The 114,229-nt window shown below is 75.1% G+C and carries 99 protein-coding genes, 5 pseudogenes and 1 riboswitch (1 of these 105 cut by a window edge); of the genes and pseudogenes, 21 read left to right on the plus strand and 83 right to left on the minus strand.

What is annotated here, in order from left to right:
• Positions 1-5: 5 nt before the first annotated feature.
• The 7 genes from MF406_RS09005 to MF406_RS09035 all read right to left on the minus strand — a co-directional run bounded on the left by MF406_RS09005 (position 6) and on the right by MF406_RS09035 (position 5,562).
• A complete protein-coding gene (locus MF406_RS09005; RefSeq protein WP_242892098.1) occupies positions 6-470 on the minus strand; it encodes a hypothetical protein in 465 nt (154 codons plus the stop codon).
• 50 nt (positions 471-520) lie between these two features.
• Entirely contained in the window at positions 521-2,905 is a 2,385-nt protein-coding gene (locus tag MF406_RS09010; protein ID WP_242892099.1) for an excinuclease ABC subunit UvrA, read from the minus strand.
• A 77-nt stretch (positions 2,906-2,982) separates the two neighbouring features.
• A complete protein-coding gene (locus tag MF406_RS09015; RefSeq protein WP_242892101.1) occupies positions 2,983-3,393 on the minus strand; it encodes a VOC family protein in 411 nt (136 codons plus the stop codon).
• 5 nt (positions 3,394-3,398) lie between these two features.
• Positions 3,399-3,890: a helix-turn-helix transcriptional regulator gene (locus MF406_RS09020; RefSeq protein ID WP_242892103.1), complete on the minus strand. Its 492-nt coding sequence runs from the start codon at positions 3,888-3,890 to the stop codon at positions 3,399-3,401.
• Between the two features lie 33 nt (positions 3,891-3,923).
• The gene (locus MF406_RS09025; protein WP_242892106.1) at positions 3,924-4,061 is read right to left on the minus strand and encodes a hypothetical protein; all 138 of its coding nucleotides are present in this window, start codon (positions 4,059-4,061) and stop codon (positions 3,924-3,926) included.
• Complete coding sequence (locus tag MF406_RS09030) at positions 4,058-5,026, minus strand: M23 family metallopeptidase (protein ID WP_242892109.1); 969 nt, start codon at positions 5,024-5,026, stop codon at positions 4,058-4,060. Before MF406_RS09030 ends, MF406_RS09025 begins: the two co-directional genes overlap by 4 nt.
• Complete coding sequence (locus MF406_RS09035; RefSeq protein WP_242892110.1) at positions 5,023-5,562, minus strand: helix-turn-helix transcriptional regulator; 540 nt, start codon at positions 5,560-5,562, stop codon at positions 5,023-5,025. The genes MF406_RS09030 and MF406_RS09035 overlap by 4 nt, the downstream gene beginning before the upstream one ends.
• Before the next feature lie 309 nt (positions 5,563-5,871).
• Here MF406_RS09035 and MF406_RS09040 point away from each other — a divergent pair, with 309 nt between their 5' ends.
• Both MF406_RS09040 and MF406_RS09045 read left to right on the plus strand, forming a co-directional pair.
• Complete coding sequence (locus MF406_RS09040) at positions 5,872-6,522, plus strand: ATP-dependent endonuclease (protein WP_242892112.1); 651 nt, start codon at positions 5,872-5,874, stop codon at positions 6,520-6,522.
• Positions 6,523-6,584: 62 nt separating this feature from the next.
• Positions 6,585-7,283: a DNA-3-methyladenine glycosylase I gene (locus MF406_RS09045; RefSeq protein ID WP_242892113.1), complete on the plus strand. Its 699-nt coding sequence runs from the start codon at positions 6,585-6,587 to the stop codon at positions 7,281-7,283.
• A 41-nt stretch (positions 7,284-7,324) separates the two neighbouring features.
• Here the strand turns inward: MF406_RS09045 and MF406_RS09050 are convergent, their stop codons facing one another.
• Positions 7,325-8,152 (minus strand): alpha/beta hydrolase family protein, encoded by an 828-nt coding sequence (locus MF406_RS09050; RefSeq protein WP_242892115.1) that lies wholly within the window; start codon positions 8,150-8,152, stop codon positions 7,325-7,327.
• On the minus strand, positions 8,143-8,808 hold the full coding sequence (locus MF406_RS09055) for a biotin transporter BioY (RefSeq protein ID WP_242892117.1): 666 nt from the start codon (positions 8,806-8,808) through the stop codon (positions 8,143-8,145). Before MF406_RS09055 ends, MF406_RS09050 begins: the two co-directional genes overlap by 10 nt.
• Positions 8,809-9,092: 284 nt before the next feature.
• Between MF406_RS09055 and MF406_RS09060 the strand changes: the two genes are divergently transcribed.
• The gene (locus MF406_RS09060; protein ID WP_242892119.1) at positions 9,093-9,443 is read left to right on the plus strand and encodes an RNA polymerase-binding protein RbpA; all 351 of its coding nucleotides are present in this window, start codon (positions 9,093-9,095) and stop codon (positions 9,441-9,443) included.
• A 272-nt stretch (positions 9,444-9,715) separates the two neighbouring features.
• Here the strand turns inward: MF406_RS09060 and MF406_RS09065 are convergent, their stop codons facing one another.
• The 6 genes from MF406_RS09065 to tatA all read right to left on the minus strand — a co-directional run bounded on the left by MF406_RS09065 (position 9,716) and on the right by tatA (position 18,392).
• A complete protein-coding gene (locus MF406_RS09065) occupies positions 9,716-10,516 on the minus strand; it encodes a polyprenol monophosphomannose synthase (RefSeq protein ID WP_242892121.1) in 801 nt (266 codons plus the stop codon).
• Entirely contained in the window at positions 10,513-12,189 is a 1,677-nt protein-coding gene (lnt, locus tag MF406_RS09070) for an apolipoprotein N-acyltransferase (RefSeq protein ID WP_242892123.1), read from the minus strand. The genes MF406_RS09065 and lnt overlap by 4 nt, the downstream gene beginning before the upstream one ends.
• A gap of 960 nt (positions 12,190-13,149) precedes the next feature.
• Positions 13,150-16,149, minus strand: coding sequence for an RNA helicase (locus MF406_RS09075; protein ID WP_242892126.1), 3,000 nt, complete (start codon positions 16,147-16,149; stop codon positions 13,150-13,152).
• Between the two features lie 28 nt (positions 16,150-16,177).
• Positions 16,178-17,158, minus strand: a complete 981-nt coding sequence (locus MF406_RS09080; protein ID WP_242892129.1) for a diacylglycerol kinase family protein — start codon at positions 17,156-17,158, stop codon at positions 16,178-16,180.
• Between the two features lie 22 nt (positions 17,159-17,180).
• A complete protein-coding gene (gene tatC / locus MF406_RS09085) occupies positions 17,181-17,924 on the minus strand; it encodes a twin-arginine translocase subunit TatC (RefSeq protein WP_242892144.1) in 744 nt (247 codons plus the stop codon).
• A 54-nt stretch (positions 17,925-17,978) separates the two neighbouring features.
• A complete protein-coding gene (gene tatA, locus MF406_RS09090; RefSeq protein ID WP_242892147.1) occupies positions 17,979-18,392 on the minus strand; it encodes a Sec-independent protein translocase subunit TatA in 414 nt (137 codons plus the stop codon).
• Between the two features lie 142 nt (positions 18,393-18,534).
• Here tatA and MF406_RS09095 point away from each other — a divergent pair, with 142 nt between their 5' ends.
• On the plus strand, positions 18,535-19,584 hold the full coding sequence (locus MF406_RS09095; RefSeq protein WP_242892150.1) for a glycerophosphodiester phosphodiesterase family protein: 1,050 nt from the start codon (positions 18,535-18,537) through the stop codon (positions 19,582-19,584).
• A gap of 82 nt (positions 19,585-19,666) precedes the next feature.
• Here MF406_RS09095 and MF406_RS09100 read toward each other — a convergent pair whose 3' ends face one another.
• Genes MF406_RS09100 through MF406_RS09110 form a run of 3 tightly spaced genes read right to left on the minus strand, consistent with a single transcriptional unit; the run spans position 19,667 to position 21,976 of the window.
• Positions 19,667-19,978: a hypothetical protein gene (locus MF406_RS09100; RefSeq protein ID WP_242892153.1), complete on the minus strand. Its 312-nt coding sequence runs from the start codon at positions 19,976-19,978 to the stop codon at positions 19,667-19,669.
• A gap of 5 nt (positions 19,979-19,983) precedes the next feature.
• Positions 19,984-20,943 (minus strand): YafY family protein, encoded by a 960-nt coding sequence (locus MF406_RS09105; RefSeq protein WP_242892155.1) that lies wholly within the window; start codon positions 20,941-20,943, stop codon positions 19,984-19,986.
• Complete coding sequence (locus MF406_RS09110) at positions 20,936-21,976, minus strand: YafY family protein (RefSeq protein ID WP_242892158.1); 1,041 nt, start codon at positions 21,974-21,976, stop codon at positions 20,936-20,938. The genes MF406_RS09105 and MF406_RS09110 overlap by 8 nt, the downstream gene beginning before the upstream one ends.
• 105 nt (positions 21,977-22,081) lie before the next feature.
• Between MF406_RS09110 and MF406_RS09115 the strand changes: the two are divergent.
• The 4 genes and pseudogenes from MF406_RS09115 to MF406_RS09130 all read left to right on the plus strand — a co-directional run.
• A pseudogene (locus tag MF406_RS09115) lies at positions 22,082-22,315 on the plus strand (ArsR/SmtB family transcription factor); the annotation flags it as partial.
• A 93-nt stretch (positions 22,316-22,408) separates the two neighbouring features.
• Positions 22,409-22,840, plus strand: a complete 432-nt coding sequence (locus MF406_RS09120; RefSeq protein ID WP_242897746.1) for a VOC family protein — start codon at positions 22,409-22,411, stop codon at positions 22,838-22,840.
• Positions 22,833-23,438, plus strand: a complete 606-nt coding sequence (locus MF406_RS09125) for an SRPBCC domain-containing protein (RefSeq protein WP_242892161.1) — start codon at positions 22,833-22,835, stop codon at positions 23,436-23,438. Before MF406_RS09120 ends, MF406_RS09125 begins: the two co-directional genes overlap by 8 nt.
• A 507-nt stretch (positions 23,439-23,945) precedes the next feature.
• The gene (locus MF406_RS09130; RefSeq protein ID WP_242892164.1) at positions 23,946-25,088 is read left to right on the plus strand and encodes a PolC-type DNA polymerase III; all 1,143 of its coding nucleotides are present in this window, start codon (positions 23,946-23,948) and stop codon (positions 25,086-25,088) included.
• A 57-nt stretch (positions 25,089-25,145) separates the two neighbouring features.
• Here MF406_RS09130 and MF406_RS09135 read toward each other — a convergent pair whose 3' ends face one another.
• The gene (locus MF406_RS09135) at positions 25,146-26,210 is read right to left on the minus strand and encodes an ATP-dependent DNA ligase (RefSeq protein ID WP_242892167.1); all 1,065 of its coding nucleotides are present in this window, start codon (positions 26,208-26,210) and stop codon (positions 25,146-25,148) included.
• 231 nt (positions 26,211-26,441) lie between these two features.
• Positions 26,442-27,509, minus strand: coding sequence for a non-homologous end-joining DNA ligase (gene ligD, locus MF406_RS09140; protein ID WP_242892170.1), 1,068 nt, complete (start codon positions 27,507-27,509; stop codon positions 26,442-26,444).
• A 208-nt stretch (positions 27,510-27,717) separates the two neighbouring features.
• Between ligD and MF406_RS09145 the strand changes: the two genes are divergently transcribed.
• Entirely contained in the window at positions 27,718-29,100 is a 1,383-nt protein-coding gene (locus tag MF406_RS09145) for a DUF3866 family protein (RefSeq protein ID WP_242892172.1), read from the plus strand.
• Between the two features lie 28 nt (positions 29,101-29,128).
• Here MF406_RS09145 and MF406_RS09150 read toward each other — a convergent pair whose 3' ends face one another.
• The 9 genes from MF406_RS09150 to MF406_RS09190 all read right to left on the minus strand — a co-directional run bounded on the left by MF406_RS09150 (position 29,129) and on the right by MF406_RS09190 (position 36,641).
• Positions 29,129-29,569 carry a PH domain-containing protein gene (locus MF406_RS09150; RefSeq protein WP_242892174.1) on the minus strand — a complete coding sequence of 147 codons (441 nt, stop codon included), beginning with the start codon at positions 29,567-29,569 and terminating at the stop codon, positions 29,129-29,131.
• On the minus strand, positions 29,569-30,417 hold the full coding sequence (gene hisG / locus MF406_RS09155; RefSeq protein ID WP_242892177.1) for an ATP phosphoribosyltransferase: 849 nt from the start codon (positions 30,415-30,417) through the stop codon (positions 29,569-29,571). Before hisG ends, MF406_RS09150 begins: the two co-directional genes overlap by 1 nt.
• A 164-nt stretch (positions 30,418-30,581) precedes the next feature.
• Positions 30,582-30,845: a phosphoribosyl-ATP diphosphatase gene (locus tag MF406_RS09160; RefSeq protein WP_242892180.1), complete on the minus strand. Its 264-nt coding sequence runs from the start codon at positions 30,843-30,845 to the stop codon at positions 30,582-30,584.
• Positions 30,846-30,854: 9 nt separating this feature from the next.
• Positions 30,855-31,907 (minus strand): ABC transporter substrate-binding protein, encoded by a 1,053-nt coding sequence (locus MF406_RS09165; RefSeq protein ID WP_242892183.1) that lies wholly within the window; start codon positions 31,905-31,907, stop codon positions 30,855-30,857.
• 123 nt (positions 31,908-32,030) lie between these two features.
• Positions 32,031-32,867: an ABC transporter permease gene (locus MF406_RS09170; protein WP_305852946.1), complete on the minus strand. Its 837-nt coding sequence runs from the start codon at positions 32,865-32,867 to the stop codon at positions 32,031-32,033.
• 383 nt (positions 32,868-33,250) lie between these two features.
• Positions 33,251-33,381: riboswitch (FMN riboswitch) on the minus strand.
• Positions 33,382-33,434: 53 nt separating this feature from the next.
• Positions 33,435-34,943: a sodium/proline symporter PutP gene (putP, locus tag MF406_RS09175; RefSeq protein WP_242892185.1), complete on the minus strand. Its 1,509-nt coding sequence runs from the start codon at positions 34,941-34,943 to the stop codon at positions 33,435-33,437.
• Between the two features lie 205 nt (positions 34,944-35,148).
• Positions 35,149-35,814 (minus strand): ribulose-phosphate 3-epimerase, encoded by a 666-nt coding sequence (rpe, locus tag MF406_RS09180; RefSeq protein ID WP_242892200.1) that lies wholly within the window; start codon positions 35,812-35,814, stop codon positions 35,149-35,151.
• Between the two features lie 116 nt (positions 35,815-35,930).
• The gene (locus MF406_RS09185; protein ID WP_242892203.1) at positions 35,931-36,353 is read right to left on the minus strand and encodes a type II toxin-antitoxin system VapC family toxin; all 423 of its coding nucleotides are present in this window, start codon (positions 36,351-36,353) and stop codon (positions 35,931-35,933) included.
• A gap of 9 nt (positions 36,354-36,362) precedes the next feature.
• Positions 36,363-36,641: a type II toxin-antitoxin system Phd/YefM family antitoxin gene (locus tag MF406_RS09190; protein WP_242892206.1), complete on the minus strand. Its 279-nt coding sequence runs from the start codon at positions 36,639-36,641 to the stop codon at positions 36,363-36,365.
• Between the two features lie 431 nt (positions 36,642-37,072).
• Between MF406_RS09190 and MF406_RS09195 the strand changes: the two genes are divergently transcribed.
• The 3 genes and pseudogenes from MF406_RS09195 (at position 37,073) to MF406_RS09205 (ending at position 38,664) form a co-directional block, all read left to right on the plus strand.
• A complete protein-coding gene (locus MF406_RS09195; protein WP_242892207.1) occupies positions 37,073-38,104 on the plus strand; it encodes an IS630 family transposase in 1,032 nt (343 codons plus the stop codon).
• A gap of 51 nt (positions 38,105-38,155) precedes the next feature.
• Positions 38,156-38,287 (plus strand): annotated as a pseudogene (locus MF406_RS19090) (type II toxin-antitoxin system Phd/YefM family antitoxin); the annotation flags it as partial.
• 115 nt (positions 38,288-38,402) lie between these two features.
• Positions 38,403-38,664: pseudogene (locus MF406_RS09205) on the plus strand (Txe/YoeB family addiction module toxin).
• A gap of 147 nt (positions 38,665-38,811) precedes the next feature.
• Here MF406_RS09205 and MF406_RS09210 read toward each other — a convergent pair.
• The 5 genes from MF406_RS09210 to MF406_RS09230 form a co-directional block, all read right to left on the minus strand.
• On the minus strand, positions 38,812-40,347 hold the full coding sequence (locus tag MF406_RS09210) for an RsmB/NOP family class I SAM-dependent RNA methyltransferase (protein WP_256463881.1): 1,536 nt from the start codon (positions 40,345-40,347) through the stop codon (positions 38,812-38,814).
• On the minus strand, positions 40,344-41,273 hold the full coding sequence (gene fmt, locus MF406_RS09215; protein WP_242892209.1) for a methionyl-tRNA formyltransferase: 930 nt from the start codon (positions 41,271-41,273) through the stop codon (positions 40,344-40,346). Before fmt ends, MF406_RS09210 begins: the two co-directional genes overlap by 4 nt.
• Positions 41,274-41,284: 11 nt before the next feature.
• Positions 41,285-41,911 (minus strand): HAD family phosphatase, encoded by a 627-nt coding sequence (locus MF406_RS09220; RefSeq protein ID WP_242892211.1) that lies wholly within the window; start codon positions 41,909-41,911, stop codon positions 41,285-41,287.
• A 94-nt stretch (positions 41,912-42,005) separates the two neighbouring features.
• A complete protein-coding gene (locus MF406_RS09225; RefSeq protein ID WP_242892213.1) occupies positions 42,006-44,027 on the minus strand; it encodes a primosomal protein N' in 2,022 nt (673 codons plus the stop codon).
• Positions 44,028-44,145: 118 nt separating this feature from the next.
• The gene (locus MF406_RS09230) at positions 44,146-45,543 is read right to left on the minus strand and encodes an MFS transporter (RefSeq protein WP_242892215.1); all 1,398 of its coding nucleotides are present in this window, start codon (positions 45,541-45,543) and stop codon (positions 44,146-44,148) included.
• A gap of 255 nt (positions 45,544-45,798) precedes the next feature.
• On the opposite strand from MF406_RS09230, the gene MF406_RS09235 reads away from it, so the two are divergent.
• Together MF406_RS09235 and MF406_RS09240 are read left to right on the plus strand one after the other, a co-directional pair.
• Complete coding sequence (locus MF406_RS09235) at positions 45,799-46,413, plus strand: CGNR zinc finger domain-containing protein (protein ID WP_242892220.1); 615 nt, start codon at positions 45,799-45,801, stop codon at positions 46,411-46,413.
• A gap of 718 nt (positions 46,414-47,131) precedes the next feature.
• Positions 47,132-48,805: an HNH endonuclease signature motif containing protein gene (locus MF406_RS09240; protein ID WP_305852947.1), complete on the plus strand. Its 1,674-nt coding sequence runs from the start codon at positions 47,132-47,134 to the stop codon at positions 48,803-48,805.
• 139 nt (positions 48,806-48,944) lie between these two features.
• On the opposite strand, the gene metK is transcribed toward MF406_RS09240, so the two are convergent.
• The 29 genes and pseudogenes from metK to aroC all read right to left on the minus strand — a co-directional run bounded on the left by metK (position 48,945) and on the right by aroC (position 81,647).
• Positions 48,945-50,162 (minus strand): methionine adenosyltransferase, encoded by a 1,218-nt coding sequence (gene metK / locus MF406_RS09245; RefSeq protein WP_242892240.1) that lies wholly within the window; start codon positions 50,160-50,162, stop codon positions 48,945-48,947.
• Positions 50,159-51,379 (minus strand): bifunctional phosphopantothenoylcysteine decarboxylase/phosphopantothenate--cysteine ligase CoaBC, encoded by a 1,221-nt coding sequence (coaBC, locus tag MF406_RS09250; protein WP_242897749.1) that lies wholly within the window; start codon positions 51,377-51,379, stop codon positions 50,159-50,161. Before coaBC ends, metK begins: the two co-directional genes overlap by 4 nt.
• Positions 51,380-51,441: 62 nt before the next feature.
• Complete coding sequence (rpoZ, locus tag MF406_RS09255) at positions 51,442-51,705, minus strand: DNA-directed RNA polymerase subunit omega (RefSeq protein ID WP_242892253.1); 264 nt, start codon at positions 51,703-51,705, stop codon at positions 51,442-51,444.
• Between the two features lie 246 nt (positions 51,706-51,951).
• Positions 51,952-52,554 carry a guanylate kinase gene (gene gmk / locus MF406_RS09260; protein ID WP_242892255.1) on the minus strand — a complete coding sequence of 201 codons (603 nt, stop codon included), beginning with the start codon at positions 52,552-52,554 and terminating at the stop codon, positions 51,952-51,954.
• A gap of 449 nt (positions 52,555-53,003) precedes the next feature.
• Positions 53,004-53,315 carry an integration host factor, actinobacterial type gene (gene mihF, locus MF406_RS09265; RefSeq protein WP_242892258.1) on the minus strand — a complete coding sequence of 104 codons (312 nt, stop codon included), beginning with the start codon at positions 53,313-53,315 and terminating at the stop codon, positions 53,004-53,006.
• Between the two features lie 635 nt (positions 53,316-53,950).
• Positions 53,951-54,802: an orotidine-5'-phosphate decarboxylase gene (gene pyrF / locus MF406_RS09270; RefSeq protein ID WP_242892261.1), complete on the minus strand. Its 852-nt coding sequence runs from the start codon at positions 54,800-54,802 to the stop codon at positions 53,951-53,953.
• A 161-nt stretch (positions 54,803-54,963) separates the two neighbouring features.
• Positions 54,964-58,497 carry a carbamoyl-phosphate synthase large subunit gene (gene carB / locus MF406_RS09275; protein ID WP_242892272.1) on the minus strand — a complete coding sequence of 1,178 codons (3,534 nt, stop codon included), beginning with the start codon at positions 58,495-58,497 and terminating at the stop codon, positions 54,964-54,966.
• A complete protein-coding gene (gene carA, locus MF406_RS09280; RefSeq protein WP_242892279.1) occupies positions 58,497-59,885 on the minus strand; it encodes a glutamine-hydrolyzing carbamoyl-phosphate synthase small subunit in 1,389 nt (462 codons plus the stop codon). Before carA ends, carB begins: the two co-directional genes overlap by 1 nt.
• Positions 59,882-61,369, minus strand: coding sequence for a dihydroorotase (locus MF406_RS09285; RefSeq protein ID WP_242892281.1), 1,488 nt, complete (start codon positions 61,367-61,369; stop codon positions 59,882-59,884). Before MF406_RS09285 ends, carA begins: the two co-directional genes overlap by 4 nt.
• Positions 61,366-62,505: an aspartate carbamoyltransferase catalytic subunit gene (locus tag MF406_RS09290; protein ID WP_242892291.1), complete on the minus strand. Its 1,140-nt coding sequence runs from the start codon at positions 62,503-62,505 to the stop codon at positions 61,366-61,368. Before MF406_RS09290 ends, MF406_RS09285 begins: the two co-directional genes overlap by 4 nt.
• Positions 62,502-63,152, minus strand: coding sequence for a bifunctional pyr operon transcriptional regulator/uracil phosphoribosyltransferase PyrR (gene pyrR, locus MF406_RS09295; protein ID WP_242897750.1), 651 nt, complete (start codon positions 63,150-63,152; stop codon positions 62,502-62,504). Before pyrR ends, MF406_RS09290 begins: the two co-directional genes overlap by 4 nt.
• A 333-nt stretch (positions 63,153-63,485) precedes the next feature.
• Positions 63,486-63,821: a ribbon-helix-helix protein, CopG family gene (locus tag MF406_RS19095; protein ID WP_371744451.1), complete on the minus strand. Its 336-nt coding sequence runs from the start codon at positions 63,819-63,821 to the stop codon at positions 63,486-63,488.
• Between the two features lie 21 nt (positions 63,822-63,842).
• Entirely contained in the window at positions 63,843-64,334 is a 492-nt protein-coding gene (locus MF406_RS09300) for a CinA family protein (RefSeq protein ID WP_242892293.1), read from the minus strand.
• A gap of 176 nt (positions 64,335-64,510) precedes the next feature.
• Complete coding sequence (gene nusB, locus MF406_RS09305; RefSeq protein ID WP_242892296.1) at positions 64,511-64,933, minus strand: transcription antitermination factor NusB; 423 nt, start codon at positions 64,931-64,933, stop codon at positions 64,511-64,513.
• A gap of 1 nt (position 64,934) precedes the next feature.
• On the minus strand, positions 64,935-65,495 hold the full coding sequence (gene efp / locus MF406_RS09310) for an elongation factor P (RefSeq protein ID WP_242892299.1): 561 nt from the start codon (positions 65,493-65,495) through the stop codon (positions 64,935-64,937).
• 73 nt (positions 65,496-65,568) lie between these two features.
• Entirely contained in the window at positions 65,569-65,949 is a 381-nt protein-coding gene (locus MF406_RS09315) for a hypothetical protein (protein ID WP_242892302.1), read from the minus strand.
• Positions 65,946-66,584: a hypothetical protein gene (locus MF406_RS09320; protein WP_242892304.1), complete on the minus strand. Its 639-nt coding sequence runs from the start codon at positions 66,582-66,584 to the stop codon at positions 65,946-65,948. The genes MF406_RS09315 and MF406_RS09320 overlap by 4 nt, the downstream gene beginning before the upstream one ends.
• 31 nt (positions 66,585-66,615) lie before the next feature.
• Complete coding sequence (locus MF406_RS09325; protein WP_242892306.1) at positions 66,616-67,191, minus strand: shikimate kinase; 576 nt, start codon at positions 67,189-67,191, stop codon at positions 66,616-66,618.
• A 29-nt stretch (positions 67,192-67,220) separates the two neighbouring features.
• Positions 67,221-68,285 (minus strand): 3-dehydroquinate synthase, encoded by a 1,065-nt coding sequence (gene aroB, locus MF406_RS09330; protein ID WP_242897751.1) that lies wholly within the window; start codon positions 68,283-68,285, stop codon positions 67,221-67,223.
• A gap of 195 nt (positions 68,286-68,480) precedes the next feature.
• Positions 68,481-68,966 (minus strand): annotated as a pseudogene (locus tag MF406_RS09335) (shikimate kinase); the annotation flags it as partial.
• A 160-nt stretch (positions 68,967-69,126) separates the two neighbouring features.
• Positions 69,127-71,301 carry an alpha-galactosidase gene (locus MF406_RS09340; protein ID WP_242892307.1) on the minus strand — a complete coding sequence of 725 codons (2,175 nt, stop codon included), beginning with the start codon at positions 71,299-71,301 and terminating at the stop codon, positions 69,127-69,129.
• Positions 71,288-72,646: a Gfo/Idh/MocA family protein gene (locus MF406_RS09345; RefSeq protein ID WP_242892310.1), complete on the minus strand. Its 1,359-nt coding sequence runs from the start codon at positions 72,644-72,646 to the stop codon at positions 71,288-71,290. Before MF406_RS09345 ends, MF406_RS09340 begins: the two co-directional genes overlap by 14 nt.
• A 6-nt stretch (positions 72,647-72,652) precedes the next feature.
• The gene (locus MF406_RS09350) at positions 72,653-73,471 is read right to left on the minus strand and encodes a FadR/GntR family transcriptional regulator (RefSeq protein WP_242892313.1); all 819 of its coding nucleotides are present in this window, start codon (positions 73,469-73,471) and stop codon (positions 72,653-72,655) included.
• The gene (locus MF406_RS09355; RefSeq protein ID WP_242892317.1) at positions 73,468-75,129 is read right to left on the minus strand and encodes an alpha-amylase family glycosyl hydrolase; all 1,662 of its coding nucleotides are present in this window, start codon (positions 75,127-75,129) and stop codon (positions 73,468-73,470) included. Before MF406_RS09355 ends, MF406_RS09350 begins: the two co-directional genes overlap by 4 nt.
• Positions 75,126-76,052, minus strand: coding sequence for a carbohydrate ABC transporter permease (locus MF406_RS09360; RefSeq protein WP_242892319.1), 927 nt, complete (start codon positions 76,050-76,052; stop codon positions 75,126-75,128). The genes MF406_RS09355 and MF406_RS09360 overlap by 4 nt, the downstream gene beginning before the upstream one ends.
• Positions 76,049-77,020 (minus strand): carbohydrate ABC transporter permease, encoded by a 972-nt coding sequence (locus MF406_RS09365; RefSeq protein ID WP_242892322.1) that lies wholly within the window; start codon positions 77,018-77,020, stop codon positions 76,049-76,051. The genes MF406_RS09360 and MF406_RS09365 overlap by 4 nt, the downstream gene beginning before the upstream one ends.
• Positions 77,017-78,444 carry an ABC transporter substrate-binding protein gene (locus MF406_RS09370; RefSeq protein ID WP_242892325.1) on the minus strand — a complete coding sequence of 476 codons (1,428 nt, stop codon included), beginning with the start codon at positions 78,442-78,444 and terminating at the stop codon, positions 77,017-77,019. Before MF406_RS09370 ends, MF406_RS09365 begins: the two co-directional genes overlap by 4 nt.
• The gene (locus MF406_RS09375) at positions 78,441-79,805 is read right to left on the minus strand and encodes a glycoside hydrolase family 15 (RefSeq protein WP_242892328.1); all 1,365 of its coding nucleotides are present in this window, start codon (positions 79,803-79,805) and stop codon (positions 78,441-78,443) included. The genes MF406_RS09370 and MF406_RS09375 overlap by 4 nt, the downstream gene beginning before the upstream one ends.
• Before the next feature lie 624 nt (positions 79,806-80,429).
• On the minus strand, positions 80,430-81,647 hold the full coding sequence (aroC, locus tag MF406_RS09380; protein WP_242892331.1) for a chorismate synthase: 1,218 nt from the start codon (positions 81,645-81,647) through the stop codon (positions 80,430-80,432).
• A gap of 87 nt (positions 81,648-81,734) precedes the next feature.
• On the opposite strand from aroC, the gene aroD reads away from it, so the two are divergent.
• Both aroD and MF406_RS09390 read left to right on the plus strand, forming a co-directional pair.
• Entirely contained in the window at positions 81,735-82,499 is a 765-nt protein-coding gene (gene aroD, locus MF406_RS09385) for a type I 3-dehydroquinate dehydratase (protein ID WP_242892333.1), read from the plus strand.
• A 355-nt stretch (positions 82,500-82,854) separates the two neighbouring features.
• A pseudogene (locus MF406_RS09390) lies at positions 82,855-83,270 on the plus strand (IS21 family transposase); the annotation flags it as partial.
• Between the two features lie 1,060 nt (positions 83,271-84,330).
• Here the strand turns inward: MF406_RS09390 and MF406_RS09395 are convergent.
• The 9 genes from MF406_RS09395 to MF406_RS09435 all read right to left on the minus strand — a co-directional run bounded on the left by MF406_RS09395 (position 84,331) and on the right by MF406_RS09435 (position 93,876).
• Positions 84,331-84,897, minus strand: a complete 567-nt coding sequence (locus MF406_RS09395; protein ID WP_242892336.1) for a prepilin peptidase — start codon at positions 84,895-84,897, stop codon at positions 84,331-84,333.
• On the minus strand, positions 84,897-85,922 hold the full coding sequence (locus MF406_RS09400; RefSeq protein ID WP_242892338.1) for a shikimate dehydrogenase: 1,026 nt from the start codon (positions 85,920-85,922) through the stop codon (positions 84,897-84,899). The genes MF406_RS09395 and MF406_RS09400 overlap by 1 nt, the downstream gene beginning before the upstream one ends.
• 291 nt (positions 85,923-86,213) lie before the next feature.
• A complete protein-coding gene (gene mltG, locus MF406_RS09405; protein WP_242892340.1) occupies positions 86,214-87,365 on the minus strand; it encodes an endolytic transglycosylase MltG in 1,152 nt (383 codons plus the stop codon).
• Complete coding sequence (gene ruvX, locus MF406_RS09410) at positions 87,362-87,985, minus strand: Holliday junction resolvase RuvX (RefSeq protein WP_242892342.1); 624 nt, start codon at positions 87,983-87,985, stop codon at positions 87,362-87,364. The genes mltG and ruvX overlap by 4 nt, the downstream gene beginning before the upstream one ends.
• Complete coding sequence (alaS, locus tag MF406_RS09415) at positions 87,982-90,684, minus strand: alanine--tRNA ligase (protein WP_242892344.1); 2,703 nt, start codon at positions 90,682-90,684, stop codon at positions 87,982-87,984. Before alaS ends, ruvX begins: the two co-directional genes overlap by 4 nt.
• A 44-nt stretch (positions 90,685-90,728) precedes the next feature.
• Positions 90,729-91,073, minus strand: coding sequence for a hypothetical protein (locus tag MF406_RS09420; protein WP_242892354.1), 345 nt, complete (start codon positions 91,071-91,073; stop codon positions 90,729-90,731).
• A gap of 1 nt (position 91,074) precedes the next feature.
• Positions 91,075-91,428, minus strand: a complete 354-nt coding sequence (locus MF406_RS09425) for a DUF948 domain-containing protein (protein WP_242892356.1) — start codon at positions 91,426-91,428, stop codon at positions 91,075-91,077.
• Positions 91,429-91,636: 208 nt separating this feature from the next.
• The gene (gene rpsD, locus MF406_RS09430; RefSeq protein WP_242892369.1) at positions 91,637-92,260 is read right to left on the minus strand and encodes a 30S ribosomal protein S4; all 624 of its coding nucleotides are present in this window, start codon (positions 92,258-92,260) and stop codon (positions 91,637-91,639) included.
• 272 nt (positions 92,261-92,532) lie between these two features.
• The gene (locus MF406_RS09435; RefSeq protein WP_242892372.1) at positions 92,533-93,876 is read right to left on the minus strand and encodes a replication-associated recombination protein A; all 1,344 of its coding nucleotides are present in this window, start codon (positions 93,874-93,876) and stop codon (positions 92,533-92,535) included.
• A gap of 197 nt (positions 93,877-94,073) precedes the next feature.
• Here MF406_RS09435 and MF406_RS09440 point away from each other — a divergent pair, with 197 nt between their 5' ends.
• Together MF406_RS09440 and MF406_RS09445 are read left to right on the plus strand one after the other, a co-directional pair.
• Complete coding sequence (locus MF406_RS09440; RefSeq protein ID WP_242892382.1) at positions 94,074-96,344, plus strand: MMPL family transporter; 2,271 nt, start codon at positions 94,074-94,076, stop codon at positions 96,342-96,344.
• Positions 96,345-96,461: 117 nt separating this feature from the next.
• Entirely contained in the window at positions 96,462-97,052 is a 591-nt protein-coding gene (locus MF406_RS09445) for a dihydrofolate reductase family protein (protein WP_242892385.1), read from the plus strand.
• A gap of 184 nt (positions 97,053-97,236) precedes the next feature.
• Here the strand turns inward: MF406_RS09445 and MF406_RS09450 are convergent, their stop codons facing one another.
• The 5 genes from MF406_RS09450 to aspS form a co-directional block, all read right to left on the minus strand.
• On the minus strand, positions 97,237-97,857 hold the full coding sequence (locus MF406_RS09450; RefSeq protein WP_242892388.1) for an L-threonylcarbamoyladenylate synthase: 621 nt from the start codon (positions 97,855-97,857) through the stop codon (positions 97,237-97,239).
• A 312-nt stretch (positions 97,858-98,169) separates the two neighbouring features.
• Positions 98,170-98,937 (minus strand): MerR family transcriptional regulator, encoded by a 768-nt coding sequence (locus MF406_RS09455; protein WP_242892391.1) that lies wholly within the window; start codon positions 98,935-98,937, stop codon positions 98,170-98,172.
• Positions 98,938-98,974: 37 nt separating this feature from the next.
• On the minus strand, positions 98,975-99,898 hold the full coding sequence (locus MF406_RS09460) for a DUF2268 domain-containing protein (protein WP_242892394.1): 924 nt from the start codon (positions 99,896-99,898) through the stop codon (positions 98,975-98,977).
• 111 nt (positions 99,899-100,009) lie between these two features.
• On the minus strand, positions 100,010-100,786 hold the full coding sequence (locus MF406_RS09465; protein ID WP_242892397.1) for a GNAT family N-acetyltransferase: 777 nt from the start codon (positions 100,784-100,786) through the stop codon (positions 100,010-100,012).
• Between the two features lie 17 nt (positions 100,787-100,803).
• Positions 100,804-102,624 (minus strand): aspartate--tRNA ligase, encoded by a 1,821-nt coding sequence (gene aspS / locus MF406_RS09470; protein ID WP_242892400.1) that lies wholly within the window; start codon positions 102,622-102,624, stop codon positions 100,804-100,806.
• Positions 102,625-102,779: 155 nt separating this feature from the next.
• Between aspS and MF406_RS09475 the strand changes: the two genes are divergently transcribed.
• Positions 102,780-104,159: an MFS transporter gene (locus tag MF406_RS09475; RefSeq protein ID WP_242892403.1), complete on the plus strand. Its 1,380-nt coding sequence runs from the start codon at positions 102,780-102,782 to the stop codon at positions 104,157-104,159.
• A 32-nt stretch (positions 104,160-104,191) separates the two neighbouring features.
• Here the strand turns inward: MF406_RS09475 and MF406_RS09480 are convergent, their stop codons facing one another.
• The 3 genes from MF406_RS09480 to MF406_RS09490 are packed head-to-tail and all read right to left on the minus strand — an operon-like array spanning position 104,192 to position 106,367.
• Complete coding sequence (locus tag MF406_RS09480; RefSeq protein ID WP_242892406.1) at positions 104,192-104,797, minus strand: response regulator transcription factor; 606 nt, start codon at positions 104,795-104,797, stop codon at positions 104,192-104,194.
• Complete coding sequence (locus MF406_RS09485; protein WP_242892408.1) at positions 104,794-105,906, minus strand: sensor histidine kinase; 1,113 nt, start codon at positions 105,904-105,906, stop codon at positions 104,794-104,796. Before MF406_RS09485 ends, MF406_RS09480 begins: the two co-directional genes overlap by 4 nt.
• Complete coding sequence (locus tag MF406_RS09490; protein ID WP_242892409.1) at positions 105,906-106,367, minus strand: DUF6069 family protein; 462 nt, start codon at positions 106,365-106,367, stop codon at positions 105,906-105,908. Before MF406_RS09490 ends, MF406_RS09485 begins: the two co-directional genes overlap by 1 nt.
• 235 nt (positions 106,368-106,602) lie before the next feature.
• On the opposite strand from MF406_RS09490, the gene MF406_RS09495 reads away from it, so the two are divergent.
• Positions 106,603-107,436, plus strand: a complete 834-nt coding sequence (locus tag MF406_RS09495; protein ID WP_242892412.1) for a patatin-like phospholipase family protein — start codon at positions 106,603-106,605, stop codon at positions 107,434-107,436.
• A 541-nt stretch (positions 107,437-107,977) separates the two neighbouring features.
• Positions 107,978-110,023 (plus strand): DEAD/DEAH box helicase, encoded by a 2,046-nt coding sequence (locus MF406_RS09500; RefSeq protein WP_371744452.1) that lies wholly within the window; start codon positions 107,978-107,980, stop codon positions 110,021-110,023.
• A gap of 250 nt (positions 110,024-110,273) precedes the next feature.
• Here MF406_RS09500 and MF406_RS09505 read toward each other — a convergent pair whose 3' ends face one another.
• From MF406_RS09505 to MF406_RS09515, 3 genes are all read right to left on the minus strand, one after another.
• Positions 110,274-111,638 (minus strand): FtsX-like permease family protein, encoded by a 1,365-nt coding sequence (locus MF406_RS09505; RefSeq protein ID WP_242892415.1) that lies wholly within the window; start codon positions 111,636-111,638, stop codon positions 110,274-110,276.
• Positions 111,635-112,390: an ABC transporter ATP-binding protein gene (locus MF406_RS09510; protein WP_242892418.1), complete on the minus strand. Its 756-nt coding sequence runs from the start codon at positions 112,388-112,390 to the stop codon at positions 111,635-111,637. Before MF406_RS09510 ends, MF406_RS09505 begins: the two co-directional genes overlap by 4 nt.
• Before the next feature lie 429 nt (positions 112,391-112,819).
• Positions 112,820-114,229, minus strand: partial view of a GTPase gene (locus MF406_RS09515; RefSeq protein WP_242892429.1) — the 3' portion only. It continues 348 nt past the right edge of the window; only the last 1,410 of its 1,758 coding nucleotides appear in the window; its start codon lies beyond the right edge, outside the window; the stop codon is at positions 112,820-112,822.

A 114,229-nucleotide genomic window follows, 5' to 3' on the forward strand; every position in this document is an offset into this window, starting at 1 on the left:
CTCGGTCACGAAGAAGCAGACTGCCGGTGCTCGCTGATCCGGTGCTGGATGGCCACGTACGTGTCCTCGTCGATCAGTCCGTCGTCGAGAGCATCCCCGATGTCACCGGTCGTGTTCGGAACCTCATCGGTGAGCCAGTCGTACCCGTCGGTGGTCGGCGTGCGGGCGTACGGGAAGCGGCCCAGCTCGTCGATCAGTTGATCACGGTCGATAAGGCCGGCGGCGTAGCGCTCGGCGATCTCGTACGGGCTGGCGCCGGAGAAGCCGGCCGGCACGTCGGGCACCGTCGCAGCGCGCTTGAGCGCGCTGTTGATCGACGGCTGGCTGATGGCCAGCGCCTTGGCCAGCGCGGTCTGGGTCATCGTCGCCGAGAGCTGCCGCAGGTGGCGCAGCTCGTCGAGCCGATCGACCGCCTGACGGTGACGCAGCCGACGCACCTGCTCGACGCTAGGGGAATCGATGCCCGACATGGCGACCTCCTATAGGGCAGTCTATAGCGAGTCGTGTCAGTGTGCCGCGGTCAGGCCCGGACGTAGTCGGCCAGGTGCTGGCCGGTGAGGGTGGCGCGGGTGGCGACGAGGTCGGCGGGGGTGCCGGCGAAGACGACCCGGCCGCCGTCGTGACCGGCACCGGGACCGAGGTCGATGAGCCAGTCGGCGTGCGCCATGACCGCCTGGTGGTGCTCGACGACGATCACCGACCGGCCGGCGTCGACGAGCCGGTCGAGCAGCCCGAGCAGCTGCTCGACGTCGGCCAGGTGCAGCCCGGTGGTCGGCTCGTCCAGGATGTAGACCCCGCCCTTGCCGCCCATGTGGGTGGCCAGCTTCAGCCGCTGCCGCTCCCCGCCGGAGAGGGTGGTGAGCGGCTGGCCGAGGGCGAGGTAGCCCAGCCCGACGTCGGCGAGCCGGGCGAGGACCGTGTGCGCGGCCGGCGTGCGCGCGGCGCCGGCGCCGAAGAACTCCTCGGCCTCGGCCACCGACATCGCGAGCACCTCGCTGATGTCGCGCCCGCCGAGGGTGTACTCCAGCACCGCGGCCTGGAACCGCCGCCCCTCGCACAGCTCGCAGGTGGTCGCGACGGTCTCCATCACGCCGAGCTCGGTGTAGACCACCCCGGTGCCGTTGCAGGTGGGGCAGGCGCCCTCGGAGTTGGCGCTGAACAGGGCCGGCTTGACCCCGTTAGCCTTGGCGAAGGCCTTGCGGATCGGGTCGAGCAGGCCGGTGTAGGTGGCCGGGTTGGACCGGCGGGAGCCCTTGATGGCGCTCTGGTCGACGACGACCACCCCGTCCCGCCGGGCGAGGTTGCCGTGGATCAGCGAGCTCTTGCCCGAGCCGGCCACCCCGGTGACGACGGTGAGCACCCCGGTCGGGACGTCGACGTCGACGTCGCGCAGGTTGTTCTGCCGCGCCCCGCGGATCTCCAGCGCGCCGGTGGGCCGGCGGACCGACTCCTTCAGGCGCACCCGGTCGCCCAGGTGGCGGCCGGTGAGGGTGGCGCTCCCCCGCAGCCCGTCCACCGTGCCCTCGAAGCACACCGTCCCGCCGGCCGTGCCCGCGCCGGGGCCGAGGTCGACGACGTGGTCGGCGATCGCGATCGTCTCCGGCTTGTGCTCGACGACGAGGACTGTGTTGCCCTTGTCCCGCAGCCGCAGCAGCAGGTCGTTCATCCGCTGGATGTCGTGCGGGTGCAGGCCGATGGTCGGCTCGTCGAAGACGTAGGTGACGTCGGTGAGGGCGGACCCCAGGTGGCGGACCATCTTGGTGCGCTGGGCCTCTCCCCCGGACAGCGTCCCGGCTGGCCGGTCCAGGCTGAGGTAGCCGAGGCCGATCTCGACGAAGGAGTCGAGGGTCTCCCCCAGGGTGCTCACCAGCGGCGCCACCGACGGCTCGTCGAGCTCCCGGACCCAGGCGGCCAGGTCGTTGATCTGCATCGCGCAGGCGTCGGCGATGCTGATCCCCTTGATCTTGGCGGACCGGGCCGCCTCGGTCAGCCGGGTGCCCTCGCACTCCGGGCAGGTGGTGAAGGTGACCGCCCGGTCCACGAACGCCCGGACGTGCGGCTGCATCGCCTCGCGGTCCTTGGCCAGCATCGACTTCTGCAGCTTGGGGATCAGGCCCTCGTAGGTCAGGTTGATGCCGTCGACCTTGATCTTGGTCGGCTCCTTGTAGAGCAGGTCGTCCAGCTCGCGGCGGGTGAACTCCCGGATCGGCTTGTCCGGGTCGAAGAAGCCGGATCCGGCGTAGATGCGGCCGTACCAGCCGTCGGCGCTGTAGCCCGGGACGGTGAACGGCCCCTCGTTGAGGGACTTGCTGTCGTCGTAGAGCTCGGCCAGGTCGAAGTCGGTCACCCGGCCCAGGCCCTCGCAGCGCGGGCACATGCCGCCGGTGATGGAGAAGTCGCGGCGCTCCTTGACGGTCCGCCCGCCCTTGTCGAAGGTGACCGCGCCGGCCCCGCTGATCGAGGCGACGTTGAAGGAGAAGGCCTGGGGCGAGCCGATGTGCGGCTGCCCGAGCCGGCTGAACAGGATGCGCAGGAGCGCGTTGGCGTCCGTGGCGGTGCCGACGGTGGAGCGCGGGTTCGCACCCATCCGCTCCTGGTCGACGATGATCGCCGTGGTCAGCCCGTCGAGCACGTCGACGTCGGGTCGGGCCATGGTGGGCATGAAGCCCTGCACGAACGCGCTGTAGGTCTCGTTGATCATCCGCCGGGACTCCGCGGCGATGGTGGCGAACACCAGCGAGCTCTTGCCCGAGCCGGAGACGCCGGTGAACACCGTCAGCCGGCGCTTCGGCAGCTCGACGCTGACGTCCTTGAGGTTGTTCTCGCGGGCGCCCTGCACCCGGATGCGGTCGTGGCCGTCGGCGACGTGCCCCGTCGCGGGCGCCGCCTCGGTGTTCGTAGCCATTGGTGCCTGTTCTCTTCCTGTCGTCCAGTCGCCCCGCCGCGTGCCGGCTCACCTGTCGGCCGTGAGCTCCGCGGGGCTCACGGCATCTGCTGGATCCGGACGGTGTTGCCCGCCGGGTCGCGGAAGGCGCAGTCGCGCATGCCCCAGTCCTGGTCGGTCGGCTCCTGCATCACCTCGGCGCCGGTGGCCTGGATCGCCTCGAAGGCGGCGTCGACGTCGGGGGTGGCGAGCATCATGCTGGCGAAGGTGCCCTTGGCCATCATCTCGGTGATGACCCGCCCCTCCTCCTCGGTGATGCCCGGGTCGGCGGTCGGCGGGTAGAGGACGAGGTTCGTGTCCGCTCGGCCGGGCGGGCCGACAGTGATCCAGCGCATGTCCCCGTACCCGACGTCCTTGCGGACTTCGAATCCGAGGGCGTCGCGGTAGAAGCCCAGCGAGGCCTCGGGGTCGGTGTGCGGAAGGAAGCTGGCGTGAATGTTGATGTCCATGCCGGTCACGCTAGCGACGGTCGTGATGCCGGGGCTTCTCGATTCCTGACCGGTCTGGTGACCCGCTTCGCGAGGCACGGCGAGATCCCCGCGGTCGCGATTCCCGCCGCGACACCCGCCGCCGCGACCGCCGCCGCCGCGCCGGCCGCCTGGCGCCGGTAGGTGCTGGGCGAGACCCCGACCAGCTCGGTGAAGCGGGTGCTGAAGGTGCCCAGCGAGCCGTAGCCGACGGCGAAGCAGACCTCGGTGACGCTGAGGTCGCCGCGGCGCAGCAGCGCCATCGCCCGCTCGATGCGCCGGGTCATCAGGTAGGAGTAGGGCGACTCGCCGTAGGCGCGCCGGAACTCGCGGCTGAGGTGCCCGGCGGACATGTGCACGCCGCGGGCGAGCGCCTCGACGTCGAGCGGCAAGGCGTACTCGCGGTCGATCCGGTCCCGGACGCGGCGCAGCCGCACGAGGTCCTGCAGCCGCTGCGCCGCGACTTCTCTGCTGGCCACGGGTGAGATCGTGCCATGGCGCCCCGGCCTCGCCTACCCGTCCCGGTCCCGGGCCCGGTCGTCGTCGTCGCGGCGGTCGTCGTCCGGGCGGCTGCCGCGGCGGCGGCGGTCGCCTCCGAACGGGAGCAGGTCGGCGACGGCGGCCAGGATGCCCAGCACCCACTCGGTCACAGCTGCTCGCCCCCGTGATCCCGGCCCGGTCTCCCGAGCGCAGATGGTCCTTGGACCGGCGCTCCGGGAACGGGTGGTCCTGGCTCGGGCGATGCGGGGTCCGCCGGCCCGACGGCGACCAGGTGCTCGCCGTTGGCCGGCACGCCGTCGCGGGGCCGGTCGTCGCCGTCGATCAGGACGTCGCGGAAGGCGAGGGGCAGCCCCTGCGCGGTCCACAGCGAGGCCCGGTCCATCAGCTGGGCGTGCACGTGCGGCTCGCTGGTGTTGCCCGAGTTTCCGCACTCGGCAAGCTCCTGGCCGGCTCGGACCTGCTGGCCGGGTCGGACCCGGAGCGAGCCGCGCCGCAGGTGCGCGAGCAGCGCGTAGGTCCCGTCGGCGGAGCGGACCACGACGTGGTTGCCGACGACGAACCGCGGGCCGCCGAGCTCGCGCACCGCCCCCTCGGCCATCATGTACAGCAGGCTCGGCCAGGAGGCGCGGGCGCGGTGGTCCCGCTGCCGGTCCGAGGCCGCGACCACGACGCCGTCGGTCATCGCCAGGACCGGCTGCCCGAACGCCGGGTAGTCCCGGGCGGCCGGCATCGCCCGCCCGGCGCCGAACGCCGGCCGGGCGCCGTCGGCCGGCTCGTGCACGAGGTCGATCGCGTACGCCTGGCCGTAGGCCCGCACGCCGTGGCTGGGCACCCGGGTGGCGGGGCTGTTCAGCGCGAGCCAGCGGCCGCGCACCGGGGTGGTGACGGTGGTGGCCCCCTCGGGCGGGGCGGGCCGGCCGACGACGCCGAGCAGCAGCACGAGCGCGAGCAGGGCGGCCCCGACCAGAGGGGCCGGGGCGAGCGCGGAGTGGACCGGGCCGTCGGGGAGCACGGCCCGGGCCGCCGTCGGCAGCAGGACCAGCAGGACGGCGACGGCGAGCACGGGCGTGCGGACCCGGTACAGGCGCCGCACCGCCCGGGTCAGGGCGGTCATCGCTCCGCCGCCACGACGCAGGCCAGCAGCGGCACGACGCGGCCCACCGGGACCTCGTAGCTGCCGCGGGCGCTCTGCCGCAGCCACCCGGCGGCGAGGAGCTGGCGCAGGTGGTGGTGCAGCTGGCCGGTGGTGCCGAGGGACTCCAGCGCGGCGAGGTCGCCGGTGGTGCGGACGCCGCCGAGGACCTGGCGCAGCAGCTCCAGCCGCACCGGGTGGCCGAGCGCGGCGAGGGCCTGGGCCCGGCCGTCCCACTCGACCTCGAACAGGCCCGCGGTCCCTGCGCCCTGCTGCCAGGAGACGGGCTCCCCGGTCGGCAGCGTGACGGCGCCGACGAGCATGACGGCGCCGTCGGTGGTCGAGGGGTGGTCGGCGAGCCGGGCCCGGAGCTCGTCGAGCGCCCAGAAGGCGTCCCCGTCCGTCGCGGGCACCGGGTGCTGCGGCGGCGTCGCGAGGCGCTCCTCGAGCGCGGCGACCCGGGCGGTCAGGGCCTCGACGCGGGCGCCGAGGTCGGGGTCTGGTTCGTCCTGGCTCATCCCGGAACGGTACTACGGCAGTACGTAGTTCTGTCTAGTCGGACGTGGTCGGTCCGGAGCGTCGCGCGGTCCCGGGAGGTCGCCGTCGGCCACTGCCGCGAGGTCGCTGTCGGTCACTCCTGGGAGGTCGCCATCGGCCACCGGTTCGGGATGCCGCTGTCGGTCCCTCCTGGGAGGTTGCCATCGGCCACCGGTACGGGATGCCGCTGCGGCGGGACGACGGCGACCGCCGAGCGGGTGAACCGTGGTTGGGCCCGCCGGACTGCTTTACCGGTGCGCGGACGTCACCCGGAGTGCGACGCTTGCCCGGTGCACGGACCATCGCGCCCGGTCGTGGTGCTGCTCGAGGGGCAGAGCGACGTCGCGGCGCTGACCGCGCTGATCGCGGCGAGCCCGCTGGCCGACCGCGCGGGCGCCGTCGACCTCGTGGGCATGGGCGGGGCGGCCAACGTGCGCCGGCACGTCGACGCGCTGGTGCGGCTCGGGCGGGCGCACCGGGTGCTCGGGCTGTGCGACGCCCGCGAGACGGGCTACTTCCTACGAGCGCTGGCGCCGTACTGCCCGGGGATCACCGGCGCGGGGATGGCGGCCTACGGGTTCCACGTCTGCCGCAACGACCTGGAGGACGAGCTGATCCGCGCCCTCGGAACCGACCGGGTGCTGGCGGTCCTGGACGACCTCGGGCTGGCGGAGTGCTTCGCCCAGTTCCGGCAGCAGCCGTACTGGCGGGAGCGGCCGCTGGAGGCGCAGCTGCGGCGCTTCCCGGGGGTGGCGTCCGGGCGCAAGGCCGTCCTGGCGGCCGCGCTGGCGTCGGCCGCCCCGCTCGCGTCCGCGCCGGCTCCGTTGCGGGCCCTGCTGCGGCAGGTCGAGGCGGCGCTGCACGACCGGCCGGGGCCGGCGATCCGGTCGTTCTCCGGTGCCGGCGTCGGGTCGCCGTCGGCGGCGACGTCGTCGGCGTGACCCGCCGCTCCCCCGCCAGCCCCCACGAGCAACCACCGAGACCTCACCACGGAGACCCGTCGATGACCCCGTCCGCCCAGCGACGCACCGATGCCCGTCCCGGAACGGCGTCGGATGCCGCCTCCCCCGCACCCGGCGCCACGACGCCAGCGGCCGGCGCGGCACCGTCGGCCGGCGTCGTCGTCGGCGAGGACGGCCTCGCCCGGCCCGCCTGGGCCGCGGTGGACCCGCTGCTGCGCCACTACTACGACACCGAGTGGGGCATGCCGGTCACCGACGAGCGCGGGGTGTACGAGCGCCTCAGCCTGGAGGCCTTCCAGTCCGGCCTGTCCTGGGCGACGATCCTGCGCAAGCGGGACGCCTTCCGGGCGGCGTTCGCGAACTTCGCCCCCGACGTCGTCGCAACCTACGGCGAGGACGACGTCGACCGGCTGCTGGCCGATCCCGGCATCGTCCGCAATGTCGCGAAGATCCGGGCCACCATCACCAACGCCCGGGCCACCCGCGCGCTGCGGGCCGAGGGCGGCCTGGCGGAGCTGGTCTGGTCCTTCCGGCCCGAGCGCACGCCCGAGCCGGCCACCGCCGCGGACGTGCCCACCCGCTCCCCCGAGTCGACAGCCCTGGCGAAGGAGCTGCGCCGGAAGGGGTTCACCTTCGTCGGGCCGACGACGATGTTCGCCCTCATGGAGGCGATCGGCGTCGTGGACACGCACCTGCTCGGCAGCCACCGGCGCGGCAGCTCCGGCGTCTGGCCGCGCTGAGTCGGCCCTGACGAGCCGTGGCGCCGCAGCGCCTGCCGCCATCACCGAGCGCGGAGGGGCTGCTCTCTCGCGGCGCCACCGCCGGTGCCGTCGTCGCCGGTGCCGGCCTGGCCGAGCGGCAGCCAGTCCAGCACGTCCTGGATCTGGGCGTCCCAGTACGCCCAGTCGTGCCGGCCCGGGCCGGTGACGTAGCGCAGTGGCACGCCGGCCGCGGCCGCGGCGGCTGCGAACACCTCGTTGTCGGCCAGGAGCTCGTCCTCGGTCCCGCAGCAGGCGTACAGCGCCGGCAGCGCCGCCGGGTCGGCCCGGTCCAGCAGCGCCAGCAGGTCGTGCTCGCTGCCCCGCAGCGGCGCCGGCCCGAACACCCGGCGGGACAGGTCCGGCCGGCCGCGGTCACCCCGGCCGGCGACGTCGAGCACCCCGGACAGGCTCGCCGCGGCCGCGAACCGCTCCGGGGCGGTCAGCGCCCACCGCATCGCCCCGTACCCGCCCATGGAGAGCCCGGCGACGAAGGTGTCCGCCGGCCGGTCGGAGACCCGGAAGAACCGGTGGACGAGCACGGGCAGCTCCTCGGTGAGGAAGGTGCCGTAGCGGTTGCCGTGGTGCTCGTCGACGTAGAAGCTGCGGTCCACCTGCGGCATGACCACCGCCAGACCGCGGTCGGCGACGTAGCGCTCCACCGAGGTCCGCCGCACCCAGGTGGTCGCGTCGTCGGACAGGCCGTGCAGCAGGTACAGCACCGGGGGCTCCCCCGCCACGGCCGCGCCGGCCATGCCGATCTGGGCCGTCGTCGGCTGCGGCAGGATCACCTGCATCGACGTGCTGATCCCGAGCACGTCGGAGAAGAAGTCGCAGCGGATCAGCGCCACCGGTCAGCCTCCCGGCCGGGCGCCGGGGCGTGGTCCGCGCGGGCACCGCCCGCGCCGGCACGGTACGCGCCGGCGCCGCCCGGGGCACGCCCCGCGCGGCCGAGCAGCCGCCAGGTGCCGGGCAGCAGCGCGGCGGCGGCCACCGCCTTGACCACGTCGCCGACGAGGAAGGGCACCACGCCGAGCGCGAGCGCCTGGCCGAGCCCCACGCCGAGGAACCCCATCAGCCAGGGCACCCCGACCAGGTAGACGACGGCGGTGCTCGCCACCGCGCCCAGCGCGGTCCGCCACACCGAGCGGTCGGCGCCGCGGCGGGCCAGCCAGCCGAGCAGCACCCCGGCCGGCACGTACCCGACGGCGTACCCGAAGGACGCCAGCGCCCACCCGCTGCCGCCGCCGGCGAAGACCGGGACGCCGGCGACGCCGAGGAGCACCAGCAGCGTCAGGCTCAGCCCGGCCCGCACCGGCCCGAGCGCCGCCCCGACCAGCAGGACGCCGAACGTCCCGAGGGTGAGCGGGACGGGCGTGAACGGCAGCGGCACCTCCGCCTGCCCTACGACCGCGACGAAGGCGGTGCCGCCGAGCACCAGGGCGGCGTCGCGCAGCCGGGTGCGGGGCAGGACGTCGGCGAGGACCGGGGCGGCGACGGCGGACATGGGCGGCTCCTCGGCAGGGTCGGCGGGTGCGCGGTGGCGAACCGGCACGGTGGCTCACTGGGGTCGGTAGGGTCGGGCCCAAGCATGCCGCACCCCGGCGCCGGGCGACGCGGCCGCCCAGGACTTGTCCCGGCTCACACCCGACGTCCCCGGCGGATGGAACACCTGGACGGGTACCGGCGTTGGACCGGGTGGATCGATGAGGGCGGTGGGCCGACGTGCCCGCCTGCAGACCGGCCAGCGGATCACGCGCCGGCAAGCGGATACGAGCGAGGGAGATGCACATGGCAGAGCGCTCACTACGTGGCATGAAGATCGGCGCGAACAGCCTCGAGTCCGAGGAGGGCGTGGACTTCGCGCCGCGCATCACGGCCGAGTACACCTGCCCGGACGGGCACACCTTCACCCTGCCGTTCTCGGTCGAGGCCGAGCTGCCGCCGGTGTGGGAGTGCCGGTGCGGCAAGGAGGCCCTGCTGCGCGACGCCACCAAGCCCGAGCCGAAGAAGCCGGTGAAGCCGCCGCGCACGCACTGGGACATGCTCCTGGAGCGGCGCTCCATCGACGAGCTCGAGGTGCTCCTGGAGGAGCGCCTGCAGCTCCTGCGCAGCGGTGAGCTGCGCCGGCGCAGCGCCTGAGGCACGCGCCCACCCATCTGCGGCCCGCCCGGTATCCCCCAACCGGGCGGGCCGCTGCACGTCCAGGGGGCGGTCCGCGGTCGCCGTCGGACGCGGACGACGGCGGCCGGTGCGGTCGTCGTCGGCTGCCCGTCCGGCGGTCGACGGCGGCCGGTGCGGTCGTCGACGGCGGCCCGCCCGTCGACGGCGGCCCGCCCGTCGACGGCGGCCCGTCCGGCCGTAGCCGGCCAGCCGCCGGCATGGGTTGAAGCCAAGGGCGAGCCTGGCGCTCGTCAGCGCCGCTCAGACCGCGGTGCCATCCACGGCCGCTGCCGCGCGGACCCCCGCCGCGACACCCGTCCGAGCCAGCGCCGCAGCTGCCGCGCGCGGTGCGCCACGCCCCACGCCGTCGTGCGCCACAACGCCTCCAGGACGATCGCGCGGGTCATCTTCGAGCGCCCCTCGGCCCGCTCGACGAAGCTGATCGGGACCTCCACGACCCGCCCCCCGGCGCGGTGCACCCGCCAGGTCATGTCCACCTGGAAGCAGTAGCCCTGGGACTGGATCTCCGCCAGCGGCAGCGCCCGCAGCGTCGTGGCCCGGTAGACCCGGAAGCCGCCGGTGGCGTCGCGCACCGGCACCCCCAGCGCCAGCTGGACCCACAGGTTCCCGGCCCGGGAGAGCAGCAGCCGGCGGCGCGGCCAGTTGACCACCTCTCCCCCGGGCACCCACCGCGAGCCGAGCACGAGGTCGGGGGCGTCCGACGCGGCGGCCCGGGCCAGCAGGGCGGGGAGCTGCTCGGGCCGGTGCGAGCCGTCGGCGTCCATCTCGACGACGAGGTCGTAGCCGCGGGCCAGCGCCCAGCCGAACCCGGCGACGTAGGCCCGGCCCAGGCCCTCCTTCCCGGCCCGGTGCAGCACGTGCACGGCCGGGTCGGCGGACGCCGCGGCGTCGGCGACCGCGCCCGTCCCGTCCGGGCTGGCGTCGTCGACGACCAGCACGTCGGCGCCCGGCACCGCGGCCCGGGTGCGCGCGAGCGTGCCGGGCAGGGTGTCGCGCTCGTCGTAGGTGGGGATGATGACGAGCGTCCTCATCGGCCGCTCCTGGCCGGCGCCGGCCGTCCGTCGCGGGCACCGCGCGTGCCCGGCGTGCCGCCGCCGTCGGGAGCCCCGTGCGTCCCGCCGTCGCCGCGCGTCTCGCCGTCGTCGAACCCAGCCGCTGGACCCCGGCCCCGCCGGCCCCGACCCGCGACCAGACCGGCCAGCACGGCCGCGGCCGCCACGAGCTGGACGACGGCCGCCGGCCAGCCACCCAGCCGGGCGGCCCAGGTCAGGGAGGTCCGCAGCGGCACGGCGGCGGTCATCTCCTCGGCGGTGAACAGGCCGGTGCTGGCCACCGGCGTCCCGTCCGGACCGACGATCCCGCTGACCCCGACCGTGGAGACCTGCACCACCGTGCGGCCGTGCTCGACCGCCCGGAACCGGGAGATGGCCAGCTGCTGCTCCGCCTCGGCCGAGCGGCCGAAGGAGGCGTTGTTCGTCGGGACCACGATCAGCTCCCCGCCGCGGCGCACGCCGTCGGCGATGAGGTCGTCGTAGGCCACCTCGAAGCAGATCCCGACGGCGACCGGCACGTCCCGGCCCAGCCGCGCCACCGGCACGGCCAGGACGCCCGGTCCGGTGCCGGCCGCCATGTCCAGGCTCACCAGGTCCACCGCCGAGGTGAAGGTGCGGAAGAAGTCCCGGTAGGGGATGTACTCCCCGAACGGCACGGGGTGCTGCTTGGTGTAGGCCGGGCCGGCGCCGACGCCGGGCTGCCAGAGCAGGTAGTCGTTGTAGCGGGTGTCCGTGAAGAAGCGCTGGGTGCCGAGCAGCAGCGGGGCGTCCACCGCGGCCGCGGCACGGTCGACGACGGCGGCGACGTCCGGGTCGGTGCGCGGGTCGATGTCCGAGGCGCTCTCCGGCCACACCACCAGGTCCAGCGCCCCGCGCCCGGCGCGCTCGGCCAGCGCCACCGTGCCCGCGGCGTGGTTCGCGGCCACCGCGCGGGCCTGCGACATCGCCTCCGCGCCCTGGGTCGGGACGTTGCCCTGCACCGCGCCGAGGCGCAGCGTCCCGGCCTCCGCCCGGGTGCCCAGCGGCACCAGCGCCGGCCCGACCGCCAGCGCGCCCGCCACGACGAGCGCGCCGGCGCCGGCGCCCACCCGGGCGCGCCGGAGGCTGACCAGCGCGGCGGCCAGCAGGGCCCCGACGAGGACGACGACGCCGCTGACCAGGGGCGTCCCGCCCCAGGCAGCCAGCCGCACCACCGGGGCGTCGGCCTGGGAGAAGGCCAGCAGCCCCCACGGGAACCCGCCGAACGGCCAGCGCCCGCGGAGCTGCTCCACGGCCACCCAGACCACGGCGGCCAGGACCGCCTGCAGCCACGGCCGGCGGGCGACCCACGGCACGCGCCGGGCGATCACCCAGGCCGCGCCGAAGACACCGACGGCGGCCGCCTCGGCGACCGACAGCGCCACCCACCCGATCGGCTCCCCCACCGCCTCGTCCGCCCACCGCAGCAGCGGCAGGAAGAACGCCAGGCCGGCCACGAACCCGACCAGCCACCCCCACCAGGCGCTGTCTCGGCGCAGCGCCAGCAGCAGCAGCGCCACGCCGAGGTAGGCCAGCGGCCACCAGGACAGCCGGGGGAACGCCGCCCAGAGCGCCACCCCGCCGGCCGCGGCGAGCAGCAGCGACCCGAGGCGGGAGGGGACGGGGCGGGGCACCTCGTCAGTCTAGGTTGGGGCGGCGGTCGGAGCCGGTGGGGCCGGGGCCCGGTTCGCCGGCGGGAGGGGCTCGCCCGACCGCTGAGAGAGCTGACGGGAGTGACCGCTGGGCCGCCGGCGCAGCAGCTGCGACAGAGACAGCAGACCTGCGTGCCCGTCGGAGCGGCCGACCTCGCACCCGCTGCAGAGACAACAGACCCGCGTGCCCTTCGGACCGGCTGGCCGAAGGACCATCCGTTTTCTACTGGGCACGCGGGCCTGGTCACTGTTACCGGGGGCAGCCGCACGCAGCAGGTCCGCTGCGCAGGGCCAGCTCCCCGGGGGACAGGTTCCGAACGTAGCGCTCCCGCGTCGCCCGGAACAAGCGACCATTACTGCAGGTCAGAGGCGAGCGAGCAGGTCCGAGGGTCGTGCGCCTGGGGACATCGAGAAGGACATTCGGCGTGTCGGCCCCGGCGTGTCGTCGGTGTCTGGGTCGGGTCGGTGTGGTAACGCCGGGACCAACGGACGGTGACGGCCCGGAGTCCGGGTCGGACGTGCATCCGGGCGGCGGGCGGGGCGTCGGACAGGGCCCGGGGCACCGGGCGACGCGGTGGTCGTTAACGTCAGGCGGGTCGTGCTTGACGGACACTCCGAGCCGGGCCGGCTCGGCCCCGCCGACCCTCCTCCCGACCCTCGGCGGGAGCAGGGGTGCTCGTGAACGACCACAAAGTCCCCTCCGCGTCCGCGGCGCGGCGGTAAAGCTGCAGGTCGGCGTGCGCCGAGAAGGCCCTGTCCGGGCACATTGTGGTCGTTCACGAACACCGCTGGCCCGTCCTCGCGGTCGCCGCGCCGCTCGTGGCCGGCGTGGCGCTCGTGGCCGGCGTCGCGCTCGCGGTCGCGGTGCTCCAGGTCGTGCCCGTCCTCGGCGCGCCCGGCCGCTCCGGTGCCCGGTCGCTCCGGTGCCCGGCCGCGGCCAGGTCACACCGTGGACCAGGCCACCACCCCGCGCCGGACCAGGCCCATCGCCTCCCGGGCCCGCTGGGCCAGCCGCGCCTGCGGGGCGGCCACCGAGACCTGGTCCAGCACGTCCAGCACCTGCTTGCACCAGCGGACGAAGTCCCCGGCCCCGAGGTCCGCGACCAGCAGGGCGTCGGCCAGCGGGGCGCCCTGGGCCCAGGTGTGCACCGCGGCGACGAGGCCGAGGTCGACGGGCTCCATCGGCGTCACCCGGTGCTGGCGCTCGAGCTCGGTCAGCTCGGTGGCCAGGGCCACCGTGGCGTCCAGCGCCTGCCCGAGCCGGCCGTGCGGCCCGCCGGGCAGCGGCCCGGCGCCGCTGGGGGTCTCGGTGCGGGCGGAGTAGACGGTGGTGGACACCACGGCGGCCAGCTCGGCCGGGGACAGGGTGTCCCAGGCGCCGCGGCGCAGGCACTGGGCGAGCAGGAGGTCCTTCTCGGCGTAGAGCCGTGCCAGCCAGCGGCCGTCCTCGGTCACGCGGAGCGCACCCGCGCGGGCGCCATCGCCGGGGATGCCACGGGCCCCGGTGCTCCCCCGGGCGCCGTCGCCGCTCCCCCGGCCGGCCCCGCCCCCGCTCCCCCGGGCGCCGTCGGCACCAGCCCCGGCCCCCGGCCCGCCGTCGTCGGCCGCCAGGTACCCCAGGTCCAGGAGCACCGCGCACACCTTGTCGAAGTCGTCGGCGATGGTTCCGGTGCGGCGCTGGATCCGGGCGAGCAGCGCCTCCTGCTCCTCCTTGGCCCGCTCCCAGCGCTGCGCCCAGCGGGCGTGCTCCTCCCGGTCGGCGCAGCCGTGGCAGGGGTGGTTCCGCAGCCGCTCGCGCAGCCGCGCCAGCTCCTCGTCCGACGTCGCCGTCGACGGCTCCCGCCCGCCCCGGCCCGGCCCGCCGGCGTCCAGCCGGCCCTCCGCCAGGGCGTTCCGCAGCGAGGAGGCCAGGTCCCGCCGCTGGGCCGGGTTGCGGGGGTTGAAGCCCTTGGGCACCCGGACCTTGCCGACCACCCGGACCCCGCCCGGCGCCTCGACGGCGGTCAGCGTGCGGACCTGCCGCTCGTCGGTGAGCAGCCGCAGCTGGGGGCCGTCGAACCCGCCGGCCTCGGCCTCCAGCACGACGGCGTGCGCGCTGCGCCGCCCGCGGGCGAAGCTCACCACGTCCCCCCGGCGCAGTCCCTCCATCGAGCGCCGGGCGGTGGCCCGCTGGGCGTGCGAGCGCTCCCGGGACAGGTCCGCCTCGCGGGCCTTGATCTGCCGGCGCAGCTCGGCGTACTCGGTGAAGTCGCCCAGGTGGCAGGTCATCGCCCGCTCGTACTCGGCGACCGTCTCGGCCAGCCGGGCCGCCTGCCGGGCCAGCCCGACCACCCCGCGGTCGGCCTGGAACTGGGCGAAGGAGGTCTCCAGCACCTCCCGGGCCCGGGCCGCGGGCATGGTGGCGAGCAGGTTGACGGCCATGTTGTAGGTGGGGTGGAACGCCGAGCGCAGCGGGTAGGTGCGCCGGGAGGCCAGGCCGGCCACCGCCACCGGGTCGATCTCGTCGCTGTACAGCACCACCGCGTGGCCCTCGACGTCGATGCCGCGCCGGCCGGCCCGCCCGGTCAGCTGGGTGTACTCCCCGGGCGTGAGCTGGACGTGGGCGCTGCCGTTCCACTTGGTCAGCGACTCCAGCACCACCGACCGGGCCGGCATGTTGATGCCCAGCGCCAGGGTCTCGGTGGCGTAGACCACCTTGATCAGCCCGGCGGTGAAGAGCTGCTCGACCGTCTCCTTGAACACCGGCAGGAGCCCGGCGTGGTGCGCCGCGACCCCGCGCTCCAGGGCCAGCGCCCAGGCGTCGTAGCCCACCACCGCCAGGTCCTCCGGCGGCACCGCGGCGGTGGCCTGCTCGACCACCTCCCGGATGGTGGCCGCCTCGGCGGCGGTGGTCAGCCGGACGCCGGCGGCGACGGTCTGGTGCACCGCGGCCTCGCACCCGGCCCGGGAGAAGATGAACACGATCGCCGGCAGCAGGCCGGCCCGGTCGAGGCGGTCGACGACGACCGGCCGGGGCGCCGGGCGCACCCGCGGACCGAACCGGGCGCCGTCGCCTGGGCGGTCCCGGCGGTCCCGGGCGTGCCGGTCCGGGCCGCGCCGGCCCTGCCCGCGGCCGCCCTGCCCGTGCCGGTCCCGCCCGGCCGACCCGCGGCCGCCCCGCCCGGCGGCGCCGCGGGCGCTGCCGGTGCGCTGGGCGCGGCGGACGGCCTCGACCAGCTCCGGGCTCAGCGGCGGGTCCCCGCGCACCGCGGTGGGGTCCACGTGCGCGGCGTAGAGGTCGAGCAGCCGGGAGCCGACCATCATGTGCTGCCACAGCGGGACGGGCCGGTGCTCGGAGACGACGACGGCGGTGTTGCCGCGCACGGTGGTGAGCCAGTCGCCGAACTCCTCCGCGTTGGACACCGTCGCGGACAGCGAGACCACCTGCACGGCCGGGTCGAGGTGGATGATCACCTCCTCCCACACCGGGCCGCGGAACCGGTCGGCGAGGTAGTGCACCTCGTCCATCACCACGTACCCCAGCCCGGCCAGGGTGGGCGAGGCGGCGTAGAGCATGTTCCGCAGCACCTCGGTGGTCATCACCACGATCGGCGCGGAGCCGTTGATCGAGGTGTCCCCGGTGAGCAGGCCCACGTTCTCCCGGCCGTGCACGGCGGCCAGGTCGAGGTACTTCTGGTTGCTCAGCGCCTTGATCGGGGTGGTGTAGAACGCCTTGCGGCCGGTGACCAGGGAGAGGTGGACGGCGAACTCCCCGACCACCGTCTTCCCGGCCCCGGTCGGGGCGGCGACCAGGACGCCGTGGCCGGCCTCCACCGCCTCGCAGGCCTGGACCTGGAAGTCGTCGAGCTCGAAGCCGAGCCGGGTGCGGAAGCGGGCCAGCTCGGAGGCCTCGGCCTGCTGACGACGGCGGAAGGCGGCGTACCGCTCGGCCGGTGAGGTCATGAGCCGAGCGTACGTCGGTACGGAGGGCTCAGCCGGTGAGCACGCTCACCGCCCGCGGGTGCAGGTCGCACTGCAGCGGCAGGGCGTCCAGCGTCTCGCCGTCGGCCATCGCCGGCGGCGGCACCGCGCCCCGCTCGGGCAGCGGCTCGATGCGCACGCTGCGGGCCCGGCGCACCTGCACGGCCGGGTGCCGGACGTGGCTGCCCCGGTAGAGCCGGGGGAAGACCCGCAGCAGGGTGGCCCGCGGCAGGCCGTCGGCGAGGACGACGTCGAGCAGCCCGTCGTCCGGCTCGGCGTCCGGGGCGATGCGCATCCCGCCGCCGAAGCAGCTGGTGTTGGCGACGGCGACCAGCGTCCCGTCCCCCTCCCACACCTCCCCGTCCATCGTCACCCGGTACCCGAAGGGCCGGAACGCGCCGAGCTCGGCGGTCAGCGCGCGGACGTACCGCCCGCCGCCGGCCGGCCAGCGGAGCCGGTTCGCGCGCGCGTTGACCGCGGCGTCGATCCCGCAGGACAGCACGGCCAGGTACCAGTGGGTGACCAGGCCGCCGGGCCGGGAGACGGCGACGGCGTCGAGCTCGCGGGACCGGACCAGGCCGGGGGCCAGCGCCGAGCGCAGCACGTCGAGGGAGGCGCCGACGTCGCGCACCGGCAGGCCCAGGTCGCGGGCGATGTCGTTGCCGGTGCCGACGGCGACCAGGCCGAGCGGCACCCCGGTGCCGGCCACCGCGTTCGCGCCCAGGTGCACCACGCCGTCGCCGCCGACCAGGACGAGCGCGTCCAGGCCCTGCGCCAGGCCCTGCCGGGCGCGGGCCAGGGCGTCGCCGACGTCGGTCCCGGACAGGTCCAGCGGCTGCAGCCCGGCGGCGGCGAGCCCGGCCCGCACGTCCGCCGCGACGCGGGCCCCGCGGCCGCGGCCGGCGGTGGGGTTGACGACGACGCCGACCCGCCCGGTCCGGGCCGGCCGCCGGGGGGTCACGTGGTCGCCCCGGTCGTGGGGCGGTGGCACGCCGCTCCGGCGGCGGCGCGGCTCACGCCGTCGCCTCGGCCGCCCGGCGCCGCCTGGCCACCCGGCGGTCGCGGAGCAGGGAGATGCCCACCGCCGCGAAGTACATCCCGCACAGCGGCACGCCCATGGCGATCATCGACCAGGCGTCGGGCAGGGGGTTGACGACGGCGGTGAAGACGAAGCAGCCGATCACCGCCCACCGCCAGGCCTTGAGGTAGGTGCGCCCGGCGACGACCCCGAGGAAGTTCAGGCCGACCATGACCAGCGGCAGCAGGAAGCCCAGCCCGAAGGCCAGGATGACCCGCATGAAGAAGGTGTAGTAGGTGCGGGCGTCGAGGAGGTTGACCGCCAGGTCCGGGGTGAAGGCGGTCAGCATCTGCACCGCGTGGGGCAGGACCCACCAGGCGAGCGCGCCGCCGGCGACGAACAGCACGGCGCCGGCGAGGATGAAGGACAGCGAGTACAGCCGCTCCTTGCGGGTCAGCCCCGGGACGACGAACATCCACAGCTGGCCGATCCACCACGGGCTGGACAGGAACACGCCGAGGAACAGCGCCACCTGGATCTTCAGGTCGAAGGCCGAGCCGACGGTGCCGAAGTTGAGCTGGGCCAGCCGGCCGCGGCTGGCGATGACCTCCAGCGGCGCCTGCATGGCGACGACGATCGGGTCGTACACCACCCAGCCGACGACGGCGCCGACCAGCAGACCGAGCGCCGCCCACAGGATGCGTCGGCGCAGCTCACGCAGGTGCTCCCGGAGAGGCATGCGCCCCTCCGGGTCGCGCCGGCGGGAGCGCGCGCGACCCGGTGCCGCCACGCCTCAGGGCTGCTGGGGAGGCCGGGGACCCGGCTCGTCCTGGGGGTAGGGCTGGTCGCCCTGTCCGGGCTGCCGGCCCGGCGGCGGGTACGGCTGGTTGCCCTGGGCCGGGTCGGGCTGGTGGCCCGGCGGTGGGTAGGGCTGCTGGGCCGGGGGCGCGTAGGCCTGGCCGCCCGGCGGGGCGGTGCCCGGACGGCCCGGGTACCCGGTCGGGCCTGCCGGCGGCTGCCCGCCGGTCGCCGAGTAGGAGGACGCGGGGGCGTCGTCGTCCTCGCGCAGCTCCTTGACCTCCTTCTTGAACACCTTGAGCGACTTGCCGATGCTGCTGGCGATGTCGGGCAGCTTGGATGCGCCGAAGACCAGCAGGATCACCAGCACTACGACGATGATGTGCCAGGGTTGGAGCGCGCCGCGCATGGGACCACCTTCGGGTTGGGGGCCAGGTCAGGATAACGGTTCCGTCTGCCGAGATTGGCGCTGGTTCGTGCTGGGACGGGGCGCGGGCGCGGTCCGGGCGGGGCCCGGGCGGCGCGGCGCCTGGCGCCGGAGGGAAGGGACCATGTCGGCCAGCACCCGAGCAGTCCCCTGGCAGCCCGGGCGGCTGGAGGTCATCGGGCACCGCGGCGCGCGCGGGCACCTGGTGGAGAACACCGTGCCCAGCGTGTTCCGGGCCGCCCAGCTGGGCGCGACCGCCGTCGAGATCGACGTCCAGCTCACCGCCGACGGTCAGGTGGTGGTCTGGCACGACCCGGTCCTGCTGCCCGCCAAGGTCCGGGACACGCGCCCGGCCGCCCCCGGCGACCCCGCCTTCCCCTACGTCGGGCGCCGGGTCGCGGACCTCAGCTACGACCAGCTCGCCACCCTGGACGTGGGCAGCCGCGCCCAGCCGGGCTTCCCCGGGCAGGCCACCCGGCCGGGGACGCGCATCGCCCGGCTGGCGGAGGTGCTCACCGCCGCCCGGGACGCCGCCCCAGGGCTGTGGTTCCTGGTCGAGCTCAAGTGCGACCCCGGAGCCGGCACGACGGCCGCGCCCGACGCGCTCGTCCCCGCCGTGCTGGCCGAGATCGACCGGGCCGGCGCGGCCGACCGGGTGGTCCTGGAGTCCTTCGACTGGCGGGTCCTGCCCCTGGTCGCCGCCCAGGCGCCGCGCCTCCCCCGCGCCGCGCTCGCCGCCGTCGGGGAGACGTGGGCACCGGGCAGCCCGTTCCTCGGGCCGGTCCAGTACGCCGCGCACGACGGCGACCTGGTCGCGGCCGCGGTCAGCCTCGGTGTCGACGCCGTGGCCCCCGGCTATGCCGGCCCGGCGGGTGCGGCCGGGCCGGGAGTCGGTGCGGCTGGGCCCGACGGCGGTGCGGCAGGGCCGGGAGCCGGCGAGGTTGCGCCGGACGGCGGGGCGCCGACGCCGGAGGGCGGGACGGTGAGCGCAGGCTCTGCCAGCCTCGTCTGCGACCGGGCCTTCGTCGAGCGCGCCCACGCGGCCGGGCTGGCGGTGCTGCCGTGGACGGTCAACGACCCCGCCGACCTGGCGCTCGTCGTCGCGGCCGGCGTGGACGGGGTGATCAGTGACTACCCCGACCGCGTCCGCCGGGCGGCCGCCGGTCCTGCTTGAGTCGCGGGTAGGCCTGCCCGGGGATCGTGCGGTCTGCGTCGGTGGGGGCGGGCGTCAGCCCGCCGTGACGAGTCCTCGCAGGTCAGGCGAGACGCCCGGCGCGCCACCGCGCCGTCGCCCGCGCCAGCCGGGCGCGCCGCTGCCCGGCCCGCTCGGCCCGGACCCGGTCCCGGACGGCATGGGCGCGGTCCGTGCCGGGAAGCCCGGCGGCCAGCGCCGGCACGTACGGAGCCGGGGCGGCGCCGTCGTCCGCCTGGTCGAGCCGGCCCAGGGCCTCCCCCGCCCGGGACGCCTCCCGGCCGAGCGCCCGGACCTGCTGCCACAGCCGCCACCCGAGCAGCCCGACGACGGCCAGCGCCGCGAGGACGAGGACGGTCCACACCAGCCACCACATGAGGGTCAGGCTAGGTGGTCGTAGGCGGCCAGCGCCTGGCGCGCCCGGGCGGCGGCGGCCCGGGCCAGCCCGGCCGGCCGGACGGCGAGGACCGCCTCCCCCAGCGACAGGACCAGGTTGGTCACCCAGGCCGGGTCGGCGACGCGCAGCCGCACCTCGAGGGAGCCGTCGGGCAGGTCGGTCACGGACTCCACCGGCGTGTGCTCGGCGACCCACCGGGCCCGCGAGGCCAGCCGCAGGGTCACCGGCTGCCCCTCGGCCCAGTCCGGCTCGGCGTCGGCGACCTCGGGGTGCGCCGCGGCCGGGGTTGGCAGGACCTGCGCGGCGAGCACCCGGTCCACCCGGAAGGTGCGGGCGTCCTGGGCGCGGTGGCACCACGCCCGCAGCGTCCACCGCTCCCCGTCCGCGCGGAGCTCGACCGGGTCCACGTCCCGCTCGGTGACGACGTCGGCGGCCGAGACGTAGCGCAGGTGCACCTGGCGGCCCTCGGCCAGGGCGTGGCGGAGGGTGGGCAGCGCGGCCGGGGCCGCGGCGGGGGCGTCCACGTGCACGGCGGTGGCCTGGGTGGCGGCCTGCCCGGCGGCGTCCTGCAGCTTTGCGGTGGCGGAGCGGAGGGCGTCTGCGTCTAGCGCGGGGTCGCCGTCGGCCAGCGCGGCGAGCGAGCGGAGCGCGACGAGCAGGGACATCGCCTCGGACGGGCTGAGCCGCAGCGGGCGGTCCATGCCGCGGGCCTGGGTGAGGGTGAGCACGCCGTGGTCGAGGGCGTCGGCGGAGAAGTCGAGCAGGTCGTCCGGGAGGTAGCCGGGGGTGCCGGAGACCCACAGGAGGTTGACGTCGGCGAGGACCTGCGCCTCGCTGACGCCGAAGTGCCGGGCGACGTCGGGCACCGGGACGCCGGGGTGGTCGCGCAGGTAGGCCACCAGGGCGAGGAGCCGGGTGAGCCGGTCGGCGGTGGGCTCAGGCATCGCCGTCGTCCAGGGCGGTGACCGCCCGGAGCCGGCGCACGACGGCGGCGCGCAGCTCGGGCGGGTCGAGGACGAGGACGCCGTCGGCGTAGGTGGCGATCTCCTCGGCGGCGATCTCCAGGTCGGAGAAGGGCACGGTGAGCAGGTCCCGGTCGGTGAGCGGGCCCTCCCCGGCGGGCGCCGGGGTCTCGTCGGCTCCGCGCCGGTCCGGACCGACGACGGCGCGGCCGGGAGCGGCGCCGTCGGGCACGGCGCGGGCCCGCAGCGCGGCGGCACGGTCGGGCAGCACCGCGAGCCGGGCGAGGCCGGCCGGGCTCCGGGCGGGCAGCAGGGCGGTGACGTCGACGTCGGCCGGCACGGTGAACGCCCCGGCCGGACCGGTCGGCCGGACCCGGCCCTGGATGCGGGAGAGGCGGAACGCGCGCGGCGCCTGCCGGTCGGTGTCCCGGCCGAGGAGGTACCAGCCGCGGTCCCGGCTGAGGATCCGCCACGGCTCGACCGTCCGGGTGGTGACCTGCCCGGTGCTCGCGGCGCGGTAGGTGAAGGTGACCGCCTGCCGCGCGTCGATGGCCGCCAGCAGCGGGCCGAAGGCCGGTTCCGGCCCGCGCACGCGCAGGGCGAGGCCGGTGTGCGCGCCGGGGTCCGGGGCGGGCCCGACGGCGCGGAGCTTGGTCATCGCGCGGCGGGCCGAGGCGTGCAGAGCGGCGTCCTGCCAAACCTCGGCGGCGAGCGAGAGCACGCCGACCTCGGCCGGGGTGAACGATACCGGCGGCAGGGTGTAGCCCTCGGTGTCCACCCGGTAGCCCAGGTCGTCGTCGTGGGCCGGGTCCCGGACGAGGACGAGCGGCACGCCCAGCTCGCGGAGCAGGTCCTTGTCGCGCTCGAACATCCGCTCGAAGGCCTCCGCGGAGGCGGCGTCGGCGTAGCCGTTGACCTGGCTGCGGATCTGCTGCTTGGTCATCCACCGGGGAGTGTGCGTCAGCGCGATAACGAGGTCGAGCAGCCGCTCGGCCGCCTCCACACGCTGGGCCACGTCCCCACGGTACCGGCCGACGGCTCTGCTGCTGACACGGGCCCGCACCCCAGCAGAATCGGCAGGATCTTGACAGGCAAGTGGCTACTTGCCTAACGTGCGGGTGTGGCCGACGTCTTCAAGGCACTGTCCGACCCGACCAGGCGGGCGATCCTCGACGAGCTGCACGCGCGGGACGGGCAGACGCTGTTCGAGCTGTGCGGCCGGCTGATGACGAACCACGGGTCGACGTCGTCGCGGCAGGCGGTCTCCCAGCACCTCGACGTGCTCGAAGCGGCGGGTCTGGTCAAGACCGAGCGCAGGGGCCGGTACAAGTTCCATCACCTCGACACCGCACCGCTGGAGCCGATCGTCGGGCGTTGGCTCGGCGGCCAGGCCGACGGCCGCAGCAGCGGCCGCGGCACCGAGACATCCAAGGATAAGAGGACTGGAATGAAGATCGCCTGGGCCAGCGTGTTCGTCGACGACCAGGAGAAGGCGCTGCGGTTCTACACCGAGGTGCTGGGCTTCGAGGCCAAGCACGACGTGCCGATCGGTACGGACCGGTGGCTGACCGTGGTCTCCCCGGAGGATCCGGACGGTACGGAGCTGGTGCTCGAACCCAGCAGCCACCCGGCGGTGGCGCCGTTCCGGACCGCGCTGGTCACCGACGGCATCCCGTTCACCTCGTTCGCCGTCGACGACGTCGACGCCGAGTACCAGCGGCTCCGCGGCCTCGGTGTGCACTTCACCCAGGTGCCAACGGCCATGGGTCAGACGACCACCGCGGTGTTCGACGACACCTGCGGCAACCTGATCCAGATCCACCAGTACGAGCCGGCCGGTGCCCCGACCATCCCCAGCAGGGATCACGGCAGTGAATGACATCGCCAACCAGGACGCCAGCCTGCGGGCCGTGCAGCGCCGCCTGACGAGCACGCAGACCGACCACGGCCCGGCGACGGCGGCCGTGCTCCGACGCCGTCTCGAAGCGCCGATCCAGGACGTCTGGGCGGCCGTCACTACCCCAAACCGCGTCGACCGCTACTTCCTCCCGCTCAGCGGGGATCTCCGCGACGGCGGCCGGTACGCGTTCGAGGGCCAGGCCAGCGGCCGGATCCTCGCCTGCGTCGCCCCGAACCTGCTGCGCCTGGAGTGGGTCCCGCCCGACCGTGGCGAGGCCGACCAGGTCGAGGTCCGCCTGACCGCCGACGGGGACGACGCGACCTGGCTGGAGCTGGAGCACGCCTCGGTCGCAGACGTCTTCCACACGGACCTCTCCGGCGCGAGGTTCAGCCCCGTGATCGGCTGGGAGGGGCCGTTGCACTACCTCGGCGAGTACCTCCGCGGAGTGCTGCCGGACCGGCCGAGCACGGAGTGGTACGTCCTCGACGAGGTGGAGGAGCTGCGGTTGGCGACGCTCCGGGCTGCGGAGTGGGCCACGGCCGAGGCGGCGTACGCCGACAGCGGCGGGTCGCGGTAGGTCGAGCTCGGCAGGAGCTGGTGGCTGGGCCCAGGCCGCAGGTAGGCGGGGCCTGGATGTCGGGTTCCTGCCATCTTGTCCCCGTTGCGGGCCGGGCGTTGCGTCCGATGTCCGTGGGTGCCGCTAGCGTTCGAGCGCTAGTCAGGACCACACGATCGCAGGGACCCCATGGACGCCGTCATCGCATTGCTCATCGCCGCCGGGATCGTCTGGTGGCTGCTCCGCCGGCGGAAGCGGCGAGGTGCGCCGACGCACCGTCCGTCCGCCGCGGACAAGGCACGTAGCTCCGCACACCCGCCCGTTTCCGGCCGACCGACCGCCTCCGGCCAGCCGACGAGCCGGCGGCAACCGACGTACACCCATCCGCGCGGCGAGACGGCACGCGAACCCGCTGGGCCCGCCGACCGGATGCCCTTCGCGAGACCGGGCAGGAGCGGCCCGCTGTTCACCTACGGCGGACCAGGTCGGAGCGGCTATCAGCACGATGGACCCTTCGCCGTCATCGACGTGGAGACCACCGGGTTCTCCCCCGCGAAGGGCGACCGGGTCATCGAGATCGCCGTCGCGCGGGTCGACGCGAGCGGCCGAATCGAGGACGAGTACGCCACCCTCATCAACCCCGAGGGCCGTGACACCGGGCCCGTCTTCGTGCACGGCATCAGCAACGGTGCTGTCCGCAACGCACCGCTCTTCGCGGACGTAGCGGGGGACGTCCTCGCCCGGCTGGAAGGGGCGGTCGTCGTCGCGCACAACGCGGTGTTCGAGGAGCGCTTCCTCGCCGCGGAGCTGAGCCGGGCGGGCATCTCGGTCGCCTCGCTGCCGGCGCTGTGCTCGCTCTGGCTCGGGCAGCAGACGTTCGACACGCCGAACCACAAGCTCGCGACGCTCGCGCGGGAGGCCGGCATCCCGCTCGTCGACGCCCACGCCGCGCTGGGTGACGTCCGCGCCGTCGGGCGCCTGCTGCCGATGATGCTCGACCGGCACGGTGCGCCGCTGGTCTACGGCTGCCGGCCCGGCAATGGCATGGCAGCTGCCCATCGCCGCGGAGCCACGCCGGTGACCCGGGCGGTGGAGCTCCGGAAGGGGACCGACGGCTGGATGGCGTCGCTGCTGGCGCGCCTGCCGATGAGCACCGGAGAGGTCGACGACGCTGCCGCGGAGGTTTACCTCGAGGCCCTCGCCGAGGTGCTCGCCGACGGCAAGCTCGTCGGCGAGGAGGCGAAGCTGCTCGCACGTGCCGCCGGGAGCGCCGGCATGGGTGCCGCGCAGGTCGCCGCTCTCAACGAGCGCTTCCTCGAGACCATGAGGGACGTCGCCCTCGCTGACGACGTGCTCACCGCCGCCGAGCTGCGGCAGCTCACCAAGGCCTCGACGCTGCTCGGGGTGCCGGACTACTTCGACGACCTCACCCCGACGAGCCTGTCCGCTGCGGAGGCGACGAGGCCACTGATCGAAGCGCCGCGGGGCGCTGGCGTCCCGCTCGCGAGCGAGCCCGCAGGCGGCGACGGCGCGAGCACCGTGACGGCACCGGGCGCCTCCACAGCCACCATCGACGCGCATACGGCGCCGGCGAAGCCGCGAGCGGTGCGCCGCTGCGGCCACTGCCGCCAGCCCGGCCACTACCGCTCCACCTGCCCCGCGCTCAACTGAGCCCACGGGCTTCTCGTTGTCCCGCGGCGGCTGGACCCAGGGCATCGCCCACGTTCACTACCCGCCGGCGAGGATGTCTGACAGGTTGAACCGCACCGGCTCCTCGAGCTGGTCGTAGGTGCAGGAGGCCGGGTCCCGGTCCGGGCGCCAGCGGCGGAACTGGGTGGTGTGGCGGAACCGGTTGCCCTCCATGTGGTCGTAGGCCACCTCCGCGACCAGCTCGGGGCGCAGCGGCACGAAGGACAGGTCCTTGTTGGCGTTCCAGCGGCTCACGCTTCCCGGCAGCCGCCCGTGCTGGTGCGCCTCCTGGTCAGCCCAGGAGCCCCACGGGTGCTCGGCGAGGTCGACGTCCCGGTAGGGGGCCAGCTCGTCCAGCAGGCTCCGGCGCCGGGCCATCGGGAAGGAGGCGCAGACGCCCACGTGCTGGAGCCGGCCGTCGTCGGCGTAGATGCCCAGCAGGAGCGAGCCGACCACATCCCCGCTCTTGTGCCACCGGAACCCCGCGACGACGCAGTCCGCGGTGCGCTCGTGCTTGACCTTGAACATGGTCCGCTTGTTCGGCTGGTAGGTGCCGTCGAGCGGCTTGGCGACGACGCCGTCGAGCCCGGCGCCCTCGAAGCTGCGGAACCACTCGTGGGCCTGGCCCAGGTCCGCCGTCGCCGGCGTGGTGAAGACCGGGTCGGCGGCGTCGGCGAGGGCCTCGACGAGCCGGGAGCGACGCTCCCGGAACGGCTGGCCCATCAGGTCGGCGTCGTCCAGGGCGAGCAGGTCGAAGCCGACGAAGGAGGCCGGGGTCTGCTCGGCGAGCAGGTTGACGCGGCTGGCCGCCGGATGGATCCGCTGCTGGAGGGCGTCGAAGTCGAGCCGGTCGCCGGCGACGACGACGATCTCCCCGTCGACGACGCAGCGGGCCGGGGTGTTGGCCCGGACGGCCTCGACGAGCTCGGGGAAGTAGCGGGTCATCGGCCGCTCGTTGCGGCTGCCGAGGACGACCTCGTCGCCGTCGCGGAAGATGATCGTGCGGAAGCCGTCCCACTTGGGCTCGGTGTGCCCGAGGTCGGGGATCTCGGGGACGGACTTGGCCAGCATCGGCGCGACCGGCGGCATGACGGGGAGGTCCATGGCACCGATCCTGCCCTGTCCGTGCGTGCACGTCCCGGGAGAGGCTCGTTCCGGGCCGACGGCGGCCGGGTAGGCCGACCGGGTCGCCCGCGAACCGACCGGGTCGCCCGCCAACCGACCGGGTCGCCTGCCTACCGACCGGGTTGCCGCACTGGCCCGGCCTGGTAGCTTCCCCGTCGACGGCGGCGAGTTGCCCGGCCAGTCCTGCCCCACCCGGCTCGGTCGAATCCGCTATTCCCCGGGGTCGCGCCGCTTCCGCGACGGCTGCACCCGCAGCGGCTCCCCCGGCATTTTCGGGTACTCAGGCGGGTACGGCATGTCCCCCAGGGCGTGCTCGCGCTCGTCCCGCTCGTACCACTCGAGCACCGGGGTGAGGTCGTGGGCGACGTCGTCGATGCCGGCGTGCAGGTCTCCCAGCTCGGCGAACCGGGCCGGCATGGTCCGCACCGTGAGGTCGCGGGGATCCACCGCGGGCAGCTCGTCCCAGGTGACCGGCGCCGAGACGGGGGCGTGCGGCAGCGGCCGGACGCTGTAGGCGCTGGCGATGGTCCGGTCGCGGGCGTTCTGGTTGTAGTCCACGAAGATCGCCTCCCCGCGCTCCTCCTTCCACCACTTGGTGGTCACCTTCCCCGGCAGCCGGCGCTCGAGCTCGCGGCCGAAGGCGATCGCCGCGTGCCGCACGTCGGTGAAGGTCCACCGCGGCGCGATCCGCACGTACAGGTGGATGCCGCGGTTGCCGGAGGTCTTGGGGTATGCGGTCCAGCCGAGCTCGGCGAGCACCTCGCGGGCGACAGCGGCGACGGCGACCGCCTCGGCGAACGCGGTCCCGGGCTGGGGGTCGAGGTCGATGCGCAGCTCGTCGGGGTGGTCCACGTCCGCCCGGCGCACCGGCCAGGGGTGGAAGGTGATGGTGCCCAGGTTGGCGGCCCAGGCGACGGCGGCGAGCTCGGTGGGGCAGAGCTCGTCGGCGGTGCGGCCGCTGGGGAAGGCGATGCGGGCGGACTCCACCCAGTCCGGCACGCCCTTGGTCGGCAGGCGCTTCTGGAAGAAGGCGTCGCCGTGCGGGTCGGCCCGGGTGGCCCGCTTGACGTTCTCGTGGACGCCGTCCGGCCAGCGCTCGAGGGTGACCGGCCGCTCGCGCAGGGCGCGGAGGATGCCGTCCCCGACGGCGAGGTAGTACTCCACCAGTTCGCGCTTGGTGATGCCGACCTCGGCGAAGTACACCTTGTCCGGGTTGGTCACCCGCACGGTGCGGCCGCCGACGTCGATCTCGAGCGCGGGACTGCGCGACGCTGCCATGGCGCGAAACTACCGTGCCGGAGTCGAGCGGGATGGCTCCTGGATGCTCGAGCAGGCCGGCCATGCCCGCGGGGCGACTGACGAGCGGCACTCCCCGGCCCGCTGGTCGGTCTTGCGCACGGCGCCCGTGCCGTGCGGGCGCCTCGTGCCAGCCGCAGGTCCTGCCCAGGACAGCAGCCGCCGACCGCCGCTGTGGTAGAAGGTCCACGTGGACCATGACGACCGGGCGGCGGGCGCTCGACGGCGCCCGGCGTCCTCGAAGACGACGGCAACGATGGTCTGGCGCGAGGGCGTGGTGCGGGGGCTGGGCGCCGCGTGGGAGGGGGCGAAGGAGCTCGAGGTCGAGCTCGCCGCGCGGCACGGTGACCAGACGCCGAGCAGTGCGGCTGCCGACCCGCTGCCGGTCGGCCCGGCGGCCGCCGACCAGGCGCTGGACGGCCCCGCACCCGCCGACCAGGCGCCGGTCGGGCCGCCAGCCGCAGACCCGGCGCCGGCCGGCCCAGTGGCAGCCGACCCGGCGTCGCTCGGCCCCGCACCAGACCCGCTCCCGCCCGGCACCCTCGTCCGCGCCCTGGCCTACCCCGCCCTCGTCGGGACGCCCGCGCCCGGAGACCGGGTGCTGCTCTCCGCCGCCGCCCTGGCCCGCGGCCTGGGCACCGGCGGGTACGCGATGGTCGTGGCCCTGCCGGACCGCCTGCCGGCAGACCCGCCGCCCGGCCCCGGCCACCTGGTCAAGGCCCGGTACACCCCGCAGCAGGCCATGGTGCTCGGCGCGGACGAGCAGGAGTCGCCCCACCACGACCTCCTCCGCGACGCGGACGACCTCGCCGGGCTGCCCGTCGTCGTCGCCGACCTGCACTCCGCCGTCCCGGCGATCGTCGCCGGGGTCCGCGCCGCCTGGCCCGCCGGCGAGCCGCGGGTCGCCTACGTGATGACCGACGGCGGGGCGCTGCCCGCCTGGTTCTCCCGCTCCCTGGCCGGGCTGCGCGCCGCCGGGTGGCTCTGCGGTTCGGTGACCGTGGGGCAGGCCTTCGGCGGGGACCACGAGGCGGTCAGCCTGCACTCCGGGCTGCTCACCGCCCGCCTCGTCCTCGGCGCCGACGTCGTCGTCGTCGCGCAGGGCCCGGGCAACCTGGGCACCGGCACCCGGTGGGGGTTCTCCGGCACCGTGTGCGGGGACGCCGTCAACGCCGTCGCCACCCTGGGCGGCACGCCGGTGGCGTCCCTGCGGGTGTCCGGGGCGGACCCGCGGGAGCGGCACCGGGGGGTGTCCCACCACTCCCTCACCGCCTACGGCCGGGTGGCGCTGGCGCCCGCCGACGTCGTCGTGCCGCGCTTCGACGGCGGCGGCGGGCTGGAGGCCGCGCTGCCGGCGGACCTGCCCGGCCTGGTCCGGGAGCAGGCGGCGCCCCTCGGCGCCCCCACCGGCAAGCACCGGCTGGTGGAGGTCTCCACCGCCGGGCTGGCCGAGGCGCTGGCGGCGAGCCCGGTGCGGCTGTCGACCATGGGTCGCGGGCTGGCGGCCGACCCGGCGGCGTTCCTGGCGGCCGCCGTCGCCGGCGTGCACGCCGCCCGGGTGGCCGCCGGCTGAGCCGCGACGCCGGACCAGACCAGCCGGGTCAGTCCCGCGGCTCGTGCAGCGCGACCAGCGTCGCGAGCCGGCGGGCCTCGGCGCGCGCCCGGTCGCCGTCGGCCCGCTGGATCGCCATGACCGCCAGGGTGTCGCCGTCGGACAGGTCCAGCAGCACCCACGGGTTCCCCTCCCCGAAGGTGACCGCGACGATCTCGGCCCAGTCCACCTGCCGGGTGTGGACGAGGTTGCGCACCCGCAGCCCGGTGGGGCCGGGGTCGGCGCGCACGCTGCCCTGGCGCCAGAGGAACCAGCAGATGAGCGCGGCCAGGGCCGCGGTGCCGGCCTGGTCGCCCAGCCCGAACACCGCCCCGGACAGCGGCAGCAGCACGATGACCGCCACCGCGCCGAGCACGGTGAGCACGCCGAGCACCCAGGTGACGGTGCGGGCCGCCCGGGCGCGGAACGGGGCGTGCAGGTCCGCCGTCATCAGATCCGGCAGGCGTGGATGGAGGTGACCAGGATGGCCCGGGCGCCGACGTCGTACAGGTCGTCCATCACCCGGTTGGTCTCGGTGCGCCGGACCATGGCCCGCACCGCCACCCAGCCGCCGTCGTGCAGCGGGGAGACGGTCGGGGACTCCAGGCCCGGGGTGATCGCGACGGCGGCCTCGACGTGCTCGACCGGCACGTCGTAGTCCATCAGCACGTACTGGCGGGCCACCAGCACCCCCTGCAGGCGCCGGTCCAGCACGGCCAGCCCGGCGGGCAGGTCCGCCGGGCCGGGCCGGCGGACCAGGACCGCCTCCGAGCGCAGGATCGGCTCGCCGAAGGTCTCCAGCCCGGCGGCCCGCAGGGTGGTCCCGGTCTCCACCACGTCGGCGACGAGGTCGGCCACGCCGAGCTGGACGGAGGACTCCACGGCGCCGTCGAGGTGGACGACGGTGGCGTCGACCCCGTGGTCGGCCAGGTAGGCGCCGACGAGGACGTCGTAGCTGGTGGCCACGCGCTTGCCGCGGACCTGGTCCAGGTCGGTGATCTCCCCGGCCGGCGCGGCGAAGCGGAAGGTGGAGGTGGCGAAGCCGAGCGGGCGGTGCTCCACCGCCCGGACCTTGGAGTCCAGCAGCAGGTCCCGGCCGGTGATGCCGGCGTCGACGGTGCCAGAGCCCACGTAGACGGCGATGTCGCGGGGGCGGAGGAAGAAGAACTCCACGTCGTTGTCCGGGTCGGCCAGGACGAGCTCGCGCCCGTCCCGGCGCTGGCGGTAGCCGGCCTCGCGGAGCATCTCGGTGGCCGGCTCGGCGAGCGACCCCTTGTTGGGCACGGCGACACGCAGCACTTGGTCTCTCTCTTGCTCGGTGGGTGGGGTTGGGGTTGGCGGCGCTTGTGGCGGGCGGGTGGTGGGCGGTCCGGCCGTCGTCCGGCAGCCGTACGGCAGGCCGGGGGGACGGGGCCGACAGCGGCCGGCGACGGAGGCCGACGGCGCCCGGGCCGCCGTCGGCGTCACAGGTGCCGGTAGACGTCCTCCAGGGTCAGGCCGCGGGCGATCATCATCACCTGCAGGTGGTAGAGCAGCTGGCTGATCTCCGCCGCGGCGGCCTCGGCGCTCTCGTGCTCGGCGGCCATCCACACCTCCGCGGCCTCCTCCACGACCTTCTTGCCGATGGCGTGGATCCCGCCGTCGAGCTCGGCCACCGTCCCCGACCCGGCCGGCCGGGTCTGGGCCTTGTGGGTCAGCTCGGCGAAGAGGGACTCGAAGGACTTCACCCGGGCAGCCTAGTTGCTGGCCGCGGGCAGGAACCGCGCCGTCCAGGCGGCTGCGGGGTCGACGTCGCCGGCCAGCAGATCGTGCTCGGCCATGAAGCCGGCCATCCGGGTCCACAGCTCCCCGTCCTGGGCGCCGGGCTCGGCCCCGTACAGCGGCGCGGTGGCCTCCAGCGCGGCCAGCGCGGTCTCGCGCTGCTCGGGCCGGGCGAGGTCGGGCACGTGCGCGGCGGCGTCGTCGACGGCGGCCGCCGGGTCCGCGGCGACGTCGGCCACCCCCCGCAGGGTGGCCGCCACGGCGGCGGCCACGGCGTCCGGGCGCTCCTCCGCCGTGCTGTCCAGCACGCCCAGGCCCACGCCGACGAGCGGGACGTCGCCGAGCGGGACGGTGCGCACCTCGGTGCCGGCCTGGGCGAACCGGACGGCGTCGTTGTTGACGAACCCCATGACCGCGTCGACGTGCCCGGTGGCCAGCGCCGTCTGCTGGGTGTAGCCGATGTGCTCGACGTCGACGTCCTCCTCGGTCAGGCCGGCGCCGGCGAGCAGGGCGAGCAGGCCGAAGTAGGTCTCCCCGTACGGGCCGGGGATGCCGACGCTGCGGCCGGCGAGGTCGGCCGGGGCGGTGATGGGCGAGTCCGCCGGCACGATCAGGACCACCGGGTAGTCCTGGTAGAGGGTCGCGACGTCGACCAGCGGCACGCCCTGGGACCGGGCCTGGAGCATCTCGTCCCCGCCGGCGACGACGAGGTCCTCCTCGCCCTGGGCGACGGCGGTGAACAGGCCCTCGCTCTGGCCGTGGTGGCGCAGGGTCACCTCCAGGCCGGCGTCGGCGTAGTAGCCGCGCTCGGCGGCGACGTAGAACGGCGCGAACTGGATGTCCGGGACGTAGGTGAGGCCGATCGTCAGCGCCTCGGCGTCCGCGGGCGGCTCGGTGGTGGGGCTGGCGCTGGTCTCGCCGGCGCCGGCGCCGGGGCGGCCGGCGCCGGTGCAGGCGGTCAGCGCCGCGGCGACGGCGAGGGCCGCGGCGACGGCGGCCGTGCGGGCGGTCCGGCGGTGCTGGGGCACGGGGTACTCCTGGGTCGGCGGTGGGTGGTCGGGTGGTGGGGCGGTGGCGGGCGGGAGGCGGAGTGGTCGGTCGGCTGGCGGGGCTGGTCGGTGGCGGCGGGCGGACGGTGGGCGCCGTCGTCGTCAGCGGTCGGCGACGCGGCGCTCGATCGCGGTCAGCACCCCGTAGATGGCCATCGCCAGCGCGCACAGCACGACGAGGGCGGCGAACAGTCCGGTGGTGTCCAGGCTGTTGCCGCGGGTGGCGAGCAGCATGCCCAGGCCCTGGCCGCCCATGACGAACTCCCCGACGACGGCGCCGGTCACCGACAGGGTGAAGCCGTTGCGCAGGCCGGTGAGCACGCTGGGCAGGGCGAGCGGGAGCTCGATCGCGCGGAGCAGGTCCCACTCCCCAGCGCCGTCGAGCCGGGCGGCGGCCACGACGTCGGGGTCCAGGGTGCGCAGGCCGTGGACGGTGGACAGGAGGATGGGGAAGAAGACCAGCAGCGCGCAGAGGAACACGGTGGGCGCCAGGCCGTAGTCGAGCCAGATCACCAGCAGCGGGGCCAGCGCGACCGTCGGGATGGCCTGGGAGGCGGCGACCAGCGGCTCCAGGGCGGCCGACGCCCACCGGCTGCGGAAGATGAGGTAGGCCAGCGGCAGGGCGACGGCGGCCCCGGCCAGGCAGCCGAGCGCCGCCTCGGTGAGGGTGGGCAGGACGTAGCGCCCGAGCCCGCCGGTGGTGACGTCCTCGACCAGGCGCACCGCGACGTCGCTCGGCGCCGGCAGGGCGTAGGCCGGCACCAGCCCGGAGCGGGCCAGCGCCTCCCAGGCCAGGACGAGGACGACGGCGAGGGTGAGGGCGGCGCCGAGCCGGCCGCCGGGACGGGAGCCCCGCCGGGTTCCGGCGGCCCGGCGGGACCGGGCGCCCCGGCCGGCGCGGGTGCCCGCGGCGGGCGGGCGGCGGTGGGGCTCCGGCACGCGGCCGCCGTCGGAACGGTCGCCGGCCCGTGAGCGGCCGCCGTCGGCGGGGCGGTCGCCGGCCCGCGAGGGGTCGGGCCGCGCGGGGTGGCCAAGTTGCGCAGGTTCGCCGTCCGTGGTGGGGCTGCTGGACTGGGCGGGGTTGTCGCCGTCGTGGGCGCGGTGGACGGTCGGCGCGTGCCGCTGGCCTGCAGCCAGCCGGTCACCGCCGGCCGCGGTCCGCGGGTAGTCGTCACGACCGGGGTGCGCGCCCGGGCCCGACGCGGGCGGCGTCGTCGACAGGTGCTGGTTGCCCACCAGGTCCTCCCGGTCCGTCTCCGACGTGGACCGGGGTCGCCCGGGCGGCGCGGGTGCGCGACCGAGCCGGCACGCCAGCGGCGTGCCGCGTGCTGCCTCCCATCCGGACTTTCACCGTCGGTCCTGGAGTTCCACCAGGTCAACCGGCACCCCTGCGGGTGCGCGGCTCGCGGACTGTCACCGCCGGTTCGGACTCTCACCGACCCCGGAGCACGTTGCTTCGGCGCCATCGTAACGCGCGGGCGGGGGTCGCGGTCCCGGCGGCCGCGGTCAGGCCTCCAGCGCCTCCTCCTCCTCCTTCTCCTGCTTCTCCAGCATCGCCAGCGCGGCGTCGAACTCCGCCTCGATCGCCGGGTTGCGCCGGTGCGTCAGCACCGAGACGACCACGGCGACCAGGAGGTTGAGGACGAAGCCGGGCACGATCTCGTACAGGTCGAAGATCCCGCCGTCGACGTTCCCCCAGATCCCGACGGCGACGGCGCCGACCACCATGCCGGCCAGGGCGCCGGCGACGGTGAGGCGGCGCCAGTACAGCGACAGCAGGATGGTCGGGCCGAACGCGGCGCCGAAGCCGGCCCAGGCGAAGGCCACCAGCCCGAGGATGGTGTCGTTCTGGGTCCACGCCATGGCCGCGGCGACGAGGGAGACCAGCAGCACCGCGCCGCGGCCGAGCAGCACGAGGAACCGGTCGCTGGCGTTGGAGCGCACCACCATCCGGTAGAGGTCCTCCACCAGCGCCGAGGAGGTGACCAGCAGCTGGGAGGAGACGGTGGACATGATCGCGGCGAGCACCGCGGCGAGCATGAACCCGGCGAGCAGCGGGTGGAAGAGGATCTGCCCGAGGGCGATGAAGACCGTCTCCGGGTCGTCCAGGGTGAGGCCCTGCTGCTGGAAGTACGCCACCCCGACGAGCGCCGTCGCGATGGCGCCGAGGACGGACAGGGCCATCCAGCCGATCCCGATGCGGCGGGCAGAGGTGGCCTCGCGCACCGACCGGATGGCCATGAACCGGACGATGATGTGCGGCTGGCCGAAGTAGCCCAGGCCCCAGGCGAGGGCGGAGACCACGCCCATGACGGTCGCGGTGCTGGTGGCGCTGAGCAGCGCGGGGTCCACCTCGCGGACCGAGGCGATCACGCCGCCGGGCCCGCCGGTGGCGGACAGCCCGACGAGCGGGACGGCGATGAGGGCCAGGAACATCATCAGGCCCTGCACGAAGTCGGTGTAGGAGACCGCGAGGAACCCGCCGAAGAGGGTGTAGGCGACGGTCACGGCGGCCACGAGGAGCATCCCGTGGCGGTACTCCATACCGAAGGAGCTCTCGAAGAAGACCCCGCCGGCGACCATGCCGGAGGAGACGTAGAAGGTGAAGAACGTCAGGATGATCAGGCCGGAGGCGACGCGCAGCAGCCGGGAGCGGTCCTTGAGCCGGTTCTCCAGGAAGCTGGGGATGGTGATGGAGTTGTTCGAGACCTGGGTGTAGCCGCGCAGCCGTGGGGCGACGAAGCGCCAGTTCAGCCACGCGCCCACGGTCAGCCCGACGGCGATCCAGCCCTCCACCAGGCCGGCGGCGTAGATCGCGCCGGGCAGGCCCATGAGCAGCCAGCCCGACATGTCCGACGCGCCGGCGCTCAGTGCGGCGACGGCGGGGCCCAGGTCCCGGCCCCCGAGCATGTAGTCGCCCAGGTCCTTGGTGCGCCGGTAGGCGTACCAGCCGATCAGGAGCATGCCGCCGAAGTAGACGATCATCGCCACGGCCTGGAATGCCTGGTCGCTCATGGTGGTCCTCCTCGGGACGGATGGCGGCCGAGGCTACCTGCCGCTGCGCGGTCAGGACATGTTCCCTGGTCGGCGGACCGGCCGAGGGCAGGACTGACCGGGCAGGACGGGTGGGCAGGACTGACCGGGCAGGACGGGTGGGCAGGACTGATCACGCAGGACGGGTGGGCCAACCAAGGGTGGGCCGGGTCCGGCCCCCGCCGGGTCAGTGCCGGTGGGCCTGGGCGGCGAGCTCGCGCAGCGCGTCCACCTCGGCGGCAGCGTCGTCGGCCTTGTACACCGCCGAGCCGGCCACGAACACGTTTGCACCCGCGTCGGCGGCCCGCTCGATGGTGGCGCGGGACACGCCGCCGTCGACCTGGACCCACACGTCCAGCCCGGCGGCGCTGATGGCCCGGCGGGCGCGGGTGATCTTGGGCAGCATGGCGTCCAGGAAGGGCTGGCCGCCGAACCCGGGCTCGACAGTCATGACGAGCAGCATGTCGAGCTCCGGCAGGAGGTCTAGGTACGGCTCGACCGGCGTCGCCGGCCGCAGCGCCAGCCCGGCGCGGGCGCCCTGGTTGCGCAGCTCGCGGGCCAGCCGCACCGGGGCGACGGCGGCCTCGGCGTGGAAGGTGACCGAGGCGCAGCCCGCCTCGGCGTAGGCCGGCGCCCACCGGTCGGGGTCCTCGATCATCAGGTGGGCGTCCACCGGGACGGGGCTGGTCCGCAGGATCGACTCGACCACCGGCAGGCCGAGGGTGAGGTTGGGCACGAAGTGGTTGTCCATGACGTCCACGTGGGCGTAGTCCGCGCCGGCGATCTTCGCCAGCTCCCCGCGCAGGTCCGCGAAGTCGGAGTTGAGGATGCTCGGCGCGATCAGGATGCTCACCGGGGCAGCGTAGCGAGGCCGGTGGGCGGGGCCGGGACGCGCTGCGGGCTCTGCTGGCGCAGGTTCGGGAACCACTCGCCGTCGTGTTGCTCCGCGGAGGACTGTCAGGTCCGGGTTCAGCTCGTGGCGATGGTCGTCAGACCAAGCCGCGACCAGGCCGCCAGCAGCGTCCTGTCGCCGGAGACGGCCGCAGTGTCCGCCGACGCCACGGACAGTGCCGTTGCAGCATGCACGGCGTCGTAGCCACGCAGCCCCTGCTCGACGGCGAGCGCGGCCGCCGTCGTGGTGGTCTCGGGGGTGACCGAGATCAGGACCATGGCGCTGAGCAAGGTGTCCGTAGCCTGCAGACCGGTGCCGAGCTGGTGTGCCGTGAGGCGCCCGATCCGGTTCGCCTGACCGAGGGCGGCGGCCGCCTCCACGTGCACGAGCAGCGATGAGCAACGGATGTCGGCCTCCTGCCAGAGCTGCCGGCATCTCGCCGATGATGGCTCCTCGACGATGAGCGGCACGAAGGCAGACGTGTCGAGGTAGAGGAGCATGCGCGCTCGTCAGCGCCGTTGGTCGACGACCAGGTCACTGACCGTACCCGCCGCCCTGATGAGCGGAGGAAGGGTTGTCGGGCCGGACGGGCGGCTAGCGACGCCCTCCGCGACGAGACGCTCGACGAGGCTCTCGCCCGTGAGCGGCGCGAGCTGAGCGACCGGACGCCCTCGGTCGGTGACGACCACGACCTCGCCGGAGCGTGCGCGGTCGACATACGAGCTCAGCTGTGCCTTCAGGGTCCGGATACCGACCACCGTCATCCCGGCCTCCTCGTTCGTGGTCACACGGTAGCACTATGTGGTCACGTTGGTGCGCCTGCTGTGAGCATGCGGTCCCCTTCGGGCTCTGTCCCAGGCCGGGGGCCGAGCGGCGGCAGGGGGCTTGCTGTTGCCGGAAGGCCTCCAGTGCCGAGGGAGTCGCTGCGGAGGGCCGTGCTGACTCAGGGAGTCACCGCGGAGGGCCGTGCTGAGGGAGTCACCCCGCAGGGTTGCGCTCAGGATGTCGCAGCGGAAGGTTGCGCGGGCCTCCTCGCCAGTCAACGGCCCGCAACGTACAGTTTCACGTATAGCGGCCATAAGACAAGAACTGATTCCTGACCCGGGGCGAGAGCTACGAACGGCTGAGGCGTGTCGCCCCATGCGAGATCTGCGAAAGGTTGTGGGCGTGTCGCGGCGCGCTTCCCCAGGATTGGGCGCCTGATTACTACTATTGGTGCATGACGTTGATCGAGCTGGACGGTACCGAGTGGTCCATCCTGATGAAGTACAAGGAGCAAGCGCCGTACAAGCTGATGCGGCTCAAGGCAGAAGCGCTGATGCTGCTGCACGAGAACGTCGACATCGGCACGGTCGCCAGGTTTGTCGACCGCAGGCCTTCGACGGTACGGGCCTGGGTGAGGGACTGGCAGAAGATGCGTCTGGCGTCGGTGCACACCGGTCACGCCGAGAACCTGAACGCCTCCAAGCTCACCGCCGACCAGCGCGCCCAGGTAGCCCAGATCCTGGCCTCCCCACCCTCGGAGCAGGGACTGCCCGCGCAGTTCTGGGACGTACCGAACCTGGCGTCCTGGCTGCACAACCACTTCGAGGTGGTCTACGAGTCCGACAGCTCCTACCACTTCCTCCTGCACATGGCCGGGATGACCTTCCACAAGCCCGAAGCGGTGGACAAGCGACGCGGCGACGAGGCCACCATCGCCAAGCGGATGGCCGAGATCCACCAGGAGATCGCCCCGCACCTGGCCGACCCGGACACCATCGTGGTGGCCGCGGACGAGGTCCGCATCGAGCACGAGGCCATCCTGCGCCGGGCCTGGCAGATGGCCGGAACCACCACCCGCATCGAGGTCGACCGCCAGCGCCAGGCCCAGAGCTACATCGGGTTCCTCCACCAGGACGACGGGAAGGTGGACCTGCGGCGCCTGGACTGGCAGAACAGCGACACCATCATCGAGGCCCTCACCGCGTTCACGGCCGCCCACCCGAAGAAGAAGATCGTGATCGTGTGGGACAACGCCGCCTGGCACCGCTCCAAAGCCCTGCGGGCCCACCTCGGACCAGGCAATCTCCTCGAACGCATCCACCTGATCCACATGCCGCCCTACGCACCCGACCACAACCCGATCGAGCACGTCTGGGGCGAAGCAAAAACCAGCATAAGCAACATCCAGCGCGCCACCTTCGACCAGACCAGGACCGCGTTCGAAGGCTTCATCCGCGGCAACAAGTTCCCCTACCGCCTGGAGTGAGCTTTTGATCTATCCGGGCTATACGTCAAGCGGAAGGGGGTAAGCCGCACCATGTCGTACTCGGAGTCCCGTGCTCGCTACGCGGAGATCCTCAACGCTGTCGTTGACGACCGCGAGGAGGTAGTGATCACCCGTGCCGGTCGCGAACCCGTGGTCATCGTTCCCCTCGAGGACTATGAGTCCCTGAAGGAGAGCGCCTACCTTCTGCGCAGCCCGGCGAACGCTCGCCGCCTGCTTCGTTCCTTCGTTCTATCGAGGAGCTGGAGGCGGGGTCCGGGGTCGCCCGAGACCTCCTGGAATGAGGAGCGCGTGGGCCGAGACCGCTTGGGGCGGACTATGTCCGATGGCAGGCCGAGGACCGCAGAGTGCTCAAGTGGATCAACGTCCTCATCAAGGACGTCGAACAGAATGTCCATGAAGGTATAGGAAAGCCGGAGCCGCTCAAGCACGGCTACCGTGGCTATTGGTCTCGGCGCATCACGGATGAGCACCGATTGGTGTACAAGTTCGAGGGCGATGAGATCCGCATCGCCGCCTGCCGCTACCACTACGGAGACTGACCACCGCGGGAGCGGGCCGCGACTACTTCGGCGACCGGCCGGAAGGTTGGGACGAACGGATCAACGGTCCGGGCCCGCACCGGCACCGGTGGCGCGAGCACGTCTGCGGAGCTGAACTCTCACTCCGAGGGGGTCAGGGCGGTCCGGTCACGGTGCTGAGCGCCGCCGGAGCAGCGCCAGGAACATCGCGTCCGTGCCGTGCAGGTGCGGCCAGAGCTGGACGAACGGCCCGGCCAGCCCCGGCAACGGCCGCCGGCCGACCTCCTGGACGACGGCGGCCGCGTCGAGGACCTCGACGTCGCCGCGGCGGCCGGTCACGTCCGTCACCACGGTGCGGGTCTCGGCCAGGTGCGGAGAGCAGGTGGCGTAGGCCACCACGCCGCCCGGCCGGGTGGCGTCCAGGGCGGCGCCGAGCAGCTCGCGCTGGAGCGCGCCGAGCCCCGCCAGGTCCGCCGGGGTGCGCCGCCAGCGTGCCTCGGGGCGGCGGCGCAGCGCGCCCAGGCCGGTGCACGGGGCATCCACCAGCACCCGGTCGAAGGCGCCCGGGTGCGCCGGGCCGACCGCCCGCCCGTCGCCGACCTGGACCGTGACGGTGCCGGCCGGCAGGGCCGCGACCGCGGCCCGGACGAGGTCGGCCCGGTGCGGAGCCACCTCGTTCGCCAGCAGGGTCACGCCCCGCCGCGCGGCGAGGGCACCGAGCAGGGCCGCCTTGCCGCCGGGCCCCGCGCACAGGTCCAGCCAGGCGGTGTCCCGCTCCGGGACGGGCGCGGCGGCGAGGGCGAGGGCGACGAGCTGGGAGCCCTCGTCCTGCACCCCGGCGGCCGCCGCCCGCACCGCCGGCAGCCGGCCCGGGTCCCCGCCGCCGAGCAGCACCGCGCGCGGGGACCAGCGGCCGGGGGCCGGGCGCTCCCCCGTCTGCGCCGCCACCTTCGCCGCCAGGTCCGCCGGGCCGACCAGCCCGGGACGCGCCACCAGGGTGACCCCGGGCGGGTCATTGTCGGCCCGGAGCAGGTCCGCCAGCTCCCCGGCGTCGCGGCCGTCCGCGAGCAGGGCCTGGCGCAGCGCCCGGGTCACCCACGGCGGGTGGGACTCGGTGGCCGAGAGCCGGGCGACGTCGTCCTCGCCGGCCGGGTCGACCTCGTCCGCGACGACGGCGAGCCACTCCTCGGTGCTGCGGGCGGCGACCGCGCGCAGCACGGCGTTGACCAGGCCGGTCGGCGCCGGCCCGACCGCCTCCCGGGTCAGCGCGACGGTCTCGGCGACGGCGGCGTGCGCCGGGACGCGCATGCCGAGGAGCTGGTGGGCGCCGAGCCGGAGGACGTCGAGGACCGCCGGGTCCAGGGTGTCCAGCGCCCGGCCCCGGGTGCAGCGGGACAGGATGGCGTCGTAGCGGCCCCGCAGCCGCAGGGTGCCGTAGGCCAGCTCGGTGGCGAAGGCGGCGTCGCGCCCGGTCACGCCGCGCTCGCGCAGCAGGCCGGGCAGGACCAGGTTGGCGTAGGCGTCGGAGGTGGCGACCGCACGCAGGACGTCCAGCGCGGCGCGGCGGGCCGGGTCCGTCCGGCGGCGCCGCGGCGGCTGGGACCGGCCGGGGCTCGCCTGCCCGGGACCGGCGCGGCGGGGACCCGCGCCGCGGGGACCCGCGCCGTGGGGGCCCTCACCACGACCCGCGCGATCAGGGCTCACGCGCCCAGCACCTGCCCGTCGGGGCCGGCGCCGCGGGCCCAGGCGTCGGCGGGCATCCAGCCCTTCCCGGCTGGGGCGACCTGGCCCAGGGCGACGGCGCCCGCGCCGGTGCCGACGAGGACCTCGTGCTTGCCGGCCCGGACCTGTCCGGGCGGCAGGTCGGTGACGTCCGGGCGCGGGCGCACCGGGCCCAGCTTCAGCCGGCCACCGGCGGGCAGCGTCGTCCACGCGCCGGGCGCCGGGGTGCAGCCCCGGACGCGGCGGTCGACGGCGAGGGCGGGGTCCGCCCAGCGCACCCGGGCGTCGTCGACGGTGATCTTCGGGGCGAGGCTGACGCCGTCGGCGGGCTGCGGCTGCGGGCGGGCGGTGCCAGCCGCGATGGCGTCCAGGGTGGCGAGGAGCAGGCCCGCGCCGGCCTCGGCGAGCCGGCCCAGGAGGTCCCCGGCAGTGTCCTGGGGCCGCACCGGCTCGGTGAGGGTGCCGTAGACCGGGCCGGTGTCCAGGCCGGCCTCGATCCGGAAGGTGCTCGCGCCGGTGATCTCGTCCCCGGCGATCACGGCGTGCTGGACCGGGGCCGCGCCGCGCCAGGCCGGCAGCAGGGAGAAGTGCAGGTTCACCCAGCCGTGCGCCGGGACGTCGAGGAGGTCGGCGGGGATGAGGTTGCCGTAGGCGACGACCGGGGCGGCGTCGACGGCCAGCGCCCGGATCTGCTCCGCCGCCGCGGCGTCCCTGAGGGTGCGCGGGGTCAGCACGGGCACGCCGGCGGCGCGGGCGGCCGCGGCGACCGGGCTGGGCGCCAGCGCCCGGCCGCGCCCGCGCGGGGCGTCCGGCCGGGTGAGCACCGCGACGACCTCGTGGTCGGAGCCGAGCAGCGCCCGCAGGGCCGGCAGGGCGGCCTCCGGGGTGCCGGCGAAGAGCAGACGCATGGTCGAGGAGTCTAGGCGGCGGGCGCCAGCGGCAGGCCGAGGGCCCGGAGGTCCGCGCGCAGCGTCGCGGCCGTGGTGAAGACCCGGGCGTGCAGGCCGAGCGCCGCCGCGGTCGCCACGTTCGCCGGGGAGTCGTCCACGAAGACGGTGCTGGCCGGATCCAGGCCGTAGCGCTCGAGCAGGACCCGGAAGATGGCCGGGTCGGGCTTGATCACGCCCTCCTGCCCGGAGACCACGACCCCGTCGAGCAGGCCGATCGCCGGTGCCACCGGCTCGGCGTGGTGGAACGTCTCGGCGGACCAGTTGGTCAGGCCGAGCAGCCGGACGCCGGCGGCGTGCAGCTCCTCGACCACGGCGGCGGTGCCGGGGACGGGGCCGCTGAGGCTGGCGGCGAAGTTGGTGCAGTACCTGGTGAAGGTGTCCGCGTGTGCGGGATGGTCCCGGGCGACCCGGGCCTGGGCGGCGGCGTGGGTGAGGCCGGCGTCCATGTCCCGGTTGACCGCCGGGAAGTCGATCGCCGCCGAGAAGGCCTCCCACTCGCTGCGGGACATCCGGTCGGCGAGGGCCAGGTACGGGTCCCACCCGATCACCACCTGGCCGAGGTCGAGGACGACGGTGGGATACGGCGAGGCTGGCACGGGACTATCGCACCATATTCGGCCGGGGGTCGGCCGCCGCGGCCCGGCGGTGGTCCGCGGGCAGCGGTCCGGCCGCCCGCCGTCGTCCCGGCCCCTACCAGAGGTCCGGCGGGTCCACCTGGACGCGGACCGACCCGTCCTCCTTCCGGGCGGTGCGCGCGGCGGCGGCGCGGGCCAGGTGGCGGGCGAGCTGGGCGCCGTGGCGCCGGTCGGTCCGGACCAGCGCCCGGACCCCCTCCCCCACCTCGACCGGGCCGAGCACGACCATCCCGGGCACCGGCTCGAGGTGCGCCAGGAACGACCGGACCGCACCGGCGTCGCCCTGCACGGCGGCGAGCCGCACCGCGGGCGGGAACGCCAGCTCCTCGCGCTCGGCCAGCTCGCGCGCGGCGAACCCGGCGGGGTCCCACCGCACGAGGGCCTGGGCCGGGACCGGGGCGGGCTGCCCGAGCAGCAGCACCCGGCCGCCGTCGGCCGCCCCCCGGACCAGGGCCGCGGCACCGAGCCACCGGCGCAGCGCCTCGGCCCCCGCCCACAGTTCGGGGCGAGAGGTCAGCGCCGCGGCGTCGAGCAGCAGCGCGGCGGCGTACCCGCCCTCGGCCACCGGCTCGGCCCCGGGCGTGGCCACGACCAGCCGGGCCCGCCCGTCCACGGTCTCCACCACCCCGTGCCCGGCGCTCGTCCCGGAGACCACCACCGGCACGGAGGGGAACGCGCGGCCGAGCTCCTCGGCGGTGCGGCCCGAGCCGACCCTGGTCGCGCGCAGCCCGGTGTGCTCGCACTGCGCGCAGGACCAGGTGAGGGCGTGCCGCCCGCACCAGCCGCAGCTGGGCACCGACCGCGCCCCGGCGAGGTTGAGCGGGCCGTGGCAGGCGGGGCAGCGGGCCGGCTCGTGGCAGCGGGCGCAGGCGACCACCGGGACGTACCCGCCGCGGGCGACCTGCACCAGCACCGGCCCGCGCGCCAGCGCGTCCTTCACCAGGCGCCAGGCCGGGGTGGGGATGCGGGCCGCACCGGCCGGCCCCTCGCGGGCCAGGTCGGTCTCGGTGGGGGCCTGGACGAGCGGTGCGGCCCGGCGCACGGCCGGGCGGGGGGCCTGGACCGGGTGGGCCCAGCCGCGCTCGACCAGCAGTTGGGCCTCCACCGTGCGGGCGTACCCGCCCAGCAGCAGGGCCGTGCCCTCGACGTCGGCGCGCAGGGCGAGCACCTGGCGGGCGTGCGGGTAGGGGGCCCGGGGCTCGGCGAGCCGGTCGTCGCCGTCGTCGAAGCAGACCACGAGCCCGAGGTCCTGCACGGGGGCGAACGCGGCGCCGCGCGTGCCGACCACCACCCGCACCGCGCCGGTGAGCACCCGCAGGAAGCTGCGGTAGCGCCGGGCCGGGCCGTCCCCGGCGAGGAGCTGGGCCACCGGCTCGCCGGGGAGCTCGGCGGCGAGGGCGGCGGCGACCGCCGCGACCTGGCGCCCGGTGGGCACGACGACGAGCACCCCACGCCCGCCCGCCCGCGCGGCCCGGGCGGCCTGCGCCACCGGCACCGCCCACGCCGGGGGCCCCTGCCCGGGCAGCACCGTCCAGACGGCCCGCGGGCGGCCGCCGTCGGCCAGGTGCCGGAGGAAGGCCGGGCCGCCGGTGTACGGCCGCCAGGCCTCCCCGTCCGGGGCGGTCGGGTCCGCCGGCACGGGCGCGGGCCTGGCCAGGACCGCGCGCTCGGTGGCGGCGTGGCGGGGCGGGACGGCGAGGCGCAGGACGTCCATGAGCGTGCCGGCGTAGCGGTCGGCGACGGCGCGGGCCCCGGTGAGCACCGCCGGGGTGAGCACCGGGACGGCGGAGACCGCGCGGCGCAGCGGCGTCAGCGAGGTGCCGTGGTCGGTGTCCGCCCGGCGCTCCAGCACGTAGCCGGGCCGGTCCTTGCCGGCGAAACGGACCTGGACCCGGGTCCCGGGCAGCGCGGTGGCGGCCATGTCCGCGGGGACGAGGTAGTCGAAGGGGTGGTCCAGGTGGGCCAGCGGCACGTCGACGGCGACCCGGGCGACCGGGTCCGGCACGCCCTGCCCGTCCACCCGGACCGGGGCCGGTGCGGGGCGCGCGAGGAGGGTGCCCTGCTCGCCTGGTGCCATGGGCTCATCCCACCACGGACCACCGACACGGCTCTGCGCGGGTGCCGCGGGTGCGGCCGCGGCCGGTGGTCGGCTACCCGGGCGGTCCCCGGCGTGCTTCCGGCGGTCCCCGGGGTCCTCACGCGGTCCCCGCGGCGCCCGCGGCGCTCCCGGCGGCCGCGGCGGTCGTGGTGCTCCGCAGCCGCAGGAACGTCGGGGTCAGCATCGGGACGGCGGAGACGACCAGACCGATCGCGCCGAGCAGGACGCCGGTGCGGGCCCCGAGGGACTCCCCCACCACCCCGGCCAGCGCGGCGCCCAGCGGGATCGAGCCGTACATGACCTGGGTGTAGGCGCCGGCGGAGCGGGTGAGCTCCTCGCGCGGGATGAGCTGCTGGCGCATGGTGACGGAGTAGACGTTCGCGTTGCCCTCCCCGACCCCGCGCACCAGCATGACCGCGGCGACGACGGCGGCCAGGGCCCAGCCGGTGAGCGGCCAGGCGGGCAGTAGCACCGGGACCAGGCACGAGGCCAGCAGCGAGAGCGCGAAGGCGCGACCAAGGCCGCACCGGTCGGCCAGGCGCAGCGCCGTCAGGGTGCCCACCAGCCCACCGACCCCGGCCGCGGCCAGCGCGAGGCCGTAGGCGCCGGGGTCGACGTCCTGCTGGCGCACGGCCCACAGGATCAGGTTCAGGACCAGGACCTGTTCGGTGGCGTTGTAGGTCGCGGCGTGGATGGTCAACGCGCGCAGGTGAGGCTGGGTGAACAGGATCCGCAGCCCGGTCAGGATCGGTAGCCGCCCGCTGGTGCTCGAGCCGCGGCTGTGGGCGCCGGGCGCGGCGTCGGTGGAGACCGCGAGGCGTTCGCGGGGGTGGCTGGTGGCGACGCCGAGCGCGGAGGCGAGGTGGCCGACGGCGGTGACGATCACTGCTGCGGGGGCGCCGGCGGCGGAGATGAGCAGACCGGCCAGGCCGGGGCCGCTGATCTCGGTGACGGTTCGGCTGCCCTGCACGGCGCGGTTGGCGGCGGCCAGGTGGACGTCTCGGACCAGGGCGGGGACGAAGGCGAAGGCGGACAGGCCGAAGACCAGGGCGCAGCAGCCGCTGGCGAAGGTGATGGCGGCCAGCAGCGGCACGGTGAGCCAGCCACCGACCCAGGCCAGGGGGATCTGGGCCAGCAGGAGCGCCTGGAGCAGGTCGGTGGCGATCATCGAGCGCTTCTGGTCACGCCCGTGCAGCAGGTGCCCGGCCAGCAGGGCGAAGAGCAGGTAGGGCAGGGTGCCGGCGGTGGCGACGAGGCTGACCGCCGCGGGTCCGGCGTCTAGGGCGATGGCCGTGACCAGCGGGATGGCGACCGTGGTGAACTGCGCGCCGGCGCTCGCCGCGGACTGGCCCAGCCAGTAGTGACGGAAGCTGCGGTCGCCGCGGAGGAGGGTCCAGCTCGGGTCGCGCAGCCGGCCGCCCCGCTGCTCGCTTGCGTGGTTGCTTCGTTGGTCGCTTGCCGGGCTGTTCCGCTGGCCGCTTGCCCGGCTGCCCACCCGCCCGCTCCCCTGGCGGCTCATGGCGTCCCGCCGGGGCCGAGCGGGGCCGCACTGGGCCAGACTGGAGGGGTGAGCGTACCGAGCGGAGTCGAGGCGAGTGGGGCGGGTGCCTGGAAGGCGACGCCGTCCGTGCCCTGGCCTCCCCGGGTGCCCGCTGCCGTCGCGGCATCGGTGGGTGCTTCGTGGGGTAGGCGCACGGCCCCTCCTCGTGGTCATCGGCCCCCTCGGCCGAGACGTTACCGATGATTTCAAATGACCGGTAACGGACGCGTGCCGGCGGACAGCGGCTATCCCGAGCCCGGAGGGCGAGCCCCGGCTCCGCCTCCGCTGCGCCTGGCTCAGGTCTTCGTCAACACCGCCGACCGCGAGGCCGGTGCGGACGCCCTGCAGAGTCCCGGCGACCTCGTGCAGTGGCTGGCCAGCTACGACCTGCTGGACGCGCGGGCACCCGCCGGGCCGGACGACATCGCCCTCGCGCTGGATCTGCGGGAGGGGCTGCGGGGCCTCTTCCTCAGCCACAACGACGGGCCGGACGCCGGCCCCACCGACCCGGACGACGTCAAGAATGAACGTCGGCTGGAGCGGGCCTTGGCGCAGCTGCCGGTACGCATGACGGTCACCGGAGGCGTCGTGGGAACCGCGCCGTCGTCGGACTCCCCGGTCCGGGCCGCGCTCACCGAGATTGCCGTCGTCCTCGTCCGGGCGGACCCGGCCCAGCTGACGCGGCTGAAGGCGTGCCGGCGCGACGTGTGCCGCTGGGTGTTCTACGACTCCTCACGCAACCGGGGCAGCACCTGGTGCGCCATGGGCATCTGCGGGGCGCGCACCAAGATGGCGACCTACCGGGACCGCCGCCGCGATCGCTGACCCCCGGCGGCGTAGCGGCCGCCGACCGGGTTGGCGCTGGGCATGGCGTGCGCGTGATGTCCTTCCGCGGCCGGTGGTGACGGTCGTGGCCCGGCCGTCCTGGTGGCGGTCGTGCCCGTCTCGGCGGTGCTGGTGCCCAATCCGCGCTGTCCACCGTGGTGCGCTCTGACCTGTTCGTGCACAGCGGTTCTCCGTGAGGGACGAGCTGGGTGGGGCTGTGGAAGACGGGCCGCCGTGTCGGTCCCGGGCGCTAACTCTAGCACAGGCGTTCGATGAGAAGCTCGACGGCACGGGTGCTGGGGAGGGGTGGTGGTGATGACGACGGCGACGACGTCCGTGCCGCTGTCGCTGGTGACCTCGCCGCCGAGTGTGGCTTCCGCGTTGCCGCCCGCCAAGGGGTTGGCGGCCCTGGCGGGCGCAGCGGCGACGTCGGTGGCCGGTAGTGGCGCCCTGCCTGCTCGTGCACAGAACTTCTCCTCAAGCTGCGGGCTGGGTGGGTCTGTGGAGGGCGGGCGGTCGTGTCGGAGCCTCGCGCTAGCCTCGGTACAAGCGTTCGATGAGAGGCTCGACGGCACGGGTGCGGGGAGGGGTGGTGGCGATGACGACGACGATGACGTCGGTGCCGCCGGCCCCGTCGGGTGTGCCCTCGCCCGCCGCCCCCGCTGCCGCCTCGCCGGCTGCAGCGCCCTCGCCCGCTGTGCCGGCTCCGGATGTGCTGGTGGGACTGGTCGCTGAGGCGGTGGCCGCCCTGTCATCGGGGGCGCCGGCCTCGGGCGCCGGCGGGTGGGGGCAGGCGGTGCGGGTGGGGGTGATCGGCGGGCTGGACGCGGTGATCAGGGACCTGACGGTGTACCGGGGGCAGGTGCTGCTGGCGCACCGGGAGGACGGGGGTTGGGGGACGGGGCAGGACCGGGACTTTGCGGACTGGCGCTCGCGGACCACCGGTGGTGGGCGGGGCGCGGCGACCGGGGAGCTCGTGGTCGCGGAGGGGATGGCGGAGATCCCGGCCCTGCAGGACGCGGTCGCTCGGGGTGAGCTGGGGCTGGAGCACGCGAAGGCGCTGGCCCGGGTCCGCCAGGGCGCCTCCGGCCCGGTGAAGGAGGCGCTGTCGGGGGACGTGGGGGCCGAGCTGGTGGAGAAGGGCAAGGGCCTGTCCGCCCCGGACCTGGCGCGGGAGGCGCGCAGGGTCGCCGCCCAGATCGACGCGGCGGCGGCGCAGGCGGACTTCGAGGCGGTGTGGCAGCGGAGGTCGGTGACGACCCGGCGCAGCGGCGGGGCGGCGACGGGGCAGTGGGTGCTGGACCCGGTGTCCGGGGCGGTGGTGGCGACCGCGCTGGACGCCATCGTCGGGGTGCCGGGCAAGGAGGACACCCGCACGAGGGAGCAGCGGCTGGCTGATGCGTTGGTGACGATGGCCTCCCGGGTGCTGCAGGTCGGGGCGGACCTCAACGGTGCCCAGGTCCGTCCGCACCTGGCGGTGGTGGTCCAGGAGGAGACCTGGGCCGCCACCACCGCGCACCGGCGGGCGCAGGAGGCCGCCGACCAGGGCGCCGCGTTCGGCCTGACCACCCCCCACCACGAAGACGACGACACCGGGTGTGTGAGGGTGCGGCCCGCGCTGCCGGCGGTGGTGGGGTTGCCGGACGTGGCCCCGGGTGAGCTGGAGGACGGCACGGTGGTCCCGCTGGGGGAGCTGGGCCGGCTGCTGTGCGACTGCGAGGCCACCCGGGTGGTGCTGGACGCCGCCTCGGTGGTGCTGGACGTGGGGCAGAGCCAGCGGACCTACACCGGTGAGCTGCGGCGGGCGGTGACGACCCGGGACCGGCGCTGCCGGTGGCCCGGGTGCACCGTCCGGGCGTCGTGGTGCGAGGTGCACCACGTGCGGTGGTGGTCCCACGGCGGGGCGACGTCGGTGGCCAACGGGATGACCCTGTGCTCCTTCCACCACCACGTGCTGCACGCCCAGCACGTGCTGGTGGTCCCCGGCGGGGAGGGGTTCGCCTTCTACCACCGCGACGGGCACCTGATCGGCACCAGCCCGCACCCCCCAAGGGGGCCGCGCTCGACCCGACGGGCACCGGTCGCCGACGGGTACACCCCGGACCTGACCGGCACCCGCCAGCACCTCACCGACCCCCTGAACAACCCCCGGGGCCGTGCGCCCGACCCGCCTACCCGCGTTGACGGCAGACCGGGCCTCGCGCCGGGCGGACCGGGCGGGTTACCGGACGGCTCCAGAGGTCAACCCGATGCTCAGGGGACAGCCCTGCCCACCAGCCCCGGACCCGGCGGGCGGGCCGGCCCAGACCCGCGCGCCACCGACTCCGCTCGGCCTCACCAGGCGAGCACCAGCGCCGAACCCATGCTCTGGGACGACCCCGCCGTCACCTGACCGGTCGCCGGCCCTGCTGAGCAGTCGACATCGTGACGTCTCGAGCGGGCGCGCGGGCGGGCGACGGCGATGCCCCCGCCGTCAGCGGCCGCCCTCGGCGGGCTCCCTCTCGGTGGGCAACGTCTGCGAGGCCGAGAGCTCAGCCGACGGCCCCGGCCGCCGCGGCGAGGGCGTCGGCGCGGTCGGTGCGCTCCCAGGTGAACTCGGGCAGCTGCCGGCCGAAGTGGCCGTAGGCGGAGGTGTGCCGGTAGATCGGCCGCAGCAGGTCCAGGTCCTGAATGATCGCGGCCGGGCGCAGGTCGAAGACCTCCCGGATGGCGGCCAGGATCCGCTCCACCGGCACCGTCTCGGTGCCGAACGTCTCGACGAACAGGCCCACCGGGTTCGCCTTGCCGATGGCGTAGGCCACCTGCACCTCGCACCGGCGCGCGAGCCCGGCGGCGACGACGTTCTTGGCAACCCAGCGCATCGCGTACGAGGCCGACCGGTCCACCTTCGAGGGGTCCTTCCCGGAGAACGCGCCGCCGCCGTGCCGGGCCATCCCGCCGTAGGTGTCCACGATGATCTTCCGCCCGGTCAGGCCGGCGTCACCCATCGGCCCGCCGACGACGAACCGCCCGGCCGGGTTGACCAGCAGCTCGGTGTCGGCGGTGCGCAGGTCCACGCCGGCCTCGGCGAGCACCGGTCGCACCACCTCCGCGGCCACCGCCCGGTGCAGCCAGCGCAGGTCCACCGCGTCGTCGTGCTGGGCGGAGACCACCACCGCGTCCAGGCTCACCGCCCGGTCGCCGTCGTAGCCGATGGTCACCTGCGTCTTGCCGTCCGGCCGCAGGCCCGGCACCACCCCCTGCTTCCGCACCGCGGTGAGCCGCTCGGCGAGCCGGTGGGCGAGGTGGATCGGCAGCGGCATCAGCGCCGGCGTCTCCTCGCAGGCGAACCCGAACATCAGGCCCTGGTCCCCCGCGCCGAGCCTGTCGAGGTCGTCGTGCGCGCCGGCGTCGTCGCGGTTCTCCAGGGACTTGCTCACCCCGGCGTCGATGTCCGGGGACTGCTGCCCGATCGACGTCGACACCCCGCACGAGCGTCCGTCGAACCCGATGGCCGAGGAGGTGTACCCGATCCGGGTGACCTCGTCCCGGACGATCTGCGGGATCTCCACGTAGGCGGAGGTGGACACCTCCCCCACCACGTGCACGAGGCCGGTGGTCACCATCGTCTCCACCGCCACCCGGGCCTCGGGGTCCTGCTCCAGGATGGCGTCGAGGATGGCGTCGGAGATGCGGTCGCAGACCTTGTCCGGGTGCCCCTCCGTCACCGACTCGGACGTGAACTGGCGCAGGCGGGCGGGGCGGGTCACCCAGAGATCGTAGTCGCCCGGTCCCACACCCCGAGCACCGCGTCCCACACCGCGTCCGCGACCTCGGCCTTCGTCCCGGCGGCGCGGGCGACGACGTCCCCGGCCCGGTCCAGGACGGTCACCGCGTTCGGCACGTCGCCGAAGCCGACGGCGGTGCCGACCTCGTTGACGACGAGCAGGTCCGCCCCCTTGCGCCGGGCCTTCTCCCGCCCGTGCGCGAGCACGTCCCCGGCGTCGTCGCCGGTCTCCGCGGCGAACCCGACGACGACCTGCCCCGCCGCCAGCGGCGCGGCGGCGAGCTCGGCGAGGATGTCCGGGTTCTCCACCAGCGCGATGGGGGCCGGCCCGGCGCCGGCGGTCTTCTTGATCTTGTGCTCGCTGGCCGCGGCGGGCCGGAAGTCGGCGACGGCGGCCGCCATGACGACGGCGTCCGCGGCGGCGGCCGCGGCGCGCACCGCCGCGCGCAGCTCGGCGGTGGTCTCCACCGGCACCACGGTGACGCCGCCGCCGGGAAGGACGACGGCGTCGACGTTGGCGGCGACGAGCGTCACGGCGGCGCCGCGGGCGGCGGCCGCGGCGGCGATGGCGGCGCCCTGCCGGCCGGTGGAGCGGTTGCCGAGGAACCGGACCGGGTCCAGGGGCTCCCGGGTCCCGCCGGCGGAGACGACCACGCGCCGGCCGGCCAGGTCGCGGTCGCGGACCAGGGCGAGCGCGGCGGCGGCGATCTCGGCGGGCTCGGGCAGCCGGCCGGCCCCGGTGTCGGCGCCGGTGAGCCGGCCGGTGGCCGGGTCCAGGACGTGCACGCCCCGGCCGCGCAGGGTGGCGACGTTGGCGACGGTGGCCGGGTGGCGCCACATCTCGGTGTGCATCGCGGGGGCGAGGAGGACCGGGCAGGTGGCGGTGAGCAGGGTGGCGGTGAGCAGGTCGTCGGCGAGGCCGGCCGCGGCCCGCGCGAGCAGGTGCGCGGTGGCCGGGGCGACCACCACGAGGTCGGCGGAGCGGCCCAGCGCCACGTGGTCCACGTGCTCGGCGTCGTCGAAGACGCCGGTGCGGACCGGCTCGCCGGACAGCGCCTCCCAGGTCGGCCGGCCGACCATCGCCAGGGCCGCCTCGGTGGGCACGACCCGGACGCGGTGCCCGGCCTCGCGGAACAGCCGCAGCAGGTAGGCGGCCTTGTAGGCCGCGATGCCGCCGGTGACGCCGAGGACGATGCGCAGCGCGCCGCCGGACCCCGGGGTCTCGGCGGCGCGCGTGGTGGTGCCGGTCATGCCCGCGTCGGTCAGTCCTCGGTGCGGGTGAGGGTGAGCATGCCCTCGTTGATCTCGCGCATGGCGATGGACAGCGGCTTGTCCTCCTGGGCGGCGGGCACGAGCGGCCCGACGAACTCCAGCAGGCCCTCCTGGAGCTGGGCGTTGTAGGTGTTGATCTGCCGCGCGCGCTTGGCGGCGTAGATCACCAGCGCGTACTTGTTGTCCACCTTCTCGAGCAGCTCGTCGATCGGCGGGTCGGTGATGCCCTCGGGGGCGGCGACGGTTCCGTACATGTGACCTTCTTCTGGACGGGTGCGGCGGGGCGGCCGGTGCCGGGCCGGACGAGGGGCCGGCGTGCGGGCGCGTGCGACATGCCATCGTACCCTGCTGCGGCGTGGACCGGCTGGCCGTGCCCGGGCGGGCCGGGCGGGCCATGCGGAGCGCGCTGCGATGCCTCGGCGGGCCAGGCGTGCCCGGGCGGCGGGTCCGTCGTCGGCGGCCTCGTAGGTTCGGACGACGACGCGCCGTCGGCGATCCGCTCAGCGCGCGGGCAGGCCCATCAGCGCCAGCACCTCGTCGGTGGCCCGGGCGACGTCGTCGTTGACGACGACGTGGTCGAACTCGGTGACCGCGGCGAGCTCCTCGCGGGCGGTGAGCAGCCGGCGGGCCCGTTCCTCCGGCCCCTCGGTGCCGCGGTGGACGAGCCGGCGCTCGAGCTCGGCGAAGCTCGGCGGGGCGAGGAAGACGAACTGGGCGTCGGGCATCGCGGCCCGGACCTGGCGGGCCCCCTGGAGGTCGAGCTCGAGGAAGACGGGCCGGCCGGCGGCGAGCTCGCGCTCCAGCGGCTGCCGGGGGGTGCCGTACCGGTGCCGGCCGTGCACGACCGCCCACTCCAGCATGCAGCCCTTGGCGACGGCCTCGTCGAACTGGGCGTCGGTGAGGAAGTGGTAGTGCAGCCCGTCGACCTCGCCGGGCCGCCGGGGCCGGGTGGTGGCGGAGACGGAGATCCACAGGTCGGGCCGCCGCCGCCGCATCTCGGCCATGATCGTGCCCTTGCCGACGGCGGTGGGGCCGGACAGGACGGTCAGGCGCGCGGGCGAGGCGGAGACCGCTGCCATGGTGTCGGGGGCGGGGTCCGTCATGCCGCCATCCTGCCAGGGCCGGTCACCGTGGTCCCCCGGCGGCTGGACGCCGACGGCGTCCAGGCCGGCCGACGGCGACGGCGGCCGACGGCGGTGATGACTGACGGCGACGGCGACCGCGACCAACGGCGCTGATGACTGACGCCGACGGCGACGGCGACGACTGACGGCGACGGACGACGACTGACGGCGACCGACGAGGTCGGCTACCGACGGCGAGTGACAGCGACGGCGACGGCGAGGTCGGTGAAGCGACGGCGACGGCGAGGTCGGTGAAGCGACGGCGACGGCGGCCGCCGGCGGCGTCCGTGGTTCGCCGGCGGGACTCGGTCCCGATGCGGGCCTCCGCAGGCAGCCTCGCCGGCGGACTCGTTGCTCTGGTGCGGGGCCTCCGAGACGGGCCCGTCCGCGCCCCCGTTCCCGGTGCAGGGCCTCGGAGAGGGGGGCGGTCAGCCGAACCGCTCCACCAGGGCGGCCGTCTGGTGCGGCCCCAGGCCACGGACCCGGCGCGCCTCGGAGATGCCGAACTCCGCCATGAGGTTGCGTGCCTTCGCCTTGCCGACTCCGGGCAGGGACTCCAGGAGGGAGACCACCTTCAGCTTGCCCAGGGCGTCGTCGTCCTTGGCCGACTGCAGGACCTCGGAGAGGCTGACCTGGTTGTACTTGAGCTTGTTCTTCACTTCGGCGCGGGTGGCGCGGGCAGCCGCTGCTTTCGCCAGGGCTTGGGAACGCTGCTCGGGGGTCAACGGTGGCAGGGGCACGGAAGTCACCTCGGCGTGTGGAAGGGAAACCGCATGGTGGCACGACGGTAGCGATTCAACCGGTCACCGGCAACGGGCCTCCGGCCCCTCGGGCCAGCGTGGCCAGGGGCGACGGGACGGGCTCCCAGGCGCCGGCCCGGACGGGCCCGTAGGCGCCGGCCCGGACGGGTCCGTCAGGCGCTCCTCGGTGCCGGTCGGTGCCGCAGCGTTGGACAGTGCCCAGCGCCGGCCGGGGCAGCGGCGCTCGGACCTGCGGTCTTACCGTCCGACTGGGCCGGTGGGGACGGCGGAGGTGGTGCCGCCGGCGGCAGCGGGACGGCGATGTGACCGCCAGGTGCCTGCCGCTGCTGCCCGGCGAGGGGGGCCACTGGTGCTGCTGATGCAGGTGTGGTTCGCATCTGGGCAGCCAGGAGGGCCGGCGCCGGCAATAGGAAGGCGTGACTGTCGGAGAATTAGCGCAAAGGTGCGCGGTGACCGGTGTGCCATCGCTCTTCCGGCGACATCGCCGGCACGGTCGCACATTTGTATTACTTTTCCGCCACTTCGTAGGTCGCCGCCCGCTGGACGGCTGGGTCCCCGTGGGCCGGTTCGGTTCCCCGGCGCGGGACGGCTGGGTACACCGTGCGGCAGGCGGGTCAGCGGTCGAGAGCCGCCCGGGCCTCGGCGACGCCTCGGTCCACCGCCGCGCGCAGGCCGGTGGGACCGGCCCCCAGTACGCTTCGGGACACGTGGGCGAGCACCTGCCGGCGGGCCGGGCCAAACACGCGCGCGAGCTCGTCGGCACCGGCGCCCTGCGCGCCCACGCCCGGCGCGAGCAGCGGCCCGCCTGCTCCGGCGAGGTCCAGGCCGAGGTCGGCGACGGTCGAGCCGACGGTGGCGCCGACCACAAGCCCGACGGACCCCAGCCGCTCCCCCGGCGCCGCGGCGTTGGCGGCGCGGACGCCGTCGACCATCTGCCGGGCCACCGGGCCCGCCGGGCCGGTGGCGTGCTGCACCGTCGCGCCCTCCGGGTTGGAGGTCAGGGCGAGGACGAAGACGCCACGGCCCTCCGCCCGGGCGAGGTCCAGCGCCGGGCGCAGGGACCCGAAGCCGAGGTAGGGCGAGACCGTGATGGCGTCGGCCGCGAGCGGGGCGCCGGGGCGGAGGTAGGCGTCGGCGTAGCCGGCCATGGTGGAGCCGACGTCCCCGCGCTTGACGTCGAGGATGGTGAGGGTGCCCGCGGCGCGGGCGGCGGCGAGCACCTCCTCCAGCACCCGGACACCGTCGGCGCCGTGCCGCTCGAAGAACGCAGCCTGCGGCTTGAGCGCTGCGACGTGCCCGCCGAGGGCGTCGACCACGGTCAGGGCGAAGGTGCGCAGCCCGGCGGCGTCGTCGGGCAGCCCCCAGTCGGCCAGCAGGCCGGGGTGCGGGTCGATGCCCACGCAGACCGGGCCGTGGGCGTCCATCGCGTCGGCGAGCCGGTCGCCGAACGGTGCAGGGGGCGTCATGGGCAGTCTCCGATCGTTGCGCGGTGCGCCGTCGGCGGGCGCCGGAACGTGCGCAGGAAGGTCGTGGCCAGGCGTCGGAACGGCGCGCTGCTCGTCCTGGCCGGTTGCCGGACCGGCGGGTCCGGGCGGCACGGCCGCTCGCCGAGACGGTGCGCTCGCCGTCACGGCCGCTCCCCCGGCCCGGCCGCCACGCCAGCCGGGGCCTGCGCGGAGGTGCCCTGCGTGCCCGTGGCCGGCGGAGAGCTGGCCTGCGCGGACATGGCCTGCGCGGGCGGACCGGCAGCAGCCGGGCGCCCGTCCCCCGCGGCGCCCGCCCGCCGGGCGACGCGGGCGGCGTCGTGGTCCTGCAGGCTCCGCACCCCGAAGGGCCCGGTGAGGGCGGCCTCGATGCCCTGCACCGCGGCGCCGAACTCCTGCGCGGTGGTGATGATGGGCCGGTCGGCCGCCGTCGTCGCGGCCCGGATCGAGTAGCCGTCGGCGCGGGCCCCCTGCCCGCCGGGGGTGTTGATCACCATGTCGACGTTGCCGGTCTCGATGAGGTCGATGATGGTCGGCTCCCCGCCCGGCCCGCGGCCCTCGGACGCCTTGCGCACCACCGTGGCGTGCACGCCGTAGCGGTGCAGCACGGCGGCGGTGCCGGCGGTGGCCAGGATCTCGAAGCCGAGCTCGACCAGCCGGGTGACCGGGAAGACGATGGACCGCTTGTCCCGGTCCGCCACCGAGACGAACACCCGCCCCGCGATGGGCAGCCCGCCGTACGCCGCCGACTGGGACTTCGCGAACGCCGTCGGGAAGTCCGCGTCGAACCCCATCACCTCCCCGGTCGAGCGCATCTCCGGGCCGAGCAGGGTGTCCACGACCGACCCGGCGGCGGTGGCGAAGCGCTTGAACGGCAGCACCGCCTCCTTCACCGCCACCGGCTCGGCCAGGTCGACGGCGCCGCCGTCGCCCGCGGGCAGCAGGCCGCGCCGGCGCAGGTCGGCGATGCTGTCCCCGGCCATCACCAGGGCCGCCGCCTTGGCCAGCGGCACGCCGGTGGCCTTGGCGACGAACGGCACGGTGCGCGAGGCGCGCGGGTTGGCCTCGATGACGTAGAGCACGTCGGAGACCAGCGCGAACTGGATGTTGATCAGCCCGCGCACGCCCACCCCTTCGGCGATCGCGGCGGTGGAGCGGCGGATCCGGTCCAGCTCGGCGGCCGAGAGGGTCACCGGCGGCAGCACGCAGGCGGAGTCCCCGGAGTGGATGCCGGCCTCCTCGATGTGCTCCATCACCCCGCCGAGGAAGAGGTCGGTGCCGTCGTAGAGGGCGTCGACGTCGATCTCGATGGCGTCGTCGAGGAACCTGTCGATGAGCAGCGGGGCGGCGCGGCGGCCGCCGTCGCCGGCGGTCCGGCCGGCGCCGCCGTCGGCGGGCAGGGTGGCGCCGACGACGGCGGTCCCGTGGCCGCCGTCGGCGGCACCCGGGGCGCCCGCGGACCGGGCGAGGTAGTCCCGCAGCCCCGGCTCGTCGTAGACGATCTCCATGCCCCGCCCGCCCAGGACGTAGCTGGGCCGGACCAGGACCGGGTAGCCGATGCTGGCGGCCACCGCCAGCGCCTGCTCCGCCGAGGTGGCCGTCCCGAACGCCGGCGCGGGCAGCCCGGCCGCGGCCAGCACCGCGCCGAAGGCGCCGCGGTCCTCGGCCAGGTCGATGGCGGCCGGGGAGGTGCCCAGGATCGGCACGCCGGCGTCGGCCAGGTCCTGGGCCAGGGACAGCGGGGTCTGCCCGCCGAGCTGGACCACCACCCCGGCCACCGGGCCGGCGGCGGCCTCGGCGTGGTAGACCTCCAGGACGTCCTCGAAGGTCAGCGGCTCGAAGTAGAGCCGGTCGGAGATGTCGTAGTCGGTGGAGACCGTCTCCGGGTTGCAGTTGACCATGACGGTCTCGTACCGCTCGGCCAGCGCCAGGGTGGCGTGCACGCAGGAGTAGTCGAACTCGATGCCCTGGCCGATCCGGTTCGGGCCGGAGCCGAGGATGATCACCGCCGGCCGGGTCCGCGGGGCCACCTCGGTCTCGGTGTCGTAGGCGGAGTAGTGGTAGGGGGTGCGGGCGGCGAACTCGGCGGCGCAGGTGTCCACCGTCTTGTACACCGGCCGCAGCCCGTAGGCGTGGCGGACCTCCCGCACCGCCGCCGCGCCGAGCCCGCGCAGCCGGCCGACCTGGGCGTCGGCGAAGCCGTGCCGCTTGGCCAGGCGCAAGACCTGCTCGGTCAGCGCCGGGGCGCCGGCGACCTGCTCGGCGACCTCCTGCAGCAGGACGAGCTGGTCGAGGAACCACGGGTCGATGCCGGTGGCGGCGTAGAGGTCGGCCACGCTCGCCCCGCCGCGGATGGCCTGCTGGACGTCGACCAGGCGGTGCTCGGTGGGCGTGCGCACCGACTCCAGCAGGGCGGCGGTCTGGTCCGGGTCCGGCGCCGGGCCGCCCCAGTGGAACGTCAGCCCCGCCTTGTCGATCGAGCGCTGCGCCTTCTGCAGCGCCTCGGTGAAGTTCCGGCCGAGCGCCATCGCCTCGCCCACCGACTTCATCGTGGTGGTCAGGGTCGGGTCGGCGGCCGGGAACTTCTCGAACGCGAACCGCGGGACCTTTACGACGACGTAGTCCAGGGTCGGCTCGAAGCTCGCCGGGGTGGAGCCGGTGATGTCGTTGGGGATCTCGTCCAGGGTGTAGCCCACCGCCAGCCGGGCGGCGATCTTGGCGATCGGGAAGCCGGTGGCCTTGGACGCCAGCGCGGAGGACCGGGAGACCCGCGGGTTCATCTCGATGACGACGACGCGCCCGGTGGTGGGCTCGACGGCGAACTGCACGTTGCAGCCGCCCGTGTCCACCCCGACCTCCCGGATGATCGCGATGCCGACGTCGCGCAGCCGCTGGTACTCCCGGTCGGTCAGGGTCAGCGCGGGCGCGACGGTGATGGAGTCCCCGGTGTGCACGCCGACCGGGTCCACGTTCTCGATGGAGCACACCACGACGACGTTGTCCGCCCGGTCGCGCATGAGCTCCAGCTCGAACTCCTTCCACCCCAGGATCGACTCCTCGAGCAGGACCTCGGTGGTCGGCGAGTAGTGCAGCCCGGCCCCGGCGATCCGGTCCAGGTCCTCAGGGGTGCGGGCGATCCCCGAGCCCAGGCCGCCCATGGTGAAGGAGGGCCGGACCACCAGCGGGTAGCCGAGCTCGGCGGCGACGGCGTGGCACTCCGGCAGGCTGCGGGCGATGGCCGAGCGGGCGCTCTCCGCCCCGCACCGGGCGACGACCTCCTTGAACCGCTCGCGGTCCTCGGCGGCGTTGATCGCGTCGATCGAGGCGCCGATGAGCTCGACGCCGTACTCGGCGAGCACCCCGGCCTCGTGCAGGGCCAGGGCGGTGTTCAGCGCGGTCTGCCCGCCCAGGGTGGGCAGCAGCGCGTCCGGGCGCTCCTTGGCGATGATCGTGGCGACCACCTCGGGGGTGATCGGCTCGACGTAGGTGGCGTCGGCCAGCTCGGGGTCGGTCATGATCGTGGCCGGGTTGGAGTTGACCAGGATGACCCGCAGCCCCTCCTCGCGCAGCACCCGGACCGCCTGGGTGCCGGAGTAGTCGAACTCGGCGGCCTGCCCGATGACGATCGGGCCGGAGCCGATGACCAGGACGCTGGCGATGTCGGTGCGCCGGGGCATCAGCGGGCCTCGCTCTCGGTGGTGGGGTCGGGGGTGGTCGCGGACTCAGCGGGGCCGGTGCCCTCGGTCGTGCCGAGGGCACCGCTGCCAGCGGCGCCGCTGCCGGCGGCGCCGCTGGTGCCGGCGCCGTCGCCGCTGGTGCCGGAGCCGCTGGTGCCGCCGCCGTCGCCGCGGCGCTCGCGGATCAGCCGGACGAACCGGTCGAAGAGGTGCTCGGCGTCGTGCGGGCCGGCGGCCGCCTCCGGGTGGTACTGCACCGAGAAGGCCGGGACGTCCAGGGCGCGCAGGCCCTCCACGACGTTGTCGTTCAGCGCGACGTGGGAGACCTCCACCCGGCCGTACCGGCCGCCGTCGTAGGGCGCCACCGACGGCTCCCCCACCGGGGCGTCGACGGCGAAGCCGTGGTTGTGGGCGGTGATCTCCACCTTGCCGGTGGTCTTGTCCAGCACCGGCTGGTTGACGCCGCGGTGGCCGTACTCGAGCTTGAAGGTGCCGTAGCCCAGCGCCCGGCCGAGCAGCTGGTTGCCAAAGCAGATCCCGAAGAACGGCACGCCGGCGTCCAGCACCCCGCGCAGCAGGTCCACCTCGTGGGTGGCCGCCTCCGGGTCGCCCGGCCCGTTCGAGAAGAACACCCCGTCCGGCTCCAGCGCGAGCACCTCGGCGAGGGTGACCTGCTGCGGGACGACGTGCATTCGCAGGCCCCGCTCGGCCATCTGCTGGGGGGTGCGGGCCTTGATCCCCAGGTCCACCGCGACGACGGTGGCCACCGGCTCCCGCCCGGCGTGCGCGCCGGCCGGCTCCACCACGTAGGCCGCCGGGGTGGTGACCTCCCCGGCCAGGTCCGCCCCGCGCATCGGCGGGGACTCCCGGACCACGTCCAGCAGCACCTCGCGGGCCTGCTCGCTCAGGTGCGCCGCGCCGGCCGGCAGCGCCGCGCCGGAGAAGATCCCGGCCCGCATGACGCCCCGGTCGCGCAGGTGCCGGGTCAGCGCCCGGGTGTCGACGTCGCAGATGCCGACGACGCCCTGGTCGGCCAGCTCGTCCTCGAGCTCGCGCTGGGCCCGCCAGCTGGAGGCCCGGCGGGCCGCGTCCCGCACGACGAACCCGGCCACCCAGACCCGCGTGGACTCGGTGTCCTCGTCGTTGACCCCGGTGTTGCCGATGTGCGGGGCGGTCATCACGACGATCTGCCGGTGGTAGGAGGGGTCGGTCAGCGTCTCCTGGTAGCCGGTCATGCCGGTGGCGAAGACGATCTCGCCCACCGTGCGGCCGGTGGCCGCGTAGGCGTTGCCGCGCAGCACCAGCCCGTCCTCCAGGACGATCAGGGCCGGCTCGCGCCGGGCCCCGCGGGGGGCGGTGCCGGTGACCTCGGACAGGGTCGCGGTCATCCGCGGACCTCCTCTCGCGCCCGGGGGGCGCCGTCGTCGTGGGCCGGGGGGACGCCGGCCGGCGTACCGGGGGCGGCGTCGTGCGGGGCGGCGGCCGGCCTCGCCGCGCCGGTGCCGCGGCTCGGTGCACCGGCGTCCCGGGTCCCCGCGCCGCCGTCGGGCGTGCCCGCGGCGGTCTCCCGCGGCACGGGCGCGCCGTCGAGCACGGTGGCCCGGCCGTGCAGGAACGTGGCCACCACCCGGCCGGGCAGCTCCCGGCCGGCGAACGGGGTGTTGCGGCTGCGGCTGGCCTGGGCGGCGGGGGCGACCACCCGCCGTGCGGCCGGGTCCACCAGCGTCACGTTGGCCGGCTCGCCGACGGCGAGGGGCCGGCCCTGGTCGGCGACCCGGCCGATCCGGGCCGGGGCGGTCGAGAGCACCCGGGCGACGTCGGCCCAGCCCAGCCGGCCGGCGTCGACCATGACCTCCTGGACCACCGGCAGGGCGGTCTCCAGCCCGGTCATCCCGAACGCGCCGGCGGCCCACTCGCAGTCCTTGTCCTCGGCCGGGTGCGGGGCGTGGTCGGTGGCGACGACGTCGATCGTGCCGTCGGCCAGGCCGGCCCGCACCGCCTCGACGTCCTCGGCGGTGCGCAGCGGCGGGTTGACCTTGAACCGGGGGTCGTAGGAGCGGGCGAGCTCGTCGGTGAGCAGCAGGTGGTGCGGGGTGACCTCGGCGGTGACCGCGATGCCGCGGGCCTTGGCCCAGCGGACGATGTCCACGCTGCCGGCGGTGGACAGGTGGCACACGTGCAGCCGGGAGCCGACGTGCTCGGCGAGCAGGACGTCCCGGGCGATGATCGACTCCTCGGCCACCGCCGGCCAGCCGGTCAGGCCGAGCTCGGCGGAGACCGCCCCCTCGTGCATCTGGGCGCCCTCGGTCAGCCGGGGCTCCTGGGCGTGCTGGGCGATCACGCCGTCGACGCTCTTGACGTACTCCAGCGCCCGGCGCATCAGGACCGGGTCGGCCACGCACCGGCCATCGTCGGAGAAGACCCGGACCCGGGCCGCGGACGCGGCCATCGCGCCGAGCTCGGCGAGGACCTCCCCGGCCAGCCCGACCGACACCGCCCCGACCGGGCGCACGTCCACCCAGCCGGCCTGCCGGCCCAGGTTCCACACCTGCTCCACCACGCCGGCGGTGTCCGCGACCGGGGCGGTGTTGGCCATCGCGTGCACGGCGGTGAACCCGCCGAGGGCGGCGGCGCGGGTGCCGGTGGCGACGGTCTCGGCGTCCTCCCGGCCGGGCTCGCGCAGGTGGGTGTGCAGGTCGACCAGGCCGGGCAGGGCGACCAGGCCGTCCGCCTCGAGAGTGACGACGTCGGTGGCGGACTGGGCCGCGCGGGCGGCGTCGGCGCCGACGGCCTCGATGACGCCGCCGGCGAGGAGCAGGTCCGCCGGGGCGCCGCCGAGCGGCCGGGCCCCGCGGATGAGGTAGGCGGTCACAGGGCTGGTCCTCCGGTGGGGGCGGGGGTGGTGGGGTCGGGGGTGGTGGTGCCCGCGCCGACGGCGGGGGCGGCGGTGCCCGCGGTGGGGGTGGCGGTGCCCGCGCCGACGGCGGGCGTGGGGGTGCCGCCGTCGGCGGCAGGACTCCCGGGCGGGTCGCCGTCGACGCCCTCCCCCGCGAGCAGCAGGTAGAGCACCGCCATCCGGACGCTGACCCCGTTTGCGACCTGCTCGGTGATCACCGACCGCGGGGAGTCGGCCGCCTCGGCGCTGATCTCCAGGCCCCGGTTCATCGGTCCCGGGTGCATGACGACGGCGTGGTCGGGCAGGGCCCGCAGCCGGGCGCCGTCGAGGCCGTACCGGCGGTGGTACTCCAGCGGGGAGGGGAAGAACCCCCCGCCGGCGGCGGACATCCGCTCATGCTGGACCCGGAGCATCATCACCGCGTCCGGGGCGTCGGCGGCGATGGCCTCGTCCAGGTCGTAGCGCACGGTGGCCGGCCAGCCGGCGGTGCCCACCGGCAGCAGCGTCGGCGGGGCGACGAGGGTGACCTGGGCGCCGAGGGTGGTGAGCAGCTCCACGTCCGAGCGGGCCACCCGAGAGTGGAGCACGTCCCCGACGATCACCACCCGCGCGCCGGCGAGGTCGCTGCCCTGCGGCGCGGGCGCCGTAGTGGTCGGCCCGTGGTGGAGGTGGCGGCGCAGCGTGAAGGCGTCCAGCAGCGCCTGGGTGGGGTGCTGGTGGGTGCCGTCGCCGGCGTTGAGGACCGGGACGTCGATCCAGCCGGCGTGCGCCAGCCGGTGCGGGGCGCCGGAGGCGTGGTGGCGGATGACGACGCCGTCCGCGCCCATCGCCTGCAGGGTCTGGGCGGTGTCCTTCAGCGACTCGCCCTTGGCGACGCTGGAGCCCTTGGCGGCGAAGTTGATCACGTCCGCGCTCAGCCGCTTGGCGGCGGCCTCGAAGGAGATCCGGGTCCGGGTGGAGTCCTCGAAGAAGAGGTTGATCACGGTGCGCCCGCGCAGGGTGGGCAGCTTGCGGATCACCCGGCCCTGGGTCGCGGCCATCGCCTCGGCGGTGTCCAGGACCTCCACGGCGCCGGCGTGGGAGAGGTCGGCGGCGGCGAGCAGGTGCCTCATCGGGCCTCCCCCCGGGCGGCGCCGGCTGGTGCCTGGGTGGCCGGTGCGGGGCCGGCGGGTGCCGGGCCGGCGGGTGAGCCGGCCGGTGCGGGGCCGGCGGCGATGGTCACCGCGTCGGGGGCGCCGTCGTCGGTCTCGGCGAGCTGGACCCGGACCCGCTCGCGGCGGGCGGTGGGCAGGTTCTTGCCGACAAAGTCGGCCCGGATCGGCAGCTCGCGGTGGCCGCGGTCCACCAGCACGGCGAGCTGGACGGCGCGGGGCCGGCCCAGGTCCTGCAGGGCGTCCAGCGCGGCGCGGACGGTGCGCCCGGAGTACAGGACGTCGTCGACGAGGACGACGACCTTGTCGTCCACCCCGTCGGCCGGCAGGACGGTGCGGCCCAGGGTGCGGGTGGGGTGGTCGCGCAGGTCGTCGCGGTACATGGTGATGTCGAGGGCGCCGGTGGGTACCGGGCGGCCGCCCTCGGTGGCGGCGATCCGCGCGGCGACCCGGTGCGCGAGCGGGACGCCGCGGGTGGGGATGCCGAGCAGGACGACGTCGTCGGCGCCGCGGTTGCGCTCGAGGATCTCGTGGGCGATCCGGGTCAGGGACCGGGAGATGTCGGGGGCGGCGAGCACCTGGCGTTCCGGGCCGGGGCTCGCGGGCATGCTGGCCACGCTGGACCTCCTTCCCCGCCTCACGGGACGGGCGTTAAAGGATGTCGGACGCCGTGATGCTACCGCCGCGCGGCGGCGGGGCCGCGGGACGTCCCGCTGGGCAAGACGTGGTGTGGGCGGCGCCACGATGCCCGCGCTCGGGTCGGTGCCGCGCAGCCGCACATGCACACCCGCTGGGGTCGGTGCCGCGCAGCCGCACGGGCACACCCGCTCGGTCGGCACCGTCGCCGTCATCGACCACAGCGCCGCGGGTGTCGAGAAGCTCCGGCGGCGGGGGTGCGTCCGCGACGTGGGCGCGCAGGGGCCGGCGCGGACCGTCGCCGTCTACCTCGGTGCCGAGGACGCCAGCGTCGCCGGCGATTCCGCTATCGCCCCGTCTCGGCTGCGAGCAACTCCTCGATGCGCTCGGAGACGTCGCCGCGGCCGCTGCACCCGGCTGCTGCCGCGCCGAGCCGGCGGCGGCTCGAGCCCCGGGCCGAGGTAGGCCTCGAGCGCCGCACGGATGATGGCGCCGACGGTCGTTCCGCGGCGCTGGGCTTCCTGGCGCAGCCGGGCGTGGAGCGCGTCCGGGAGCATGAGGGCGGTCCGCTTCATAGGCACCAGCATGCCTTTCAGTCCGCTGGTCTGTGCCCCGACGACCGATCTGTGCCTTTTGCGCATCGGTGGTCCCGGAGACTGGCGTCAGTGCGCCGACTCCTCCGCCAGCAGCCGGCCGAGGAGGTCCAGGGCGCGCAGGGTGGTGGCCTGCAGGACCTCCGGGGGCCCGCCGTCGAGGTGGTGCTCCTCGCTGACGGTCCGGCCGCCGCGGCAGCCGCCGACGAACACGGTGCCCGCGGGCTTCCCCTCCTCCTCGGTGGGCCCGCCCACCCCGGTGACCGCGACCGCGACGTCGGCCCGGAGCAGCCGGGCGACGCCCGCCGCCATTTGCTCCGCGCACGCGGCCGTGACGACCGGGCCCCGCTCGACCCCCAGGACCTCGTACTTCGTCTCCGAGGTGTAGGCCACCACCCCGCCGGCGAACCAGGTGGAGGACGCCTCCGCCGCCCCGAGCTGGGTGGCGATGAGGCCGGCGGTCAGGGACTCGGCGACGGCGACCGTGCGGCCGGATCCGTCGACGTGCTCTGCGATGCGGGCGAGGAGCGGCTGGGCGCCGTCCAGGACGGTCTGGGTCACCCAAGCATCCTGCCGCCCGGTTCCGGCTGCTGCACGTCCGGAGGGCTGTGGTGAGAGGCACGGCACCCGGCGCTCGCCGTCGCCCGCAGGGACCGACGCCCGCGGACCGACGACGTCCCCGGCCCCGCGCCGTCGCCGACGACTCCCCCGACCGGGCGCCGTCGGCCGAGAGATCCTCAGAGCGTGGGCTTGAGCTCCAGCAGCCGGCCGAGCAGTCCGTTGACAAACCCCGGGGACTCCTCGGTGGACAGCTCGGTGGCCAAGCCGACCGCCTCGTCCACGGCGACGGCGTCCGGGACGTCGTCGTTGTACAGCAGCTCCCAGGTGCCCAGCCGCAGGATGCACCGGTCGACCACCGGCATCCGGTCCAGCGCCCACCCCTGGGAGTAGGTGCTCAGCAGCTCGTCGATCTCCGGCAGGTGCTCGGCCACGCCGGTGACGATCTCCGCGGCGTACGGCGGGAAGGGTCCCTGCGCGACGGTGACCTCCCGGCGCTCGGCGAGCAGCGCGAGCAGGCCGGCGGGGGTGCTGCGGCCCTTCTGGTCGGCCTCGAAGAGGACGTCGAGGGCGCGGCGGCGGGCCTTGGTGCGGGCGGCCACGTCAGCTGACGCGGCTCAGGTAGTCCCCGGAGCGGGTGTCGACCTTGACCTTGTTGCCGGTCTCGACGAACAGCGGGACCTGGATCTCATACCCGGTCGCCAGGGTGGCAGGCTTGGTCCCGGCGGAGGACCGGTCGCCCTGCAGGCCGGGCTCGGTGTAGGTGACCTCCAGCACCACCGAGGCCGGGAGCTCGACGAACAGCACGCTGCCCTCGTGCGTGGCGACCACCGCGTCCTGGTTCTCCAGCAGGAAGTGCGCCGCGTCCCCGACGGTCTCGGCCGGGATCGGGATCTGCTCGTAGGTGCTGGAGTCCATGAAGACGAAGTCGTCGCCGTCCCGGTACAGGTACTGCATGTCGCGCCGGTCCACGGTCGCGGTGTCCACCTTCACGCCCGCGTTGAACGTCCGGTCCACGGTCTTGCCGGAGAGGACGTTCTTGATCTTGGTGCGCACGAACGCCGGCCCCTTGCCGGGCTTGACGTGCTGGAACCCCACGACCTGCCACAGCTGTCCGTCGATGTTGAGCACCAGACCGTTCTTCAGGTCGTTGGTCGTCGCCACGTGGCCTCTCGTTCCTCTGCGTCGGTGTCGGAGCCCGGCCCCGCGGGTGGGCGGTCGGCCCGGGCAGCGCCGGTCAGGATACCGCGCGCAGGACCAGGGCGCCGAGGACGGCGCTGCCGCCGGCCCACACGTAGCTGGCCAGGGTGCCGATGATGAACCGCTCGGCCGCCGGGCTGCGCTTGTCCGGGTGCGCCTCGCGCAGCTCGGGGTAGCGGCCCAGGCCCTTGACGGCCAGGACGACGGCGGTCGCCTCGGGGTAGCCGGCCAGGACCGCCCCGGTGATGGCGAGCCGCTCGAGCATCCCGATCCACGTCCCGCCGCGCAGCACGCCGGTGTGCGCCGGACCGGGTTCGACCCGGCGCAGCAGGGTGCCGACGACCACCCGGCCGACGAGCACGGACACGACCAGCACGACGACGACCACGCCGGCCTGGATGGCCGCCTCGCCGGTCACCGGGCCGCTCCCGCTGCCCCGCGGGTCGCCGGGCCGCCCCCCGCGGCCGCGAGCAGGCGGGCGGCGAGCGGCCGGGCCCCGCGCTCCTCGGCCAGCAGCGCCGACCGGGCCCGCTGGCTGACCGCCTGCTCGGAGATGCCCAGCCGGGCGGCGACGTCCTTCTGCCGGGCCCCCGGGGCGAGGAGCTCGGCCACCTCCCAGCCGGCGGCGCTGCGGCGGCGGACGACGGCGGCCAGCAGCTGGAGCAGGGCGGTCGCGTCCGCGGCGGCCGCCTCGTCGGTGCCGGCGACGACGACCGGCGCCGGCACCGCGCGGCCGCGGGCCCGCTCGACGGCGGCCCGGGCGTGGACGAAGGCCGGGCCCGAGCTGGCCCGGGCGGAGGGTCCGAGCTCGGTGACGGGCCCGGCGCCGATCCCGACCGCCCAGTCCCGGCGGCGCATGAGCTCCAGGGCGAGGTCGACGGCGGCGCCGGGGTCGTCGAGCAGCACCTGCACCTCGTCCCCCACGGTCCGCTCGAGCGGGCGGACGACGGCGTCGGCATGCTCCTCCTGCCACGGCGCGAGGCCGGCGAGCAGGTCCTCGACGCGGTCACCGCGCCGGGTGCTCGCGTGCTGGTCGGCGGTCAGCACCCACATGCCGCAAGGCTATGACCTTGAGTCATGGGTATCAAGTCTGCGGACTTGATAGCTGCGGATCAAGGTCCCGGGGCAGCGCACCCGGCTCTGCCCGGGTGGCGCCGAGGTGCACGACAACGGCGTCGGCGACCTCGGCCACACCCAGGTTAGTGGTGTCCACCACTCTCGAGGCGGCCGCGGCGTAGACCGGGCGGCGGGCCTCGGCCAGCGCCGCGAACGTCGCCCGCGGGCTGCCCACGACGACCGCACGCGGGGCGTTGAGCCCGAGCCGCGGCACGGCCGCGGACAGGGCGACGTCGAGAAAGACCACCGTCCCGCCGTCGGCCCGGTACCGGTCCAGCTCGTCGGTGGCGGCGGCGACGGCGCCGCTGCCCAGCGCCAGGACGCCCGGCCGGGCCATGGCGTCGGCGACCACCGCCCGCTCCCGCTCCCGGAAGACCTCCTCGCCGAGGTCGAGGAAGAGGTCCCCGACGGTGGTGCCCGCGCGCTCGGCGAGGGCCTCGTCGGTGTCGACCACCGGCAGGCCCAGGCGCCGGCCGATCTCGCCGGCGACGACGGACTTCCCCGCCCCCGGCGGGCCGATCAGGATGACGGTGGGTGCGCTCACCCCCGCACCGTACGCCGCGCCGTCGGGCGTCAGGCTCCGACGGCGGCGAAGGCGGCGGCGAGCTGGTCGGGGGTGGGGTCGCGGAAGACCTGCGGGGCGCCGACGTCGGTGAGCACGACGAACCGCAGCGCGTCGCCGCGAACCTTCTTGTCGTGCCGCATCGCCTCGAGCAGCCGGGCCCGGTCCCCACCCGGGTAGGCGGTGGGCAGGCCGAGCATCGTCAGGACCGCGCGGTGGCGGGCCACGAGGTCCTCGCCCAGCAGCCCGGCGGCGCGGGCCAGCTCGGCGACGAAGACCATCCCGACGGCGACCGCGTCGCCATGGCGCCACCGGTAGCCCTCCACCCGCTCCACCGCGTGGCCGAAGGTGTGGCCGTAGTTGAGGATCTCCCGCAGCCCGGCCTCGCGCAGGTCCTCCCCGACCACCCGCGCCTTGACGGCCACCGCCCGCTCGACGAGCTCGCGCAGCACCGGCGAGCCCGGGTCCTGGGCGGCCGCGCCGCCGTCGGCCTCGACGAGCCGGAGGATCTGCGGGTCGGCGATGAACCCGCACTTGACCACCTCGGCCAGGCCCGCCCGCAGGTCCGGCGCGGGCAGGGTGGTGAGGGCGTCGAGGTCGCAGACCACCCCGGCCGGCGGGTGGAAGGCGCCGACGAGGTTCTTGCCGTGGGCGGTGTTGATGCCGGTCTTGCCGCCGACCGCGGCGTCGACCATGCCGAGCAGGGTCGTGGGCACGTTCACCAGCCGGACCCCGCGCAGCCAGGTGGCGGCGACGAACCCGGCCACGTCGGTGGTGGCGCCGCCGCCGAGGGCGACGACGACGTCCTCCCGGCCGAAGCGGTGCTCGCCGAGCAGGTCCCAGCACCCCTGCACGACGGCGGCCGTCTTGGCCGCCTCGGCGTCCGGCAGGACCTGGCGCAGCACCGTGCGCCCGCCCTGCTCCAGGTGCTGGGCGAGGGTGGCGGCACGCCCGGCCAGCGCGGCCGGGTGGGCGAGCAGCACCCGCCGGGCGGCGTCCCCGACGAGCTCGGCGACGGCACCGTCGAGGCCGCGGCCGACGAAGACGTCGTAGGGGGCGGCGCCGGCCACCGGGATGCGGGTGGGGCCGGTCGCTGCTTCGTGGCCGCCGGCGGCGGTGCTCGGCGGGACCGGGACGGTGGTGGTGGTGCTCGGCGATACCGGGGCGGCGACGGTGACCCTGGGCGGGACGGAAGCGACCCCGACGGCGGCCGCGGCGCCCTCGGGGGCGGTCGCGTCGGCGAGGGCGGTGGTGCCCGGGAGGCGGTGGAGCACCTCCTCGGCCACCTCCTCGGCGGTCTGGCCGGCCGTGCTCACCACGATGGTGGCCGCCTCGGTGTACGCGTCGCGCCGCTGCGCCACCAGGGTCCGCAACCGTCCCTCGACGTCCCCGGCCAGCAGCGGGCGGACCTCGGAGGCCTGCACCCGGCGGGCGCCCTCGGCGGCGTCGACGTCGAGGAAGACGACGGCGTGGTCGACCAGCGCCGCCCGGGTGGCGGGGTGGACCGGGGCGCCGCCGCCGAGCGCGAGGACGCCGTCGTGCTCGGTGAGCAGCCGGGTGATGGTGGCGTGCTCGAGGTCGCGGAAGGCCGGCTCGCCGGCGGCGGCGAAGATCTCCGGGATGGAGCGCCCGGTGATGCGCTCGACCTCGGTGTCGGCGTCGAGGAACGGCAGCGCGAGGCGCTCGGCGAGGAGCCGGCCGACGGTGGACTTGCCCGCCCCGGGCGGTCCGACGAGCACGATGCGGGGTCTGCGCACGCCGGCACGCTACCGCCCGGACCGTGGCCGACGGCGGCCGGTCTCAGCGGCCGCCGAGCTGGTTCCCGGCAGGCGGAGCACCTTCTCGGTAGCGGCCGGGCCGATGCCCGTGAACGGCTGCGGGCATCGGCGGTCGGTGATGACCCTCCGCGCCGGCGGATCACACCCTCACGGCCGAGAGGTCCAGCAGCATGGCCTCCTGCGGCAGCAGCTGCGGCGCGGCGAGGCCGAGCTCGGCCAGCACCCGCCCGGGCACGAGCAGGGGCTCGGCCATCCAGGGTGGCGGGACGCGGTCCATCGTCGGCACCTCGCCGAGGTCCCGGCGCACGCGCACCTCGTAGAGCGCGTCCTCCCGGAGGCCAGTCAGCCGGATGCGCTCCCCGCCGGCGGCCACGGCGGTGTCGAGGCGGGCGTAGAGGAAGACCGCACGCCGCTGGTCGGCGCCGACGACGCCGGTGAGCACGGCGTCCTCGTCCGCGTGGTCCGGGCGGACGAGGCGGCCGGTGTGCAGCAGCGGGCGCAGCTCTCGGTACAGCCCGGCCCAGGCGCGCAGGACGCCGAGCTCCTCGTTCGTGCACCCGGTGATGTCCCACTCGATGCCCGCATGGCCGAGCAGCGCGGTGAGCGCCCGGAACTGCAGCGAGGTGCGCCGGCCGGTGGTGTGCGCCTGGGGCGGCCCGACGTGGGCCCCCTGCAGCTCGAGCGGGATGAGCTGGCTGGTCCAGCGCTGGATGCGCTGGCGTTCCAGCGGGTCGTTGTTGTCGGAGGTCCACACCCGGTCGGTGTGCTCGAGGATCCCGAGGTCGATGCGGGCGCCGCCGGAGGCGCAGGACTCGATCTCGAGCCCTGGGAAGGTCGCGCGGAGCCGGTCCAGCAGCGCGTAGAGGGCGAGGGTCTGCCGGTGCACCCCGCCTCGCCCTTCGTGGACGGGCTCGTGGACGTCACGGTTGTGGTCCCACTTGAGGTAGGCGATGCCGTAATCGCGCACGAGCGTGGCGATCGCCTCGAAGAGGTAGCTCGACACCTCCGGGCGGGCCAGGTTCAGGACGACCTGGTGGCGCGCGGTCCGCGGCCAGCGGCCGGGAGCCGCGAGCGCCCAGTCGGGGTGGCGGCGGAGCAGCTCGGAGTCCGGGTTGGCCATCTCCGGCTCCACCCACAGCCCGAGCTCCATGCCGAGGTCGCGGACGCGGTCCGCCAGCCGGCCGAGCCCCCGGGGCCACACCGCCCCGTCCACCCACCAGTCCCCCAGGCCGCTGCGCTCGGTGCGTCGGCCGTGGAACCATCCGTCGTCGAGCACGAACCGCTCGACGCCGATCGCCGCCGCCCGGTCGGCGAGGTCGAGCAGCTTCGCCTCGTCGTGGTTCAGGTAGACGGCCTCCCAGGTGTTGAGCACGAGCGGGCGCGGCGCGGTCGGGTGCGTGGGCCGGCTGCGGAGGTGGTCGTGGAAGCGGGCGGCGGCACCGTCGAGACCGGCGTCGGAGTAGGCGAAGTACACCCAGGGCGAGGTGTACGTCTCGTCCGCGCCCAGCAGCACCTCGCCGGCCTCGAGGAGCTCGCCACCGCCGAGGACGGCCGCCGAGCCGCCGGCGCCCTCGGGCAGCCGCTCGACGGCGTGGACGTGGTTGCCGCTGGTGGCCACGTGCACACCCCAGAGCCGCCCGGCGCCGTCGGTGAAGGAGGGCGTGCCGGCGTAGAGCACGAGCGCGGCGTCGTGGCCGGTGCGGCCCCGGCGGGACTCGCGCACCCTGGCCCCGAACTGCAGCGCCGCGCGCTGCGGGACGCGCTCCTTGGCCCAGCGGCCGGTGAGGTCCAGCACCTCGCCGGCCAGGTCCGGCAGCGGGAGCAGCACCTCCAGCCGCTCCACCGCCAGGCCGGTACCACCGGTGTTGCCGAGGGTGTGGCGCGCTCTGAGCAGCCCGCCGGGCCGCAGCTCCAGCTCGGTGGTGAGCGCGATGCCCAGCTCGGTGTCGTCGGCGTCCACGGTGACGTGGTGCGCGCCGACGTCGATCGAGCGGGTCACCCAGCGGGGGTAGAGCACGGTCCCGCCGCGGTGGGCGGCCAACCCGGGCCGGCCGAGCCAGCCGTCCGCCTGCCCGGGCAGCAGCGAGAGCGGCCAGGGCGTGTCGAGCGCGTTGCGCGGTACCGCCGGCAGGGTGACCGCCGCCGCGGCAGCCAGCGCCTGCTCGGACAGCCGGCCCAGGTCGGCGCCCCAGTGCAGAACGCGGGGCAGGCTCTCGCCGGCGGTCTCCAGCAGGACCGACACTCCGTCACGGCGCAGCAGGTCCCGGTGGGGGCCGACGAGGCGGTGCGGGCCGAGCACCTCAGGCGCTGACATCGAGCGGCCGGACGTCGGCGAGCCGGACCACCTCGCCGTGGCGGCGTGCACGCTCGGCGGCGAAGGCCATCCAGTGGCTGTCGAGGGATGCGGCGAGAGTGGTGGTGACGTGGGCGTCGAAGTCACCGGACTCGACGGCGGTGACGAACCGTTCGGTCAGCGCGTCGTCGCCGCCGGCGTGCCCACGGTGGTCGGCCTCGTCCCAGCGCGGCGGCGCGGCCACCCACTCCAGGACGTCGTGGTCCATCGGGCCGGTGGTGGAGGGCATGAGCTCCGTGCCGAGGTCGGGCAGCTCGTGCTGGCCGGGGGCGAAGAGCTGGAGGCGGAGCTGGCCGGTGTCCATCCGTCCCGCGAGCTCGCCGCGCGTGCCGGTGACCTGGAACGTGCGGGTGTTCTGCCCGGTGAACGCGGAGACGCTCAGCGAGGCGGTGAGCCCGCCGGGAAAGCCGAAGATCGTCTGCTGGTGGTCGGCCACGTCGTTGTCGCAGCGGTAGACGCACCGCCCGTAGGGCCCCTCCGCCAGGGCGCGGAGGCGACCCTCCCGGCTGACGTCGTCACCGAGGAGGGCGACGGGCCAGCCGTCCACGTTCGCCAGGCGCTCGACGTAGTAGCGCGGTGCGTAGAACGGGCAGGAGTCCGCCACCGGGCAGCCGTGCACGCAGTGGCTCGGCGCGCCGGCGGGGGCGTTCTCCTTGCGGAAGTGCATGAGGCTGCCGACGGAGGAAACGGTCTCGGGCGCCGCGCCGGCGAGCCACCGCAGCAGGTCCATGTCGTGGGAGGTCTTCGCCAGCGCCATGGGGCTGGAGGTGGCGACGTTGCGCCAGTTCCCGCGGACGTAGGAGTGCGCGAAGTGCCAGAAGCCGATGTTCTCCTCGTGCCGGATGGTGACGAGCGCCCCGAGCGTCCCGGAGGCGACGACGGCGTGGACGGAGCGCCAGAACGGGGTCTCGCGCAGCACGTGGCACACCGCCACACGCGGCTGCATGGGCAGGAGCCGCTGCTCGAGCTCGCGCAGGGTGGCCTCGTCCCTGGCGAGCGGCTTCTCCAGCAGAACCGCCAGGCCGCGCTCGGCGGCGGCGGCGGCCGGCTCGAGGTGGTCGGTGTCCGGGGTGGCGACGACGACGGCGTCCAGGTCCAGCCGGTTGACCTCCGCCATGAGGGCGCGCCAGGTGGGGAAGCGGTTCTCGGCCGGGACGTCCGCCCGGTCGGCGAACCGGTCCCGCCGCCCGTGGAGCGGCTCGGCGACCGCGACGACCTGGGCCCGGTCGGGGTGGCGGAGTATCCACCCCCCGTACGCCTCGGCCCCGCGGCCACCCGTGCCGAAGATCGCGATCCTTACCGGCATCAGCAGCTACTTCCTCTCGGTCTCGGTCATGAGGGCGTCGAGCTCGTTGAACGCACGGCGGGCGACGTCCTCGAGGGTCCAGAACCCGCCCGAGATGCGGGCGAGGTTCTCGGCGGCCACGTCATCGACGGGACGGTCGAAGTCCGACCGGAAGAACACCTTCGTGGAGTCCAGGTGCGCCGCCATCAGCTGCCGGACCTCCTCGGCGTCGCCGTCCCGGATCGCGTCGACGATCTGGGTGTGCAGCGCCCCACCCGCCTCAGCCTTCCGCTCGCCCCGCAGCATCATCAGCAGCACGTAGGAGGCGATCGCCCGGTGCATCGCGGTGAGAACCGGGTTGTCGGCGGCGACGCAGAGCAGGGAGTGGAACTCGAGGTCGGCGATGGCCTGGGCCAGGCGGTCCTCCCCGCGGTCGACGGCGACGGCCAGCTCGGCGAGCCGGTCCAGGACCTGCCCGCCTCGTCGCTCGGCCGCGCGCGCGGCGACCTCGGTCTCCAGCAGGACGCGGGCCTGGAAGACGTCGCGGACGGTGGCGCCGTGCGAACTCATCATCTGCTCCAGCGCGCTGGACAGTGCAGAGCCGTCCGGTCGGGTGACGAAGGCACCGCGGGCCGGGCTGATCTCGAGGAGGCCCTGGGCGGCCAGGCGCTGGAGGACCTCACGGACGACCGGGCGGGAGACGGCGAACTCCGTGGCCAGGCTTCGCTCCCCCGGCAGGCGGTAGCCCACCGGCCACTCCTGGCTGGCGATCCGGCGCTCCAGCTCGTGCTTGAGCCGGGTCCCGGCGTCGCTGCGCGCCGCCGGGGATGTCCATGCCGTGCTCATCTGCTTCGTCCTTCGGTCAAGCGCCAGACGGTCTCGCCAGGGCGCACCACATCGTCGTCACCCGGGAGGGACCGCCACAGGGTAGTGCCGGCGGGCAGCGGTGCCTCGGGACCCGTGCTGAGCACCGCCGTCAGCGGGCCGCGCCGCACGCGTACCAGCCCGAGGTCCATTAAGACCTCCACGGCCGTGGGCAGCGTCCCGCGGTGGGCGCGCCAGGCCGCGACCATGCTGCGCCAGCGTTCGAGGTGGCTGTCCGGCACACCGCTCTGGTCAGCGACGGACCCGGCCGGCGGCAGCTGCCCGTGCGGCAGCCAGGGCGTGGCCGCGGAGAACCCGCGCCCGTCCTCGGCGGTCCAGGGCATCGGGGTGCGGGCGCGGTCACGCGCCATCGCCGCCTCGCCGGCGCGCACGGCGATGGGGTCACGGGCGAGGTCCACCGGGACGTCGGCGTCGACGGCCCCCAGCTCCTCGCCCTGGTACAGCACGTAGGGCCCGGGCATCACCATGAGCACCGCGGCGACGGCGAGCGCTCGGTCGGCGCCCAGGCGGGCAGCACCGTCCTCGGCAAGGCGGTCAGCACCGTCCTCGGCGAGGCGGGACGCCGGCCGGGCGCGGTCGTGGTTGGAGAGGAACCAGGCGTACCGGCCCGCGCCGGGGTCGAGGGGCCGGGCCCCCGGTTCGAGGGCCGCGGCGATGTCGGCGGCGTTGAAGGCGACGTTCTGCGCGCCGAACCACATCGCCGCGTGGAGCCGCCCGGGCGCGACGTATCGGGCCACCCGGTCCGGGTCGTCGAGCACGGTCTCCCCGAGAAGGAACGGCGGCTCGCCGGCGTTCGTCAGCGGCAGGGCGGCGCGGAGCGCCGCGAAGATGTCCGCGGCGCCGTCCTGGTCGACGTCGTGGGCACGCACGAGGCGGCGGGCGGCGCTGACGCGACCGACGGGCGTGCGCCCGTCGGTCGGGACGTCGAGCTCCGGGTTGTCCGGATAGGCCGCGTGCTTAAGGAGGTTGTGCGCGACGTCGATGCGGAAGCCGTCCGCCCCCCGCGCCAGCCACAGCTCGAGGATCCGGACCCATTCGGCGAGGACCTCGGGGTTGCGCCAGTTCAGGTCCGGCTGCTCGGGCAGGTAGGCGTGGTAGTAGTACTGGCCCGACGCTGGGTCCAGCGTCCACGCGGGACCGCCGAAGTTGGCGAGCCAGTTGTTCGGCGGGCCGCCGTCCGCGGCGGGGTCGCGCCACAGGTAGTAGTCGCGGTATCGCCCGCCGCTGCGGCCCTCGGCGAGCGCGGCCCGGAACCAGCGGTGGCGGTGCGAGGTGTGGTTGGGCACGACGTCGACGAGTACGCGCAGGCCCTGGGCGTGGGCGGCTGCCACGAGCTCCTCGAACGCCGCCAGACCACCGAAGGTGGTGTCGACGTCGGTGTAGTCACTGACGTCGTAGCCGTGGTCGTGGCCGGGCGAGGGGAAGAACGGGGTGAGCCACACGGCGTCCACCCCGAGCGCCCGGAGGTGGCTCAGGTGGGCGGCGAGCCCGGGGAGGTCTCCGACGCCGTCGCCGTCGCCGTCGGCGAAGCTGCGGAGGTAGACCTCGTAGACGATGGCGTCGGACCAGGTCGACCCGGCCCCCGTGACCCGCGCGGCCGGCTCCGTCTGTGTGCTCATCCCTTCTCCGCCCCCGCGGTCAGGCCCGAGAGCAGCGACCGCTGGGCCAGCACGAACACGACGACGATCGGGATCGTCATCGCCATGGAACCGGCCATGAGGACCGTGGCGGGCACCGCGAAGTCGGAGAGCTGGGCGATGCCGAGGGAGACGGTCCAGCTGTCGCGCCGGTCGACCAGGAACAGCAGGGCGTACAGGTACTCGTTCCAGGCGATCATGAACACGTAGAGGGCCGTGGAGACGAGGCCGGGCAGGGCGAGCGGCAGCACGATCTTCCGGACGATCTGCATGCGGGTGCAGCCGTCGAGCATGGCCGCCTCCTCGATGCCCTCGGGCACCGCGAGGAAGTAGTTCCTGAGCATGTAGATCGCCACCGGCACCGTCTGGGCGAGGTAGATGATCATCAGGCCCACGAGCTCGCCGCGCAGCCCCACCCGGGAGAACAGCACGAACAGCGGCACCGCCAGCACGATTCCGGGGAAGAGGTAGACCATGAGGAACATCGCGTTGACGACGTTCCGGCCCTTGAACCGCAGGCGCACGGCCGCGTAGGCGCCCAGCACGCTGAACGCGACCGAGCCGAGCACGGCGCCCAGCGAGACCCACAGCGAGTTGAGCATGAAGCGGCCGAGGCCGAAGCCGCCCTCCGCCTCGCTGCGCAGCGCGGTCGGGTAGGAGCTGAAGTCCATCTCGGCGAAGGACGGGAAGATGTTGAGCGGGTTGCCGAAGATGTCCGGCTGGCTGCGTACGGACATGGTCAGGCCGTAGACGAGGGGGCCGGCCGAGGCGAGGATGGTGACGGCGATCGTCACCCATTTCAGGACGGACCAGGTGATCCGCTCGGCCTTGAGCCGGGTGGATCCACGTGGCGGCGAGCCGGCGGTTGCCGGCGCGGTGGTGCGTTCGGCGACGTCGGTGCTCACGGGGCGAGCTCCTTCCGTGACATCCGTAGGTAGACGAGGGTGAGCACGCCGAGGAACGCCATCATCACGAGGCCGAGGGCGGACGCGGTGCCGATGTCGCCCTGCTGGTTGAGCTCGTTGTAGACCTCCACCGCGAGCACCTCGGTGCCGCCGGCACCACCGGTGAGCAGGTAGATCTCGTTGAAGCTCTGGAACGACCAGATGAACCGCAGGACGGTGAGGATCGCCAGCACGCCGTAGAGCTGGGGCAGGATCACGTGCCGGAAGTTCTGGCTCGGGGTCACGCCGTCGATGAGGGCGGCCTCCTCGAGCTCCTTCGGTACGGCCTGCATCCGGGCCGTGACGAAGAGGTAGGCGAGCGGGGCCGTCTTCCAGACGTCGAAGAGGACCACCACCGAGAGCGCCACCGGCACCGGCAGCCCCCACACCTCCATCGACTCGGTGGTGAGGAAAGAGATCGGGCGCGCCCAGTCGAGGTACTGCTGCCCGACGGCGTTGGCGACGCCGTACTGCGGGTTGAGCATCTGCTCCCAGATCATCGCCGCGGCGACGACCGGCAGCACGTAGGGCACGAGCACCAGCGCCCGTACCAGGCCACGTCCGGGGAACTGCCTGCGCAGCGACATCGCCACCGCCGTGCCGACAGTGATGCTCCCGACCGTCGTCGCGGTGGCGAAGACGATCGTGGTGACGAGCGAGTCGCGGTAGCGCTCGTTCGCCAGGACCTGCCGGAAGTTGTCCAGCGTCCAGGTGGTCTCCCCCGTGCCCAGCGGTCCGATGTCGATGAGCCGGAACTCCTGGAAGGCGTAGACGACGCTGATCAGGAAGGGCAGGATCACCACCCCGATGACCACCAGCACGGTCGGGGAGACCATCGCCTTGCCGGTGCGGTCCTCGGCGCGCGCGAGGGAGGACCCCCTGGCCCGGGAGCGACCCCGGGCCAGGGCGCCGTGGGGGGCGGTCGTCACTGGTTCTCCGCCTGCAGACTGGTGACCGCCTCGTCCACGTGCTCGGCGTAGGCCTGCGGGTCGCCGTCGGGCAGCAGCATGCCGAGGTCGGTCACCACGGTGTTCTGGGTGACCGCGGCGCCAGCCGTGGCCCAGTTCTCGGTGCCGAAGCCCCACCGGGAGAAGCTGTTCGCAGCGGCGACGATCTGCTCGACCACCTCGGGCGCGTAGACCTCGTCCATCGGCCGCTGGTTGTTCGGGTCCGCACCGAGCGGCAGCGTGGCCCACTCATCCGCGTAGCGGGTGGGCTCCTCGGGGGTGCCGGTACGCACCGGGGTGCGGCCCTCCGGCGTCATGGCGAGGGTGTCGACGTAGCCGTCGGAGAGCACGTACTCGACGTACTGCTGGGCAGCCTCGCTGGCGCTGCCGTTGAGGATGGCGTAGTTCATCGTGAGCCCGAAGCCGGTGGGCTCGTCGTTGAACTCCCCGGACAGGGCACCGACGACACCGGTGTTCTGGGCGAGGAAGTCGGGGTTCTCGCCGGTCTCCGGGGCGGTCACGGGGAAGTTGGCGTCGAGGTTGCCGATCTCGTCGAGAAGGTGCGGGGACCACATGGCCATGGCCGTCTGGCCCGCCAGGTAGGCAGCCCGCGTGCTCTCCACGTCCTGGTCGCCCTGGACGGAGGCGCCGGCGAGCGCCTGGTACTTGGCGAAGGCGTCGACGCACGCCTCGGAGTCGAGCGTCACCTCGGTCCCCTCGAACATCTGGCACCCGTTCGCCAGGCTGAGGTGCTCGGTGTTCTCCCGGGCCATGGCGTCGGCCGGCCTGGTGCCCAGCACGATGCCCGCCATGCCGAGGTCGGAATCGGCGACCGCCTGCGCGGCCTCCACCACGTCCTGGACCGTCTCCGGGGCGTCCAGGCCGAGCTGCTCGAAGACATCGGTGCGGTAGTAGAGGAGCTCGCCCCAGCCGTCGGAGGGTACGGCGCCCGGCCCGTCGGGCATGGTGACGAGGTCGAGGGCTTGCTCGCTGAAGGTCGACTCGTCGAGGTTCTCGATGACGGCGCCGGCGGCCTCGTGGTCCACCAGCCCTTGGGAGGCCCAGCTGGCCACCTGGTCCGGGCCGACGACCGCGACGTCCGGCACCTCGCCGGAGGCGGCGCCTGCCACGATCGAGGTGTTCATGTCGGCGGGGTCCATCCCGACGACTTCGACCGCGATGCCGGTCTCGGCCTCGAAGTCGGTTGCGACCTGCTGCTGGATCTCGAGGCGCTGGGGCGTGTTGTGCGGCGTCCAGACGGTGATGGACTGGGCGTCTCCGCCGCCGGTCTCCTCGGCGCCGGGGTTGCTCCCATCTCCGCCGGAGCACGCCGCCAGCCCGGTGGCCGTCACGGCTGCGGTGAGCGCGATCCATGCAGGTCTGCGCGACGGCCTCGTGGTACTCATGCGAGGCCTCCTTCCTTCTCGGGGGTCGGTTCGTGCGACGGCGGACGAGCCGCAGCCGCCTCCCGTCCGGTGGGGGCGGGGAGCTCGTGGTTGTCCAGCAGGGCCAGTGCGATGAGCACGGCGGCGGCGACCGTGGAGATAGGAGCGACGGCGGCGGGGCGGCCGTCCCGGGTCACCTTCTCGGGCAGGCTGCCGAGGCGGGTGCGGTGGGCGTCCAGCCAGTCGAGGAGCTCGGTGGCGAGCTCTCGCTCGTCGAGAGCGGCGGCGACGATCGCGTAGAGGGAGGTCTGGGGCGTCCATGCCGTCGTGGTGTCCGGCCAGCCTTCGCCTGGACGCAGCCCACCGGCGGCCACGCGCATGCCCTCGACCGAGGCCTGCCAGGCCGCCTTCGCCTCTGCAGCGGCCGTTCCAGGGGGCACGAACGGCGGCAGGAGGAACGCGACGGACGCGTCCCGCCGGCCGCCCGACGGGAAGCGCTGGAACCCGTTGGCGCCGTAGGCACTCATGACGGCCGCCTCGAGGGCCGCGGCGTGCTCCTGGCCCCGGCGGGCGGCGTCCGGATCGCCGAGCCGGTCAGCCAGCTCCACGCCGGCACGCAGCCCTACCAGCAGCGGTCCGGCCACGCCCAGCGGCGGTTCGGCCTCGTCCCGCTCCCAGAAGTCCTGCCCGGGGCGCGGGAGGCGGGTCTCCGGGTCGAGGACGTCTCCTGCCGCCTGCAGGGCGAGCAGCACCCGCGGGCGAACGGCTGCGAGCCGCCGCTCGGCGACGGCTGCCGGGCTCAGCCGGGATGCCACCCAGGTGGCCCAGAGGGTGTAGCCGATGCCGTCGTCCTGGCGACCGCGCTCGTCCGGTACCTCGCCGGAGCCGTCGGGGAGGTAGCGGGCCTCCCACTGGCCGTCCTCTTCCTGGACGGAGTAGATGAAGTCGAGCGCCGCCCAGGCGTCCTCGTGCAGACCGAGGAGGCTGAGCGCGACGACGACGAAGGCGTTGTCGCGCGGCCAGACGAAGGCCCAGTACGGGCTGCCGGCGCCGAGCACCGCGCCGTTCTCGCGTCTGAGCGCGTAGAGGTCGAGGAGCGCCGTCCTGGCCATCTCTGCCCACCGGCCGGCGTGGAGGTCGGCCGCAGCGAGCCGCTCGCGAAAGGCGTCGATCTCGGCGGGCGAGGGTTGGTGAGCGCCGGGGATCTCCGCCGAGCGGGGGTCGAGGAACGCCGTGCCCTCGACGCGCCTGGCTGCTGAGCCAGCGGGGACGAGAACAGGGCCGCGCTTGCCGAGGAACGCGCCCTCGGAGTAGAGGCGGGTCTCCGGCTTGCCGGGCTCGCCTGCGTCGGGGTTGGCCATGTGGCTGCGCGAGGGTCTCATCGGAGGGACGCCTTTCGTGACTGGCGCATTCGATGCTCCTTCACACCTACTGGTCTGACCGGACTGACCGGTCTGCCAGGCACCATACGACATCCTCGGTGACTTTGGCCATAGGAAGCTCACCGGACAGCGCGACGAACCCCGGCCCGCCCAGGTGCTCGAACCCGGACCAAGCCAGGTGCATCGCGCTCGTCGCCCCCGCGCTCAGGAGCGCCCACGCTCGGTTCCTCGCCGACGTAACGCGCCTGCCCCTGCTGGTCGGACAGGCGAGAGGGACGCAGTCGACCTTGGTCGCCGCCCCGGCCCCTCGGCCCCGGAGCGGACAGCCTGGACTGTCATTGCACGAACCAGACCTCGACCCCTACGGGGTCGGCCGTCCCGACGACTCGCGCACCCTCGCGCGCGGCCGCCGGCGGCTACTCCGCCTGGTCGTGCCGCGGGACGATGCTGAACCACGACGGCCAGCCGCCTGGCGGGTCACGACGTCTCGACCTCGATCCCGCCCGCCCGCCGACGAACCTCACCGCCCGCCGGCGAACCTCACCGCCCGCCGGCGAACCTCACCGCCCGTCGTCGCCGATTGGGCGCCGGCTGCCTCGTCGCGCCCGGTTCACGGCGCGCGGCTCAGCGCAGGTGCTCGGGGATCGCCTCGAGGTACCCGGCCAGGTTGCGCCGGCACTCCGCGACCGAGTCCCCACCCACCTTCTCCAGCAGGGCCTGGGCCAGGACGAGGGAGACCATCGCCTCGGCCACCACCGCCGCCGGCGGCACCGCGCACACGTCCGAGCGCTGGTGGATGGCGCGGGCGGGCTCGCCGGTGGCGACGTCGACGGTGGCCAGCGCCCGCGGGACGGTGGAGATGGGCTTCATCGCGGCGCGCACCCGGAGCACTTCCCCGGTGCTTATCCCGCCCTCGGTGCCGCCGGCCCGGTTGGTTGCCCGGCGCAGGCGCCCGTCCGGCCCGGGGACGATCTCGTCGTGCGCCGCCGAGCCGCGCCGGGCGGCGGTGCGGAAGCCGTCCCCGACCTCCACGCCCTTGACCGCCTGGATGCCCATCACCGCCCCGGCCAGCCGGCCGTCGAGGCGCCGGTCCCCCGAGACGTGGGAGCCCAGCCCGGGCGGCAGGCCGTAGGCGAGCACCTCCACGACGCCGCCGACGGTGTCCCCGGCCTGCTGGCAGTCGTCGATCTCGGCGACCATCGCCGCGGCCGTCGGGCCGTGGAAGCACCGGACCGGGTCCGCATCCAGCGCGGCGACGTCGCCGGGTCCCGGGGCCGGGGCGTCGTCGGGAACCGCCACGGGACCGATCGCGACGACGTGGGAGACCAGCTCCGCCCCGGCGACCTGCCGCAGCAGCGCCGCGGCGAGGGTGCCGAGCGCGACCCGGGCGGCGGTCTCGCGGGCGCTGGCCCGCTCCAGGACCGGCCGGGCGTCGTCGAGGTGGTACTTCTGCATGCCGACCAGGTCGGCGTGCCCGGGCCGGGGCCGGGTGAGCGGGCGGTTGCGAGCGACCTCCCGCTCGTCGCCGGTGCCGGCGTCGACCAGCAGCGCCTCGCGCGGCACCGGGTCGGCGGCCATGACGGTCTGCCACTTGGGCCACTCGGTGTTGCCGATCTCGACGGCGACCGGCCCGCCCATCGTCGTGCCGTGCCGCACGCCGCCGAGGATGCGCACCTCGTCCTGCTCGAACTTCATCCGCGAGCCGCGGCCGTGGCCCAGCCGGCGCCGCGCCAGGGCGGTGCGCACGTCGGCGGTGGTGATCTCGACCCCGGCCGGCAGGCCCTCCAGGATCCCGACCAGGGCCGGGCCGTGCGACTCCCCCGCGGTGACCCATCTGAGCATGCCGGTCATCCTGCCACGGGGGCCCGCGGCGGCCCGGGAGCGTCCGGAAGCACGCGACAATGAGCTCTCCCCGACCAAGGAGCCCGCATGCGTCACGTCACGGTCAAGGACGTCGTCCTCGGGCAGGGCCGCCCGAAGGTGATCGTCCCGCTCACCGGGGCGACCGAGGAGGAGCTCCTCGCCCAGGCACGTGCCCTGGCCGAGCAGCCGGTCGACGTCGTGGAGTGGCGGGTGGACCTGCTCGACGGCGCCGCGGACACCGCCGCGGTGGCTCGCGCTGCCGGGTCCGTGCGGGCCGCGGTGGGCGGGCGCCCGCTGCTGGTCTCGGTGCGCACCGCCGGGCAGGGCGGGCGGCTCGCGGTGGACGACGGCGCGTACGGGGATCTGCTCCAGGTGCTGCTGGCGACCGGCGCCGCCGACCTGGTCGACGTCGAGGCCGAGCGGGACGCGGCGGTCCGGCGCCTGCTGCTCGCCGCCGCCCGCGACGCCGGGGCCGCCGTCGTGATGTCCCACCATGACTTCCGGGCGACACTGGCGGAGGACGAGATCGTCGGCCGGCTGCGCGACATGCAGGACCAGGGCGCCGACGTCACCAAGGTCGCCGTCATGCCGCACGGCCCGGGCGACGTGCTGACCCTGCTGCAGGCCGCGTGGACCATGCGCAGCAGGTACGCGGACCGACCCCTCATCGCGATCGCGATGGACCGGGTGGGTCTGGTCTCCCGGCTCGCCGGTGGCGTCTTCGGCTCGGCGGCCACGTTCGCCACCGTCGGTGTCGCGTCCGCCCCAGGCCAGGCGCCGCTGGCGGAGGTGCGCGCCGTGCTCGAGCTGCTCCACGGGCTGGGCGATTGACGGCAGCAATCTCCGGCCCTCGCGCGCCCGTCGTCGGCACCACTTTCTCCAGTCCGAAGGTCAGGCCGTTTGGCCTACGCCACCGTGGTGGCAGCCGCGTTGGTCTTTAGTTCGGACGGACGTCTTGCGGACTTTGGGCGGACCGGTCCTGTACGGCGGCACGGCCAATATGTCCTCCGAAGATCGCTAGCGGACATGCCAACCTCCCTGTAGGCGGACACGTACTTCCCTGCTGACGGACACCTGATCTCCCTGCCCGTGGCCGTGGGGCCGGTCGTGTCGGTCCCGACGGGCGTCCCTCCGGGGGTTTGCTCGAGGTCTGACCACCTACGAGCAGGTTCCGCCGGAGGGACGCATGCAGAAGTCTGACAGGGAGATCATGGAGATTCTGGAGGCGTTCGACGCCACGGAGAGTGCGCACTCGGCCGCCGAGCTGGCCGGGGTGGACCCCAAGACGGTGCGGCGCTACGTCGCCGCCCGTGACGCGGGCCGGCCGGTCACCGGGCCGGCCCGGCGCGCGCGGATGATCGACGGGTACATGCCCAAGATCGAGGAGTGGGTCGAGCGGGGCAGCGGGAAGGTCCGCGCCGACGTGATCCACGCCCGGCTGGTGGCGCTGGGGTTCGCCGGGACGGAGCGGACCACCCGGCGGGCGGTGGCGCAGTGAAGGCGGCGTGGCGGGCTGGGCACCGGCGGACCTACCGGCCGTGGATCACCGAGCCGGGGCTGTGGCTGCAGCTGGACTGGGGAGAGGGCCCGAAGATGCCGGGCCCGGGTGTTGCCCGTAGTCTCATCGGATGCCAAAGGGTCCGTGCGTCTTCTGTGGAGCGGAAGTAACAGGGCAGGGCGAGCATGTTTGGCCCTCGTGGTTCTTGAAGCGGTGGCCGAATTCGGATCGGTTCTACCGTATGGTACTAAACGGACTGCCGCTGCAGGAGTTCGACCACATCTCACGGGTGATGCTGCCGGTATGCGGCGACAACAGGTCGGACTGCAATGGGAAGCTCAACAGTGCGTTCGAGCAGGCCGCGAAGGAGCCTGTACGGAAGGCGCTCGACAGGTTCGAAGTTGTCGAGGGCCCTGAGGTGATGGCATTCGCCAAGTGGGCGGCAAAGTCTCTGCTCCTCCACGCCCATCCCTCCAGCACCTACTCCAGCCTCCAGGGTCACGCAAAAAGGGGTCAAAGTCTAGACCTACACCGAGGCGCGCTTACTCCTCTTCTCAATGGGGCGCTCCCAGGGGACCTTACGTTGTGGGTAGGCGTACTCGACCGTCGAGCGCCGAACGTTGCTCCACCTATCCAGAGAGTGGAGCTTCCCATCACATTCCGCAGCGATGGCGCTGGGGGGTCGCCCGGGTCGGCAGTAGTGGCCTTCAATGTTCCGAACGGCAAGGAAGTTGTGTTCCACCTTGCGTTCCATCCGCTCGTCGACGTGGTCCACCCACTAGTCGCGGACGGCCTAATGACGGAACTCTGGCCACGCGTGCCTGACAGACTTGAGCTTAGCGCACATCGGGTCATGGGAGCCAGAGACTTCGACGTTCTTGGGGTGGTCTTCGGGCAGGAGCCAACATGCATGCAACTAGAGGATGGCGAGCGCCTGAGCGGTCCGGACCCTATGGGTAACTACCTCCCTATGGGTAATTACGTCACAGCACACGGTCTCGCTGACCCCCGACTACGAGAGTAGGCGCGTCCATGGGTTTCTTCCTCCGGGTTCAGAGGGCAGGTCGGGGGTGAGCCGCAGGCGCCTTACGCCGAGCCCAACAACAGAGCCGATCGTCGTAGTCAGTGACCGTACGGCGACGTCGCGGCCACGAAATGCGCACATCATGCGGTCGAGCCGGCCGCGGCCGCCGTCGCCAGGGCGGCGCCGAGGATCATCCAGGGGCCGAAGGCGACGGCGGTGTCCCGGCGTGCGCGCCGGGTCACCAGCAGCAGCAACGCCCAGGCCCCGCCCAGGACGAACCCGGCAAGGACGCCCGCGGCAACCGCCGACCAGTCCCACCAGCCGAGCCAGAGTCCGAGCAGGCCGGCGAGCTTGACGTCGCCCAGCCCCAGCCCGCCGGCCCGGACGAGGGCGAGGAGGAGGTAGCCGGTCGCGCACACCGCCGCGGCGGTGACGGCCCGGCCGAGCGCCGCCCAGGAGTTGGTGGCCGCGGCGGTCGCCGCGAGCAGCAGCACCAGGCCCGCCGCGCCGGGGCCGAGCAGGCGGTCCGGGAGCCGGTGGCTGCGGGCGTCGACGATCGCGAGGACGGTGGCGACGGCGGTGAGCCAGGCACCGGCCAGGACGAGCGGGGAGCCGGCGACGGCGAGCCCGACCGCCGCCAGCAGGGCCAGCGACGCCCCCGCGGCCCAGGCGCTCGCCGGGACCGGGACCGGGGCCGCCGTCGTCATCAGCCCTGCCGGACGGCCGGGAAGGGCGGTGGCGCGGGCGGCACCGCTCCCCCGGCGGCGCGCCGGGCGCGCTCGGCCAGCAGCGCGGCGCGCATCGCGGCGACGTCCGGGCTCCGGCCGGTCATCAGCCGCACTTGCGCCTCGGCCTGGTGGACGAGCATCGCCCAGCCGGGCACGACGGTCCCGCCGGCTGCCTGCCAGGCGGTGGCCAGCGGGGTGGGCCAGGGGTCGTAGACGACGTCGAGCAGCACCCGCCCGGTCAACGGTCCAGCGCGGTCGGCGGCGGCTGCCTCACCGCCGGCCAGGGCCTCCGTCAGCGCCGCGGCGACGTCGTCCGCCACGCCGGCCGGGACGGTGGAGACGACGACGTCCGCGCCGGCCAGCGCGGCGGCCGCGGTCTGCGCGCTGGCCCACGGCACGTGCCTGACGGCGACCCCCATCCGGTGCGCGGCAGCGGCCGCCGAGCCCGGCCCGGCCACCGACCGCGCCACCAGGTCCGTGCTGGCGGCGCCGAGCTCGGTCAGTGCAGCGAGGGCGGAGGTCGCCGTCGCCCGCGCCCCCAGCACCGCGGCGCGCCGGGGCGTCCAGCCCGGCCCAGCGCCCTCCCGCAGCGCGGCGACGATGCCGTGGATGTCGGTGTTGAACCCGACCAGCGGTCCCGCCGCGCCGGCCCGGCCGGGCTGGACCACCACGGTGTTGACGACGCCGGTGACCTCGGCGAGCGGGTCGAGGACGTCGAGGTGGGGCAGCACCGCCTGCTTGAGCGGCATGGTCAGGGAGAGCCCGGCCCAGCTGGCATCGAGCTGGGCGAGCACCGCGGGCAGCTCGGCCGCCGTGACGTCCTGGAGGCCGTAGCCCCAGCCGGTCAGGCCGAGGGCGTCGTAGGCGGCCCGGTGCAGCGCCGGGGACAGGGAGTGCGCGACGGGGTGCCCCAGGACGGCCGCCCGGTGCGTGATGCCCGGGGCGGTGAGGTCCTCCCCGGTCGCGGCGACGCCGGCGGGCGCCGGCTCACCGGTGCGGCTCATGGCACTCCTCTCCCGACGGACGGCGGCGTCCGGTTTCCCACAGACGGTGACGTCCCGGTACCCACGTCGTTGGCTCTCGGTCTACCACCGTCGACTCGGTCTACCACCGGTGGCTCGGTCTACCACCGCCGGCCCGGGCGGCGGCACGGCTGTCCACAGCTGCGCCGCCCGGCGCCCGAGGCCCGCCCGCGGTGGCCGGGTCCGACGCGCGCGGCCCCGCCGCCGGTGACCGCTCGACGAGCGAGTCGCGGCCGTCGCCCCGGGCACCGGGCAGAGCGGCCCGCCCCCGGCTCAGCCCGTCTCCTCGTTCTCCTGCACCCAGGCCCGCAGCTCGGCGACGAACTCCTGCTGCTGGGCGTAGTCGGCGGTGAACTTCGTCTCACCGGTGTCGAGGTTGACCGTGGTGAAGTACAGCCAGTCCCCTTCCGGCGGGGCGAGCACCGCCGCGACGGCGGCCTCCCCCGGCGCCCCGATGGGCGTGGGCGGCAGCCCCGGGTGCAGGTAGGTGTTGTACGGGGTGTCCTTGTCCAGCTCCTCGCTGGTCGGCACGCCGCCGACCTTGTCCAGCCCGTACAGCACGGTGGAGTCCATCTGCAGCCTGCCGCCGGTGTCGCCCTTGCCGGCCAGCCGGTTCTCGATCACCCGGGCGGTCTGCCCGTAGTACTCCGGCCCCACCTCGCGCTCGACGATGGACGCCTTGGTGAGCACCTCCTGGCGCTGGTCGGCGGGCACCTGCAGGGCGTCCAGCCGGGCGACGGTCTGGGCGACCATCGCGGCGAGGATCGTGGCGGCGTCGTCGTCGGGCTCGAACCGGTAGGTCGCGGCGGCGAGCCAGCCCTCCGGGTTGCCGCCGGCCTCGGCGGGCAGGCCGATGGCGGCCGGGTCCGCGGCGGCGGCCTGGACCTCCGCCAGCGGGATCTGGGCGACGTTCTCGATGCGCTCGTACACCTGGCGGGCGTGGAAGCCCTCCGGCACGGTGATGGTCACCTCGGACTTGTTCGCCGGGTCGAGCAGGGCGGTGACGGCGTCCCGGGCGGCCATCTCCCGCTTGAGCGTGTAGGTGCCGGGCTGGATCCGGGCGGCGTTGACGTTCTCCGCGAAGGCGTCGGTGAACGCCCGCACCGAGGCCACCACGCCGTCGTCGTGCAGGACCGTGCCGATCTCGGTGCCGGACGCCCCGGCCGGCACCACCACCTCCACCGACCCGCTGCCCGGGCCCGGGTAGTCCTCGGCCCCGGCCGGGCGCAGGTCGAACAGCCCGCGGACCTGCGGCACCGCCCACACGGCGAGGAGGGCGACGACGGCGACGGTCACCAGGATGATCACGGTGGTGCGGCGCCGCCGGCGCTGCTGGCGCACCTGCTGGGCGCGCCGCTGGCGCCGCGGGTCGTCGGCGGGCGGGGCCGCCGGGGTGCCGGGGGTCTCTTCGAACAGGTCGTTCACTCGGTTCCCCTCGTCGTGGGTGGCGGGGCCGGGCGGGCCGGCGGTGCGTGCGCCGGTGTGTCCCCCGTGGCCGTCGCCGGCGCGGACGGCTCGTTCTGGGCCGCCGGCTCCCCCTCGGCCGGGACGACCAGCTCGCCCGCCGCGGCGCCGGTACGCCGCTCGACCTCGAGGGCCTGCTCGACGATCATCACCGCCGCCACCTGGTCCACGACGGCGCGGTGCCGCCGGCCGGGCCGGCCCGCCCGGTGCAGGGCCTGGTGGGCGCTGACGGTCGTCAGGCGCTCGTCGACGAGCCGCACCGGCGTGGGGCCGACGGCGGCCGCGACCCGGACAGCGTACGCGCGCGCGGCGGCGGCGGACCTGCCCTCCTGGCCGGACAGGCTCCGGGGCAGCCCGACGAGCACCTCCAGCGCGCCGAGCTCGGCCACCAGCGCGGCGATCTCGGCGACGTCGCCGCCGTCGGGCCGGCGGGCGACGGTGCGCACCGGGGTGGCCAGGATGCCGTCGGGGTCGCACCGGGCCACCCCGACCCGGACGGAGCCGACGTCCACCCCGACCCGCACCCCGCGGCGCAGGGACGGGCCGCCGTCGCCGGCGGCGCCGGCGCCGCCGCCGCTCATGACCCGAGCGGGCCGGCGGCCTCGGCCCGCACGCCGGCCAGCGCGTCGCCGAGCCGGGCGGGGTCGGTGCCCCCGCCCTGGGCGACGTCGTCCTTGCCGCCCCCGCCGCCGCCGAGCACCCCGGCGGCCACCCGCACCAGGGCGCCGGCCCGCAGCCCGGCGCCGCGGGCGGCGGCGTTGGTGGCGACCACGATGCTGGGCCGGCCCTTGGCCACCCCGCCCACGGCCACCACGGCGGGCTCGGCCTCGCCCAGCCGCTGGCGCACGTCCAGGGCGAGGCTGCGCAGCTCGTCGGCGGCGTCCACCTCGCCGGCGTCGTGCAGGGCGACCCGGCCGGTGCCCACCCGCTCGGCGCCGCCGGCCACGCTCGCCGCGGCGCCGCGGAGCTGGTCCTGCCGCAGCCGGGCGACCTGCTTCTCCGCCGCCTTGAGCCGGCCGAGCAGGGCGTCCACCCGCTCGGGGAGCTCCTCGGCCCGCCCGCCCATCAGGGAGGTGAGCTGGCCGACCAGGGCGTGCTCCTTGGCCTGGAAGCCGTACGCGCCGGCCCCGACGAGGGCGTCCACCCGCCGCACCCCGGAGCCGACCGAGGTCTCCCCCAGCATGGTGACCAGGCCGATGTTGCCGGTGGCCGGCACGTGGGTGCCGCCGCACAGCTCCTTCGACCAGTCCCCGCCGATGGAGACCACCCGGACCCGGCGGCCGTACTTCTGCCCGAACAGCGCGATCGCGCCGGCGGCGAGGGCGTCGTCGATGTCCATCGTCTGAGCGGTGACGTCGAGGTTCTCGGCGAGCCGCTCGTTGACCCGGCCCTCGATGTCGGACAGCACCGACGGCGGGACCGCCGAGCCGTGCCGGAAGTCGAACCGCAGCCGGGACGGGGCGTTCTCCGAGCCGGCCTGGGTGGCCTGGTCGCCGAGGAACTCGTGCAGCGCCTTGTGCACCATGTGCGTGGCGGTGTGCGCGCGGGCGATCGCGCCGCGCCGGTGGGTGTCGATGGCGGCCACCCCGGTCTCGTCCAGGGTGAGGGTGCCCTCGGTCAGCCGGCCGCGGTGCACCGACAGCCCCGGCACCGGGGACTGGACGTCGGCGACGTCGACGATCCCGCCGCCGGCGAAGGAGATGGTGCCCTGGTCGGCGAGCTGGCCGCCGGCCTCGGCGTAGAACGGGGTGCGGTCCAGCACCACCTCGACGTCGGCCGGGGCGGTGGCGGCGGGCACCGGGACGCCGTCGGCGAGCAGGCCGACCAGGCGCACCTCGGCGACGTCGTCGGTGTAGCCGAGGAACTGCACCGGCGCGCCCAGGCGGTCCTTGATCTCGTTGTACAGCGAGGTGTCGACGTGCCCGGTCTTCTTGGCCAGGGCGTCGGCGCGGGCGCGCTGGCGCTGCTCGGCCATCAGGGACCGGAAGCCGGCCTCGTCGACGCTGACCCCCTGCTCGGCGGCCATCTCCAGGGTCAGGTCGATCGGGAAGCCGTAGGTGTCGTGCAGGGTGAAGGCCTCGGTGCCGCCGAGCACCGGGGCGGCGGGGGCGGCCTGCTTGGCCCTGGCCACCGCGGTGTCCAGGATGGTGGTGCCCGAGGCGAGGGTGCGCCGGAAGGCCTCCTCCTCCTCGTAGGCCACCTGGGAGATGCCGGCGAAGTCCTCCTCCAGGCTGGGGTAGGAGGCGCGCATCGCGTCCTTGGCCACCGGCAGCAGCACCGGCAGGGTGGGGTCGTCCACCCCGAGCAGGCGCATGGACCGCACCGCGCGGCGGATCAGGCGGCGCAGGACGTAGCCGCGCCCGTCGTTGGCGGGCCGGACGCCGTCGCCGATGAGCATCAGGGCGGACCGGACGTGGTCGGCGACCACCCGCAGCCGGACGTCGTCGGGGACCTGCTGGTCGGTGCCCATGGTGTAGCGCCGGCCGGACATCTCCTCGGCGGCCGCGATCACCGGGAAGACCTCGTCGATCTCGTACAGGTTTTCCTTGCCCTGGAGCAGGAACGCCAGCCGCTCCAGCCCGGCCCCGGTGTCGATGGACTTGTGCTCGAGCTCGCCGAGCAGCGGGTAGTCCTTGCCCGGCCCCTCCCCGCGGACGAACTGGTCGAAGACGAGGTTCCACACCTCCAGGTACCGGTCCCCGCCCGGGTCCACGGTGCCGCCGACGGCGTCCGGGCCGTAGGCCGGGCCGCGGTCGTAGTGGAACTCCGCGCACGGGCCGGCCGGGCCGGGCTGGCCGGTGTCCCAGAAGTTCTCCTCCCGGGGCAGGCGCACGACGTGCGCGGCCGGGACGCCCACCTTGGTCAGGGCGTCGATCGCCTCGGCGTCCTGGTCCCAGACGGTGACCCAGAGCCGGTCCCCGTCCAGGCCGTAGCCGCCGTCGTCCTGGGCGGTGGTGAGCAGGTCCCAGGCGAACTGGACGGCGCCCTCCTTGAAGTAGTCGCCGAAGGAGAAGTTGCCGCACATCTGGAAGAACGTCCCGTGCCGGGTGGTCCGGCCGACGTTGTCGATGTCGTTGGTGCGGATGCACTTCTGCACGCTGGTCGCCCGCGGCCAGGGCGGCTGGGCGGTGCCGACGATGTAGGGGATGAACGGCACCATGCCGGCGATGGTGAACAGGATGGAGGGGTCGGGGGACACGAGCGAGGCGCTCGGCACCACGGCGTGGTCGTGGCGGGCGAAGTAGTCCAGCCAGCGGGAGCGGATCTCGGCGGTGCGCATGGTTCCTCAGGATCGGTGGTGGGTGGCGGGCGCGAGGCCCGCGGTCAGGAGAACGTCTCGGCCAGGTCGTCGTCTTCCGTGCGGGGGCCGACGGCGGCCGGTGCGGCAAGATCGGCGGTGCCGGTTGGGCCGGCGGCGCCGGCTGAGTCGACGGCCGCACCGGCGCCGGCTGAGTCGACGGCCGCGCGGCGGTGGGCGCGGGCCTCGTCCACCTCGATCGGCGAGGGCAGCAGCGCGGCCCGCAGCTCGCCCTCCCGCTGCCGGTAGGCGGCGACGACGGCGGCCGGCAGGCCGCGCAGCCGCTGCCGGCCGGCGGGGCGCGCGACGGCGAGGACCGCGGTCGCTCCGAGGACGACGGCGGCGACCGCGACCGCGCGGCGGCCGGCCACCTCAGCGCCCCCGCAGCCGGGCCACGGCCTGCCGGGCCGCGTAGGAGGCGGCCGAGACCTTGATGAGCGGGCCGCCGACGGTGGCCGTGAGCAGCGTGGTGAGGGCGGAGAGGTCCTCGCTGGCCCGCGCGGCGGAGGTGGTCACGGTGTCGACCTTGGCGAGCTGGCCGTTCGCCGCCCGCACCGTCTCCACGGCCTCGTCGATGGCGGGCAGGGTGTGGTCGGTCAGGCGACGGACCGCGGCGCGGGCCTCCTCCAGCACGCTGCCGAGCTTCAGCAGCGGCACGGCGAGGAAGACGACGAGCGCGACGAACGCCAGCGCGGCGACGAGGCCGGCGATGTCAGCGACCGACATGGCGGGGGCTCCTTCGTGGGCGGGGGGCCCGGCAGGGCGCGGGCCGCGGGCAACACTACCGGTGGGGGCCAGGGCCGGGCGGCTGGGCGGGCGGGCGGCACGGGCGGGCGGCGACGGCGCGACGGCGATCGGGGCACGGATGCTGCCCGGGGACGGCGACGCCCCGGACCCCTGCGGCTGGCAGGTGGCCCGGGGCGTCCCGGAGCGGTCAGCGCGAGTAGTACTCGACGACGAGCTGCTCGTTGCAGGTCACGGGCACCTCGGCGCGCCGGGGCCGGCGGGTGAGCTCGGCCCGCAGCCGCTCGAGCTGGACGTCGAGGTAGGGCGGGACGTTGGGCAGCACGTCGCGGTGCGCGCCGGCCGCGGCGACCTGGAAGGGCACCATGGTCTGGCTGCGCGGCTTGACCTGGATGACCTGGCCGGGCTTGACCCGGAAGGACGGGCGGTCCACGAGCTGGCCGTCGACCAGGATGTGCCGGTGCACCACGGCCTGGCGGGCCTGGGCGGTCGTGCGGGCGAAGCCGGAGCGCAGGACGAGGGCGTCCAGGCGCATCTCCAGCAGCTCGATGAGGGACTCACCGGTGAGGAACTGCTCCCGGCGGGCCTCCTCGAACACCCGCTGGATCTGGGCCTCGCGCAGGCCGTACTGGGCGCGCAGCCGCTGCTTCTCCTTGAGCCGGACGGCGTAGTCGGACTCGGTCCGCCGGCGGGCGCGGCCGTGCTCGCCCGGGCCGTACGGCCGCTTCTCGAAGTACTTGACCGCCTTGGGAGTCAGCGCGAGGCCGAGGGAGCGCGAGAGGCGCACCTGACGGCGCGTGCGGGACACTGCCATGCTGAGTTTCTCTTCCTGTCGTGGTGACGTCACCGCGGCGGGCGTGGGCTGCTCGCGCGGGGCGGGATCGACCTCGTGGCCAAGACCCCAGGGGCCGCCTGGCGCGCGGACGCGCAGGACGACCGCTCAACTATACCCGCCCGGCGCATGGCCCGGCGTCCGGCCGAGGGCAGCGCCAGCCGCCCGTCCCAGGGAAGGTGCCTGAACGCCGCCCAGGGCAGTGACCGGTGCCCGCCGCTGCCGTGGACGTCACCACGCCGGCCCGGCACACCTCACCGCTCGTGCAGGATCTGCCGGATGCGCTCCAGCCGTGCGCCGATGTCCCGCTCCAGCCCGTGGCTGGTCGGGGCGTAGTACCGGACGCCGGCGAGCTCCGCCGGGGCGTACTGCTGCCCGACGACCCCGCGGGCGTCGTCGTGCGCGTACCGGTAGCCCGTGCCGTGGCCGTGCTGCTCGGCGCCGGCGTAGTGGGCGTCGCGCAGGTGCGCGGGCACCGCGCCGGCCTTCCCGGCGCGCACGTCGGCGATCGCCGCGTCGAGGGCGGCGTAGGCGGCGTTGGACTTCGGTGCCGTCGCCACGTGCACGACGGCTTGGGCGAGGATGATCCGCGCCTCCGGCATCCCGATGAGCGCCACCGCCTGCGCGGCCGCCACCGCCGTCTGCAGCGCGGTGGGGTCGGCCATGCCGACGTCCTCGGCGGCGGCGATGATGATGCGCCGGGCGATGAACCGCGGGTCCTCCCCCGCGACCACCATCCGGGCGAGGTAGTGCAGGGCGGCGTCGACGTCGGAGCCGCGCATGGACTTGATGAACGCGCTGGTGACGTCGTAGTGCTGGTCCCCGGCGCGGTCGTACTGCACCGCCGCCACGTCCACCGCCCGCTCGACGGCGTCCAGGCCGATCTCGCTCTGGCCCGCCGCCTCGGCCGCGCCGGCGGCGGCCTCGAGGATGGTCAGCGCCTTGCGGGCGTCCGCGCCGGCGAGCCGGACGAGGTGGTCCGCGGCGTCGTCGGCCAGCCGGCGCCCGGGCAGGCCCCGGTCGTCGGTGAGCGCGCGGCGGACCAGCGTGCGGACGTGCTCGGCGGTCAGCGGCCGCAGCGTGAGCAGCAGCGACCGGGACAGCAGCGGGGCGACCACCGAGAAGCTGGGGTTCTCCGTCGTCGCCGCCATGAGCGTCACCCAGCGGTTCTCCACGCTGGGCAGCAGCGCGTCCTGCTGGGTCTTGGAGAAGCGGTGCACCTCGTCGATGAAGAGGACCGTCTCCGCCCCGGAGGTCACCAGGCGGCGGCGGGCGTCGTCGACGACGGCGCGCACGTCCTTCACGCCGGCGGTGACCGCGGAGAGCTCGACGAACCGGCGGCCCGAGCCGCGTGCGACGAGGTAGGCGAGGGTGGTCTTGCCGGTGCCGGGCGGCCCCCACAGGATCACCGACGACGGCGCGGCCCGGCCCTCGCCGGGCTCGATCAGCCGGCGCAGCGGTGCGCCGGGCTCGAGGAGGTGGTCCTGGCCGAGGACCTCGGCCAGGGTCGCCGGGCGCATCCGCACCGCCAGCGGGGCGTCGGGCCGGGGGGCGGGCAGCCCAGCGTCGTCGGCCCCGGCGGCCTCGAAGAGATCCACGCACCGAGCCTACGGGCGGCGCGGGTGGGGCCGGTCGGCTCGTCACCGGCTCGGACTGGCGGGGCCGGGAGGCTCGTCACCGGATCGCGCTGGCGGGGCGCGGGCGTCAGCGGCTCTGGCTGGGCCCGCGTGACGGCGATCTGACAGCCGGCTGGCCCCGCCTGGCGGCGCGTGACCGCGGTGAGACACTGTGCCGCGTGTTCGACCGCCTCGGCCGTCTCGTCACCCGGTTCCCCCGCACGATCGTCGCGGTGTGGGCGCTGGTGTCGGCCGGGTGCCTGCTGCTGGCGCTGACCGGGCTGGGCGGGGACGGCCTGTTCGACCGGCTGCGCACCGGGCAGCCGGCGGTGGCCGGCTCGGAGAGCCAAGAGGGCATGGACATCCTCGACGCCCACGCCGGCACCGCCGAGCAGGTGACCCTGCTGGTTCAGGACGTGGACCTGACCGACCCCGCCGTCGTCGCGGAGGTCACCGAGGCGCTCACGCCCGCCCACGAGGGGCTCGCCGGCCTCGCCGGGGTGGACCAGGTGGTCGACCCGTTCGTCCTGCCCGACGGGCCGAGCAACCCCGCCGCCGCCGGCCTGGTCGCCCAGGACCGGGACGGCTTCCTCCTCGCCGTCACCCTCGCCCGCGGCCTGACCGAGGACGCCGAGGCCGCCGCGCACGACGCCGTCGTCGACCGGCTCGACCAGGTGCCCGGCGAGCTCGCCGCGGTGAGCCCCGGCGCGAACGGCATCACCAGCTCCGGCATCCTGATGGCCGAGGACATCGTCGACCAGGTCAAGACCGACCTCGTCACCGGCGAGGTCGTCGCCCTGCCCGTCGCCCTGCTGATCATGGTCCTGGTCTTCGGCGGGTTCCTCGCCGCCGGGCTGCCCCTGGTCGGCGCGCTGGCCTCCATCGCCGGCGGGCTGGGCGTCCTGCTCGGGCTCTCCTACCTGATGGACGTCGACTCTTTCGTGATCAACGTCGTCACGGTCGTCGGGCTCGGCCTGTCGGTGGACTACGGCCTGCTCATCGTCTCCCGCTACCGCGAGGAGGTGCACCGGCTCACCGGGGAGACCGCCACCGGCGGCGCTACGGCCGCCGGCCGGCGCAGCCGCAGCCGCCGCCGGCGCAACCCGCTCGTCCTCGCCGCCGTGCGCACCACGGTCGCCACCGCCGGGCGCACCGTGCTGTTCTCGGCCGTGACGATCGCCGTCGCCGTCGCCGGGCTGCTGCTCCTGACCCCGGAGGTGCTGCGGTCGATCGCGGCCGCCGGGGTCGCCGTCGTCATCCTGGCCGTGGCCACCGCCGTCGCGCTGGTCCCCGCGCTCCTGGTCCTCCTCGGGGACCGGATGCTGCGCCGGACCGTGCTGTCGCGGGTGCCCGGGCTGCGGCGGGTGGTGGCCGGGCTGGGCGACGACGCCCCGGACGACGGGTTCTTCTCCCGGCTGGCCCGCGGCGTCCACGCCCGCCCCTGGCTCGTCCTGCTCGGCTCCCTCGCCGTCCTGGCGCTGCTCGCCTCGCCGGTCACCGGGATGCAGATGCGCAGCTCGACCACCGAGCTGCTGCCCTCCGGCTCCGCCCAGCGGGACTACATCGCGGCGGTCGCCACGGACTACCCGGCCGCCGAGGCGGCGGACCTGCGGGTGGTCACCGACGGCACCGCCGCGGAGGCGGGCGCCTGGACCGAGGAGCTGGCCGCCGTCGACGGCGTGGCGGAGGTCCGCGGCCCGGCCGAGCTGGACGGCTACACCGCGGTCGAGGTCTTCCTCGACGCCGAGGACGCCGGCGGGGCCGAGGCGAGCGCCGTCGTGCACGACGTCCGCGACCTCGACCCGCCGTTCCGGACCTGGGTGGTGGGCCAGGCCGCCAGCCAGGTCGACTTCAACGCCGCGCTCGCCGACGGCCTGCCGCTGGCCGGCGGGGTCATCGCGGTCGCCGTCTTCGTGCTGCTCTTCCTGATGACCGGCTCGGTCCTGGTGCCGGTCAAGGCGATCCTCGTCAACGTCCTCTCCCTGGCCGCCTCCCTCGGGGTGACCGTGTGGGTCTTCCAGGGCGGGCACGGCGCCGACCTGCTCGGGATCACCCCGGTCGCCGGGCTGGAGTCCTACGTCGTCGCCATCGTCGTGGCCTTCGGCTTCGGCCTGGCGATGGACTACGAGGTGTTCCTGCTCTCCCGGATCAAGGAGTTCTGGGACGCCGGCCTGGACAACGACGCCGCGGTCGAGCGCGGGCTGCAGCACTCCGGCCGCATCATCACCTCGGCCGCGGCGATCATCGTGGCGGTCTTCGCCGGGTTCGTCGCCGGGGACCTGCTCGTCATCAAGCAGGTCGGGGTGGCGCTGGCGGTCACGGTGCTCATCGACGCCACGCTGGTGCGGATGCTGCTGGTGCCGGCGACCATGACGCTGCTCGGCAGGTGGAACTGGTGGGCGCCGGCGCCGCTGCGGCGGCTGCACGCGCGGCTGGGGGTCCTGCACTGACGGCGCGGGCGCTTGGGCATTTTGCCTGGAATGGTCCGTCGGCCGGGTGCGAGGCTGGCGGCGGCACGCAGCCTGAGGAGACCAAGCCTGAGGAGACCAAGCCTGAGGAGGTTGACCGTGGGTCGGCTCGCCGTGGTGAACTTCATCAGCATCGACGGGGTCATCCAGTCCCCGCTCTCGCCGGACGAGGATCGTGACGGCGGCTTCGCGCACGGCGGATGGGTCGTGCCGTACAGCGACGACGTCGTCGACGCGTTCATGGCGGACGCGACCGTCGGCGCCGCCGGCTTGCTGCTCGGTCGCCGCTCCTACGAGATCCTCACCGAGGCCTGGTCCGACGCCGACGACTCCGAGCCAGCGATCGCGGCCATGAACCGCATGCCGAAGTACGTCGTCTCGTCCTCGGCCGACGACCTCCCGTGGCAGAACTCCCACCCGGTCACGGGCGAGCTAGCCTCCGCCGTCACGGCCCTGAAGGACCGCACCGACGGCGACCTCGTCGTCTTCGGTGCCGGTGCCCTGGTCCGCGGGCTGGCCGAGCACGATCTCGTCGACGAGTACCGCCTGCTCCTCTTCCCGGTCGTCCTCGGCGCCGGCAAGCGCATGTTCGACGATCGCGGCCACCTCGCCCGGTTCGCGCTGACCGACAGCGTCGTCAGCCCGAGCGGCGTCGTGATCCTCACGTACGCGCGCGACTCGTCCACCTGACTCTGCCGGGGCCTGCTTGCTGCTGACCGTGTCGGCCGTCGTGCCGCTCCCCGTGTCGGCCGTCGTTCCGTTCTCCGTGATGGCTGTCGTGCCGCTCTCGCGTGACGGCCGTCGTGCCGCTCCCCCCTGACGGCCGTCGCGTCCGCGGCCCCCACCGGAGCACCGGAGCATCGGCGAGCGATGGTCAGCGGAACCGGTCGGGGGCCCCGGCGCCCACCCGCACCACCTCCGGCGCCCCGGTGGTCAGGTCCACCACCGTCGTCGGCCCGGCCGTCCCAGCCTCCCCCTCGATGACGACGTCGACGGCGTGGTCCAGCTCATCCTTGACCAGCCAGCCCTCGGTCATCGGCTGCTCCTGGCCGGGCAGGATCAGCGTGGTCGACAGCAGCGGCGCGCCGAGCTCGGCGAGCAGCGCCTGGGCGAGGCGGTGGTCCGGGATGCGCGCCCCGACGGTGAGCTTCTTGGGGTGCAGCATCATCCGCGGCACCTCCTTGGTGGCGCGCAGGATGAAGGTGTACGGCCCCGGCGTCACCGCCTTGACCAGCCGGAAGACCGCGTTGTCCACGATCACGAACCGGCCGAGCTGGGCGAAGTCGTGGCAGACCAGGGTGAAGTGGTGCTTCGCGTCGAGCTGGCGGATCGCCCGGATCCGGTCGATCGCGCTCTTGTTGCCCAGCGCCGCGCCGAGCGCGTAGCCGGAGTCGGTCGGGTAGGCGATGAGCGCGCCGCCGCGCAGCATCTCGACGGTCTGGGCGAGCAGTCTCGGCTGGGGGTCCTGGGGGTGCACGTCGAGGTAGCGGGCCATGGGGCCAGTGTGGCCGGGGCGTGCCGGGGTCGCCATGCCGCCCGCTGCCCGGGCGTGCTTGGCTCGGACGCTCGGCGCTCCGGCTCTCCGACTTTGCCAGGCGGCAGTCGCGGTGGCCTCCCACCGTCCGCCGTACGGGGCGCGAAATGCTCGACTTTCACGTTGGCTCGTTGGCTCGCTTGCTGGTTCGCTCGCGGCCGGCACGGCTGCTTGCGTCCTCGTTCTTCGAGCACGCCTGCGTACAACGCGATCTGGTCGTTCGGTACGCCCGACGTGGTTGCCAGCGGCGGCGGCGCGTGCGCATCGACTGACTCAGCGGCGTTCTCCGACATGCAGGCGCAGCGCCGCGGCGGCGTAGTGTGCGGCACCCCTGCTGCCGAACGACTGGTGGAAGTCGGGGTTCGACTCGTACATCTCAGCCATCCCGCGGACCATCGCGGCAGACCGTTCCGTGTCCCCGGCATGGGTAGGAGTGCCGGGGATCTCGGCGAACCACATCAGGTGACGCGCTGCGTGCTCCTGCGCGGGTGCGGAGTCCGGCGCATGGCCGGCGTCGTGAATCTCACGCCACCGCGCCAGTAGATCCTCCGCGTCACGTTTCCATGCCTTCTGCTGGTCGACGCTCTTGCCGTGCCACCACCGGTTCGCGGCCTCGAACGCCTCCCGACCCCAACGTTCGACGACCTCGTCCTCGTACCGGTCGTTGAAACCGTCAAGCATGACGTCCATGCGGGGCTGCCGTCCCTGGCGGCGCATCGCGAGAGTGTGCTCGACGGCCTGGATGCGCCGTTCGAGGCCCTCACGTTCTCGGCCGAGCTGATCGAGATGCACCTCGAGCGCTTCGATCTCTGCATCCTCGTCCACGGGCGCGTCGAGCACGGCGGCGATCTCGGCGAGGGGCATGCCGGTCGCCCGCAGCAGCAGGATCCGCTGCAGGCGGGCCACCGCGTCGGGTCCGTAGTAGCGATACCCGTTGGACCCGACACGGTCCGGTTCGAGCAGCCCGATGCGGTGGTAGTGCCGCAGCGCCCGGCCACTGATCCCGGCCCGTTCGGCCAGCTCGTGGACCGTCCACTCCACCCGTGCTCCCACCTCTCGATCCCAAGCTCCAGCGTCATCAACCGTCGTGCGGCTCGGGCCGACGCTGATCGTTCAGGCCGAGTCGCTCCGTGGCGACGCGAAGGATGTCCACGGCGGGCGTGCGGACGTTCTGCGCCGCGGTGCTGCCGGTCGCCTCGAGATAGGCGCGCGCCAGCCGGACGCCGGCGGCATACCCCGCGCCGGTCGGCAAGCCGACGGGCTCGGCGCCGAACAAGCGTGCGCTTGCGTCGCCATGGACCCAGGCGCTGAAGTTCTGCATGCCGGTCACACCGAGACCGGTTACGACCTTGGCCAGCACCGCATCGTCCGTCCGGGTCTGCTCCGAGACGAAGTGGGTGTACCCAGCATCGCCGTAGAGCTCGGCGGCGAAGACGTCCGCGAGGCCCTCGGAGACGACCTGCTCACCGACCGTGACTGTCGCCGGGTTCCAGACGATCCCACCGGGTGCGTAGCGCACGTTGTGGTGAAGCTCGTGGACGACGATCGCCTCGAGCCGGTCGAGGACCGTCGGGGTCGGCCACACCGTGACCGTGATGTACCCGCTGATCCCGCCGAAGCCCGACAGCCCCTGGACCTCGTCGACGAAGTGCGAGCTGTCAGGGTCACCGACGACGAGCAGCACCGTCACGTCGGGGACCGCCACGCCGGGGACGCTCTCCTGCAGCGCTGCAGCCCCTCGCTGCAGGCCGGTCTCGAGCCGGTTCCAGGCATCGGCCTGGACGAGCGCGTCTACCGCTTCGCGCACGTCCTGCGCCCGCGCGTCCCACGCGAACCCGAAGTTCTGACGATGCACCTGGGCCAGGTCCGCCCCGCCCGGGACGAAGCGGAACATGCCAGCCATCGGTGCCCACATCTCGCGCACCAGGTCGGCGCGCTGATCCTCTGCGGCGTCGAGGATCGCCGTCATCGCGGACGCCGTGTCAAGCACTGAAACCGTCATGGCATGCGACGCTAGACATTGACGCTACGGCAACGTCAAGGCCGCCGCAGCAGCCCTGCACCGCACGCTCCGCCGGGACGCCCCTCGACCGAGAACGTGCCGACGGGTCGGTCAGCCGGCCGGGTGCAGGTTCTCCACCTGCTGGCCGGTGGTGTAGCCGAGCCGGGCGTAGACCCGGCGCGCGGCGTCGTTGTCGGCCCAGATGCCCAGGTGCGCCACCTCGCCCAGGCCCAGCGCGAACCGGGTGAGGGCGGCGGTCATGGCGGCCGCCACGCCCCGCCGCCGCCAGGCCGGCACGACGGCGACCGCCTCCAGGTGCACCCCGGCGCCCGCCGCCAGCGCGGCCGGCGGCGGGACGTCCGCGCCGACGACGCCGGCCAGGGCGCCGTCGTCGGCCCGGTACCCCCACCAGGACAGCTCGGCGTCGTGCGCCCGCCGGCCCCGCTCCGGGTACCCGGCGTCCAGGCACCCGTAGACGGCGCGCAGCCGGTCCGGCCCGGTGAGCGGGACCACGCGGTCCTCCCCCGCCCGCGGCGCCGGCGGGGCCGTGGCGGCCAGCCAGTCCCAGGGCCGGCCCGGCTCGAGGCCGAGCCGGGAACGCTCGGCCGGGGCGACGTGGTCCCAGGTCCCCCGGGTGAGCATGACGTGGTCCGCCCCGGCCGGCCGGTCGACGTCGGCGAGCAGCGCGGCGAGGGCGGGCGGCGACCCGACCCCGACGAGCATCCGCCCGGCGCCGCGGGGCACCAGGACCGCGGTGGCATCACCGGTGTCCCAGGTGCGCTCCGGGACCCACCGGTGCCCATTGGCCCGCAGGAACGGCCACCGGGCGGCGGGACCGAGGCCGCCGTCGGCAGCCGGCTGCGCGCCCGCGTGTGCTGTCTGAGCCATCCGTGCCCCTCGTCGTCCTAGGCCCGCTGGGGCTGCTCCTGGCCGGCCCGCTCCTGCTCCTGCCCGGCCCGCTCCGGCACCCGCGGCTTGGCGTCCACCCCCGCCTCCTTGCGCTGCTGGGGCGTGATGGGCGCCGGGGCCTGGGTCAGCGGGTCGTAGCCGTTGCCGGTCTTGGGGAAGGCGATGACCTCGCGGATGGACTCCGAGCCGGTCAGCAGCGCGACGATCCGGTCCCAGCCGAAGGCGATCCCGCCGTGCGGCGGCGCGCCGAACTTGAACGCGTCGAGCAGGAACCCGAACTTCTCCTGCGCCTCCTCCGGACCGATCCCCATGACCGCGAAGACCCGCTCCTGGACGTCCCGGCGGTGGATACGGATGGACCCGCCGCCGATCTCGTTGCCGTTGCAGACGATGTCGTAGGCGTACGCCAGGGCCTCCCCGGGCGCCTCCTCGAACCGGTCGACCCACTCCGGGGTCGGGGAGGTGAAGGCGTGGTGCACGGCGGTCCACGCGCTGTGGCCCAGCGCCACGTCGTCGTCCTGCCCGGTGGGCTTGAACAGCGGGGCGTCGACGACCCAGACGAAGGACCAGGCGTCCTCGTCGATCAGCCCGGTCCGCCGGCCGACCTCCAGCCGGGCGGCGCCGAGCAGCGCCCGGGCCTCCGTCGGGGTGCCGGCGGCGAAGAAGACGCAGTCCCCGGGCCGGGCGCCGACGGCGGCGGCGAGCCCGGCCCGCTCGGCGTCGGAGATGTTCTTGGCCACCGGCCCGCCCAGCTCGCCGTCCTCCCCGACCGTGACGTACGCCAGGCCCTTGGCCCCGCGCTGGCGGGCCCAGTCCTGCCAGGCGTCGAAGGTGCGGCGCGGCTGGCTCGCCCCGCCGGGCATGACGACGGCGCCCACGTAGGGGTTCTGGAACACCCGGAACGGGGTGCTCGCGAAGTACTCGGTGAGGTCGGTCAGCTCCAGGCCGAACCGCAGGTCCGGCTTGTCGGTGCCGTACCGGGCCATCGCCTCGGCGAACGTCATCCGCGGGATCGGGCGGGTGATCTCGTGGCCGACCAGGCCCCACAGCGCGGCAAGTACCTCCTCGGCGACGGCGATCACGTCGTCCTGGTCCACGAAGCTCATCTCGACGTCGAGCTGGGTGAACTCCGGCTGCCGGTCGGCGCGGAAGTCCTCGTCCCGGTAGCACCGGGCGATCTGGTAGTACCGCTCCATCCCGGCCACCATCAGCAGCTGCTTGAACAGCTGCGGGGACTGCGGCAGGGCGTACCAGGAGCCCGGCGACAGGCGCGCCGGGACGAGGAAGTCCCGGGCCCCCTCGGGCGTGGAGCGGGTGAGCGTGGGGGTCTCGACCTCGACGAAGCCGCGGCCGTCCAGGACCCGGCGGGCGGCGGCGTTGACCTGGGCGCGCAGCCGCAGGGCGGCGGCCGGGCCCGGCCGGCGCAGGTCGAGGTAGCGGTACTTCAGCCGGGCCTCCTCGCCGACCTGCCCGGCGTCCTCGGCGTGCGCGGAGACCTGGAACGGCAGCGGCGCGGCGGGGTTGAGCACCTCCACCGCGGCGGCGATCACCTCGATCTCCCCGGTCGGCAGGTTGGGGTTGGCGTTGCCCTCCGGGCGCTGCGCCACCTCCCCGGTCACCTGCAGGACGAACTCCGCGCGCAGCTCGTGGGCCACCTCCTCGTCCCGGACCACGACCTGGGCGATGCCGCTGGCGTCGCGCAGGTCGATGAAGGCGACGCCGCCGTGGTCGCGGCGGCGGTCGACCCAGCCGGCCAGGGTGACGGTGGTGCCGATGTCGCCGGCGCGCAGGGAGCCGGCGGTGTGGGTACGGAACACGGGTGACCTTCCTCGTTCGCTGGCGCACCGCGAGACGGGCGGGCGCTGAGGGACGATCCTAGTGGCCGGGCCGGCGCGGGCCGCCGCCAGCCCGGCCGCTCGCCGTCGCCGGAAACCGGCTGGACCGCCGCCCGGCGCTCGGCCATGATGCCGCGGTGACTGCCGACGGGACCCAGCGCCAGGAGCCCGTCCACCTCCTCCTCGTCGCTTCCGTCGCCCTCATCACCCTGGCCGCCTTCGAGAGCCTCGCGGTGGCCACCGTCATGCCCCGCGTCGCCGAGGACCTCGGCGGCCTGAGCCTGTACGCCGTCGCGGCCGGGGCGCCGCTGGCCGCCCAGCTCATCGGGACCGCGGTCGCCGGCGCCTGGTCCGACTCTCGTGGCCCGGTCGGCTCCCTGGTCACCGGCATCGTGCTGTTCTGCGGCGGGCTGGTCCTCGCCGGCCTGGCCCCCACCATGGCCGTCCTCGCCGTCGGCCGCGGCGTGCAGGGGCTCGGCGCCGGCCTGCTGATGGTGCCGCTGTACGTGCTGGTCGGCGCGGTGGTCCCGGCCGCGCAGCAGCCGAGGTTCTTCGCCGCGTTCGCCGCGGCGTGGGTCGTCCCCGGCCTCGTCGGGCCGGCGGTCGCCGGCCTGGTGGCCGAGCACCTGACCTGGCGGCTGGTGCTGCTGGTCGTCCCGGTGCTGACGGTCCTGGTCGCCGTCGTGTTCCTGCCCCGGCTGCGCACCGTGCTCGCCGTGCCCGCCCGGACCGGCGGCGGCGGGGCGACCCGCCGCCTGGTGCTGGCCGCCGTCGGCGCGGGCCTGGCCGCCGCCGCGCTGCAGGTCGCCGGCTCCGACCCCGGGCCGACCGCGCTCGCGCTGGCCGGCGGCGGGCTGGTCCTGCTCGTCCTGAGCGTGCCCGTCCTGGTGCCGGCCGGCACGCTGACCCTGCGCGCCGGGGTCCCGGCCGCCATCGCCTGCCGCGGGCTGCTCAACGCCAGCTTCGTCGCGGCCGAGACGTTCCTGCCGCTGCTGCTCGTGCGCGTGCACGGCTGGAGCGTGGCGCTGGCCGGCGTCGTCCTCACCGTGAGCTCCCTCACCTGGGCGGGCGGCTCGGCGGTCCAGGGCCGGGTGCGGGACCCGCGCTGGCGCTCCCGGCTGACCTGGCTCGGGCCGTCGCTGCTCGCGCTGGGGACGACGGCGACGGCGGCCGCGACCGCCCCCGGCGTGCCGCCCACGGTGGTGGTGCTGGGCTGGACGGTCGCCGGGGCGGGCATCGGCCTGGTCTTCCCGGCCCTGTCCGTGCTGGTGCTCCAGGGCACGGCGCCGGAGCGGCACGGGCAGGTCAGCTCGGCGCTGCAGATCTCCGACGCCCTCGGTGCCGCCCTCGGCCTGGCCGCGGCCGGGGCGCTGGTCATCGGGCTGGTCGACCGCGGCGGCACAGTGGCCTACCTGGCCGGGCTGCTGGTGGCCGCCGGCCTGGCGGTGCTGGCCGCGGTAGCCGGGTCGCGGGCGAGCGCCGCCCCGGCGGTGGTGGAGACCCCGAGCCGGGGCTGAGGACCGCGCGGACGCGGGCGTCGGCGCGCTGGTCACACCCAGCCGCGCTGGCGCGCCTCCCGCAGGGCCTCCGAGCGGTTGCGGGCCCCAGTCTTGCCGATCGCGCTCGACAGGTAGTTGCGCACCGTGCTCGGGGCCAGGTACAGGGCGCCGGCGATCTCGGCGATCGGGGCTCCCCCGTCGGAAGCCGTGAGCACCTGGCTCTCGCGCTCGGACAGCGGGTTCTCCCCGGCGCTCAGCGCCTGGGCCGCGAGCAGCGGGTCGACGACGGTCTCGCCCGCGAGGACGCGGCGGATCGCGGCAGCGAGCCGCTCGACCGGGTCGTCCTTCACGAGGAACCCGCGTGCACCGGCGTCCATCGCCCGCCGCAGGTAGCCGGCCCGCCCGAACGTCGTGACGATGATCACCGCGGTCCCGGGCGAGACGCGGCGCACCTCGCCGATGACGTCCAGGCCGGACCGGCCGGGCATCTCGATGTCGAGCAGGAGCACGTCCGGGCGGGCGTCGGCCGCCGCCTCGGCGACCCGGTCGCCCCGGCCCACGCCGCCGACCACCGTCATGTCCGCCTCCAGGCCGAGCAGGCTCGACAGGGCGGAGCGCATCATCGTCTGGTCCTCGGCGATCAGGATCGTCGTCATCGTGCTCCTCCCGTCGGCACGGTCACGCCCAGCCGGAAGCCCCGCCCGGTGCCCTCGGCGACGAGCACGCCGCCGAGGCGCTGCGCCCGCTCGCGCAGCCCCGCCAGGCCGGTACCGGTCCTGCCCGACCGACCCCCGCGCCCGTCGTCGACGACCTCGATCGTCGCCTCGTCCGCCTCCACGGCGACCGTGATCTCGCAGGACGCCGCCCCGGCGTGCCGCAGGACGTTCGTCGTCCCCTCGCGCACGACCCACGCGAACAACCTGTCGACGTCGCGGGGCAGCGCGGGCGGCTCGGGTGCACGCACACGGATGCCGGCACCGGCGAGGGCGTGCTCGGCGTTCGCCAGCTCGTCCTCGAGCCCGATGTTGCGGTGCCCGGCGACGGTCTGCCGCACCTCGGCCAGGGCGGTGCGGCCGATGTCCTCGATGCCCCGGGCGTGCTCGGCGACGGCGTCCGGGTCGGTGCGGGCGAAGCGCCGCACCGCCTCGGCCTTGACCACGATGACCGACAGGGTGTGACCGAGCAGGTCGTGCAGGTCCCGGGAGAACCGACGCCGCTCCTCGGCGACGGCGACCGAGGCGAGACGCCCGCGGGTCGCGTCGAGCTCGGCGGTCGTCTCGACGAGGTAGCCGATGAGGTAGGTGCTCGCTCCCGCCATGAACGCGGCGAACCCGAAGACCAGCGCGTCGTCGAGCGAGCCCGCGGTGAACCCGGTCGTGATCGCGCCGCTGATCGACAGCGCGGCGACGAAGCTCAACGCCCGCCAGCGCCGGATGCCGGTGGCCATCGCGATCGCGAGGAGGGGGTACAGGAACGCCTGGTCGTCGGTCCACCCGACGAGGTAGGCGGCCACGGCGAGCGTCAGCGCGGCGACGAGCAGCTCGGTGCGCCCCCACGGCGCGCCGCGATAACGGAGCACGGCGGTCGCGACGAACAGGGCCGCGACCCCGGCAAGGGCCATCACGTTCCCCAGGTCGCCGCGGCCGACGGCGGTGACGAGCGGTGCGAGCAGCAGCACGGGCAGCCAGGCGAGCGCGAACCACGGTCCGGGGTGCCGCGCGAACCAGGTCAGGAACGGACCGCCGCAACGGCTCGGCGCGTTCATCATTCCTCCGCTCCCACCGTACGCGACGGCCCGGCGACGGCGTGCTCGCTCAGCCGCAGACCGCCGATCAGGATGCCGCCGACGACGACGTGCATGACCTCGAGCACCAGGAGCGCGGCGCCGGTGACGCCGGACAGCGGCGGGCCGGCGAGCGAGACCGCGAGCACGGAGCCAGCGATCACCGTCCACGCCGTGAGCCCGCGGCGGAACCGGCGGAGCACCACGAGCAGCAGCCACGCCGCGGCACCCCCGACCAGCGCGGCGACCACGACGGAGGGCGAGCCGACGGCCTGGCCGGCGCCGGGGACGACGAGCGGTACGCCTGCGAGCGGAGCGGCGACCGCCCAGGCGAGAAGGCCGGCTGCGGCGGCAGCGAGGATGGTGGCAGCCGCGGTCACGCGCCGGCGCCGGACGCCGTGCCCCGGCGAGCTCGAGACGGATGTGTCGGTTGTCTTGGTCATGGTTTCTCCTTTCGTGTCGGCTTCGACGCTAGAGAGCAGGCTCGAGGACCGGCAGGCTCGGGCGTACTGAGCTGGGCGGGACATTTGTCACCGCGCCGACGCGGCCTCTTCCGGTGGGGGGCCACTTCACTTCGGTAGACGAGGCCGACGTCGAGAATGGCAAAGCGGTTGTCAGCAGCAACCGTCCCCGGGGAGCCGGTTGCCACGACGGCTGTTCGCAGCATGACTGGTGGTCATGAGCACACCACACTCCACGCTGGTCATTGGCGGTGGCGGCGTGACGGGGATCGCGTGGGCCACCGGGATGCTTTTCGGCCTCGAAGGCGCGGGCTTCGACGTGCGCGGCATGGATCGTCTGGTCGGTACCTCGGCAGGTGCCGCGGTGGCGGGCCAACTCACCGGCGACCGCGGACTCGAGGAGTTGTACGACCTCCAGGTGCGCGGGGCCGTGCAGGAGATTCCCGGAGCGCTCGGCCCCTCGGGGCTGCTTCGGATGGCACTCCCCGTCGTCTTCCACCGAGACGGATCGAGGGCCCTTCGCGCGGTCGGCCGACTCGCCCGGAGCGTGAGCCGGGAACGCGCCGTGGAGCGTCGGGCCGTGATCGAACAGCGGCTCGGGGGCGCTGAATGGGACACGGGTCGCGATCTTCGGATCGTCGCGGTCGATGTCGACAGCGAGATGCGCACGGTGTTCGAGTCAGGAGGCTCCGCGAGCCTCATCGATGCAGTCGAGGCCAGCTGCGCGGTCCCCGGCGTCTGGCCGGTCGTGGAAATCGGCGGAAACCGCTACATGGACGGCGGGGTGCTCTCGCCGGCGAACGTCGATGTCGCCGGGGAGACCGACCGGGTGGTCGTGATCGCACCGCTCGCGCGCGGGCTCAAGGCATCCACGGCCCCATACCGCGAACTCGCCGCTCTGGGCGTTCCTGGGCGGGTGATCAGTCCAGATGCCGCCTCGAAGTCGGCGACGGGATCCAACCCGCTCGACCCCGCCGCGCGCGCCTCCGCGGCGGACGCGGGGCTTGACCAGGCCCGTCGCGCGGCCGAGGAGCTCGCCGCGATCTGGTGAGCTCAGTGACACCTCCAGGCGGTCCCATGCTCGTGGCAACGAGGTGGTACCATGCTCGTGGCAACGAGGTGGTCCCATGCTCGTGGCAACGAGGTGGTCCCATCACCCTGGCAAGCGACAACAGACAAAGCACAAAGGTGAGCTGCATGTCAAGTGTTTACGAACCTATCAAGATTCCCATGCGCGACCAGGTCGAACTGGCGGGCACTGTCTTCCATATCTCCGGATCGGAGCGAACCTTCGCCGGCACGATCTCTTCGGGTGCTATATGTAGCGCGAAGCGGCTCCGACCGGGTCGAACGTCGTCGCGGTGACCGTGGACGCGCGCCGTCGGGCGCCGGGACCGCGCTGGCCTGTGCCCGAGGTCACCGGCGCCCGTCCTGGGCGGCCCTGGCGCCGCGACGGTAGACTCGGGTTCTCCGGGAGTGCACTGCCCGCCCAGGTCCCCCGGCGGAAGTCGCGCCAGCGGAGGGGCCGTCGTGCGGATGGCGTACGGCCGTCCCGGCCGCCACGCCCACACTCCGTTCGACGATGGGTTCCCGTGACCAGCACCGTGCTCGACCATGCCTCCGACACCACCAGCACCGGCGACACCGCCCGCACCGACGCCGCACCCGCGGTGACCGACGACGCCCACGGCGCCGCCACCACCAGCAACTCCGCCACCCCCGCCGGCGATGGCGCCGAGACTCCCGACGCCCCCGTCGCGCCGGCCTTCGCCGACCTCGGCCTGCCCGCCGACCTGCTCGCCGCCGTCGACGACCTCGGCTTCACCACGCCCACCGCGATCCAGGCCGAGGCCGTCCCGGTGCTGCTGGCCGGCCGCGACGTCGTCGGCATCGCCCAGACCGGCACCGGCAAGACCGCCGCGTTCGGGCTCCCCCTCCTGGCCGCCGTCGACCCGGCCGAGCGCGCGGTGCAGGCCCTGGTGCTCACGCCCACCCGCGAGCTCGCCATGCAGGTCGCCGACGCGATCGGCACCTTCGCCCACCGCACCCGGGGCCTGACCGTGCTGCCCGTCTACGGCGGCTCCAGCTACGTGCCCCAGCTGCGGGCCCTGAGCCGCGGCGCCCAGGTCGTCGTCGGCACGCCGGGCCGGGTGATGGACCTGATCGAGCGGGGCGACCTGCGCCTGAACCGGGTGCGGTTCTTCGTCCTGGACGAGGCCGACGAGATGCTCCGGATGGGCTTCGCCGAAGACGTCGAGACGATCGCCGCGCACGTCCCGGCCGAGCGGCGCACCGCCCTCTTTTCCGCCACCATGCCGACGGCGATCAAGAAGGTCGCCGCCACCCACCTCACCGACCCGGTGCGGGTGGCCGTGACCCGGTCCGCCTCCACCGTCGCCACCGTCCAGCAGACCTACGCCGTCGTGCCGTTCCGGCACAAGAACGGCGCGCTGGCCCGGGTGCTGGCGACCACCGACGCCGACGCCGCCCTCGTGTTCGTCCGCACCAAGGGCACCGCCGAGGAGGTGGCCGTCGAGCTCACCGGCCGCGGCATCCCCGCCGCCACGCTCTCCGGCGACGTGCCGCAGAAGGAGCGGGAGAAGCTCGTCGACCGGCTCCGGCACGGCGCCCTGGACGTCCTGGTGGCCACCGACGTCGCCGCCCGCGGGCTGGACGTCGAGCGGATCGGGCTGGTCGTCAACTTCGACGTGCCACGGGAGACCGACACCTACGTCCACCGGATCGGGCGCACCGGCCGGGCCGGCCGCACCGGCACCGCGCTGACCTTCCTCACCCCTCGCGAGCGCGCCCGCCTGACCCAGATCGAGAGGGCCACCGGCACGGCGATGACCGAGGTCGCCATCCCCACCCCGGCGGACGTCTCCGCGCACCGCGCCAGGGCGCTGTTCGCCCGGGTCGCCGACCGCTCGTCCGCCGGCCGCCTGCAGATGTACCGCGACGCCGTCACCGCGCACGTGGCCGAGACCGGCACCGACCTGGTCGAGCTGGCGGCCGCGCTGGTGGCCCTCGCCGTCGGCGACGACGGCCCGCACCGGACGGACGACGCCGGGCAGCACGACGCCGCCCGCGGGTCCGACGGCGCGGGCGACGGCCGGCACGACGGCGCCCGCCAGGGTCAGGACCGCGGCGGCCGCACCCGCCGCGAGGAGGTCGTGGACGAGGAGGGCACGTTCGTCGCCGCCCACTTCGACGAAGGCTTCCGGGCCCGGCCCTCCCGCGGCCCGGCCGGCCGCGGACCCGCCGACCGCGGCGGACGCCGGCCCCGGGTGGCCGGCACCCGCTACCGGGTCGAGGTCGGGCACCGCGACGGCGTCCAGCCCGGCGCGATCGTCGGCGCGCTGACCGGGGAGGGCGGCCTCGACGGCGCCGACCTCGGCAAGATCGACATCTACCCCTCATTCTCCCTGGTGGAGATCGCCGCCGACCTCTCCCCCCAGGCCACCCGGCAGATCGGCGCCGCGCGCGTCGCCGGGCGGGCCCTGCGGATCCGGCCCGACGAGGGACCGCGCGGGGCGCGGGCGCCGCGGGAGGAGCGGCGCGGGTACCGGCCCGCCCGGCCGACCACGCAGCGGACCCAGCGGCCGCAGCCGTCACGCTCGCCGCACCGCGGCCGCTGACCGCAGGCGCGCGGTCGCTGACCGCGAACAGACAGGCCCGTCGTCACTGTGACGGCGGGCCTGTTGTCTCTCTGCCGTCTCGGCACACAGGGCGACTCGTCGACCCGCCGCCAGTCGCAGTTGCATCCCTCGACCGCCGCGAGCTGCGCCCGTGCGCAACGCCGAGAATGGCAAAGTGGTTGTGAATCACGACCACTTTGCCATTCTCGATGTTTCCCCGGACCTGTCCCCGGCCGTCGGCCACCGGTCCTTACTCCGGCAGCAACGGCCGGGTGGCCAGGAGCGAGACCCGGACCAGCGCCAGCCCGAGCAGCAGGCAGCCCACGATGACCACCACCGACAGCGGCGCCATCACCAGCGCGATCCCGACCAGCGGCAGCATCAGCAGCGCGCCGAGCAGCGCACCGCCGGCCGCGACAGTGACCAGCGGGACCATCACCGTCTTGGTGCGCGACTCCTGCATCACGGCGGGCGGGACGCCCAGGTGGTCCAGCCGGGTGTAGAGCTCGCGGCGGTCGAGCACCTCGGCGGCCTGCGTCACGCCGGTGGAGCAGGCGACGAGGAGGAACGAGGCGACCACGGTCAGCAGCACGCCGGTGCGGATGTCGCCAGGGAGGAACCGCTCCGGGCCGGTCATCTCGCCGGCGTCGGCCATCATCGCCACCCCGGTGCCAGCCACGACGGCGACGAAGCAGGTCGTCGCGACGCCGCCGACCTGCCGCCAGATGGCCTTCGGCGCCTCGGCGATGCTGCGGGCCGCGATCAGGTCGGCCACCGTACGGGCCCGGCGGTGCCGGCGCCGGGCGAGCACGCCGATCACCCAGGGCCCGACCAGGTTCAGCACGCCGAGCCCGACGGCGAAGGCGCCGAGCACCACGAGCACGGCCACCACGATGCTGGTGTAGGACCCGCTGACGGCGAGCACCGCGGCCCCGATCAGGACCACCCCCAGCACGACCCGGGCGGGGTGCATCCGGGGGGCGTCCCGGCGGGTGCGCACCCCGAGCGGGGAGATGACCACCCGGCGCAGCCCGGTGGCGGCGCTGGCCGCGGCCAGCAGCGCCACGGCGACCACGACGGCGGCGACGGCGAGCGGCGGCAGCCAGTACGCGCTGCCGATCGCCTCGCCGCGGAAGTGGATCTGCGCCACGGCCGGGCCCAGGACCAGGTAGCCCACCACCCCGGCGAGCGCGCCGAGCAGGGCGAGGGCGGTGGACTCCAGCACGGTCATGCCGACAACGGCGCTCGGGGTGGCCCCGAGCAGGCGCAGGGTGGCGAGCCGGTCGTCGCGGCGGCGGGCGGAGAGCCGGGCCGCGGACCCGCCCAGGCTCAGCAGCGGGATGACCAGCAGCACGACGGCGATGCCGGCCAGGATCTGGTACATCGCCGCGAGCTCGTCGTCCCAGCGGCGGAAGGACCAGGCGCCGGCCAGCACGGTGAGCAGCAGCGTGGTGGTCGCGCCGAAGGCGACGACGGGCAGCACGATGGTCGCCCGCTCCCCGCCGGCGCGTCGGGCCAGCAGCCAGGACAGCCGCAGCGTGGTCGCCAGGCCGGGGTTCGGCGCGGGGCCGGCCGGGGCGGTCGGCGTCGTCAAGGTCGGGGCGGTGGCGGTCATGAGCGGTACCCCGTCGGCGCCCCGGCCTGTCCGGCCGGGACCTGCCCGGCCGAAACCCCGACCTGCTCGGTCCCCGGCGTGCCGCCGTCGGGCACCACCCGGCCGTCGCTGAGGTAGACCGTCCGGTCGCAACGCGCCGCGACCTGCGGGTCGTGGGTGACGACGACGAGCGCGCGGCCGGCCTGCGCGGTCGAGGCGAGGAGGACGTCGAGGACCTCGGCGGAGGTGCGGGAGTCCAGGGCGCCGGTGGGCTCGTCGGCGAAGACTACCCGGGCGCCGGTGACCTGCGCGCGGGCGATCGCGACGCGTTGGGCCTGGCCGCCGGAGAGCTGGCCGATCCGCCGGTCCTCCAGCCCTGCCAGGCCGAGGGCGTGCAGCCACCCGGCGGCGGCCTGCTCGGCCGCCTGGCGCGGGACGCCGGTGAGCATGAGCGCGATCGCGACGTTCTCCACGGCGGAGAGCTCGGGCAGGAGCAGCCCGTCCTGGAAGACGAAGCCGAACTGCTCGCGCCGCAGCCGGGACCGCTGGCCCTCCCCCAGCTCGTTGACCGGGACGCGCTCACCGGGCAGGTGCAGGTGCACCGCGCCGGAGTCCGGCGTGATGATCCCGGCCAGGCAGTGCAGCAGCGTGGTCTTGCCGGAGCCGGAGGCGCCCATGACGGCCACGGCCTCCCCGGCCCGGATGACGACGTCGACCCCGGCAAGAGCGGTGGTCGGGCCGTAGGTCTTGACCAGCGCGTGCGCGGTCAGCACGACCTCGGGTGCGGGCGGCCGGGCCGGGCTCGGCGGCCGGGCCGCGGCAGCGGGCTGGGTCGGGCTCGGTGGGCGGCCGGCGGCAGGCGGCTGAATCGAACTCGGCGGTCGGGTCCCAGCAGGCGGCTGGGGCGGGCTCGGCGGTGGGGCGGCGGCAGGCGGCTGGGTCGGGTCAAGCGGCTGGTAGCTCATGTGCCCAAGCCTCGCCGCGCGGTCGCACCGCCGTCGTCGGGCCCTGGTCGGGATTACCGACGGCGCCCGTCATCCTGGGGGCGGACGCGGGAGTCCGTCCACGGGCGGGAAGTGTCCCGGCGAGCGGCCCCGACCGGCGGCGCGGCAGGCCCGGCTCCTCCGGACTCCGGCGCAGCTCGGGTGTGGCAACGGTCTACGGTCAGCCGGAGGGCCTCGCAGCGCGGACGGAGCCTGCGGTCAGCCCGACAGCGCCCGCAGCGCCCGGACGAACCGGGCGTACTCCGCCAGCTGGGCCTGCAGCGGATCCACGACCTGGGCCTGCACCGTGGCGGCGACCACCTCCCGGAGCCGGCGCGCGACCCGCCGGGCCCGGCGGCGCGCGCCCACCCGGGCCGCCAGCCCGCCGACCAGCGCCAGCAGCAGGCCCCCGGCGACGCCGCCGCCGAGCAGCACGGTCGGCCACGGCAGCGGGCCGAGCTCCGGGGTCCGCGGCGGCGGCAGCCGCAGGTAGTCCAGCCCGGCCAGGGCGAGCAACCACCCGCCGCCCACCACGGCGGCGGCGAGGAAGAGCCACTGCAGGACCCCGAGGAAGCGCCACCACGCCGGCCGGCGGTCCTGCTCCAGCTCGGTGCCGGCGATCTGCTGGTCCAGGGCGTCCACCAGCGGCGGGACCCGGGCCTCGACGTCCTGGAGCACGTCCGCCCGCCAGGACTCCGGCAGCCGGGTGGTGGCGGTCGCGGCCAGGGCGTGCGCGGCCGCCCGGACGGCAGCCTCCTGCACCGGGGTGGGCCCGGGCAGCGAGGTGCGGGCCAGGCCGGCGTCCGCCGCCCGGTCGCCCAGGTGCAGCCGGCGCAGCGGGTCCGGCCGCAGCCGGCCGAGCCAGCGCACCGGCGGCCAGCCCACGTGCCGCCGGGCGGCCCGCAGGTAGCTGCCGCGGGCGGCGTCGTGCACCGCGTCCACCCCGGCCGCCTGGGCGGCGGCGTCTACCAGCCGGGCGACCGGTCGCTCGCCGACGGTCTCCGGCGGCGGGTCGCCGTCGACCTCGGCCACCCGGGCCAGCTGGGCGGCGGCGGTGCGCACGTCCGCGGCCAGGCGCTGCTGAGCGGCCCGGGTGGTGGCGACGACGGCGGTGATCTGGGCGCGCAGCGCGTCCACCCCGGTGCCCTCCCGGGCGGAGACGGGCAGCACGTCCACCCCGGCCAGCCCGTCCCGGGCGAGCAGCCCGGCCAGGTCCGCGAGCACCCGGTCCAGGTCCGCGCGGTCCAGGGTGTCGACCTGGTTGAGCACGACCAGGGTCACCTCGGCGTGCGCGGCCATCGGTGCGAGGTAGTCGCGGTGGACGATGGCGTCGGCGTACTTCTGCGGGTCGAGCACCCAGACCAGCACGTCGACGGCGCCGGCCAGCCGGGCGGCGGTGCGGCGGTGGTCGACGGCGGTGGAGTCGATGTCCGGCAGGTCCAGCAGCACCAGCCCGGCCGGGTCGGCCGCGCCGGTCCCGCCCGCACCCGCCCCGCCGCCCCGGCCGTTCGCGCCGTCGCCGGCCCGGCCCGGGCGACCGTTCCCGCCCGCGCGGTCATTCCCGCCGGCGCGGCCCCCGCCCGCGCGGCCGTCCGCCGGCGGGCCCGACCCGGCCGGGACCTGGGTGCG

It is taken from the genome of Georgenia sp. TF02-10 (assembly GCF_022759505.1).
Taxonomy (GTDB): Bacteria; Actinomycetota; Actinomycetes; order Actinomycetales; family Actinomycetaceae; genus TF02-10.

Coding starts and splice junctions, on each gene's coding strand:
- MF406_RS09005 (WP_242892098.1), bottom strand. CDS start 470: ATGTCGGGCATCGATTCCCCTAGCGTCGAGCAGGTGCGTCGGCTGCGT.
- MF406_RS09010 (WP_242892099.1), bottom strand. CDS start 2,905: ATGGCTACGAACACCGAGGCGGCGCCCGCGACGGGGCACGTCGCCGAC.
- MF406_RS09015 (WP_242892101.1), bottom strand. CDS start 3,393: ATGGACATCAACATTCACGCCAGCTTCCTTCCGCACACCGACCCCGAG.
- MF406_RS09030 (WP_242892109.1), bottom strand. CDS start 5,026: ATGACCGCCCTGACCCGGGCGGTGCGGCGCCTGTACCGGGTCCGCACG.
- MF406_RS09035 (WP_242892110.1), bottom strand. CDS start 5,562: ATGAGCCAGGACGAACCAGACCCCGACCTCGGCGCCCGCGTCGAGGCC.
- MF406_RS09045 (WP_242892113.1), top strand. CDS start 6,585: ATGACCCCGTCCGCCCAGCGACGCACCGATGCCCGTCCCGGAACGGCG.
- MF406_RS09055 (WP_242892117.1), bottom strand. CDS start 8,808: ATGTCCGCCGTCGCCGCCCCGGTCCTCGCCGACGTCCTGCCCCGCACC.
- MF406_RS09060 (WP_242892119.1), top strand. CDS start 9,093: ATGGCAGAGCGCTCACTACGTGGCATGAAGATCGGCGCGAACAGCCTC.
- MF406_RS09065 (WP_242892121.1), bottom strand. CDS start 10,516: ATGAGGACGCTCGTCATCATCCCCACCTACGACGAGCGCGACACCCTG.
- MF406_RS09075 (WP_242892126.1), bottom strand. CDS start 16,149: ATGACCTCACCGGCCGAGCGGTACGCCGCCTTCCGCCGTCGTCAGCAG.
- tatC (WP_242892144.1), bottom strand. CDS start 17,924: ATGCCTCTCCGGGAGCACCTGCGTGAGCTGCGCCGACGCATCCTGTGG.
- tatA (WP_242892147.1), bottom strand. CDS start 18,392: ATGCGCGGCGCGCTCCAACCCTGGCACATCATCGTCGTAGTGCTGGTG.
- MF406_RS09095 (WP_242892150.1), top strand. CDS start 18,535: ATGTCGGCCAGCACCCGAGCAGTCCCCTGGCAGCCCGGGCGGCTGGAG.
- MF406_RS09100 (WP_242892153.1), bottom strand. CDS start 19,978: ATGTGGTGGCTGGTGTGGACCGTCCTCGTCCTCGCGGCGCTGGCCGTC.
- MF406_RS09105 (WP_242892155.1), bottom strand. CDS start 20,943: ATGCCTGAGCCCACCGCCGACCGGCTCACCCGGCTCCTCGCCCTGGTG.
- MF406_RS09120 (WP_242897746.1), top strand. CDS start 22,409: ATGAAGATCGCCTGGGCCAGCGTGTTCGTCGACGACCAGGAGAAGGCG.
- MF406_RS09135 (WP_242892167.1), bottom strand. CDS start 26,210: ATGGACCTCCCCGTCATGCCGCCGGTCGCGCCGATGCTGGCCAAGTCC.
- ligD (WP_242892170.1), bottom strand. CDS start 27,509: ATGGCAGCGTCGCGCAGTCCCGCGCTCGAGATCGACGTCGGCGGCCGC.
- MF406_RS09150 (WP_242892174.1), bottom strand. CDS start 29,569: ATGACGGCGGACCTGCACGCCCCGTTCCGCGCCCGGGCGGCCCGCACC.
- putP (WP_242892185.1), bottom strand. CDS start 34,943: ATGAGCGACCAGGCATTCCAGGCCGTGGCGATGATCGTCTACTTCGGC.
- MF406_RS09185 (WP_242892203.1), bottom strand. CDS start 36,353: ATGCTCCTCTACCTCGACACGTCTGCCTTCGTGCCGCTCATCGTCGAG.
- MF406_RS09195 (WP_242892207.1), top strand. CDS start 37,073: ATGACGTTGATCGAGCTGGACGGTACCGAGTGGTCCATCCTGATGAAG.
- fmt (WP_242892209.1), bottom strand. CDS start 41,273: ATGCGTCTGCTCTTCGCCGGCACCCCGGAGGCCGCCCTGCCGGCCCTG.
- MF406_RS09225 (WP_242892213.1), bottom strand. CDS start 44,027: ATGGCACCAGGCGAGCAGGGCACCCTCCTCGCGCGCCCCGCACCGGCC.
- MF406_RS09235 (WP_242892220.1), top strand. CDS start 45,799: ATGACCGGTAACGGACGCGTGCCGGCGGACAGCGGCTATCCCGAGCCC.
- rpoZ (WP_242892253.1), bottom strand. CDS start 51,705: ATGTACGGAACCGTCGCCGCCCCCGAGGGCATCACCGACCCGCCGATC.
- gmk (WP_242892255.1), bottom strand. CDS start 52,554: ATGACGGACCCCGCCCCCGACACCATGGCAGCGGTCTCCGCCTCGCCC.
- pyrF (WP_242892261.1), bottom strand. CDS start 54,802: ATGACGCCCCCTGCACCGTTCGGCGACCGGCTCGCCGACGCGATGGAC.
- carB (WP_242892272.1), bottom strand. CDS start 58,497: ATGCCCCGGCGCACCGACATCGCCAGCGTCCTGGTCATCGGCTCCGGC.
- carA (WP_242892279.1), bottom strand. CDS start 59,885: ATGACCGCGACCCTGTCCGAGGTCACCGGCACCGCCCCCCGCGGGGCC.
- MF406_RS09290 (WP_242892291.1), bottom strand. CDS start 62,505: ATGAGGCACCTGCTCGCCGCCGCCGACCTCTCCCACGCCGGCGCCGTG.
- pyrR (WP_242897750.1), bottom strand. CDS start 63,152: ATGCCCGCGAGCCCCGGCCCGGAACGCCAGGTGCTCGCCGCCCCCGAC.
- MF406_RS19095 (WP_371744451.1), bottom strand. CDS start 63,821: ATGCGCAAAAGGCACAGATCGGTCGTCGGGGCACAGACCAGCGGACTG.
- MF406_RS09320 (WP_242892304.1), bottom strand. CDS start 66,584: ATGTGGGTGCTGACCGCCGACCAGCACGCGAGCACCCGGCGCGGTGAC.
- MF406_RS09340 (WP_242892307.1), bottom strand. CDS start 71,301: ATGTCAGCGCCTGAGGTGCTCGGCCCGCACCGCCTCGTCGGCCCCCAC.
- MF406_RS09345 (WP_242892310.1), bottom strand. CDS start 72,646: ATGCCGGTAAGGATCGCGATCTTCGGCACGGGTGGCCGCGGGGCCGAG.
- MF406_RS09350 (WP_242892313.1), bottom strand. CDS start 73,471: ATGAGCACGGCATGGACATCCCCGGCGGCGCGCAGCGACGCCGGGACC.
- MF406_RS09355 (WP_242892317.1), bottom strand. CDS start 75,129: ATGAGCACACAGACGGAGCCGGCCGCGCGGGTCACGGGGGCCGGGTCG.
- MF406_RS09370 (WP_242892325.1), bottom strand. CDS start 78,444: ATGAGTACCACGAGGCCGTCGCGCAGACCTGCATGGATCGCGCTCACC.
- MF406_RS09375 (WP_242892328.1), bottom strand. CDS start 79,805: ATGAGACCCTCGCGCAGCCACATGGCCAACCCCGACGCAGGCGAGCCC.
- aroC (WP_242892331.1), bottom strand. CDS start 81,647: ATGCTCAGATGGGTCACCGCGGGGGAGTCGCACGGCCCGGCCCTGGTC.
- aroD (WP_242892333.1), top strand. CDS start 81,735: ATGCGTCACGTCACGGTCAAGGACGTCGTCCTCGGGCAGGGCCGCCCG.
- MF406_RS09395 (WP_242892336.1), bottom strand. CDS start 84,897: ATGACGACGGCGGCCCCGGTCCCGGTCCCGGCGAGCGCCTGGGCCGCG.
- MF406_RS09400 (WP_242892338.1), bottom strand. CDS start 85,922: ATGAGCCGCACCGGTGAGCCGGCGCCCGCCGGCGTCGCCGCGACCGGG.
- ruvX (WP_242892342.1), bottom strand. CDS start 87,985: ATGAGCGGCGGCGGCGCCGGCGCCGCCGGCGACGGCGGCCCGTCCCTG.
- alaS (WP_242892344.1), bottom strand. CDS start 90,684: ATGCGCACCGCCGAGATCCGCTCCCGCTGGCTGGACTACTTCGCCCGC.
- MF406_RS09425 (WP_242892356.1), bottom strand. CDS start 91,428: ATGTCGGTCGCTGACATCGCCGGCCTCGTCGCCGCGCTGGCGTTCGTC.
- rpsD (WP_242892369.1), bottom strand. CDS start 92,260: ATGGCAGTGTCCCGCACGCGCCGTCAGGTGCGCCTCTCGCGCTCCCTC.
- MF406_RS09450 (WP_242892388.1), bottom strand. CDS start 97,857: ATGGCCCGCTACCTCGACGTGCACCCCCAGGACCCCCAGCCGAGACTG.
- MF406_RS09460 (WP_242892394.1), bottom strand. CDS start 99,898: ATGACGGTTTCAGTGCTTGACACGGCGTCCGCGATGACGGCGATCCTC.
- MF406_RS09465 (WP_242892397.1), bottom strand. CDS start 100,786: ATGGCTCAGACAGCACACGCGGGCGCGCAGCCGGCTGCCGACGGCGGC.
- MF406_RS09480 (WP_242892406.1), bottom strand. CDS start 104,797: ATGACGACGATCCTGATCGCCGAGGACCAGACGATGATGCGCTCCGCC.
- MF406_RS09485 (WP_242892408.1), bottom strand. CDS start 105,906: ATGAACGCGCCGAGCCGTTGCGGCGGTCCGTTCCTGACCTGGTTCGCG.
- MF406_RS09490 (WP_242892409.1), bottom strand. CDS start 106,367: ATGACCAAGACAACCGACACATCCGTCTCGAGCTCGCCGGGGCACGGC.
- MF406_RS09495 (WP_242892412.1), top strand. CDS start 106,603: ATGAGCACACCACACTCCACGCTGGTCATTGGCGGTGGCGGCGTGACG.
- MF406_RS09505 (WP_242892415.1), bottom strand. CDS start 111,638: ATGACCGCCACCGCCCCGACCTTGACGACGCCGACCGCCCCGGCCGGC.